The sequence below is a fragment of the Acidovorax sp. genome (genome assembly GCF_034519795.1).
Classification (GTDB): Bacteria; Pseudomonadota; Gammaproteobacteria; order Burkholderiales; family Burkholderiaceae_C; genus Acidovorax.
Genome location: NZ_JAXHOB010000007.1, coordinates 1 through 109,888, shown reverse-complemented (window position 1 = coordinate 109,888; position 109,888 = coordinate 1). Strand labels below are relative to the sequence as shown.

Genomic DNA, 109,888 nt, shown 5'->3' with positions numbered 1-109,888 from the left:
TGAAGCCGAAGGTAAAGGTGGCGCCGCCGAATTGCCCCTTAAGCTCGACTCTCTCCTCGCTCTTCGCGACCGAGCGTCCCGTCCTGCGACTCCCAGATCCGTGGGCCTTTCTTGCTACCTCAGAGGCAAGCATCGCCTCGACCTCAGGCGGCCTGCTTGCACTGCGCGGGATCATTGAGATCACCGAGATGTCGTCTTCAAGCTGGCTCTTTATGTCATTGCAGACCTTGCACGCATTGAGAATCAAATTGAACTGGTTCTCCATGGTGCCCTTGGGAACAAACTTGCGCCCGACAACATGTTCTTCGTTGATCACGGTGCCGGCGTCGAACTTGCGTCCACAGTAAGGGCAGTTCACGTTCCATAGTCGGACAGGACGGTTTTTAGGGTATGTAAGGTATTTGGTCATGCGTCACCTTCTAAAACAGCCCGGCCGGCTCGGCCTGGCGGTCCCAACTGTATATGACCAACTCGCCGCGCTCCACCCTATTGGCGCCGCCGCCAACGGTGTAGTCGATGCGCAGTTCCTCCATGTCGTAGGCGGCGAAGCACTGGCGGATGGCTGGGTGGTCGTTGATGCTGATGACGGCCTTGCCCTTGATCTCCTTGAGCCTGGCCGCCATCAGCTCGTACTGCTCCCAGGGGAATGGCACGCCATAGCCCTCGGTCTCCCAGTACGGGGGGTCGAGGTAGAACAGGGTGTGGGGGCGGTCGTAGCGGTCGACGCAGGCGGCCCAGTCGAGCTGCTCGATGTAGACGCCGTTGGCCAAGCGAAGGTGGGCGGCTGAGAGGTTCTCCTCGATGCGCAGCAGGTTGATGCTGGGGGCCGTGGTGGCGGTGCCCCAGGTCTGGCCGGCGACGCGGCCGCCGAAGGATTGCTGCTGCAGGTAAAAGAACCTGGCGGCGCGCTGCACGTCGGTGAGGGTCTCGGGGCGGGTCTCCTGCATCCACTTGAAGATCTGGCGGCTCGACAGCGCCCATTTGAACTGGCGGACGAACTCCTCCAGGTGGTGGGTGACCACGCGGTAGAGGTTGACCAGGTCGCCGTTGACGTCGTTGAGCACTTCGACCTCGGCGGGGTGGCGGGTGAAGAACACGGCCGCGCCGCCCGCGAAGACCTCGACGTAGCAGCTGTGGGCGGGAAAGCGGCTGAGCAGCAGCTCAGCCAGGCGGCGCTTGCCGCCGATCCAGGGAATGATGGGACTGGGGGCCATGAGAGGGTCCGTTGGGCGCTCTGCGGCGCTCGGGTGGGGGGCTCATGGCCCTCAGGGTGTTGACGGCCCCGCAACGGGGGCATTTGATGGTGAGGACGGTGTATTCGCCCTCGCCGAGCTTTTTGCGGCAGGCGCCACATCGAATTTCAGTCATTGCAAGCCGGTTTCTCTGGTTGAAACTTCCGATAGACTCGCCGCACTCTGATCAGGGTGGCGGGTCTTGCCGGGCTTGCAGGTCTACTCTGCGGGTTCGGGGCTCGGGCTGGTGTTAGCGCACCAGCACGGGTCGCCCGTCTTTTTTCTTCAGTAGGCCGCCTCCTCTCCTGCGGCCGCGAGCCACAGCAGCGAGCGGAAGTAGCGGTCCTCGGCTGCGACGATCTGGTGCAGCGTGCATGGGTCCACGCGGCGGCCTTCGAGCTGGCCGCCCGCCTCGGTGCAGAACTCGGAGCATGTGTCGCGCGAGGCCTTGTGCCGGAAGAACCAGGCCACGAAACCCAGGATCAGCTGCCAGTCGTACAGGGCGCCCTCCCGGCGCTTGAAATGGACAGCGGCCGCCAGGGGGTCGCGGCGGTACTTCACCAGGTCCCAGTGGGCCGGGTCCAGCTTGATGCGCTTGAGGCGCACGCCACCTCGGCGGCCAGGCCGGCGCGGAGACGTCGCTGGCAGGCGCTCCCAGGCCACGCTGCTGGCACACCACAGGGCGCCCGAAGCGTCGGGCTCACAGGTGCCATCGGGCATCAGGTGGTCGACACCATCGCCTGGCTCAAACACCACCTCGTTGTGGCTGTAAATGCCGTCCAGGCGCCAGCGAATCAGGCGGTTGGCGATGCCCTGCATGCCCGGGCGGATGGCTTTGTACGAGGCCAACAGCATCACGCACCTCCTATGCCCAACTGGGCGCGTACAGCGGCAACGAAGCCCGCCCAGGTCGCTTCAATGGCCTTGAGCGAAGCAGATCCCAGCGCGTTGCGCGCTTGCTCCTTACGCAGCAGCCGTTGCGTACGCAAGGTCTCCTGCGCTGTGCGCCAAGCGGCTGATACGGCCAGGATGTCATCCGCAGCCACCTGCGCCACCCAGCCCTTTGCCGCTGCATGGCTCTGCACCATGGGCGGCACCGGGCCCGTGTAGCCCGCATCCGCATAGGCCCGGCCCTCGGCTTCGGCGCGCTCGTACTCGGCCTGGCGCCGGCCCATCACTTGATCGTAGATGCGGTCCACGTCCGCGTCGATCCGCGCCACCAGCTCGGCCGAAGCCTCGGGCAGGTTTTCATAGGTGAGCAACTTGCCAGGGTCGGCATACAGGGTGCTCTGTGCCTGCCAGCCTGCGCGGTCGGGCATGTACCGGATGGGCTCCGTGCCGGAGAACACTACAGCCCCGTCTGCGTCTTTAAGCGTCCACATGTGCGCCCCCCTCACCCGGCCAGGCCGGCCAGCACCGCCGTGGAGCCGTACACATTGCCCTTGGTCCCTGCCGGCGCTGCAGAGCGGCGGTCGAACGCCTCGGCCGCAAAGCTCTGGTTGATCGCAAACTTGCCCGCCGTGGACAGCCGCACAGGCGCCCCGGCCGCCGCAGCAGCACTGGCCACGCCGATCACCGATGCGGCGGTCACGGAGGCCACTCCCTGAACGTAGTACAGCGAGGTGGACCGACCAGCATACCCAACCACCACCACCCCGCTGTCCAGCAGCTCGGCCCATACTTGGCCCACGCTGTTGCTGGCGTTGTTGATCGCGGTCAACTGCGTGCTCTCCAGTACCAACGACCCGTCCAGCGAGCGCACGTAGACTGCGCTAGTGGTGTTCAGGGTTTGGGCAAACACCACCGTAGCAGGCCCAGTACCGGGCCGGTCAAACAGCCGAGCGTGCAGCCCGCCCGTGCCGCTGTTGCCGGTCCGGACCAACAACCCCGTGTTGTCGTACTGGAGCATGGGGCTGGAGTTGTTGGAGCAAAAATAGAAGCCTCCCGCACTGCGAGCGCACAGACTTGCCTGGCCATGGTTCCCGCTGGTCACGCTGGGCAGCACCGTCACGGTGTTCAGCAGGTTGAGCGATGCATCGTAGATTTTGATCGACACCTGGGTCAGCACTGCCGGGTTGTTGGTCACGATGTTGCCGTTGCTCAGCTCGATGAGCTTGTGCTCGACGGCACCTTCAAACGCTTCGGCGCTGGTGCCGCCCTCGATCAGCCCGGCCCCCGACGTGACAGACACCAGGGCGCCCTGCAGCACGCCGGCCGCGTTGTAGCGACCCAGCTTGATGCCCTGGGTCGCGGCGGTACGTGCATAGCGCACGACGAAGCCGCCTGCCGCCAGCGCAAGAATACTGAAGTAGTTCGGCGTAGAACCAGCCTCCACCACCACCTCAGCGCCCTGCAGCACACCCGCCGCGCTGTAACGCTTGAATGCGGCGTTGCTCCCGCCGCTGTATGCCACCACCACCTCCCCGCTGGCCAGGGTGGTCAGGTTCCAATCCGTTCCCGCCGCCGCCGATGCAACGGTGCCGATGGCAAACGCCGCCGTGACCACCGCCCCGGTGGTCTTGTTGAGGACCGCGCCGTACAGTGAGGTTCCCTCGTTCCAGACGGCCATCACGTTGTCGGCGCCGGCCTTGGTCAGCCGCGCGTTGTTGACCGATGCTGACGTGGTCAAGGTGGACTTGAATTTGAGCGCGGCATTGGTGCCATACAGCGCAAAGGTGATGTTGGTGTTGGCGTTAGACCCATTGCCCGTGTACACCGTCGCCCAGCCGCCATCGGGCGTCGGCACGATGTTGCGCAGGCATAGGCCGTAGGCGCTTCCCGTGGTGCCGTACACGCCGGTATCGACATAGTTGTAGCCGCGCAGCGAGGTGGCGCCAGCCGCCGTGTTTTGCTGGGCAATGGTGTAGTCGGCCATCATCGTGCGCGCCAGTCCGTTGGTGGCCTCCAGCTTGACCAGGTCGCCGGCAGCGATGGCGGCGGCGGCAATCAGCGACAGCGGCTGGTCCGGCGCGTCGGGGGTGTTTGTAGCGATACGTCCCATGGTGATCAGTCCTCAAATCCGAAGGCAACTGCAGACACGCCCGCCGCGTTCGCGCGGGCAACCAGGTGCTGGCCCGGCCCGACCACGATGGCCGAGCGCTCCAGCACCGCATTGGGGCCAAGGTAGTAGTCGTACTCCAGCCACTCGGCGGCCGTGGGCGCCGCAGCGGCTGCGAGCGCCACGCGCACCAGGGCGCCATTGGCAGTGCGGTTGCACAGGCTCAGCGTCACCGTGCCCGCGACCCCGGTGGGGTTGTAGATCGTGGTGTTGGCATTGGCGGCGAGATCGGCCGCGCCTAGTTTTCCGATGGCCATGGGTCTCAAGCTCCTGCGAAGTAAAAGAGCCGCTTGCGCGGGGTGTTGTCGGGTGGGCCGCTCAGGGCCAAGGTCCAGCTGCTGTACGTGCCGGCGCCGCGCGAGCTGAGAACCAGCATCTGGGCTGCGCCGCTGGGTTTGTCGTAGGCCAGCAGCACGCCGTGCATCACGTTGTCAGCGTGGGCCAAGGTGACATAGGACCCAGCCACAAAGTCTTTGCCCGTCTCGATCTCGAAGCCGGGCTCTGAGCCCTCGCCCTCAATGGTCAACAGCGTGGTGCTGGTTGCCGAGGTGCCCGGGGCGTTGATGGCGGTCAGAGCATGTGCCAGAGCCTGGTCGCGCGCGGCCAAGGTCACCTCGGCCGCCGGCACCGCCACCTGGGCGGCCAGGTAGGCCGCCTGGGCGTTGTGGTGGACGTTGGCATTGGCGGCGTTCTGCAGGGGCACCTGGGCCACCACCTCGGCCACGTGCGCGTCGGCGCGTTCGGCGAAGTTCACCGGGTTGGTGAGGCTCGGGGGCGTGGAGAACGCCGGCAACGCCGTGGGAGCGACGGGGGCGATCAGGTCGGAGAGTCCGGGCATGGTCACATTTCCTCGATTTCAAGGTCGGCAGCGGCGTACAGCTTGTTGCTGGGCCGGATGGGGAAGCGGCGGTAGATGCCGTACAACAGGAACGCCTCGGCATAGGGGCTGTTCGGGTAGCGGGTCCACCCGGCCCAGAGCGCAGGCACGGCGTTGAGCTGCTCGCGCAGCTTGAGCATGCGGGGCACGTTGCCCGCGTCGATCCGCACGCGCAGGTTGGCCTTGGGCACCGATCGGCGGGCGATCAGCGTCACGTCGGGCGTCAAGGTGCCGTCGAACTCGCGCTCGATGCGGCTGAAGTTGAGGGCGTCGTTCTCTGGCTCCCATTCGACCTCGCCAACCTGCACGCCCATGCCCACAGACAGCCGGCCGCACGAGGCCACGCCCGAGGCAGGCTCGATGGTCACGGTGATCTTGGCGTCCCGGAATGGCGGCAGGTCCCACAGCACCAGGCTGGGCCGCTGCTCGGGGTCGCCGGTGAAGTACTCGTACCAGTTCTGGGCGCTGTGCTGGATCAGGCTCTGCTCGCGCTCGGTGATCAGCGTGTCGCCCTGGTGCACCTGGATGGTGGCCCGGGAGCCCACCAGGTTGAGCAGGCCCAGACTGTCGGCGCGCTGGCCAGGCTGCAGCACCACCGTGAGGGGCCCGCCCGACACCGTGGTCTGCGTCGAGCGCAGATGGTCGAACATGGCCCATTTGTTGGTCGGGCGGATGGCCTTCCAGTTGTCCGCGTCCAACTCGGGGGCCGTGGCCGTGGTGCCGGCCGTGATGCGGCGGTACACCAGGCGGGTCTCCACCCGGTGGCACAGGTCGTCCTTGGCCCAGGCCGTGGCGGCGGCCCACACGGGCGATGGATCCTCCACGGCCACGCTGGTCGACAGCAGCATGGTGGGCGTGACGGTGAGGGATGGGAGGACGCGCATCATGACGTGGTCACCGAGAGCTTGAGTTCGCCGCGCGCAGCGGCCTCCATCACATCCCGCGTGCGCCGGGCGGCATCGCGGGTCTGCAGGGCGGCGTCCTTGAGGGAGCCGATGCCTTCGCCGAGCTGCTCGACGCTGCGGCCGAGGGTGGTGATGACCGAGGAGACGGCCGCCTCGCCCCCAGCACGCTCGCCCGAGCGCTGCAGGCGCGCGCTGATGGCTTGTGCCCCCGTCCACATGCCGGGGCTGGCGTCTGGGTTGTACTTCTTTGGAACGATGCGCTCGCCCTCATGGATCAGGGCCAGCATGTCGTGGGGCACGTAATTGGTGCCGACGTCGAACGAAGGCAGGCCGTTGGCTTTGGCCCAGTCATTGATGCTGGTGGCGCTGCTGCCCGTCCACTCGGCCAGCATGGCGGCGGTGATACCGTTGGCCTGGGCGATGTCGTACAGGTCCTTGGCCTGGCCGGCGTTGACCATGTCCACGGCCGCAGCGCCCAACGCCGACGCCTGGTAGGGCAAGCCCGTGCTGCCGGCGTAGAAGATGCCGCTGCTGCTGTCGTACTGGGCCCCATTGGGGCCGTCCAGCACCACGCGCGGGGCGTTGGGCTGGGGCGTGCCGCCTGGCGCGGTGGTGGCGCCGCCCGGGCGGTAGCTGCTGGCGGCGTTCGCCGAGGCGAGTGCGGCCAGGGCCGCCGCAAAGTTGGCCGTGGCCGCGTCGATGTTCTTCAGGGAGGCATCCATGCCCTTGGCCAGCTCCAGCTGCTCCTGGGCGGCCTTGAGCTGCTCGTCCAGCGCCTTGAGGGACTTCTCAGCGCCCTCCTGGATGGTGGTGATCTCCTCTTCGAGCAGCCGGGCCTGGTCCTGGGTCGCCTGCAGGTGCTGCTCGGCCACCGTCTTCTGCCGGGCCCCGAGCTGCTCCAGCTGGGCCAGCTGGTTGGCCTGGTCGAGTTGGGCGATCTCCCAGTCCACCGCAGAGGCGTAGCGCTGCTTGTTGTCGGAGGTGACCGATGCGATGGCCTGGTTGAGCTCTTCCGCATCGGGCAGCGCGCCGGTGGCCAGGGCTGCGGCGACGGAATCCTGCACAAAGCGGCGGGCCTGGGCCAGGTCCTGCAGGGTGGTGCTCTCGACCTGGCCGCGCAGGTTGCGCACGGCACGGGTCAGGGACTCGGTGATCTGGGCGACCGATGACAGGGCCTCCGTCGCTGCCTGCTCGGCCTGCTTTTGGGCCTCGGCCTCCTTTTGCAGGGATTTGATACGCGTGTTGGCGGCCGAGCTGATGGCCTCTTTCTGCGCTTCGATGGCCCGGCCCAGGTAGTTCAGGGCGGCGTCGGCCGCCGCGCTGGCGCTGTCCACAGCCGCCTGCTTGAGGTCGGCCAGGCTGCTGGCGGCGCGCATCACGGCCAGGCGGGTCTCATCGGAGGTGGTGCCCAGGGCGGATATCGCCATGGCGAACTCTGCGATCCCTTGCTTGGCGCCTGCGGCCAGTTGCTCCCCGGTCACGTTGATGCCGGCAGCGGCCAGGTCGGCGCTGATGGTGTCGTACTGCGCGGCCGTGCGCTGCTCTGGCGTGCGGTACTTGTCGAGCAGCGCGGGCATCTCATCCTGGATGGCCTTGCGCGTCTGGGCCGCCTGGACCTGGTCCCACAGCGAGCGGTTGCTGGCGTCGATGGCGTTGCGCTCTTTTTCCAGCAGCTCGATGCGGGTCATGGTCAGCTCGTCGAGCTGGTCCTGCAGGGACTTGCGCTGGTCGGCAATGCGCTTGGCCTCTGCCTCGGCCTCGCGTTGGCCGTCCGAGACCGTCGAGGTCGTGGCGGCCGGGGTGGGCGCAGAATTGAACAGGGGGATCAGCCCGTTCACAAGGTCCATCGCATCGGCGTACAGCGCCGGGTTGTCCTTCAGCGAGTTGACCGCGTCCTTTACCGCCTCTTTGTTGCCCGTGGCGGCGAGTTGCAGGATGCCCTCTGCTGTAACCCCTTTGAGGCCCAAGCGCTCAGCTTCACGCTCGCCGCGCCGGGCCAGTTCCTGGCGCTGCTCTTCGTCGGTGTAGAAGTTCTGGAAAAACGTGTTGGTGCTGTTGGTGAGGCGCTCAAGCCCCCCGAATTGCTCAATGAAGTTGTCGGCGAACGCGGCCACCGCCAAGCTGCCTTGATGGATCCCGAAGCCAAGTGCGCTGCTGGCGTTGTTGAGCGCACCGAAGCTGGTGGACAGGCGCTCCAAGGTCTGGATCGCAGTCTCGCCGGCCTTGGCGTAGACGCTTGCCTGGTACTCCATCCGCTTGGTGACCGTGGTCTCGGTGGTGTAGACCGGGTTCTGCGGGTCGGTGGTGTCCACCCGCGTATCGATGACGGTGTCTGTGACCTCTTTGACCGTCCCGATCAACATCTCCGCCATGTCCGTGCCGGCTTTGCCAAACGTTTCGGCAATCTTCGCCTGGACTTCCTCGGGCTTGAGGCCCATGAGGTTCAGATCCTGCGCACCCAGCTCGTAGACCCAATCCTTGATCGCGTCAGTACCCAGCCCCAGCGAATCCGCCATCTGCACTACGTTCGCGCGGTAGGCCTTGTATCCCTTCTGGATCTCGCGATCAAACACCTCCGTTTGCGTGGCGAGGCCCTTGGTGGACTCCTCCAAGCTCGTGACAGTGGCCTGCAGAGACACGGCGTAGTTGGTTTCACCACGCCCTTCGTCGCGCTCGACTTGCAGACGGCGCTTTTGCTCCGCCAACACCTCCAACGGGTTCCCGGTCGAAAACTCCGGCCCGCTGACCAACGTGCCGCCCTCTCTCCATTCCTCCCACGGCGTGAGCTTGTCCTTGCCGCCCAGCTTGCCCGCCAGGCCCGAGCCGATCATCGTCTCGGAGCGCATGCCGCCCACTGCGTTAATTACCGCCAGGGCGATAAGCGCTGCGATGCCGCCTGCCGCCCAAGAGCCACCGGCAGCACCTGCGCCGGCACCCCCACCAAGCGTGCTGCCGGCCGACGACGTGGCCAGCCCCGATACCGTGCCGTTTGTGGCGATGCCGGCCAACGGGTGCGACAGGTACGCAGCAGCGGCACTGTTGCCGATGCCCATGTACGCACTGGCTGCACCATAGGCGTTGTAGAGCATGCCAGTGCCCTGGGAAAACTGGTAGGCGTTGGACCCGAGGCTGACAAGGTTGCTCAGCCCGCCACCACCAGCGCCACCGCCGACCCCACCACCACCGCCGCCCGCTCCCATCACGGTCGCCATCAGGCCACCCAAGCCGCTCATGACGGGCTGTAGCACGATCTCGAACGCCCGGCGCTTGAGGGTGTCGGTGATGTAGCGCTCCAGGCTTTCACCGCCCTGCATAGCGGCGTTCACCAGGCCCTGGGTGTAGTGGTCGGCCGCGCGGTCCAGCTCCTTCTTGGCCTCATCGCCGGCCTTTCGCGCAGCGTCCTTGGTTTCCCTGCTGCCGATCTGCGCGGCCAGGCGGCGGCGGGCTTCGATTTCCTGTGTGGCCTGGTTCCAGCCATCGCTGCCTTCGTAGAACTTGGTGTTGCGCTGCTCTTCGAGGCGGGCGATGGTCACCAGCTCGATGGCCTCGGCGAGGCTGATGTTCTTGGCGGCGGCCAGGTCGGCGGCCTTCTCCTCATCGGCGAGCGAGATGATCCGCTCCTCAATGCTCGCCAGGTTCTCGCGCTGGGCGGCCTGCTGCTCTGCCATCCATTGCTCGATGCCGGCCGATTCCTTCTGGCGCAGCTCGATGCGCTGGGCGGCCATGCGCGCCTCCAGCTCCAGCACCTGGTCCTCGTAGGTGGACTGGATCGTCAGCTCCTGGCCCACCAGCGTGGCCAGCTCCTTGCCATACTGCGCCCGGGCGCGGGCCTTCTCGGCCGCCGAGCCCTTGGACGACTCCACCGCCTCCAGCTCCAGCTCCACAATGGCCTGCTGGTCGGCGTTGGCCTGCAGGGCCAGGTCGCGCTTTTGCACGTAGTAGGCCGCTTCGCTGACCAGGCCGGCCTTGTGCTGGGCTTCCAGCTGAGCGATGGCGCGCGCTGAGATGCCGGTAGCCTCGGCCTGCAGCTGCTCCAGCTCGCCGATCTCGCGGGCCAGGGCTGCGCTGGCGGTGCCGGCACCGGCGCCCTTGTCGGCGGTGCGGGCCTTGTAGGCGTCGATCTGCTTTTGGATATCCAGCTCTTTGAGGCCGGCTTGCACGCCTGCATTGCGAATCCGAATGACCTCGGCTTCCTGCTGCTGCTCCTTGGTGCGATTGGAGGCAACGATCTTGTCCCAGTCAGCGCGGGCCTCCATCTGTCGGTTGGTCTCGGCCTTGGCCTCGGCGCCCCGCTTTTCCAGCCGCGCAGATTCCTGCAGGGCGGCCTGCTCTGCGACAAGAACCTCCAACTGCTTTTCTCTGGCCTTGTTGCCCGCAGAACCGCCACCTGTGGCAGCGCCCCCGGCATTGGTTTCAAAGCCTCCCGATGCCTGGACCTTGCGGATCGCCGCAATCTTGGCGCCCACTTCGTCCAGCTTCTGCTGGGTGGTCTCGGCCCGGCCCACGTTGAGGATGGCGTCCCAACCCTTCTTGGCGGCGCCGGTAACGGCCAGCCACCCGCGCTCGATGCTGCCCAGGTTGGCGACCAGCTCGTTCTTGCGCGACTCCATGGCGCTGGCGAAGGTCTTCTGGGCCAGCGCAGCGGCATCTTCCTTGCGCCCTTGTTCGTCCAGGGCCTTGATCTGCGCATAGACCGACTCGGTGAGGTAGCGGTACTGCTCATTGAGCTTGAGGCTGGCCTGCAGGGGCGCCTTGCCCAGCTCTTCCAGGGCGCCGACCGTGTTCTTAATGGGCACGCCCGCATACTTCTCCAGGCCGAGCGCGACCTCGGTGAAGTACTGTAGGTTGTCGCCCGAGACGCGGCCCATGGAAACCATCTCGGCGAGCGCGCCGGCAGCGGCCGACTGGGTGCCTGTGGTCGTGGCGATGGCCCTGGCCATGTCGGCCATCTGGCCCACCGTGGTGCCGGCTGCGTTGCCCGACATGACAATGGCCTGGCGGTAGTTGTCCGCCTCCTTGGATCCCTGGTAGTAGCCGGCGGCCAGGGTGGCTGCGCCGGCTGCGGCCAGGGTGTAGGGGTTGACCATGCCCATCAGCGAGGCGCTCAAGGCCCGCGCTGCCGGCACGATGCCGCCGAACATGTCCTTGAGCTGGCCACCCTGCTGCAGGGCCACGGTCATCGGGTTCATGCCGGCCTGCAGGCTGACGACGATGTCGGTGATCTGCGCGGGCACGTTGCGCAGTGCGGCCGCCGTCTGGGCGGCCGATACGCCCGCGCTGCGCGACGCCTGCTCGGCCCGGCGCATGGCGTCGCGCATGCGATCCGTCGCGGCCACGGTGGTGTCGCCCGCCCGGGTGGCCTGGGTGCCGGTGGTCTGCAGCGTGGTGCCGAGGCCCTGGGCGGCAGTGGTGGCGCCGGTCAGGCTGGCCTGCGTCACCCCGGCCTGGCGCGATACGCCGGCCAGGCTCCCCTGGGCCGAGGTGAACTGGGCTGCGACCCCCTGCAACTGGCGCGGAATGGCACTGACGGCCGCGCCTGCCGTGGTGGCCGCCTGGCTGGCCTGGTCGAGCGCTGCGGCCGCAGCGGTGGCATTGGTGGACGCGGCGCCCACCGCCTGCAGCTCGCTGGTGACCTTGCCCAGGCTGGTCGACGCGGTCGACGAGCTGCTCGCGACCTGGGCGCTGAATGCCTGGTGCTCGGCGCCGGTGGCCTTGAGATCGGCCACGTACTGGCCGTTTTCCAGCCGCAGAACAACCTTGACTTCTGACATGCCGCCCTATTGTTTCATCGTTCGTTGAGGATCTCTGCCGCTTCGTCTTCGAGCACCATGAGCTGGGAGCGCACGCGCTTCCAGTCCTTGCGGGGCACGCCCAGGATGCGAAAGCTGGACTCCACGGCCGTGGCCTCTAGGCCCTGGAAGTACACGCCGCCCATGCCGGCGATCACGCGCCACTGGCGGCCGCAATCGAGAAACACCTCCCAGGCCTGCTGGTGCTCGGGCCATAGCTCGAAGTCACCGCTCTCGTTCTCGCCGCTGGTGGCGCTGGCGCCGGCCGCCAGGCGGGCACCTTCGGTGTCCACCCCCAGCAGCGCGAAATCGGCCTCCATCTCTTCGCTGCTGGCCTGGCGCCTGCCGCCGGCCGTCAGGTGGTGGCGGGCGGCGCCTCGGAGTTTTTTTCCGCGTCCTTGAGCACCTGCGACGGGTTGCGGGCTTCGAGGTAGGCGCGGCAGAAGGAGGCGTCGAGGCCCCGGGTATCAGCGCACGCCTGGTCGCGGGCGGCCGGGGTATAGGGCACGGGCTTTTTCTCGGCGTCGGTGAAGCCTTCCCAGTCCACCATCACCAGCGCGACGATTTCCTTGTCGGTGATCGCGGCCTCGAACTTGGGCACGGGCTCGCGCTTGAGGATGGCCTGAAAGTGGGCCTGCTGGCGTTCCTGGTTCAGCGCGATCTTGTCGTCCAGGTCCTTCTGCTCTGCCTCGCTCAGGTGCCGAAAGCGCGCCTTGTACTTGAAGACGAATGGCTTGTCTGGCTGGTCAGGGATCACCAGGTGGCCGGGGGCCCAGAAGGCGGGATGCGGGTTGATGACGACGGACATGAAAAGCGTGCTCCTTTTGAAACGGGTTTGCAGGGGATGAAAGAACAAGGCGGCCGGGGCCGCCTGGTGGTCAGACGGTGATGACGAGTTCGTCGTTGCCGGCGTCGCTGGGGATGAACCGCAGCGGCAGCGTGACCATCTGGATGCCATCGGCCTCGCCGAAAGTGGGCTTGCCGATCTGGGCCAGTGGCGCCTCGACCTTGACGGTGTTGGTGGCGGCCAGGCCGTGCACCAGCTCGAAGGGCACGGTCTGGTTGACCATGCCGATCCAGTCCTTGGTGCTGGACAGGGTGTCGCGGATGGTGATGGAGCCCATAGACTTGCGGTCGGTGACCTCGGTCTCATCCACCTCCGTCAGGTCTTGCTTGACCACCACGTTGCCCAGGTCGACCGAGAAGGCGTTGCAAGCCCAATAGGAACCGTCGAGCTTGACGCGGGTGTTGGCCTTGTTCACGCCCAGCGGGAGCTGGAACTCGGTGGTCGTCGTGGCTGGCATGGCGCCCACGGTCTCCACCGGCACGAAGGCGCCGGTGAACTCGAAGTTCATCCAGGGCAGCTGCTTGGCCGCGCCTTCGATCTTGCAGGTGCCTGCTGCGCCAGGCATCTTGTAGACGTTGCGGTCGATCACCGCATAGATGGACATGCTCTCGATGGCGTCGTCAACGGGCTCGAACACGGTGTCGGTGCCCACGGTGTTGGTCACGCTCATGGCACAGCCGCGCAGCAGCTTGGAGTAGCCCGGGATCTCGCCGGCCGTGCCCACGCCGGCAAAGCCCACGCGGAAGGCCATCTTGCGGTACTGGGTGACCAGCACGGACTCGGTGGACCCGAAGTGCGCGCGCACGATGTCGTAGTCCACCTCTTCGCCCTCGATGGGCGTGATGGTGACGTTGCTGACTTCGAGGGCGTCGGCCGCCACCGGCACGACGAAGGTGCCCTTGACGGTCTCGATGGCGGCCAGGATGGCCATCTTGCGCAGGCGGATGACTGGATCAGGCATTGCTGGTTTCTCCTTCGGTGGTGGTGCCGGCGTCCGTCACGGGGACGCGCACGCCGTTGACGCGGGTGTAGGCGCCGCCGCGACCGTGGTGCTGGTCGGGCGCTTTGGTGGCCTGGCTGGCCGGCGTGGGCTGAACCACGGCTCCGGCGCTATCGGCAGGGGCGGCAGCTGCGGTGCTGGTCTGCGCCCCGTCCGGGTTGGTGGTGGTGGCCGCAGAGGTTTGCTTGCCATTGGTTTTGCTCACGGGGTGCTCCTGTAGTAGCTCTTCACAAAAAACTCATCGGCCCACCACAGCTGGCCGGGCTTGAGGTCGACCAGCTCGCCGCCCAGGAACAGCACGGGCTCGCCCAGCTCCTCCTCGGGCTCCCAGCCCACCAGGGCTGCGCGCGTTTGGCGGCGGCACTCGACCAGGCCGGGCACGCCGGGCGCGGGCTTGGGCTGCACGACCTGGATCACTGCGAAGACCTGGAGCAGCTCTTGGTCGACGTCGCCCGTGTGGCGCATCTCGGCGCCGCGCTCGGACATGGCCACGACGAAGGCGGCCGGTGTGGTGCCCCGGAACTCCTGCATCGCCTGCTCCAGGCCCGCAGCCGAGTCGAGCAGCCGGAACGCGGTGCTCTCGGCCTTGAGGCGGTCGAGGAAGGGCTGGACGTCCATGGCGGGCGATCAGCGGAAAGCGCGCAGCTCGCTGCGGCCGAAGACATTGGGGGCGCCGTCAAAGCGCACGTCGGTGCTGCTGCCAGCGCCGGCACTGGTGGACGGGTCCTCTGCGCCCAGCTTGAGCTTGCCTTGGGCGACCTGGCCGAGCAGGCGCAGCGCGTCGCGATAGTCGCGGGCCACCGGGTCCTGGGACTCGGTGGAGATGCGGTTGCCGTTGAGCAGGTAGCGGCTGATCGCGCGGGCCCAGGCCGTGAGCATGGTCTTGCCGGCGCTGCCCGACGACAGGTCCAGTGGCAGCGCATAGCCGCCCTGTGCCAGGTGGCCGTCGATCAGGGCGCCGGCCTCGGCCACGGCGTCCTGGATGCGGGCCAGCGCGGCATCAGCCCCCGTGACCTGGTCGGGCGTCCACGCGCTGCGGTCGGTGCCGCGCAGCGTGGCGTCCATGAGCGCGACTTCGACCAGGGGCTGACCGTCGCTGCTGGCGACCTGCGAAAGCTCCTGGGCGCCGGGGCGCTCGGCCAGTTCGAGGGGGGTGATGTAGGGCATGGCGGCAGGTTCAGGCGGTACGAGCGGGGGCAGCGGCGCGCAGGCGTTGGGCCAGGCGGGCCATGCCGGCCTGGCTGACCACCAGGTCTGGGACCGGGCGGCCTTGCGGCGGGGCCTGGACGCGCTGAGCGGCCGATGGATCACGCCAGCGCTGCTGGCCGAACGCGAGGAGCTTCTTTTTCATGGCGGGATCCAGAGGTGGGTTGATCGAAGCGCCGGGGCTTTCCTGCAGTGGTCCCGTTATCCAGCCCCGGCTTGGAAGAGGTTGGCGGGTCGGGCGGTTGCCCTTCTTCGTCGCTGGTGGGAGTTCAGTCCTGCGCCTGGCCGGCGCCGTCTTCCGGCAGGTCGACCAGGTGGGTGACCAGGGCGGGCTCGGTGGTGAGGGCCTCATACTGGTCGTCGGTGAGGTCGTCCAGCGGGATCACGCTGCCGGCCGGGTCGTCGAAGGCGTAGCCGGCGCGCCGGAAGCCCGGGCGCTTGGGCACCACCTTGAGGCCCTGGGCCTTGTCGGCCGTGGGTTTGGTGACAGGGGCAGCAGTTGGCGCCTTGGCGGCCTGGCCGCGCTTGGTGGTGGTCTTGGTGGTTGCCATGGGTGATGGGCTCCGTTGGGTGGTGATGGGGCGACAGGCCTGGCCGGGTCAGGTCAGATCAGCCAGGGGCAGACGACGACCTTGGACAGGTTGCGCATGACGTTGGTGGCGCCGTTGGCCAGGCGCTCGGCCTGCACGACTTCCAGCGCCTCCTGCTCCAGGCTGGGCGGCACCCACAGCTCGGTGCTGCGGATCGCCAGCGGCTTGCCGTTGTCGCCCACCAGGCTCTGGTGCGCGGCGCGGGCGTCGGCGTAGGAGGTGGTGCTCAGCGTTTCCTTGCTGCCGTAGCCCAGTTGCCACAGGCCCAGGCCCACGTTGCCCCGGCCATCGGCACCCCAGACGAACTCGTTTTGCTTGAAGACGTTCTCGTCGCTCAGATTGGTCTTGGACTGGAAGGCGTAGTCGCGGCGCTTCTGGTAGATCAGCGGCTTGAGCACCTTGGACGTGTCGAACAGGTACCAGGCCGTGCCGCTGCCGCCCTGGAAGTTGCTCACGCTGACCTGCTTGCCGGGCGGGCCCACGGGGTGGTCGGTGTCGAAGAAGTACTGGCCGTCGTAGCAAGGCGTGGTGAAGCCGGCCTTGAGGAGGGTGAACACCAGCTCATCGGGGTGCTCGGCGGCGTCTTGGCCCAGCTGCTGGATGACGGGCTTGTAGATGCCGTATTGGTCGTCTTCGATCTCGTCGCGGCTGACGGTGACGGTGTTTTCCCAGGTCTTGTTCTTGACCGCGTAGTCGTGCTGGGCCAGGTTCTGGTACTGGCGCTCACCGATCCACTCGCGGAACTTGGTGAACTTGCCCAACCAGGCGTACTTCTGCTCGGCCGTGGCGCTGGGCACCAGGGTGGCGATCTGGCCCCACATGGGCTGGGCGCCGCCCAGGCCGAGCTGGAAGGCCGCGCTGAACGACTGGTTCAGGATGGAAAGGTTGGCTGCATTGAGGATCATTGCGTGCTCTCGGAAGTTGGGGGGGGCTGCGGGCGGGTCAGGCGAAATTGACCCAGACGCCGTCGGCGTCCACGTCGGCCACCTTGCCGGCCACGCTGCGCGTGTTGCTGCCGTTGGTCTTGGCGACGGTCTGGTCGTCGACGATGAAGCAGTCGGCGCCCACGTCGGCCAGGGTGATGGCGTCACCCGAGGCGCTGTTGGCGAACTGGTGCCAGCCCTTGCGCAGAGGCACGCGGATGGCGCCAGCGGCGCCGCCCGTGTTGTCTGCCCGGGCCTCGGCCACGCCGGCCGCCTTGAGGGTGGTGGAGGTGGCCCCGGGCACGGCGTAGCCCGCCGCGTTGATGGCCACGAGGGCCCCGGCGTAGATCAGCGTGGCGGCCGCGACGGGCGGCTCCATCTGCTTGCCGTCGCGGCGCAGGGTGTTGCGGTCTTTGGCGAGTGCTGCCATGGGTGGTGCTCCTGGGAAGTGAGGGACTGGGCCGGCCTGGTCAGGCGGCGGCTGCGACGGCGGTAGCGCCGGCCTTGTACTGCTCGGGCGTCAGGCCCATGGCAGAGCACACGGCCAGCTCGGGGGCGCTCAGCTGGGCGTCGCCCTTGGCGAGGCCACCAGGTGGCAGGCCGCCCGTCTGGGTGCCCTGCAGCGCCGCGATGGGCTGGGCTGCGGCCAGGTAGGAGCTGAGCTGGGCGACGTTGGTCTTGCCCAGATCGCGGGCCCAGGTCTCCATGGCGGGCAGCAGGCGGCCGTCCTGCAGCGCCTTGCCGACCAGGCTGTCGACGTCGGCCTGCTGCTGGCGGGCGGTGAGCGCGGTGATGTTGGTGCGCAGCTCGTCCACCACGGCGATGGGCACGTACTTGGCAGGGTCGGGAGCGCCTGCGCTGGCGGTGCGCAGGCTGGTGCATGCGGCCGTGACGGCGTCGGCCGTGGCGTCGGCGGGCAGTGCGAGCGCTGTGCAGGCGGCCGTGGCGCGGCCCTGCAGGGCCGACAGAGGCCCGAGGGCTGTGAGCGCCGCAGTGGCGGCTTCCTCGGTGGTGGTCTCGGGCAGGCCGAGGGAGGCCAGCAAGGCCTTGAGCAATGGATTCACGGATGGCTCCTGTTGGGGCGGGACGATGAATGCGGCCGTGGCGGCCGCGAGGAGGGAAAGCGGCTCCATGCCGTGGATGGCCGGGGCGTTGGTGAGCGCGCCCATGTGCAGGGCCAGCACCTGGCCGGTGGCCTTGGAGTACTCGAAGACGGGCGAGAAGTAGAGGTACTCGCCGTTGGCGATGTAGTCCTGGGCGCGCTGGGTCAGCTCGGCGACCGCGTACAGGCCCTTGCCGTCGATCCAGCGCAGCTCACGGAACCAGCCGGCAGCGGGCGCGGGCTGGCCGTTGGTGGCCTTGTTGAGGGTCTGGTGCTCGTAGTCCAGCACCAGGGGCTGGTTGGCGGTCGCTGCGGCAAAGCGCTGGATGACGGCCTGGGCGCTGGCGGCGTCGATGTTCCACGGGGGGGAATCCATCTCGCGGCCGTCGCTGGGCGCGAAGCTGCCGGCCGGGGTGACCTGCAGGAGGATCTGGCCGCCCTGCAGGCGGGTCTTGGCGGGCACCTGGTAGGTGCAGGCCTGGATGGCCACGGCCGTGGCCGCAGCGAGGGCCGAGCACACGGCGATGCCGGTGCGGCCGAGGCGGTTTCGGGAGGTGGTGCGCTGATGCATGCCGCAATGGTCTGCGGCGGCGCGCACGGCGTCTTGTTCCCGCGTCCACTATGTTGATGTGAGCCTCACAATGGCGAACCAATTGGAGACACCTTGTGAACCAACCATCCATTCAACAGACAGCGCGAACCCTTGATCCTCAACACGAGGCAACAATCAGGCAAGCGAGGAAGGCTATGGAGTCCGCTCTCTCAGTCTCGGAGGCGGACCCCCCTGAGCATTTAAAGAATGACAAAGGTTGGATGGCGGGGCATGCGTTATGGCTGCGCACCATCTCAAGTTGCCAAGCGACGTTGTTTCTTATCGAGCAAGGGAATGCTGGTCCAGCATGGTCAACGCTTCGCAATGCATACGAGTGTCTTTTCTATGCTTGCGCACTTTGGAAGGATCCGAGCAAGTTCGCAAAACTGGAAGACAACAGCCGAATTCAAATGGCAAAGCAGGCGAACGGACTCTTGAAGCCAGGTGTTTACGATGCCATGGATGCTGAGACAAGGACGATCCTTGAGGCCCGCTCTACAGGGGGATGGCGCGATGGCGTTCGACTTGAAGAATGGTCCATATTCAGCGCTGCTGAGGATGCTGGCATGGAGTACGAGTATCAAATGGTCTTCCGAGGCAGCAGCTTGGTGGGTGCGCATGCCACCGAGCGAAGCACAGACGCGCATTTTGTTGAGGTGTCTGAAGGGGTTCATTCCTTCTACTCGGGACCCCGGTTCGACAATGCTGAATTCCAAATTGGATGGGTGTCTGAGGCCATAGTGCTCGGGTTGCAAGCATTCAAGGCGCTCCACCAGCTCGACCAACCACACAGTCCAGAATGATCTCCCGAAGCTCCTGATCATCAGCCTCGATGATGCCCAGGTACGGCCGCGCAGGCATCACGACCTGATGCTTGCCGATGCTGACCTGGCGCTCGGTGGCTCCCTTTTGCCTGCGACTGGCGAAGAGTGTGCGGCCGGCCTGCGTTGAATGTCCAAATTTTTGTGGACAACCAAATTCGTCTAATCAGAATTTGGCGCGGGCAATCCGCCCATTCACTCAAACCTGTAGGGGTAAATATGACGAACGTAGTTCCATTCTCCGAGGCAGATTTCGACGCAAATGCACCTCGTATCAACTTCACGGCCGAGAACACCTCCGTGAAGATTTCTGCCGGGCTTGCCAACTTCCTCAATCAGACCGGTACCACGGTTTCTGTGACCGTCTGGTATCAGAACGGGAGTGCGGGGCAGTCGAACGCCGTGCTCCCCCCCGGCGGAAGCTGGTCAATCCATGTCCAGGCAGGCGACACCTACTCCTGGGTCCGGGGAGGCAATGGCGTACCGGTAAATACACCTCGCAGCTGGATCAACTATGGCAACAATTACCTGAGGTAACTCGCTCCCCGCATACTTCAATCCCACCATAGGATTGACGATAGCGCTCACCGCTGCATATGGGCGGCCAATGCTAGTTTCGCGCGATGACCCAATGCAGGATGATCTCGCGGATCTCCTTGTAGTCCGCCTCGCTGATGCCTAGGTAAGGCCGCGCCGGCATCACCACTTGGTGCTTGCCGATGCTGACCTGGCGCTCTGTGGCGCGCTTGTGCTTGCGGCTGGCAAACAGCGTGCGGCCGGCGACGCTGCGATATCGCACGGTGGCCTGGCGCGCCGGCATGTCGATGGTGCCCCCGAGCTGGTGGATGGCTGCATAGGCCAGGTTGGCGCCCACCTCGACCGAGGTATCGCCGGTGACCTGGTGGCGGATGCCGCTGCGCAGGTAGCCGCGCAGGGTAAGGATCTTGTCGGGGTTGTACTTTTTGCGCTTGGCGTAACGCGCTTTCAAGGGTTGCCACGGCGTGCCGTCGGGGGCGGTCTGGGTCGTGAAGCGGTCTTGCGTGGACGCCTGCAGGTACTCGCCGATGCGGTTCATGATGTCGCTGCCGGGCGGCTGCGCCTGGCGCTCCAGCATCTCCAGCGCCTCGCGGTCGTCGACCCTGAATTCCATCCGGGTTCCAGCCATGGCTGCTTTCTCCTAAAATCGCCCGTACATCAGGCAAGAAGGCCGCGCCAGGCCCACCGACCCTTGCTGCGATGGATGCCAGCCCGTGGCGCCGGGCTGGCATCGCTGTTTCTGGCGCCTGGCGCTCACTCCACCACTCGCTGGTACAGCAGCACGCCGATGCGCCACTCGTCCTCGGACTGGGTCTCGCCCTGGAAGGTGGTGATGCCGCTCCACCCGTCGGCGCCCAGCTCGAACACGGCCAGGGCCGGCGTCTCCTGCCCCTCGACCAGGTAGCGCGCCACATAGCGCCGTCGCACGACGGCCTTGGCCTGGCTGTGCTGCCACTCCAGCCGGGCCCAGATCTCGTCGGGGTCGACCAGTGCCCGGGCGAGCAGGCGCATGTACTGCTCGCGCCCGCGCTTGGCCACCTTGAGATTGCCCTTGGCGTTGGTGAACAGCTCCTCGCCCACCACCAGGCGCTCGCCGATGGCGTCACGCACGATGGCCGGAGCGCCTGGTTGCACGCCCAGGGAATGCAGGTAGGCATCGACATACTCACGCTCGGTCAGGCCTTTGGGCAGCAGCTCGGTCGCCGGCAGCGGCCGGGGCGGTGGCAGCGGATCGAGCGGGCGGCGGTTGGGCAGGCCGGGGCCGCCTGCGCTGCCTGGCAGTGGTGGGTCTGGCCGTTCGGGCGGGATGGCGCTGCGCAGGCGGGCGCTGCCTGGGGAGTACTCAAACCCCGGGTCGATGCCTTCAGGCACGCGCACGGTGCGCGGGCCAATGGCGCTGCGCTGGCCGATGACGCGCTCGACCAGGTTGACCGCTGGGGCCTGGTCGGGCCCGGACTTGCCCAGGCGCTGCAGGTCGCGTGGCCACAGCCCCCGCACCTTGCAGTGGCACCCCCAGCCGTTGGGCGGGAAGTGGGTTTGCCAGAAGGGGTTGCCCTGCTCCAGCACCAGGCCGTCCCAGCTCTGGTGCTCGGGCCGGGGGTTCTGCACCCAGTCCTGGTGGTCGTACTGCCAGAACGGCGCCGCCTGCAGCTGCTGCCAGCGCCCGGCCGCGTAGCTGGTGGCGAGGTTGGTGTCGTAGATGACGCGGCTGCGCCAGTTGCGCCCGCCGTTGTAGTCCCACCCATGCTTGGCGACGATGGTGTCGAAGTCTTTGCGGAAGTCTTCGAGCGTGGCGCCGCCGTCGATGGCCTTGGCGACGGCCGCGCGGAAGTCGGACACGATGGCGTCGCGGTTGGCCCCGGCGATCACGAATGCCCAGTCGTGCTCGCGGGTGTAGATGTCGGTCCAGCCGTCGGTCGGCAGGTTGACCTTGCGCCGGAAAAACTCCGACTGCTCGGCGAAAGGCAGAGAACCGTAGGCAGCTTGGGACATGGAAAGGGCCGACGAGGCGTTTATAAACGGCGTGGAGCCGGGGAAGGCGGCGCCGACGTCCGAAGGCCGCACCCCTGGGGGTCAGGGGCCTTCTCGGCGGGCGGGATTTCAGCGAGGGGATGCGGCTTCATCGAGCACGTCCGACCGGCCTGCGAGCTGGGCTGCGCGCAGGGCCTCGGCCATGAGGGTGGCGTATTGGTCGAGCGTCATGCCGGGCAGCAGCTGCTCCAGGCCATCGCGGATGGCTTCGAGCGACGTGGCGCTCTCCACCAGGTTGCGGATGGGCTCGATCCACGCCTGCAGCGCCGGGGCCATGGTGCGGGCCAGTTGCGGTTGCATGAGCACGGGCGGCGGGAGGTCGATGCCGGCACTGGGCAGCGTTGCCGTCGCGGCCGCCTGGCCCACGGGTGGTGCTGGCGGTGCTGGCGGGGTTGGCGGTACCGGAGCACCTGCAGGCGGCTCTGGGGGCGGCGGAGGGGCTGGGGCGCCGAGCACTGCCTCGCCGTCCTGGGCCTGGGGGATACCCAGCTTCTCGTGCGCCCAGGCCACCGTGGGCCGCACGCCGACGGCCACCAGCTTGGGCAGTGCGTCGGCGTAGGCGGTGAGGTCTTCGGGCTCCTGGGCGTTGAGCTGCATGCGCGGGGCGCGGCGCAGGCCACCAGGTGCCAGGCCGTTGAGGGCGGCCATGGGGTAGACCAGGTCGCGCGACAGCGTGGTGTTGGCCTGGCGCACGTCGCCATCGCGCAGGTCCTTGCGCACTTCGTTGTGCACGTTGCCCAGGGCGTTGGTGCTGCTCTTGCCATCGGCTCCGCTGGTGAGGGTGCCGCCCAGGATCACCTTGGACTGGGTGCGCTCGCACCAGCTGATCATCAGCTCGAAGGCGGCAGGGTCGCCGGTGGCCGCGTCGAGGAAGTCCAGCTCCATGCCCTCGGGGATGATGCCGGCCGCGTTGTGGCCGATGCCCACCAGGGCGCGCAGCAGGGTGGCCTTGTCTTTCTCGCTGGCGCTGGATGGGTACTTGCCCAGGCGCAGGGGGATGCCGTAGATCTCCAGGAACTCGGCCAGGTCGCCCACCGAGTAGTTTTTGAAGAGGTAGGGCCACACCAGGGTGCGGAACAGCGAGGCGCGCTCCAGGTAGCCGCTCTTGGCCTTGTGGACGTGGGTGATCCAGCCGAAGGCCTGCAGGGGGTCGCCCACGGCGCCTTCGATCACGTTGTTCGTGCGCAGGCGCAGCTCCTGCCGGTAGCCGCGATGAAGGGTGAACCAGCTTTGCGGGCGGTGGGTGATGGTCTTGGGGAGCCAGTAGCGCTCGACCCTGTGCCATTCGATCTCCAGGCAGGCGTAGCCCTTGCCGATGGCGTCGGTGAGGTCGAACACCATGTCCTCGAAGTCCGGGATCTCCAGCATCATCTCGCTGAGCTGGTCTGTGGCCTTTTGCTCGGCGGCGCTGGCGTTGACGGGCGCGGCCAGCTCCCAGTCGAGCACGCATGCGCGGCGGCGCTTGCTCATCTCACTGGCGATGTGGCCGTCTTTTTCTTCCATGTCCTCGAACAGCTCGAACTGGGAGATCAGGTCGCCTTCCTCTGCCTGGTCGAGGATGCGGGCCAGGCGCGAGGGCGTGAGGCCGCGCGTGGGATGGCGCTGCAGCTCGCGCTGCAGATGGGTGAGCCTCGAGGTTTGCGGCTCTGCCAGGTCGGGCGTGGTGATGGGCTGGCCGTCGGGGCCGAGGATGCGGGAAGTAGCCATGGGGGTCACCAGGTAGCGGAGTGCTCGGGCGTCTGCAGGTCGTCGTCCTGGTCGCCGTCGCGAAGGTTGTCGAAGCCACGGGGGAGCTGGGGCACGGGCGTCCATTCGATGGCGCCGCTCATGTTCAAGGTGGCGAACCAGCCGAGGGCCAGCATGACGGCGCTGTCGCCATGGCGGAACAGCTCTGGATCCTTGATGTCCTTGCGGCGCGTCTTGACGACCATGGCGATGCCGTCCACATCCTCGATGGCGCGCAGGTCGCCTGCGATATCGGGGTCGGCCGGGATGTCGATGGCGCCGTCTACAAAGCCCTGCACGAGCTTGGGCATCCATGTGCCGTACCAGGCGCGGTTCAGCTTGACCTGGTGCACGTGGCCACGGCCGTATTTGTCGGCAGTCTCCTCGGCCAGGGACTCACCCGAGCCGGTGGCGTCCATGGCCCCGCCGCAGCGGCGCGGCAGATGGTCGATGGCGTACCAGATGATCTGGCGCTGTTGGGCGTAGGGCACCTTGTGCATGTCGATCACCAGGGGCAACTGGCGGCGCATGCCGAGTCCGATGCTGATCGCGCCCCAGCTGGAAAAGTCCCGGTGCCGGGCATAGTCCTGCGCGAAGACGTGGCGCAGCTGAGGGTCCAGCCTTGCCAGGGCCGGCACCAGGTAGCGCTGGATCCAGTCGTCTGCCCATGCGATGCGTTCCTCGGGCGACTTGTTGATGAAGTCATCGTCCAGCGCCAGGCGCAGCACACGTTCGGGCTCCAGCACCTGGGCCTGTTCGATCAAGCTGCCAGGCAGTGAGACACCGCTGCCATCGCGAGGGATGGCGTCCAGCTCTTCGCGCATGGCGGCCTTGCGCACGCCGTAGCCGTTGCGGATCTTGCTGTACCAGGCCTTTTTCCCCTCCTCGGTTGGCTCGGTGCCCGCCATCAGGCAGACGCGCTCATACAGGCCATTGGCGACAGCGTCGTCGAAGGTGACGGTGTAGACCACTGCATCGGCGCCATACCTGCCGGCCTCGATGTCGCGGCAGAACTGCGCAAACGGGTTGCTCTTGCCCTTGTGCGAGCTGATGACGGTGATTTGGCCGCCCCAGATCAGCAGAGCGGTCGCGGCATCGAGCACGTCCTGCACGACCAGGTGAAACGCTGCCTCATCGAGCACAACGTCGCCCTGCAGGCCCCGGATGTTCGCGGGGCGGCTGGACAGCGCGCAGATCTGATAGCCGCTGGCGAAGCGCACGCGGTAGGCGGAGATCTGGCGGGTATTGCCGGTCACCGGATCCTGGTCGTCGAAAAGGAATTCTTCGACGCCCGAGACTTCGCCCTGCGCCTTGGCGATCAGGCGGGAGAACTTGGCGACGTAGCCGATGGCCTCCAGGCCCTTTTCCTTCGTGTCGCCGATGTAAAAAACGTTCTTGCCGCCCAGCTCCTTGCGGACTGCCGCGACCAAGGTCTTGCGCAGCATGATGGCGAACGTCATCCCGGTGCGACGGCCCTTGGGGATCGCGACGATGGAATGCGTGAGCGCTGCCCCCTCGCGTTGGTGGCGCATCAAGATGCCATCGGCCAGCAGGTTGAGGTCGGCCGGAATGGACCGCACGCTGGCTGGGAGGTCATCCCATTCCAGCGTGCGCAAAGTCGAGGCAAGCGGCTGGATCGCGGCCATCAGGTCTTGATCCCCAGGAAGTCACGCATCCAGAAGTCGAGCTGCTCCTTGCCCATGCCCTGGGCCTTGGCGATCTCCTGCAGGTTGGCCTGCTGCTCGGCGAGGAGCTTGGCGCGCGCCTCGCGCTCCACCTTGGCCTGGAACTCTTTCAGGTTGATGCTCGACCTGGTCAGCGTGGCGATGTTCTTGGCGGCCTTGGACAGCAGGGCCACGCGCTCGCCATGGTCGGCATCGGCCGCGTCTTCGTTGGCCTCCTGCATCGCCAGGATGGCCTCGAACAGCTCGGTCTGCACCATGGCCGTAAGGGCCTCGCTGCGGGCGTCCTTGTCGTCGCCTGCGTGCGCCTGGATGATCTTGGCGGCCTCGGTACTGGCGCGGATGGCGGCCAGGCGGCGCTCCAGCTTCTGGCCATACCGGCCCACCGCGCTGCGGCTGGGCAGATCACCGGAGGCCGACTCGATGGGAAAGCGCTCGCGCAGGTCGGCGATCAGCTCGTCGAGGGTCTGCGAGCCGGTGGCGAGCATGGCCTGGATGTACGCCTTGACCTCCTCGGGCAGGCGGTCGATGCTGCTCTTGCGGGCCATGCGTCAGACCTTGGGCGGGCGGGCGATGCCGGGCTCTACGGGCACGGTGTACTCGGCGATGTCGATGCCGTAGCGGGTGAGGTCGGCGCTGACCTGGCCGATGGGGTCGGTGAAGATCTTCACCAGGTCGCGGCTCTCCAGGTAGTCCAGCTCGCGGCGCACCTCCATCTCGGTGGCGTCGGGGTATTCGCCCTGGACCACCTGCTGCAGGAACCGCAGGGTGGAATGCGTGGGCCGGTTGATGTTGGCGGCCAGGAGAAGCACCCAGCGGATGAACTCGCGACGGGCACGCGCGGCCTGGACGATCAAGGTCTGCTCATTCATGGTTCTTGCTCCCTCGCAGCAGGATGTTTTCAAAGCGCATGCTCATGGCGTCGAGCTTGGCCATGATGGTGGCCACCGCCTGGACGTAGTCCTCGCGGCGCACGTAGTTCAGAGGCAGCTCGGCCTTGAGCTGCAGGATCTCGCGCTCGATGCGCTGCCAGTTGCCGGCCTCGGTGCGGCTGGCCGCTTCGATGCTGTCGAGCCGGGCGATCAGCTGGGCATGCGTGGCGTCCTGGTGGCGTTGGGCCTGTGCCGCTGCGACCTTGACCACGCCCCACAGCCCACCCAGTCCCGTGATGAGGAAGCCCAGCAGCTGCCAGAAGTCGATTTGCAAATTCACGCTTTTCCTTTCCGTTCGGCGCGCTCCTGGCACACCACGCATTTCTGGCAACCCGGCACAGTTCGGCGGCGCAAGGCCGGGACTTTTTCACCGCAATCGGTGCACCAGCGCGCTGAGTCGGCCGCTGTCTTGCCCTGCAGGCCGGCGCGCAGCGCCTGGTCGCGCAGGGCATCGGCCAAGATCTCTGCCTCGCGCTCGCTGGCGCGGTCTACGTCGTCCATCAATCCGGGGCCCCCACGGTGGGTGCCTGGATGACGTCGGCCACAAACGCCTGCAGGCCGATCACCTGGTCGCGGAGTTGGTCAGCCTCTGCTGCCAGCTCTTGATACGCGCCTGCGCTTTCGCTGAATAGCTCCCGGGCGGTGGTGGCTTCGACAGCGCAGGCGGCAAGGCCGGCGTCTCCTGCTGGGTAGGGATTGGGGCGGGCGTTGAGCTGGGCGACCTGGTCGCGCAGGCTGCGCACAGCAGCAGCGGCAACAGCATCGCGAGCCTGGCGCTCGGTTTCACGTTGGGCGGTTTCATGGGCGGTTCTCTCTGCGGCTCGGAACTTGGCGACGTTGTCGGCGGCGGTGGCGGCGCTGCGCTCAGCCTCTTGCCGGTCCCAGGCGGCCTGGACGCGGCTGGCGCCCTGGGCGTCGCCCTTGGCGATGAGGTGGCCTTCCCAGGTCTTCACCCCGAAGATCGCCGCGCAGATCAGCACGGCGATCAGGATCAGTCGGTATTGCGCGCTCACAGGCCCGGCCCCCATGACAGGTAGCGGGGCTGCAAGACCACCAGGATGCGGTGGGGGTAACCCAGGTTTTCACGGCAGTGCAAGGCTGCGCGGCGGGCTTTGCCGCATGCCTCGTCGACCTGGGTGCGCGTGGGCTGGGCCAGCCCGGTACTGGCGGCCTCCGCTTGCCAGTGGCCGAGCCCGCCGTTGTAGCTGCGCAGGGCGACCCACATGCGGTCGCGGGGGCTGTAGCGGGCGGGGGTGCGCGCATACAGCCAGTGGTTGTAGGCCGCCAGGGCCTGCAGCGCCCACGCCGGATTGAAGGGCTCGGGATTGGCCAGGCTGGGGCGCACCGAGGGCATCCAGCGGGCCGTGGCGGGCATGAACTGGGCCAGGCCGGCCGCGCCTACGTGTGAGACGGCGTCGGGGTTCCAGGCGCTCTCTTGATGCACCTGGGCAGCGAACACAGCGACCGGGGCGTTGAGGCCCCATTCGGCCTGGGCCACCTTGATCAGCAGGGCCCGGTACGGCAGCGCTGCCTCTGGCACCTGGGCGCGGCAGCTCTCGGCTGCGCCCAGGGCCAGCAGGCAGGCGAGGACGGCCCAGGCCAGGGGCTTGCGCAGCAAGCGGGCGACGACGGGGCTGCGCACGTCAGATGCCCGCCGCCACGCCGGATATCACGGCGGCCACGATGATCGCGCGGCGCAGCATGGCTGCGGCAAACGGGATGGTGTAGCCCGGCGCGATGGGGTGGTCGGCCTCGCCGGTGGGCTCCGTGGAGCCAAGCCGCCAGTCGCGCGCCAGGTAGCCGTCGGGCCGCGCGTAGGGGAACAGTGCGCGGTCGAGCCAGTAGGCCATGACGGCGGCCAGCGAGACCAGCGAGGCCTTGTAGATCGTGAGCCCGAACTTCTGCGGGGCGATGACCGCGATGACCGCGATCAGCACCAGCGCCAGGACGAGCCAGGTGGACGTGCGCGGGGCGCGCAGCCAGGCGGGAACGGAGTCTCTGAGTTGCATGGGCCCCTCCAAGGGCAGGACAGTGGTGGAACAAACCCCGCGAGGGGTGAGCCATCAGTGTCTGCAGGAGGGGATGCGCGGTCTTGTGGACGAGGGAACTATTTAATGAGGAACCGAAGGAATTAGATCTCTTCGGAGCGGTTCAATTGATCCATATTGAGAGGTCTGCAAACTTGCCGACGAAACGTTGGACGTTCGCATGCCCTATTGCTATCCCAACGCTTGTGAGCGTGGTGCTACCCAAGGGAGATGTGGCCCAGACGTCGAACAGCTCAGCCATGTACGGTCGAACCTCAATGCACTTTGCCTTGATTTCTGGCTGGCTCATCGCGTTAACGCTGAACAGTTCAAGTATTTTTGTCCTATCTGCGCTCGTTACACCCTGCCCATCGAGATATTTTTCGAGCAACCTTGGGTTGTTGGCGCGCACTTGATATCGGGTGGAATCATTCAGGCAAGGCATGAAGAATCGGGAATCTAGCCCAATGGAAATTTCCTTGGCGGACACCTCGCTTTTGTCAAACCCTTTTAAAAATTGTCCAAGGTAGACTTGGGCAAAAATGTGCTCAAGCTCCGTCCTTCCTAAGCTTGAAACAGCGCACCCAGAAAACTGCAAGTGCTGATAGCTCGCATCGTTTTTCTGAACCTTACCTATGAACGGCTTTACGTGTCTGTCAAAGTAACTGCCGAGCTGTTCATGATTGCCCACACCATAGTGCTCCGTGTACCTAAAAAGAAAAATCACGGCAAGCGACGCGAGCTGGGCGTCTGTAAGTTTGGGCGCAGTATTCAGAGATTCGTTGAGCACAATTTGCAAAATGTCCCGCTGTTGATGTTTGCTTCGATCAACAAGCAGATCCACCAGCAGGTCGCCCAGGTCCACATCGCCTGTGCGAGCGTATTCCTTTTGGACTGTGTAGAGCGCATACTGAAAATCTGGATCGTTGGCATTCTCCAGCCCGGCCTTGTTCTCCCTTTCCAACTTTTGAAGGAACTTGTCCGTGACCTCAGCGCCACGCGCTTTGGCCGTCTCACTTGCGCGCCCCGAGAGATCCAAGAAATTTGCTTTGAACACGTCGAGCGCCACAGCCCTGACCTCAGAGTATGTGAGCCCGTTGTGGGTAACCGTTACATTGCCGCCAGCCTGGATCGCGGAGCTACCTTCCGAGACTTCTTGCTTCTGATCTTTAAACATCGCTCTTCTTCCTACCATCACCGATGTTGACGTCCCCACCGGCCTGAATTCCAAGTGAACCGGCTGACACCGTCTGGTTTTGAGTTGGCTCAAGCGTCTTTTTTCTGTCTGTAAGCATCAGTCCTATGAACGTCGCCGACGCTCCGAGAATGGCTAAAACCGGCTCAAAACCCGGATCTTTCACCATCCATGCAACGGCACCTACAAATGAGAGTGCGGCCAAAATTTTGAGATAGATCACCTAGTACTCCTGTCTTTGATACCAGCCAGAAATCGCGTGGATCGTTGAGACTGTGTCCTCGAACCCGATTTCTAGCTCGCCGTTCCCACGCCGCTGATGACTTCGGTAGCCGCCCGTATGCAGAGCGAGTGCAGAAAGGCCGAGGACTAATGCCCCTCGCACATCAGCCGCCACTTGCCTGCGAAGCTATCGTTGCCCTCGTCGAAGTTCACCTCGTCGCGAAAATCCATGGTGCGGTCTGGCTCCACGTTCGCCACGTACCTGGTGAAGCCGACCATGCCGCCCATGCGGTTGCGCGCGTTCACTTCGCCGCACCAGATGCCTTCGCCGCCCCGCTTGCCGCGCACGTGGTTGCGGAAGACAGCCGATTCGGGATCGTTCAACTTGGACTTCACCAGCTCGCGCGAAACCGCCGCTGGGGACCGGCTCTCCTGCCAGTGGTAGGTCAGGCCGCCTAGCGCGGCCAGAGCTGCGATGCCTATCAAGGCGCTTACGGTTGTGCTTTTCATGCTCCCTCTCTTGTCTATCGTTGATGCTCTTCAGACCGCGCGCTCAGGGAGCCGCATGTACCGCAGCAGCTGCGCATCGGCAGGACCAGATTCACCACCGTGACGTTGCCTTGAACGCAGCCAACCTGCACTGCACCATCGCCCCAATTCTTCAGATATGCCTGCGGCTTCAACCCTTCGATCAGACGCTGCATCCAAGCCCATTCGATCAATTTGTATCTCCTTTGTTACAGCCATTGTGAACAAAGGTTGGGCATTTGGGGCCTGTCTCCCCCATTTGGACTAGGTCGGCGCTACTTGCGTTTGCGCGGCTGGACGACGTTGCCGCCGACCGCGCCGATCTGCACGGCGCCGTGGCCATGGTTGGTGAGGTTGACCCCCTGGCTTTGTGGCAGGCCAGCGCCTGCGGGCGTGGCCCCGATCAGGGCGCCCAGGGCTGCGCGGCGCACCTCGGGTGATGCGGCGCGAAAGTAGCCAAGCATCGTCTGTTCTTCTGGATCGAGCTTGCCGGGTGCGACCGTGCCCGTGACCACGTAGAGCACGTCGACACCCACGTTGGCCAGGGCCGCCAACTGCACGGCCGTTGGCGAAGAGACGCCTTTTTCCCAGTCGATCAGCGTCCGCTTTTTCGACCCAGCAATTTCTGCAAAGGCTGGCTGGGTCAGGCCCAGGCGTTCGCGCTCCGCACGCAATCGATCTCCAACCACGCAAATACCTGCACCTTTCTGTTGCAAGGTGCGGATTTCCGCACCATAATCAACGCCTACTCGTTTCAACAACACGCCACAAGCGCCAACTTGCGGCAACAACACAGGACGCACCACCATGCCCCTCAAGACCCGCCAGCAGGTACGCGATGAGTTCGCGCACCAGGGCTTGTCCTTCAGTGCCTGGGCCAAGCAACGCAACTATTCGGTCGCGCTCGTTTCCGCGATCCTCAACGACGACCAGGCCAAGCCGGCACGCAAGTGCCTGCGCGGCGAGAGCCACAACATCGCGGTGGACCTTGGCCTGAAGGTCGGTGTGAAGACGGCCTTCGCCACCAGCTCGGTGGCGTTTCGTCCCTCGGCCGCACCTCGCATGGCTGCGGCGGCTTGATGGATATGTCCCAGCAGCATCTTACCGGCGCGCAGGCGGCGGACGAGTACGGGTTCACAGGGGGGCCGGTGATTGGCGGGCGGTTCGCGCGCCATCCAGCGTGCCCGCCAGTTCGTGGAGTGTGCGGCGAGCGGTCTCCAGCACCGGCAGCACGTTCGGCTGCTGTGCCGAGCGCCATGCCTGCGACAGACGGGGGCCATCAATGACGCCCTGCATCTCCAGCGCTGCCGTCAGGTACAGCAGGGCCTGCCCAACGCCTTCAATGCGGCCTGCGAGCTCGTCGAAGTGGCGTGCGTCCATCTCGTCCTCCCATGTGGTTGTGATGGGTGCACTGTATGTGCCGCAAGGCCGTTTCCAGCAGCTCCAAGCCGGTGTTTGTTTGGCGCTGCGGGCGGGAGGCACGCGGCCATGACATCCAAGCCCACCCGCAATTGGAAGCGCCTGCAGCCCACCAGCCTGCGGCACGCGCTGGAGCTGTGCAAGGACCACGCACGCGAGCGCTTGAACAAGTCGGTCGAGCGCATTGGCGAAGACATGGGCGTGTCGGACCACTGGACCCTTTACAAGTGGCTGAGCACTGGCCGCCTGCCGACCAACATGATCCGGCCGTTCGAGACTGCCTGCGGCATCGACTACGTGACGCGCTGGATCGCGGCCAGCAGCGGCCGGCTGCTGGTGGATGTGGCCACGGGCCGCAACCTGAACCACGCGGACATTGCCGAGCTGCATGAGCACTTTGCCGGCACGGTGAAGCTGCTCAGCGCCTTTTACGCCCGCCCGGGCGACCCCGCCGAGACGCTGGCTGCGCTGACCAAGCACATGGAGCACATGGCCTGGCACCGCAGCAACGTGGTGCAACACGCGAACCCTCAACTGGAGCTGTAAGCATGCTCAAAGCCCACTACACGCGCACCGCCAAACACGCCCCCCTGGTGGTGCTGGATGGCGGCCCCTTCAACGGCATGGAGAGCACGCCCGCGCAGCTGCGCGAACTGGCGGCCCTGCTCACCCGGGTGGCCGCGCATGCCGAGGCCCGGCCCTGCGTGGGCAGGCTGTGGGCCCCGGCGACGGAGCGCTACGACACCACGGCCTGGAGGGCCGGCGCATGAGCGCCGCCGACGCCAAGACCGGCGCCCAGGTGACCCGCGCCCTGGACATGCTGGAGTGCCTGTCTGGCCGCGTGCTGGACGGCATGTCGAACAAGGACCTGGCCGAGGCCATGCGCTGCCCGCCGCCCTATGTGACCCGCACGGCCGAGACCCTGATCCGCAAGGGCTGGGTGGAGAAGGACGAGGCCACTGGGCGCTTTCGGATCACCACCCGTTTCAGCCGCCTCACGTTTCGCGTGATGGCGGATTTCGACCGCGCGAAGTCTGCCTTGGAGCAGGCCCAGCGCAACTACACCCTGACCAACTGAGCACACACCACAGACATGGCACGCCAACCCAACAAGACAACGCCTCCCGCCGAGGCCCCGAAGCTCAACGAAGCCGCGCTGGCAACCCTCGACGCTGCACCTGCCCAACTGGTGGCCGCACAGGAAGCCATGGACGAAGTGCTGGCCGCCGGGGTTGACCTCGGCCGCCTGGAAGCGTTGACGTTTATTCAAACGGTTTCAGAATCCGCGGCCCTCGCGATCTATGAAAACGTAAAGAAATCAAAGGCTTGGCGCCTTTTGCGCAACCCCAAAAGTTCAAACGGTTTGAATTTTGCCAGCCTGGACGAGTTCTGCCAGGTGAAGCTGGGGCGCGGGTATGCGCGCATGCAAATGCTGCTGGGCAACCAGCGCGCCGTGGGCGAGGAGGCCTTCGAGCAGGCCGAGCGGCTGGGCCTGCACCAGCGTGACTACAACGCCATCAAGGCGCTGCCGGCGCCCGACCAGGAGATGGTGCGCCGCGCCGTGGAGGAGGCCAAGACCCGCGAGGAGGTGCTGGACGTGCTGCATGACCTGGCGGTGCGCAGCGCCCAGCAGAAGGCCGCGCTGGAGGAGGAGCTGCAGGACGCCAACGACCAGGTCGAGAGCCTGGCCGAGGACAAGCGCACGCTGATTAACGAGAAGGAGGCCCTGCGCAAGCAGGCCCGCCGCCTGGCGCAGGCCACGCCCGACGAGGTGGCCGAGCAGCTGCGCGCCGACATCGAGCGCGAGGCGCTGACTGCCCAGGGGCTGATTCAAGGCCCGATCCGCGATGGCCTGGAGCAGCTGCAGCGCCACTCTGCCGAGCATGGCACGAACCACGAAGAGTGGATGGCCGGCCAGCTGGCCCAACTGGAGCGCATGGTGCGCGAGCTGCGCGGCCGGCTGGGCGTGAAGGCCCAGGCCGATGGCGACGACACCCCCGAATGGATGCGCGGCATGCAGGTGGACGGCCTGCCCGCAGCAGGGCATGCCTGACCGCCATGGCGCAGCCGAATGCAGTCATCACCCAGCGCCTTGTGCATTACGCGCAGGCGGCTGCTGCGGCGGACTGGGGCGCCAAGGGCGCGCTCTATGACGCGGCCAGCGCCGAGCTGCAGCTGTCCAAGGCCACCGTAATGAGAAAGATCAAGGAGGTATCGATGACGTCGACGAAGACGCGCAAGCGGCGCTCCGATGCGGGCAAGACGTCGCTCACGCGGGACGAGGCGGTGTTCATCAGCGCCATGTTGATGGAGCACATGCGCAAGAACAACAAGCGGCTGCTGTCGGTGGAGGCGGCGGTCGAGGAGCTGCGTGCGAACAGCCTGATTCGGGCCGAGCGCACCGATGGCGAGGGGGAGATTTTCAAGCTGTCGACCAGCACCATCACCCGGGCGCTGCGCACCTATCTGCTGCACCCCGACCAGCTGCTGGCGCCTGCGCCTGCCATCCACCAGGCCAGCCTGCACCCGAACCATGTGTGGAGCATTGACGCCAGCCGCAGCATTTTGTTCTACCTGCCCGCGCAGGGCCGCGACACGGGGCTGCGCACCATGGATTACCGCGAGTACTACAGCAACAAGCCCGCCAACGTGGCGAAGGTACTGCAGGAGAGCCTGTGGCGCTATGTGGTGACAGACCACACCAGCGGCGCGCTGTTCGTCTGGTACGTGACGGGCGGCGAGACGGGGGGCAACCTGGCGGAGGTGCTGATCCAGGCGATGCACCCCCGGGAGGGCAACCCGTTCCACGGCGTGCCGCGCCTGGCGATGCTCGACCCGGGCGGTGCCAACACCAGCCCGCCCTTCATCAACCTGTGCAAGGCGCTGCGCGTGCATGTGCAGATCAACAAGCCCAAGAACCCGCGCGCCAAGGGCCAGGTGGAAAAGGGCCAGGACATGGTGGAGCGCGGGCTGGAGTCGGCCTTCAAGCTGCTCAGGCTGGAGACGCTGGAGCAGATCAACGCCGTGGCCGCGAAGTGGTCGGCATGGTTCAACGCCACCCAGGTGCATACGCGCCATGGGATGACGCGCTTTGAAGCGTTCATGCGCATCCTGCCGGAGCAGCTGCAGCTGGCGCCGGGCATCGAGCTGTGCCGTGAGCTGGCTGTGTCGGCCCCGCAGGAGCGCACCGTGAACGACTTCCTGGAGGTGGAGTTCATGGGGCAGACCTGGGACGTTTCGCACGTGCCGGGCGTGGTGGTCAAGCAGAAGCTGCAGATCGTGCGCAATGCCTGGCGCCAGGACTCGGCCCAGGCCGTTGGCATGGGTGAGGACGGGCGCGAGGTGTTCTACGTGCTGGAGCGCAAGGAGCGCAATGAGTTCGGCTTTTACGACGACGCCACGGTGATCGGCGAAGGCTTCAAACGGCACGCGGAGACACCAGCCCAGCGCAATATGAAGGAGGTGGAGCAGCTTGCCACGGGCACCAGCTCAGTGACCGATGCAGAGGCCGCGCGCAGGGCCCAGGACAAGGGCAAGGGGCCGATTCCCTTCAAGGGGCTGGTGGACCCGCTCAAGCGCGTGAACGACGCGGTGCTGCCCACCTATCTGCCGCGCCAGGGGACAGTGGTGGCTGTGGACAACCCGGTTGCCAACGGCCAGGTGCTGGACCAGGTGGACACCAGCATCGCGCTGCAGCGCATCGCCAAGCTGATCGGGCGCCCGATCACCAGGGAGGAGAACCGGTTCATCAAGGGCCGCTGGCCCGAGGCGATGCCGGCTGAGCAGGTAGACGCGCTGGTGGCGCAGTTCACGCGCGGCGCTGACGCTGCACACGTCGAAGCCTTCGGCGGCCTGCGCGCCGTGGGCATGTGAGGGCGGCGCCGATGCTGAACCTTCAAGTGATCCTGAGCGAGCTGGGCATCAACCAGGCCGCGTTTGCGCGCCTGGTCAAGGTGAGCCCTGCGACCGTGAGCCTGGTGCTCAAACACAACCACTGGCCGACCAAGACGGGCATGGAGTTCCGCATGAAGCGGGCGACCAGTGAGTTGCTGATTGATCGCGGTGTTGCCCCTGAACGGGTGGCCACCGCTTTTGAAAAGTGTGCCGGGCAGCGCGCCAACGCTGCCCAGCCCACCGAGGCGAGTGCCTCGCTTCCAAGCCCTCAAACCACTCTTTCAAACCGACTCAAGGACGAGGATATGTTACTTCGCAAGCACACGATCACCCAGGACGCGCGGGATTACTTCGCGCTGGAGCGCGATCCCTTCACCAATGAGATGCGCGGCGTGGCCGACGTGTTTCTGAACGACAACATCCGCAAGGTGCGGGCGGCGGTGCGCAATGTGGCCGAGCATGGCGGCATGCTGGCGGTGATTGCCGAGAGCGGCGCGGGCAAGTCGACGGTGCGCAAGGACCTGGCGAAGTGGATCCAGGGGCAGCAAAAGCCCATCGTGGTAATCGAGCCGGGCATTGAGGGGCTGGACAACCTGGACCGCAAGAGCCGGCCGCTGAAGGCGAGCGACCTGGTGGAGATCATCATCACCACGATCATGCCTGGCGCGGCCATCCGCCAGAGCTACCAGGCGCGGCTGAACCAGATGCGTGATGCACTGCGGGCGAGCGCCAGCGCGGGCAACAAGCATGTGATGGTGATCGAGGAGGCCCACCGCCTGGCGACGCAGACGCTCAAGCACCTAAAGAACTTCTATGAGATGGACGACGGGGCGTTTACGCCGCTGCTGGCGATCATCCTGATCGGGCAGACCGAGCTGGACTGGAAGCTCGACGAGAAGTCGTTTGAGGTGCGGGAGGTGGTGCAGCGCTGCGAGAAGCGTTTTATCGAGCCGCTGGACAACGATGTCGAGGCCTATCTGCGGCACAAGTTCACCCGGGTGGGGGGCGACTTCGACAAGGTGTTTGCGCACGATGCGGCGGAGGCCATCGTGGCCCGGCTGCGCGTGACGGTGGAGACCAAGATCCGTGGCCAGCGCTCGCTGGGCCCGCGCTCGCTGTGCTATCCGCTGGCGGTGAACAACCTGGTGTCGGGTGCGATGAACCTGGCGCACCAGGGCGGCGAGGACCGTGTGACGGCCAAGCTGGTGGCCCAGGTGGGGCGGGAGGATTGAGATGCGGCGCTATCTGATCCTGATCCATATGTGCGATGGCTCGAAGGGCCAGCTGCGCGGGGTGTTCGCCAGTGACTGGGAGGCCATCGACGCGGTGCTGGGTGCCTTTGGCGATGCGGTATCGGTGGTGCCGCGCCGGGAGGTGGCGCCATGAAGCGGCTGCACCCGATGACGGCGCTGGCGTGCTGGCTGGGCGTGGTGGTGCTGGCGGTGCTGTTGACGCTGGTCTACGTGGTCAGCGAGATGCACGTGAGCAGTGCCCGCCTGGACGCGGCGCACCTGGCCGGCATGGCCCAGGGCGCCACGATGTGCCCGGGAGGCCGGTGATGGGCGCGGAGTTCATCAACACGTGTGCCAGCTGCGGCGCGGAGGAGAGCATCGACGCGCTGCTGGGCCGCATGATCGACGACGAGGAGGCGCGCCACCTGGTGGCCGATGTCATCAGCATGTCGCTGCCGCTCGGCCGGGAGCTGCTGCGCTATCTGCGGTTGTTCAAGCCCGAGAAGCAGCGCCTGCGCATGTCGCGCGCCAAGGCCATCCTGGCTGAGCTGGTGCCGGACATGACGGCGACCGCCATCACGCGCGGCGGGCGCACCTTCCTGGTGACCATGGGCGACTGGCAGGCGGGCTTCCATGCGGTGTTTGCGGCCATCGACAAGGGCACGCTGGCGGTGCCCCTGGCTCACAACAACTACCTCTACACGGTGGTCACGCGGACGGTTGACCGCACCGAGGCCCTGGCCGAGGCCGACCAGGAGCTGCAGCGGCGTGTTGCGCCCCTGCGCGGCGTGGTGCAGGTCGACCAGAAGGCGCCGGTACAGGTGGGGGCGGCGCTGCTGAGCCATCTGGACCCGGCGCTGCTGGACCTGCAGGAGCGGGACCGCCAGGCGGCAGGCCCCTCGGAAGAGGTGCGGGCCAAGATGGCGAAGCTGCTGGGCAAGGCGCCAGCGGGAGGGCCCAAGCCATGATGCCCGCCGAAATGCAGTCGCTGCGCGTCGTGTTGCTGGCATTGCTGCCGACCTACGGCCAGGCCGCTGCCACACCCGAGCTGGCCGCTGCCGCCAACTGCAGCCGCAGCGACGTCCACGACGCCTTGTACGAGCCGCTGGTGGCCCACCAGGTGCGTTACGACCTGATGGCCGACACCTATGCGGCCGTGAAGCAGGGAGACGCCCTGTGAACGAGATCAAGCCAGGCCGCCCCGAGGCCGCGCGCTCGGGCTTCACTTCGAAGCCCGCCGCCGACCTGGTCAAGCCGCAGCAGTACGACCTGATGCGGGCGCCTGTGTGGACGCCCCCAGCCGCCGCGCCCGCTCGGGCCGGTTCCCTCAACCACAAGCGCATCGAGAGCCGTGGCTTTCGGTGCTGAGAAGGAGCAAACCATGCCAACACCCAATGATGCTGTGCGCCAGGCCAGCGTTGTCGCCAATTTGCCCGATGGCTTCATGCGCAACGCGCAGGGCCACCTGGTGCCTATCGACCTGGTCAAGCCAGTGGACCAGGAGCGCGACCGCCTGGTGCGCGAGCTGGTGCTGGTGGCCCAGGATCTGAACGCCAAGCTGGTGGCGGCGAAGGGCCGGATCTTTGGCGACGTTGCGGCCTTTGCCGAGCTGAGTGCCGAGCAGTACGGCGTGAAGCGCGGCGGGCACAAGGGCAACATCACGCTGCACACCTTTGACGGGGCCTACAAGCTGCAGCTGGCCACTGCCGACACGATCACCTTTGACGAGCGCCTGCAGGCCGCCCAGGCGCTGGTGGATGAGTGCATCAAGGAGTGGGCGCAGGGGAGCCGGCCCGAGATCATCGCGCTGGTGCAGCAGGCCTTTCAGACCGACAAGGAGGGGAAGCTCAATGTCGGTCGCATCCTGGCGCTGCGCCGCCTGGAGATCAACGACGCGCGGTGGCAGGAGGCGATGAAGGCCATTGGCGAGTCGATCCAGGTGATCGGCACGAAGCAGTACATCCGCTTTTACAAGCGCGTGGGGCAGACGGATCGCTATGAGGCGATTGCGCTGGACATGGTGGCGGTGTGAAAAGCCAGTCTCTATTCTCGCCAGGGCAACTGTGCCTTTCGCTCACACTCCTCGACAGCAATCATGAGGTTGTCGGCGGCCTTTGCCAGCATTCTTTCCCATTGATGAATGCTGTCTTCCGGGATCTTCCTCCACGAACCCCGAGAAATCTCATCGATCACGTAATCAACAGCGCCATACGCCTGGCTGATTCGTTGTGCACACTCGTTCTCGAGAGGCATCAGGCCGAGCAGTGTCGCATCATCAGGCACCCACTTAACTTGGTTAACTGCATCCGCAATATCTCCGATGCGGTCGTCACGGGTGCGTTCGACGTCACCGTCTGGAAATCCCATCAAAGATACGGCCCTTCTCAAACCTGCCGCGTCGGTACGGAGTCGCTCGGAAATCCGTGCCGCATACAGAACTGCGCGCGCATCTGCTTCGATCTTCTCCTTGCCTCCTTGCCGCAGGCCGAGGCGAAGCGCCACCCCAGCGGCGGCAAAAGCACCTATTCCCGCAAACCAGGTGCTTATCGTCCCAGCTGCAAACATGCCCTTGAGATATTCATAAGCCATCCGCGACCCTCCCATGTGATTTGGAGCAATCGTATCCGGCCTTCGCGAACTCGTTGCCACGATCAGCTCGCGCGCATCTAGCTGCTTTGCCATTTGCATGGGCAGGCGGTGTGTGCCCCGGTGTCTCCAGCACCACAACTACCGCAGCTATCGGTGTCGCCGTATCGGAGCCATGCAGCAGGCTGACCGACGCGGTCCTCCTCCCTTTATTGGGCAGGCGCTGAGATGGCCGGCTTCCGGTGTCCGTCAACACCGGGTCACTTCCTCAACCTTTTCAATTTTGAATTTCAAAGATCATGAACAAGACTGAACTCATCGAACAAATGGCCAACAAGGCCGGCATCTCCAAGGCCGCAGCCGGCGCTGCGCTCGAGGCGGCGACCGAGGCGATCAAAGCCACCCTGAAGAAGGGCGGCGCCGTCACCCTGGTGGGCTTCGGCTCTTTCAACGTGACCAAGCGCGCGGCCCGCACCGGGCGCAACCCGAAGACTGGCGAACCGCTGAAGATCAAGGCGCGCAAGTCGCCGAAGTTCACCGCTGGCAAGGGCCTGAAGGACGCCCTGAGCTGAGCCAGTCGGCTTTCTGAAGCCCCCTTGCGGGGTCTTTGGTGAGCCACCTGGAGCACACGACCATGACCGCAGCCAACGCCACCACCACATCCGCAGCCAGCCGCCGCGCTACGTTGATCAAGCTGATCCACGCGGCGAAGCGCGAGCTGGGGCAGCAGCATGGGCTGGATGATGTGGCGTATCGGCAGATCCTGGTGTCTGTTGGACAGGACTCGTCGCTGAAGACGATGGCCATTCCAGGAATGGTGGCTGTCTTGGAGCACCTGAAGGCAAGGGGGTTCGTGGTCCGTCCAAAGGCTGGCGACCGGCGCCAGGCCATCAACCCAGGTGCCAGCAAGGTGCGGGCGCTGTGGTTGTTTCTGCACCAGCTCGGCGAGGTGCGCGATCCCAGCGAGAAGGCGCTGGCGGCCTATGTGAAGCGCATCGCCAAGGTGGATGATCTGCACTGGGCGAGCGGCAGGGCGACGGATACGCTCATTGAGACCTTGAAGAAGTGGGCGATGCGGGTGCTGCCGGGGGCGATCAAGGCGCTGGCCGATGAGGTGCTGGTGCGGCATCGGGTGCAGCCCTTCGGTGCGCTGCAGCTGGCCGTGTTTCTGCGGGCGGCGAATGCCTCGGTCAACTATGAAGGCTTCGACCATCACCTGTGGGCCTGGCAGGATCTGATGGAGCTGCTCGGCCGGCCTGTGGGGGGCGTTGCCCAGGCACTGGAGGCCAAGCGGTGATCAGGCCGGAGACGCGCACGTCCATTCGGCGGCATGAGCTGCTGGCCGATGTCGTCGACGTGGTGACGCGCCGGCTGCGCGAGCATGAGATCGGCGCCAACGCGGCGGAGATCATCGCCAACGACCTGGCGGATCATCTGGCGAAACACTGGGGCGGGCAGATCATTTCCTTCCCGAAGGATCTGCGGCGCGAGCTTGTGCGCCTGGAGCTGGAGATATGGGGCAAGTTCGTGGGGGACAACTACGATGACCTGGCCCGCCAGTACGGCATGACCGTGAGTGGTGTCCGCAAGCTCATCAGCCGCATCCGCGCCAAGCTGGCGGCGGACACCCAGCACGACCTTTTCGACCCTGCAAGGGTCGCCTGAGCGGCCGCAGTCGCTCGTCACAGGTAAGCGGCCATTCCATGTTGACCGAAGGCCCTAGCAAACGGCTAGACTTCCGCTATGGGCCCCGAAGCAGCCGGTGGAGTCCGGGGCCGGCTACTGGCAAGCCGCTACTTCCAACGTTAGGTATCGTAGAGTCAAACTGTGCTGAAGCATGCGCCTTGCGCCTATTGCGGAAACGCTGAGTTGCCACGAACGCGCGGCCATGTATTCCCGCGGGCGATATATCCAGATACGCTCCCCCAAGCGAAGCGGGTCACGGTTCCAGAGTGCGATGGCTGTAAATCACTTTGGGAAGATGCGGAGCCTCACTTCAGAAACATTCTCCTGACCATCTGGAACCCTGACGTGGCGCCTACTGACAGCAGAGCGCAAAAGCTGTGGCGAAGCTTCGATCAAAAAGATGGTTATCGCCGCGCCCGAGAACTTGCAGGGCTCTTTCGCGCGGCAACCGTTGAGGGGCAAAGCCGCACCAAAATCTATCCCGCTGAAGACGAGAAGTTCAATCTTGTTCTTCGTCGCATCGTTCGAGGCCTTAGCCATCACCATGGCTTGGCAACGGCAGTGCCAGATCAGTTTGTCCAATGCGAGGAAATGCGGTATGTCGTGCCACCAGTATTCGAAAACGAGTTCTCGTGGCACACAATCGCTCAGGACTTCATCACGTACGGCTTCACGGCACTTGACGATGAGAAAGTCAAGTTCGTCTGGCTTATTCGCTTCTCAAAGCACATTGTCTTTATTGGAAGAGTTCGCAATGCGAGCAGCGATGCCTAACCCTTCAACTCACTTGCCGTTACAGCCTCTGTAACGCAATTTCAACGATCGGTTTCGGTTGATCCCGTTCTGTCCCGGCAAATCCCGATTTATCGCGACGTTTTTGGGCTGTTTATCTCAACTCCCTTCAAGCAGCGTGCTGCAATTGCCGCAGAAGTTCGTTGCGCGCCGCCATGACGCTGGCCACCGCCAGCGGTGCCAGCACCATCAACGCCACGCCGATGCGAAACGACTGCAGTTCGTACTGCCCGCCAAAGTCCGACCCCAGATGCAGGTAGCCGACCGATACCGCCATCAGCGTCCACACGCTGCACAGCAGTGTGAGCACCGCCGTCACAAACAGGCTGTAGGTCAGGGCACACCACAACAGGCCAGGGACCAGGTAGGAGACGGCACCCGGCCCACTGATGACCATGCCCAGCGCCCCGCCCAGGAACAGGCTCAAGGTCGGCACCAGTTTCAGCGGATCCAGGCGCAGCACGAACTCGCGGTGCCGTTGGTCGCGCTGGGGGCGGCGCCACGCCGGCATGGTCAGTATCACGGGCAGGATCACCAGGTAATCGACGAGCTCCGCCGTGAACCAGATCAGCATGCCGTCAGCACGCGACCCATGGAACAGCAGCGGGTTGCTCACCATGCCCACCAGGCCAGCCGTCAGCGAGGCCAGGGCCACGATCACGATGAGGTAGACCACCGACAGGGGCTGCAGCAGGCGCCGGTGGCCGAGGGGTATGCGTGAGAAAAGCAGGTAGCCGACGATGACGCCGGCCATGTTGGCCAATGTCAGCCAGGCCACCTTGGGCCAGGTGCCGCCCATGACCACGTCGGCGAGTATGAAGCCGGCGGCCGCGCCACACCAGGCCAGCACTGAGGTCGGCCGCAGCCGGCGCACCAGCACACCGAGCAACACCGCATTCGCGGGCCAGAACGCCGCCAGCGCCCCGGTGGGGCGGGTCAGGATGCCCAGCAGGGCAAACCCGAAAACCAGGCTACCGAGCAACAACGCATCCAGCGCAGACTCTTTGGCGAGCGCAGGCCACGCCGGGACTGCGCCGGGGGGAGGAGGTACGGGTTCCTCTGTCATGGGCACCTCGGGGCCACAAGGCCCCGCACCATGCGGGACCCAGCCTGACCGTTTCCTTTATATCGGCGAACCGGCAGGCTGCGGGCCCACGCATACCCTCTTGCCTCCGGGCCAGAGGCCGGGCAGGCACCAGAGCCCTGCGGACCGGAGCAGGGGCCGCTACGCAGCGACCGCCACCACCCGCCCCTGCACCCTGCGCGCGACCAGCCCTCCCAGCACCACCACGCCCACGGCGGCCATCGAGAACACCTGTGCGATCCAGCCCCGGTCCACACTGGCCGCCACGGCCAGCACACCGAGCGACTGGCCCAGGAACAGCAGGCAGGCGAACAGCGTCACGGCCGTGCCCCGCGCCTCGGGCGCCATCTGCGTGGCCTGCACCTGCAAGGTGTTGTGCAGCATGTAGAAACCCAGGCCGGTAAAGAAACAGCCCAGCACCGCCAGCGGCACCAGGGGCGCCCAGGCCAGTAGCAACAGGCCGGCGGCGATGAGCGAGGAGCCGAGCAGCGACAGGCCCTTCTCGCCCAGCAGGGCCAGCCAGCGGCGCGCCATCAGGCTGTAGACCAGCCCGCCCACCCCGTAGAGCACCATCACGCCACCGGCGGCCGAAGCCGACAGGCCGAAACCGTCGACCATGCGCGCCGGCACGAAGGCCATGGTGCCGAAGCCCAGGGCCCCCTCCACCGCCACGATGGCCAGCACCCAGCGCACGCGGGGCATGCGCAGCAGGCGCCCCGTGGTGGCCAGGTAAGCCGGTAGCGAGAACGCAGCCGGCTCGGCAGGATGGTCACCCGCCGCTGCAGCACCTGCCACCGAGGCACGCATCTGGCGCAGCAGCAGGGTGGCGGCCGTGAGGAACAGCACCGACAACACGGCAAACGCCCAGCGCCAGCCCAGGGCTTCCACCGCGAAACCGCCGAACCACTGCCCCGCCATCATGCCCGACACCGTGGCCACCATGAGCCGGGCCAGCGTCTCCTGGCGCTGCTCATAGGCCACGCTGTCCCCGATCCAGGCCATCGACAGCGGGATGATGCCCGCCGCCGCTGCGCCCATGAACGCGCGCGAGACCACCAGCACCGGCAAGGTCGGCGCCAACGCCGTGACGGCACTGAAGATCGCGCAGGCAAAGGTGGCGCCGATGATCACGCGCACCTTGCCAAAGCGGTCACCGAGCGGGCCGTAGAAGAGCTGCAGCACGCCGTAGGCGACCGCGAACGCGGCGATCACCGCCGACGCATCGCCGGTGGTGACATGGAACTCCTGGGACAGGGTGACCAGCATCGGGTCGCACACGCGCATGGATGCCATGCTGGCAAAGGCCGCCACGCTGATCAGGCGCAGCATCGTCGAGGAAGAATGCATAGGCGCCGATTGTGCGGCGCAGCGTGCGAGTCTGCTGGCAGCGGACCGAATGCCCCCCGGCACTGTCGCAGCCCAGACTCGGAGGCTGGACATTTCTTGGCGAGCAAGGCGGGCGGCCTGGAGCGGCGAATTCGGGGACACCAGAACCGCTGTGCCATAGGCATCGGAGCGGCTCGCGGCAAAGGCCTTCACACCGCTGTCCGCCAACGAAGAAAACCGCGTTTGCAAACTCGGCGGACGCATACCCGACCGGCTCCACCCGCCACCGGGTAGAGTCAGGCCATGGACCTGCGCACCCTTCGCTACTTCATTGCCGTGCTCGAAGCCGGCAGCCTCTCGCGTGCCGCCGGGTCGCTGTACGTGGCCCAGCCGGCGCTCACCGCGCAGATCAAGAAGCTCGAGGCCGAGCTGGGCACGCAGCTGTTCGACCGCTCGCACGCGGGCGTGACACCCACGCCGGCCGGCATGCAGCTGTACGAGGACGCGCGCCGCCTGCTCTCGGACGCCGAAGCCGTGCGCGAGCGCATCCAGCGCCTGCCGCAGGGGCCCGAGGGCTCGGTGACGGTGGCGGCGCCTTTTTTGCTGGCCTCGCTGCTGCTCGGGCCGGTGCTGGCGCGCCTCAAGCGCAGCCACCCGCGCATCCGCGTGTTCGTGCTGGACGACCTGAGCCTGGTGGTGCGCAAGGCCATGCTCGACCGCCGGGCCGACGTGGGCATTCTCGTGGACACGCCGCAGCTCGACAGCCTGCGCTGCACGCCCCTGGCGCGCGAAGCCATCTTCATCTGCGGCCACGATGCCGACGGCACGGTGGCCCCGCTGCTACGGCCCGCAGCACGGGGTCGCGCAGCGGGCGGGCACCCCGAGATCGACTTCGCCCAGGCCGCCCGGTTGCCGCTGGTGCTGCAGTCGCGCCGCTTCTCGATCCGCCAGAACGTGGAGGAAGCCGCCAGTGCCCTGGGCGTGGCCCTGAACGTGGTGCACGAGCACGACTCGGCGCGCGTGATCCGCTCGCTCTACCAGTGCGGGGCGGGGTTCACCTTCACGCCGGCCTGCTCGCTGGCCGACAGCCCGCACCAGGACCGCCAGGGCTGGATCGTGGCGCGTGTCGTGCGCCCGCTGCTGCCGCGCGCCTACACCCTGGCGACCGCAGCGGACCGGGTGCTGGATGCCCCGACGCAGGTGGTCATCGACGCGTTGGTACAGGAAACCACGCGACTGGTGCGTGCAGGCTCCTGGCAGGCCGAGTTGCTGGTCTGACTTCCCGCACCTCTGGAGGCCGTCCAGGCCGGGTCCATCATTTCCATTGATGGATCGACATCAGCAAACGGTATTTCCTGTAGCGGGCGGTCTTCTGCAACAGTGTCCCCATGCCATGCCGACACGGACATGGCGCACTGAAGGAGACCCATGCCAGCGCCCGCCACCACCACCGCCCCCTCCATCGCCAACGTCGGCGAACTCGTCTCGCGCAGCGCGCGGGCCTTTGCCCGGCAGCTTGCCGTCACCAGCGCCACGCGCAGCCTCACCTATGCCGAGCTGGAGCAGCGCTCCAACCGCCTGGCCAATGCCCTGCGCGGCATGGGCCTGGCACGCGGCGACCGGGTGGGCATCTACCTGCCCAACTGCACCGAGATCGTCGAGATCGAGTTGGCCTGCTACAAGGGCGCCTTCACCAAGGCGCCGTTCAACGCCCGCCTGTCGCCCACCGAGGTGGGCGAGATCACCGCCAACAGCGGTGCCGCCGTGATCGTGACCACGGCCGAACGCGCCGAGTCCTTTCGCCCCCATATCGCGGGCGCCATGCCGCGCCTGCTGCTGCTCGACGGCCCGGCCGGCACCTCGTACGAGGCCGCGCTGGCGGCTTCCAGCGATGCCTTCACGGCCGAGCGCGTCACGGCCGACGAGGTGGCGGTGCTGCACTACACCTCGGGCTCCTCGGGCGTGCTCAAGGCGGCCATGCAGACCTTCGGCAACCGGCTGGCACAGTTGCGCAAGTTCCTCATGCGCGCCGACGGCATGCGCAGCGGCCACCTGCTGGGCCTGGTGGGGCCGGTCACCCATGCCTCGGGCATGCAGCTGGTGCCGGCACTGTGCAGCGGCGTCACGATCCGGCTGTTCTCGGGCTTCGAGCCCGGTCGCTTCATCGCCGAGATGCGCACCGAGCGCGTGACCCACACCTTCATGGTGCCTACCATGATCAACATGCTGCTGGCCGAGCTGGAGGGCCAGTACCGCCCCCTGCCCGACCTGCTGCGCCTGGGGTATGGGGCCGCGCCCATGGCACCCGCGCGCATCCTGCGCGCCATGGATGTGTTCGGCCCCGTGCTGTCGCAAGGCTATGGCGCGGGCGAGACCACCTCGGGGGTGTGCGGCCTGTCGGTGGAGGACCACCTGTTCGCCCGCGCCGCCCTGCCCGAGCGCCTGGCCTCGTGCGGCCGGCCCTTCCTCGAATCGCTGGTGGAGATCGTGGACGACGCGGGCCAGCCCGTGGCCCAGGGCGATATCGGCGAGATCGTGGTCAGCGGCCCCGACGTGTTCGCCGGCTACTGGCGCGCGCCCGAGCTGACGGCCGAGGTGCTCAAGGACGGCCGCTACCACACCGGCGACCTGGCGCGCGCGGACGAGGACGGCTATGTCTACATCGTCGACCGCAAGAAGGACATGGTGATCAGCGGCGGCTTCAACGTCTACCCCTCGGAGGTGGAGGCGGTGCTCTACCAGCACGAAGCCATCGCCGATGCCTGCGTGTTCGCCATACCCGACGACAAGTGGGGCGAGGCCGTGGCCGCGCATGTGGTGCTCAAGCCCGGGCGCAATGCAGACGCCGAGGCCATAGCCAGCTTCTGCGCTCCGCTGCTGGGCGGCTTCAAGCGGCCGCGGCACATCGAGTTCGTGCCCTCGCTGCCCAAGAACCCCAACGGCAAGGTGATGCGCAAGGCCATCCAGGCGCGCTACTGGGCCGGCCACAGCCGCATGGTGAACTGAACCCGAGAACAACACGCATGAAAACCGACTCCGTCAACCCCATCCCCGCCCCGCTGTTCAACGTGCCGTTCGAGGGCTCCGAGCGCGCGGTCGAACTCATCGGCCGCATCAACGAGTTCCTGCACGGCGAGCTGGCCGCGCTGGCACGCGAACACGGCACCGACCACGAGCATGGCGCCGACCGCGCCCTGCTGCAGCAGGTGTGGAAGCGCTCGCATGAGCTGGGCTTCTACGGCATGACCCTGCCCACCGCCATGGGCGGGCTGGGCCTGTCGGTGCTGGACCATGTGCTCATCAAGGAGGCGATCTACGCCAGCGGCTCGCCCTTCGCGCCCCACGTGTTCGGTGAACTGAGCGGCCCGCCGCGTGTCGGTGCGCTGGCCCGCAAGGCCACGCCCTACCAGCTGCAGCAGTTCATAACCCCCGTCGCCCAGGCCGACAAGGCCATCTGCTTCGCGCTGACCGAGGCAGAAGCCGGCTCCGACGCGGGCGCGGTGCAGACCCGCGCGGTGCGGGACGGCGACAGCTTCGTGATCGACGGGCGCAAGCGCTTCATCTCGGGATCGCCGTTTGCCGACTACGCGGTGCTGATGGCCTCCACGGCCAGCGACCCGGCCGAGCGCGAGGTCACGGCCTTCTTCGTCGACCTCAAGGCCCCCGGGGTGCGGGTGGAGACGGGCTACAAGACCATGGCCGGGCAGTCGCACACGGGCGACATCGTGCTCGAAGGCTGCCGCGTGCCCGCCGCCAACCAGATCGGCGAGCCGGGCCGGGGCCTGGCGCTGGCGCTGGGGCGCATCACCGTCAACCGCCTGCTGCACTGCCCGGCCATGCTGGGCCTGGCGCAGCTGGCCCTGCGCGATGCGCGCGACTACGCGCTGCAGCGGCGCCAGTTCGGCCGCGCCATCGGCGACTTCCAGGCCATCCAGCACATGCTGGCCGACATGGCGACCGAGCTGTGCGCAGCGCGCGCGCTGATGCTGGGCACGGCACGCCAGATCGACGCCGGCAGCGAGGCCCGGGCCGAGGCCTCGATGGCCAAACTGTTCTGCTCCGAGACGGCGTTTCGCATTGCCGACCGGGCGGTGCAGATCCACGGCGGCGAGGGCATCGTGCAGGGCCGGCGCGTGGAGTTCCTGTTCCGCATGCTGCGCATGTACCGGGTGCTCACGGGCACCAGCGAGATCCAGCGCAACACCATCGCCAAGGAGCTTCTCGCACCGCAGGGCTGAACCGACCCGACCCGGCCTGATCCCACAGGCATTCCACTATAAAGACAGGAGACAAACACCATGACAGCACGCACATTGCAACGCCGGCAGTTCCTGGGCAGCGGCCTGGCCGCCGCCCTCATCCCCGCACCCGCCCTGCTCCTGCCGGGCATGGCGCGGGCGGCCGATCCCTGGCCCTCGCGCCCGATCAAGTGGGTCGTGCCCTTTCTCGCGGGCACGGCGCCCGACACCACCGCGCGCATCGTCCACGAGGCCGTGGGCCGCGAGCTGGGCCAGCCCGTGGTGATCGAGAACCGGGGCGGCGTGGGCGGCAACCTGGGCGCACGCCAGGTGGCCAAGGCCGCGCCCGACGGCTACACCTGGATCTACTCCAGCGCCCCCATGGCCGCCAGCATGCACATGTACAAGGCGCCGGGCTACGACGCGCTCAAGGACTTCCAGCATGTGATGGGCCTGACCAGTTCGGACATCGTGCTCATCGTCAACGCGGCCTCGGACATCCGCACGCTGGACGACCTGCTCGCCAAGGCGCGCTCCGCGCCTGGCAAGCTCGACTATGCCTCGGGCGGCGTGGGCACACCCTCGCACCTGGGGGTGGAACTGCTCTTGAGCGCGGTGGACGCACAGGTCACCCATGTGCCCTACAAGGGCGCCTCGGAGATCGTCAATGCCGTCATGGGCCGGCAGGTCACCTTTGGCGCACCCATCTTTTCGGTGGCCTACTCCAACATCCGGGCCGGCAAGCTGCGCGCGCTGGCCATTGCCGGTGCCCAGCGCAACCCCAAGCTGCCCCAGGTGCCCACGCTGGCCGAGCTGGGGGTGCGCGGGGTGGAGCTGACCTCCTGGGGCGGCGTGTCGGTGCCCGCCGGCACGCCCGATCCCATCGTGGCGCGCATGCGCGCCGCATTTGAAAAAGCGCTCCGGCAGCCGGCCGTGGTCGCCGCGCTGGAGGAGCAGGGCGGCATGGTCACGCCCCTGGACGCCGATGCCTACAAGCGCAACTTCACCAAGGAGATGCAGCTGACCGAGGCCATGATGAAGAAGGCGCAGATCGAGCCGATGTAAGGCGCCGCGCCTGTCTGCATGGGTCAGGTGCCCGATGCGGCGCGCAGCCGTGTGCGCAGCGCCGCCAGGGCCGGCCCGTCGGCAAAACCCGTGGTCAGCAGGCCCAGCCCCTGCAGCGAGGACTCCAGTGCCTGGGGCAGCTTCACGGCCAGGACCACGGCCACACCGGTGTCCACCAGCGCCTGGGCGATGCTCTGCGGCATGAGGCTCACGGCGCCGGTGCTGCGCAGGGCCTCCAGGACCACCGGCAAGGCGGTCGTGGCCATGGGGTAGAGGACGGGCTGCTGCGCATGGCCGGCCCACAACCGGTCGTAGTAGTCGCGCACGCCCATGCCCCTGGGCGGCAGCACCCAGGGCAGCCCTACCAGCCGGTTCAGCGCCACGCTGCGCAGGCCCGCCAGGGGATGCCCGGGCGCGGCCACCACTGCGGGTGCATCGCTCTGCAGCAGCTCGAACTGCCAGGCGGCGGGCACGTCCTGCGGGCGGCGGCAGACCACGGCATCGAGCCGGCCGGCGGCCAGTTCGGGCAGCAGGTGCACCATGTTCTCCTCGATCAGTTCCACCTGCAGCCCCGGCTGCGCCTGCAGCAGTGCCGGCAACGCCTTGGCGAGCAGGCCCGATGCCGCCGCCGGTATGCAGCCCAGGCGCAAAAAGGCCTGGGCGCCCGCCTGCAGGGCGGACAGCGTTTCCGTGGTGGCGCGCAGCGCCTGCAGCACATTGCGCGCAACGGGCACCACGGCCTCGCCAAAGCGCGTGGGCCGCACGCCGCGGTTGTGGCGCTCGAACAGGGGGGCCTCCAACAGGCCCTCCAGGTCTGCCAGGGCCTGGGTGGCGCCTGGCTGGCTCATGCCCACGGCGGTGGCCGCGCGCTGCACACTGCCGACATCGGCCAGGGCCGCGATCAGCTGCAGGTGCCGCAGGCGACCACGCGCCAGCAGGCGGTTGAACAATACCCCGGGATCGGTTGCCAGCTGCGTTGTTACCATAAGCATCTCCAATAGATAACTGGCAAATTCTATTGGTCAACCCAATATCCAGCCAGCACAATCGCCCCATCTTCCTGGCAAGCCTTTGTGACCATGACCCACTTGATCTCCACCCGCCGCGCCGCGCTGCTGGCCAGCCTCTGCGCCGCCGCCCTGCCACTTTCCGCCTGGGCCCAGGCCTACCCCGACAAGCCCGTGAAGCTGATCGTGCCCTTTGCGCCCGGTGGCTCCACCGACATCGTGGCGCGCCTGGTGGCGGACCGCATGCAGAAGTCGCTCGGCCAGTCGGTGGTGGTGGACAACCGCGCAGGCGCGGGCGGTGCCATCGGCGCCGAGGCCGTGGCGCGCGCTGCACCCGACGGCTACACCATCGGCGTGGGCACGGTGAGCACGCTGGCGGTGAACCCGGTGCTGCTCAAGGCCTCGCGCACCGACCCTCTCAAGGACTTCGCGCCCATCACCGCGCTGGCCTCCATCCCCTCGGTGTTCTCGGCACACCCCAGCCTCAAGGTGGACACCCTGCCCGCCGTGGTGGCCCTGGCACGCAGCAAGCCCGACCAGCTCAACGCGGGCTCTCCGGGCTCGGGCTCCATCGGTCACCTGATCATCGAGGCCATGAACGACGAGCTCAAGATCCAGGTGCGCCACATTCCGTACAAGGGCATGGGCCCCGTGATCACCGGTGCGCTGGCGGGCGAGACGCAGTTGCTGAGCGACCAGTACCCATCGTCCGCACCCTACATCAAGGCCGGCAAGCTGGTGCCGTTCGTGGTGGCGGCCGAGCAGCGCCTGGCGGCCCTGCCCAACGTGCCCACCTTCAAGGAGCTGGGCCATCCGGGCCTCAACGAGATCGCCATCACCTGGTTTGGCCTGGTGGCGCCCGCCAAGACGCCCCCTGCCATCGTGGCCAGGCTCAACGCCGCCGCGGCCGAGGCCCTCAAGGACCCGGCCCTGCAGGCACGCCTGAAAGAACTCGGGGCCGAATCCATCGCCGGCACGCCCGAGCAGTTCGGCGCCCTCATCGGCACCAGCCTGGAGCGCGTGCGCAAGGTGGTGCAGGCCCGCAAGATCGAGATGGAGTGAGCCGCACCATGTCCAAGCAGAAGCTGATCAACACCATCACAAAACAGGCCCGCGCGCAGCACGACCAGGTCGTGGCCTGGCGCCGCCACATGCACCGCCACGCCGAGCTGTCGTTCCAGGAGATCGACACGGCCGATTTCCTGGAACGCGAACTGCGCCAGATCGAGGGCCTGCAGATCCACCGCCCCACCCCGACCAGTCTGGTGGCCACGCTGCGTGGCGCCCTGCCCGGCAAGGTGCTGGCGATCCGCGCCGACATCGACGCCCTGCCCATCCACGACCAGAAGACCTGCGACTACGCCTCGGCCCGCCCCGGCGCCATGCACGCCTGCGGGCACGATGGCCATGCCTCCATGCTGCTCGGCGCCGCGCGCCTGCTCGCGGGGCTGCGCCAGCAACTGCCGGGCGAGGTGCGCTTTTTCTTCCAGCACGCCGAGGAGCAGCACCCCGGTGGCGCCCAGCAGATGGTGGACGCCGGCGTGATGCAGGGCGTGGACCGCATCATCTCGGCCCATGTGATGTCCACCGTGGACACGGGCCGCATCGTGGTGCTCGACGGCCCCACGCTGGCCAGCTCCGACCGCTTCGTGCTGCGCGTGCAGGGCAAGGGCGGCCATGCGGCCAACCCGGACAAATGCATCGACCCGATCTGGATCGGCGCCCAGATCGTGGCCAACCTGCAGGCTGTGGTGGCGCGCAACACCGATGCGCACGAGGCGCTGATCCTCTCGGTCACCAAGTTCCAGGCCGGCTCGGCCTTCAACGTGATCCCGGACAGCGCGGAGCTGTCCGGATCGGTGCGCTGCTACTCGCCCGAGGTGCGCGCGCGCGTGCCCGAGGCCATCGCACGCATCGCGCGCGGCGTGGCCCAGGCGCATGGCGCCACGATGGAGCTGGAGTACGTGCACGGCTACCGCCCGGTGGTCAACGACCCGGCCACCGCCGCCGCCCTGCGCGCCGCAGTGCGCGAGGCCCTGCCCGACGTGCCCCTGCACACCATGAACCCGCTGCCCAACAGCGAGGACTTCAGCGCCTTCACCGAGCATGCGCCGGGCGCCTATGCGCTGATCGGCGCGCGCAGCGCAGCCAAGCACATCTGCCACCCGCACCACCACCCGCTGTTCGACTTCGATGAGGACGCGATGGAGCACGGCGTGCGCATGTTCACGGCGGCGCCGTTCACGCTGAATGCACTGGAAGACTGAGCACGGCCCCGGCACAATGCATGGACAAACCACCAAGAGAGGGAAATTCCATGCACTGCACCACAGGGGAAGCTGCCGGTCGCCCGTCCGGCCCAAGCCCAAGGGGCACGCCATGAACCGCAAGACCCAGGCCGGAATCGCCGGCATGGCCGTCGGCGGGCTCTGGCTGCTGGCCAATCTGCGCCACTTTCAGGCGCAGGGCTTCGTGGCCATCGGCATGCCGCTCGTCATCCTGGTGCTGGGCGGCATCTACTTCGCGTGGGGACGCAAGGAGTAAGCCGACATGGACATTCGACACAGCTTGGCCGGCATCGCACTGCTGGCACTCACCGGCAGCGCCCTGGCGCAGGAAAGCACCGGCTGGCTGGTGGGCACCTGGCAACTGGCGGAAGACCGCAAGAAGCCCGGCTTCACCGACGACTTCATGGACTTCGGCGCCCAGGGCACGGTGGTGCTGCGCGACAGCCAGAAGGCCTATGCCCACTGCCGCTACCAACCGGGTGCCGGCGTGCTGCTGCTCACCTGCATCGCGGGCGGCAAGGAGCGGCCGATGACCATGCGCGTCGCGCCCGACAAGGCATCGCTGACCAACTCGGTGGGCGACGTGTACCGCAAGAACCGCAAGTAGCGGCGCGCCAGTCCGCCCCCATCCGATTCAGTGCGGAAAGCCACCGCGCGTGAGCCGCACCGGCTCTGCGTCCATGCGGCGGATCAGCGCCTCCAGCCCGTCGCCCTGTGCGGCGGCAGCGGTCGCCACCGGTCCGTCGCTGAGCGCCCTGGGCACCGGGGTCGAGCGGCAGACCAGGTCATCCTCGGACCAGGCCGCCTTGCCTGGCTGGCCGCGCTGGAGGAGCAGGGCGGCATGGCCACGCCCCTGGACGCCGATGCCTACAAGCGCAACTTCACCAAGGAGATGCAGCTGACCGAGGCCATGATGAAGAGGGCGCAGATCGAGCCGATGTAGGGCCCTGCATGGTGGCGGCTTGCCGGCCACCGGGGGGCGCAGGTCCGAACGACCGTGCCCTTTTAGCCTTCTGGCAGTGGCTTGAAGCCTGCGTTTCCAGCCTGGGGCCGGGTCTCGGCCAGCGAGGACTGAACACCCCCTTGTAGCGCGTGGCTCAGGTAGGGCAGCAGCAAGTCCATCGCCTCCTGTTCCAGCGCCCCACTGGTCAACCAGCGGGGAGACTCAATGATGGCCCGGTGGGTCAGCGCTTCCACCGTGGTTTCCACCATGAAAGCGACCAAGCGAATGCGCGGTCGTGCCAGGCCAGGCAGACGTTGCTGGATGTGCGCCTCCAGCAAGTCTGTGAGCTGCCCACTGATCCCGATGGCCTCTGCCAGCCGCCCCTCGCGCGGCACCTGTTCGACCAGTACCTTGTGAAGCTCGGGATGGAGGCGATGCGCATCCAGGCTCGCCTTGATCACAGCGCGCAGAACTGAAGGCAGGGGGGCAAAGGCATGCTGTACGAGGGCCCCTTCCACCAGTTCCAGCACCTCCCGAACATGTCCCTCGATGAGCGCCGCCACGAGCGACTCCTTGTTGGGGAAGTACTGGTACAGCGTTCCGATGCTCACGCCCGCCCGCTCGACCACGGCGCCGGTCGTCGTTCCTTCGTATCCCCGTTGAACCAGAACCTGAGCGGTCGCTTCGAGAATGGCCCTCACGGTCTGCCGGGAACGCTCCTGCGTTGGCTGTTTTCTAGAGGTGCAGGTGGTGGTTGGCTTCATGCGATGGGCGGGGGGAAGGAATGCGAGTGTCAAATGTGAGGAGTTCCTCATATTATTTCCACACTCTATTTCATTGCAAAGGAGCCCGCAAGTGAAGCGCCACGATGTCACATTTTCAAGCGGCCAGGAAAGCTGCGAGGCCTGGCTGTACCTGCCGGATGCGCCAGACGGCCCCCGCCCGTGCGTGGTGATCGCCCACGGGATCGGTGCCATCCGCCAGGTGCGTCTGCAGCACTACGCCGAACGCTTCACCCAGGCCGGCTATGCCGTGTTCACGTTCGACTACCGCCACTGGGGGGCGAGCGGCGGGACACCCCGTTACCTGTGTTCCATCTCCAGGCAGCACGAGGACATCTCGGCGGCCATCGATTGCGCCAGATCGCGCCCCGAGATTGATGCGGACCGGGTGTTTTTGTTCGGAACATCGTTCGGTGGCGGGCACGCACTGGTAGTCGGATCGCGCCACCCCGAGCTGGCAGGCGTCCTCTCCCAGTGCACGGTGAGCGACTGCACGGCGGTAGCCCTGCGCACTCCGTTGCGGCAGGTATTGCAGTGGCTGCCCGCAGGGTTCACTGACCAGCTCCGTGGCTGGATGGGCCTGTCCCCCAAGTACATCAAGCTTGCCGGCGAGCCAGGCGAAGCTGCGCTCATGACCAAGCTCGGTGCCGAGGAACGCTACCTGGCGATGATCGACGGACCATCGCCGTGGAAGAACCTGGTGGCCGCGCGGGTGACCCTGTGGCTACCCTTGTACCGCCCGATCCGGTACGCATCCAGGATCAGTTCGCCGCTGCTCATGGTGGTATGCGACAACGATGAGATCTGTCCAGCCACGCTGGCCGCGAAGGCCGCGCGTCTGGCGCCTCGTGGCCAGGCCGTGCACTTCAAGTCGTCGCATTTCGAGATCTATTTTGGTGAGCTCTTCGAACAAGCGACTTCGTCGATGCTGGCCTTCATGGACGGAGCGGGCGAGCAGCACCCGGCGGCCCGCCGCGCACGCTTCCCGGGCAGCGCAGGCGCTAGCCTAGCATCCTGAGCTCTTTTCCCCGACCTCCGCCAATCCTTCGCCGATTCTGCGCCGCCAGCGGCGAGCCCCCACTGGATCCACCGTGCCATGACCCACCAGCTTTCCGCGCTCTCGTTCTACCTCTGGCCCGTTCTCGCCCAGATAGCCCTCACCTACCTCGTGGCCGCACTGATCCTCATCACGCGCCTGGGGGACCTGGCGTTCGGCCAAGGAACCGCCAGGTTCTACGAAAATTACGCTGGCGCAGGCGGACCAGCCATTGTCCAGCGCACCACCCGCCTGCTCGCCAACCTGTTCGAGTTTCCGATCCTGTTCTTTGTACTCGTCTGCATCCTGGTTGCGATGGGCCTGGCCGATCCATGGATGCAACTGGGCGCTTGGGTCTTCGTGGGCGGCCGGTGGATCCATGCGATGGTTCAACTGGGCATGAACCGCCTCTGGATCCGTACGCCGGTGTTCATGGTGAGCAATCTTGCGCTGCTCGGAATGTGGGGGCGCCTGGCGCAGTTGTTGTACGGTTCCAGCGGCTGAAGGCAAGTTGGCCGGGCTTTGAAAGCCCTACAGGATTGCTGTCGTAGGGGCCTGACCGCAACGGGCTCACGAAGCGCTGCAGCAGCCCGGCATTGAGAAGGTGCAGATCCACCATGTGCTGGGGGTTGCACAATGGCGCCAGTTCGACCGGCAGCACCGGGCGCATGCCTGCCGAGGTGCGGGCCTCGCAATACGCACCATCCGCCAGACCCTTCCCCCCAGCGGCATCCGCTGCTCGCCCAGTGGCGTATCGCGAAGCCAGCAGGTCTGCACCGTGACCAGCGACGATCTTTCGATCTCCAGCCGCAATCCGTGCGCCGCCAGGCGCGGATGGACCAGCGCTGGCACGCGGTCCTCGATGTCGGGCAAGCTGGCTGGTCACGCCCGCCGCCTCGTGGCCCACCAGGCGCGAGCAGCCGCCGTGCGAGCTGCCCACCAGCTTCACGTCGAAGCCCGACTCCAGCGGCTTGATCCAGCGGTGCACCATGCCCAGGCCGGCATCGGCCTTGGAGGTGGCGATGGTCTCCAGCAACTGGTCGGTGGAGCCCGCGAAGTTGACCAGCTCGACCTTGAGGCCGTGTTTTTCGAAGATGCCGCGCTCGATCGCCACGGGGGCGGCCGACAGGCAGATGGCGTTGGCGTTCCACGCCAGCTTGACTTCGCGCAACTTGCCGGCCGCCAGCACCTGGCTGCCCACCACGCCCGAAGCGCCCACCACCGTGGCCGCCCCCGATGCACGCAGCAACTGCCGGCGCGACCGGCGCGCTTCTCCCCCACCCAGAACCTGGCCCTTGTTGTTCATGCTGGATACCCTCTTGAATGAAGACGACGACGGTGCGGACACCGGAATGAACACATTGCAAACTACGGGGCCCCGAAAGCGAACGAAGAAAAACGGAAATGGATATGCAAAAGATGCCGCACACCCTCTCGGCCGATGCTGGTGCAATACCGGGCATGGATGCCCCTGCCCTCGCCGCCCCTGAAAAATCCGCCGTCGCCGAGGCGCCGCCCGACACCGCCCGCCTGCGCGGCTTCGTTCAGCAACTGGCCGCACTGGTGGAAAGCTCCCCGCCCGAGCCCGAACTGCTCAAACGCGGCGGCGCCCTGCTGGGTGCGCTCGTGGCCCATGACGACTGGCTGCCTGCCGCCTATGCCCAGCCCAGCCCCGAGCGCTACCAGCAGTTCCTGCTGCATGCCGATGCCCTGGGCCGCTTCTCGGTGGTGAGCTTTGTCTGGGGTCCGGGCCAGGCCACCCCCATCCACGACCACACGGTGTGGGGCCTGATCGGCATGCTGCGCGGGGCCGAAGATTCGCAGGCCTTTGTCCGTACCGCAGACGGCCGCTGGGCGCCCGACGGTGCACCGCACCGCCTGCAGCCAGGCCAGGTGGAGGCCGTGTCCCCCAGCATCGGCGACGTGCACCGCGTGGGCAACGCGGTGGATGGCCAGACCTCCATCAGCATCCATGTCTACGGCGCCAACATCGGCGCCGTGCAGCGCAGCGTGTACCTCGAAGACGGCACGCGCAAACCCTTCATCTCGGGCTATAGCAACAGCACCCTGCCCAACATCTGGGACCTCTCGAAGAACCCGGCTCCCTCGGCCTGACCCTGTTTTCAAAGACCCGTACGATTCCAACAATGACCGCACCCGCCATTCCCCAGACTTCCGCTCTCCAGGTCCGCCAGGCCCTGCTCGCCCGCGAGGAAATCGCCCTGCTCGACGTGCGCGAGGAAGACCCCTATGCCCAGGGCCATCCGCTGTTCGCCGCCAACCTGCCTGCGGGCAGGATCGAGCTCGATGCCTGGACGCGCATCCCCCGGCGCGACACCTTGATCGTGGTCTACGACGATGGCGAGGGCCTGGCCGAGCCGGCGGCGCGCACGCTGCAGCAGTTGGGCTATACCCAGGTGACCTTGCTGGCACGCGGCCTGCAGGGCTGGCGCGATGCCGGAGGCGAGCTGTTCATCGACGTCAACGTGCCCAGCAAGTCCTTTGGCGAGCTGGTGGAAGCCGAGCGCCACACGCCCTCGCTGGCGGCAGAAGAGGTGCAGGCCCTGATCGACGCCAAGGCCGACGTGGTGGTGCTCGATGCGCGCCGCTACGACGAGTACCACACCATGAACATCCCCACCGGGGTGAGCGTGCCCGGCGCCGAGCTGGTGCTGCGCGCCCAGGCGCTGGCGCCCAACCCGGCCACGCAGATCATCGTGAATTGCGCCGGCCGCACGCGCAGCATCATCGGCACGCAGTCGCTGGTCAATGCGGGCATTCCCAACCCCGTGGCCGCGCTGCGCAACGGCACCATCGGCTGGCTGCTGGCCGGGCAGACGCTGGAGCGCGGCGCCAGCCGCCGCTTCGACCCTGCCGTACACATCGACCGCAACCAGGCGCCGCAGCGGGCGCGCAGCGTGGCCGACCGCGCCGGCGTGCAGCGCGCCCGGGCCGGCGACCTGGCCCGCTTTGCCGCCGAGGCCGGCCGCACCACCTACCTGCTGGACGTGCGCACGCCCGAGGAGTTTGCCGCCGGCCACCTGCCCGGCTTTCGCAACACACCGGGTGGCCAACTGGTGCAGGAGACGGACCACACGGCTGCCGTGCGCGGCGCGCGCCTGGTGCTGGTGGACGACGATGGCGTGCGCGCCAACATGAGCGCCTCATGGCTGGCCCAGATGGGCTGGCAGGTGTGGGTGCTCGATGGCGCACAGCCCGCAGACTTCAGCGAAACCGGCGCCGTGGTCAACCAGGTGCCCGAACCCACCGGCCCCATCGCCTGGACCACGCCAGAGCAGTTGGCCGCGTGGCTGCAGCAGGAGCCGGCCGGACACACCGCCGTGCTCGACCTAACGAGCAGCGCCCACTACACCCAGCGCCATATCCCCGGAGCCTGGTTCGCGCTGCGCTCGCAACTGGCGCACGCCGTGGCCTCCATCCCGCAGGCGCGCCGCTACGTGCTCACCTGCGGCACCAGCCTGCTGGCCCGCTATGCAGCACAGGACCTGGCGCGCCTGACCGGGGCCGAGGTGCAGGTGCTGGCCGGCGGCACCCAGGCCTGGATCGCCCAGGGCCTGCCGCTGGAGCATGGCGAGACCCGCCTGGCCTCGCCACGCACCGACCGCTACCGCCGCCCCTACGAGGGCACCGAGAGCCCGCGCGAGGCCATGCAGGCCTACCTGGACTGGGAGTTCGGGCTGGTCGAGCAGTTGGGCCGCGACGGGACACACGGCTTTCGGGTGATCTGAGAGGCTGAAGCGCCGCTGCAGGGGCTGCCGACCAGGCCGTGCCCGCTCGCGCATGGAAGAGTGCGATCCGCCGCCACGCCGGCCCGCGCCGCAGCTTCCCGGGCGGTGCCACGGCACGCCGAGCCGTCAACAATTGTCAAAACAGGCCCATTGCCCCCACAACAGCGCGCAAACGGGCCCATTCGGCGGTACATCCCGGCATAGTCGCAGCGTCTGCCCCTGCATCTGCCTTGCGGGAGCGAGCCAGCGAGACCCTTCATGATGCCCAGATCCCTGGCGGGGCTGCCCGGCGCAGCCCTCGCCCTGTTTGTTGCCCTGAGCAGCCTGCCCCTGCCGTTCCATGCCAGCCTGGTGTGCGCGCCATCGGGGCAGAAGACGGTGCTGCGCCTGCAATTTGCCACCCAGCCTGCAGTGGCCTGCGACATGCAGGCGCTGGAGCGCCTTTCGCCCCGTGAAATCGTCACCACCTTGCCGCCGGCCCTGGGGATGCCGGGCAAATCCCGCTGGCGCGGCGTCTCCTTGCGCCAGCTCGTGGCATTGCTGGGCGGCAATGAACGGCACCAGATCGAGCTGACGGCCATGAACGACTACTCCGTGCGCATTCCCTGGAGCGATCTGGTCGAGTACGACCCCATCCTGGCCTACCGCCGCGACCAGCAACCCATCAACATCCGCGACAAGGGGCCCCTGATCCTGATCTACCCCTTTGACCGCCACCCCCGCTTGCAAAAGCAGGACTACGTCAACCGCACCATCTGGCAGGTCAATGCCCTCTCCGTCCGATAGGCCGCGTCGCCCTGAGGCCCAGGCCCGCCACCTGCCGCACCACCGCCGTGGCACCTACTGGCTGCTGGCCCTGGTGGCGGCCATGGTGGTGGCCACGTCCATCGCCTTGTGGTGGACGCTTCGGCAGGTGCAATCGCTGGCGCAGCCGTTTCAGAAAAGCGATCTGTGGTACGTCTCGAGCCTGCACAGTGAACTGGGGCGCGTCGCCCTGCTGGCGCGCAAGGTGAAAGCACTGGAGGCGCCCGAGGAGGAGCTGCGCGAGCGCCTGGACGTTCTCTACAGCACCCTGGACATGGCCGGCGCCAGCCAGCGCATAGGCGCGCGCCTGCGACAGGAGCTGGCCCAGGCCGCACTCGATCTGGACGGGCTGGCCCGGCATGTCGAGCGGTGGTCCAGCCGCCTGGCGGCGGCACCGTCCGAGCGCGCCGGGCTGAGCGACGACATCATCGGGCACACCGATGCCCTGCTGCAGAGCACCCGCAAGGCCGTGGTGGCGGTACACCTGTTTTCCTCACAGGACGCGGACCGGGTTCGCCAGGAACTGCACGACCATTTCACGCTGCTCAGCGCCGTGCTCGGCGGCCTGCTGGTCGGCACGGCCCTGTTGATCCGCAAGCTGCTGCACGAGGCCCGGGCGGCCCAGGCCCTGTCCCAGCAACTGGCACAGGCCAACCGCCAACTGGAGATCCGCGTGGCCAGCCGCACGCGTGAGATCGAGGAGAACCGGGCGCTGCTGGGCTTCATCCTGGACTCCAGCCCGAGCGATGTGGTTCTGGTGGACGTCGAAAGCGGCTTCGTGCACTTCATCAACAACCAGATGGTGGAACGCCTGGGTCTGCAGTGGCCTCCCATCAAGCTGTTTCTGCCGGAGCTGCTGCACGAGCCGGATGCCCGCCAGCAACTGATGGCTGCGCTGGAGAAGTACGGCCAGGTGGATGGCATGGAAGCGCTCGTCGGCGCGAAGAATCCACGCTGGAGCTCCCTGTCGGCGCGCCTGATCGAGGTCGACGGCAAGCTGGCCCATCTGCTGTGGGGCTTCGACATCAGCACGCACAAGCAACTGGAATCACAGCTGCGCGAACTGGCCACGCGCGACTCGCTGACCGGCATGCTCAACCGGCGGGCTTTCCTGGAGCGCGGCACGGCGCTTCTCGACCACTGCCGCCGCCACGCCAAGCCCTGCACCGTGCTGATGATCGACATCGACCACTTCAAGCGCATCAACGACCGCTACGGCCACCAGACCGGCGACGACTCGCTGCGCGCCTGCGCCACCGCGATTGCGGGCGCGCTGCGCGAGGCCGATATCCTGGGGCGGCTGGGGGGCGAGGAATTTGCAGCCCTGCTGCCCCACTCGTCCACCGACAGCGCCCACCTGGTGGCCGAACGCATCCGCGACGCCATTTCCGAACTGCAGATCCTCTCCATCGCCAGCGAGCCGTTGCGCATCACCGTGTCCATCGGCATGGCCGAGATGGCGCACCGGGACGCCGGGATCGAGACCATCCTGGCATGGGCCGACCAGGCCCTGTACCGCGCCAAGGCCACGGGCCGCAACAAGGTGCTGGCCTACGAACGATCCACCCCGTCTCCCGATACCACCGAGATCTTGCCATGAGCCTGCGACTTTTGATCGTTGACGACAGCCGGATGTCCCGGCTCATCCTGCAAGGATTCATTTTGCAGGACCACCCCGCATGGACCATCCTGCACGCCAGCAGCGGCGAAGAAGCCCTGAAGGTGTGCGAAGAGCACCCGGTGGACCTGGTGTCCATGGACTTCAACATGCACGGAATGACCGGCCTGGAGGCGGCCCTGGCATTGCGCCAGACCCGGCCCCAGTTGCCCATTGCCATCCTCACCGCCAACGTCCAGTCTGCGATGCAGGAACGCATCGACGAGGCCGGCCTAGTATTCATTGCAAAACCCATCACAGCCGATGCAGCGAGGAAGCTCGCGGCACTGGCAGGAGCATGACATGACTGCCAAGCTTGATGCGGAACAAATCGACGCGCTCAGCGAGATCTTCAACATTGGCGTCGGCAAGGCGGCCGCGGCGATGGGCAATCTCATGCACGACGAGGTACTGCTCTCGGTGCCGCACGTGAGCATCTTCACGGTGAGCGAGGCGGCCCAGCAGTTGGGCAGCGCCGGCAGCACCATGTACGGGGTGCGCCAGCCCTTCCGGGGCGTGTTCAACGGCGACGCGCTGCTGATCTTTCCGGGCGACAAGAGTTTGGAGATCGTGCGCATCGTCGCGGGCCAGGCCATGCCTGGCGAGGACCTGAGCGCCATCGAGCAGGATGCCATGGCGGAGCTGGGCAACGTGATGCTCAGCGCCTGCCTGGCCACCCTGGCCGACCTGCTGGGCAACGAGTTCGAGCTGAGCCCGCCCCGTGTCGATGTCGGCGACAGCCGCACCATTCTGGGCACGCGCATCCAGAACCACCTGGTGGTGTTCCTGCACATCCGCTTCGAGCTGCTCAGCAGCCAGATCGAAGGCTTCGTGGTGTTCGTGCTCAACACCACCTCCTTGCTGGCGCTGCGCGCGGCGGTGGACCGGCTTCTGGGTCGCCAGGCAGAGGTGGATTGATCCGAAGAGAATCGGCTCTTGCTAGCCGACGGCCAGACGGCCGTAGCGCCACTGCACGTTCAGCGCAAAGGACTCCCCCTGCGCCAGCACGCGCAGGCCCGGCTGCCCCGGCAGGTGGAAGGCATCAATGGGCTGGGTGATGGGCTCGAAGCAAAAGGCCGGGCCCTGCGGTGGGCGGTAGATGAGGCAAAAGTGCTGCGCCGAACCCCCATCGGCACCGAAGTCGGGCATGCGGACGGTCAACCGCAGGCCGCGCTCGGGCCAGTCGATCTGCGCCGTGCCACCCCAACCGGTGTAGCCGTTGTCGATCAGGGTGCCATGGGCCGAGACGCCGGCATTCAGGTCCCAGCCTTCCGGGAACTGCGCGGTGTGCTCGGTCGGCAGCGGGTCGTTGCCGCACAGCCAGACGGCCTGCACCGGTGCGCTGATGCGCGTGGCCGGCGTGCGCGGAAACCAGGGGTGCACGCCAATGCCGTAGGGCAGCGGCTCGGCACCCAGGTGGCGCACCAGCACATGCTGGTCCAGCCCGCCGTCGACCAGGCGAAAGGTCTGCACCGATTCGTAGTCGTAGGGGTTGCCCCCGAAGCGCTCTGAGCGCAACTGCATCTGCAGCGTGTCTGGCGCGGGCTGCGACAGCGCCCAGGGCTGCAGCCAGCCGTCACCGTGGATGGGGTACGGCTCGCCCACCCGGTTGGGCCGCATGGGATGGAACTGCCCGGCGTGCGTGAAGCCGCCGCCGCTGATGCGGTTGGACCAGGGCACCATGGCGAACGACGCCAGTTGGTACAGGTCGGCGGTGGCGCCATCCCAGGGGCGCCAGAGGTCGAGCCGACCACCGGCTTGCTCCGGGGCATCGATCTGCCAGGCGGCCACGCTGCCGCCCAGGGAGGGGACCAGCCCGAGGTGCTGGCCCGCGTGGCTCAGCCAGGTGATGGGATGGGGGGTGTCGCTCATGTACAGGCCTTCATGACGGGGGTCAGCCACCGAACCGATGGGCCGGCACGCCGGGGCTGTCGATCTCCACGGCAAACACGCTGCCGGCCAGCGGCTCGGTAGCGAGTTGCGCCGGCGTGAGACCCACCCGCGCGGTGGTGATGAACAGCGTGCGCAGGTCCGCCCCGCCAAAGGCGCAGGTGGTGACCTGGCTGGCGGGCAGCACCACGCGGCCCAGCTCCTCGGCCGTCTCGGGGTCGTGGCAAGTCACGCAGTGGCCGCCCCAGTGGGCGATCCAGAGGCGGCCCTGGGCGTCGGTGGTCATGCCGTCGGGTAGGCCCTCCTCGGGGGTGTAGCGCTTCCACACCTGTTTGTTCGAGATGGTGCCGGCCGCCGCATCGAAGTCGTAGCGCCAGGTGATGCTGCTCAGGGTGTCATTGAAGTACAGCCACTCGCGGCCATTCGCGGTCGCCCAAGTGGGCCCGTTGGTCACCACGAAACCCTCGTCGTGGCGCGTGCAGCGGCCATCGGGGTCGTAGCGGTAGAGCGCGCCGGTAGGCAGCTTGCAGTCAAAGTCCATGCTGCCGCCCCAGAAGCGGCCCTGGGCATCGCACTTGCCATCGTTGAAGCGGTTGCCGGGCAGCTCGGCCTCGGGCTGGTGCAGGTAATGCGGGGCGCTGTCGGTGGCGGGGTCGAACAGCGCGAAGCCGCGCCGCAGGGTGATGATCAGACCGGGCGCGTCCCGGCGCTCGGCCAGGGCCGATATCTCTTCGTCGAAGCTCCACTGCGTCTGCAGGCCCGTGGCCGGGTCCAGCCGGTACAGGCGGCAGCCCAGGATGTCGAGCCAGTACAGGGCCTGCTCGCGCACGGACCATACAAGCCCCTCCCCCAGCTGCGCATCGGCTTCGACCACGCAGCGCAGGGGCCCCGTGAAGTGGGGGACGGGAAATCGCGACGCAGCGGACGCCGCCATGGGACTCTGTTTGCTCAAAGCTTGTCTCCTGTTTGTTGTTTACCTGCCTGCCTCTTGACGCCGGGCATCTTATCAACGTCAATTGATGCATGGAATGATTATTTTTGGAATTTTTTGATATACAAATTGCAATGACAACTGATATCCATATCCCCTCAGAGGCCGCCACGCTCGCCCACTTTCCCAGCCTGCAGGGCCGCTCGGTCTTCGTCACCGGCGGCGGCAGCGGCATCGGCGCGGCCATCGTCGCAGCGTTCGCCGAACAGGGTGCGCGCGTGGCCTTCGTGGACGTGGCGCGCGAGGCCAGCGAAGCCCTGGCCCAGCAGATCGCCGACGCAGGCCACGCGCGCCCCTGGTGGCAGGCATGCGATGTGCGCGACATCGCGGCGCTGCAGGCAGCCATTGCCGAGGCCGCTGCCACCCTGGGCGACTTCTCGGTGCTGGTCAACAACGTCGCCAGCGACGACCGCCACACGCTGGAGTCGGTCACGCCCGACTACTACGACGAACGCATGGCCATCAACGAGCGCCCGGCCTTTTTCGCCATCCAGGCCGTGGTGCCCGGCATGCGCCGCCTGGGCGCGGGCTCGGTGGTCAACCTGGGCTCCACGGGCTGGCAAGGCAAGGGCGCGGGCTACCCTTGCTATGCCATCGCCAAGTCGTCGGTGAACGGGCTCACGCGCGGCCTCGCGCGCACGCTCGGCCAGGACCGCATCCGCATCAACACCGTGTCGCCCGGCTGGGTGATGACCGAGCGCCAGATCAAGCTCTGGCTCGACGCCGAAGGCGAGCAGGAGCTGGCGCGCAACCAGTGCCTTCCCGACAAGCTGCGCCCGCACGACATCGCGCGCATGGTGCTGTTCCTGGCGTCCGACGATGCGGCCATGTGCACCGCCCAGGAATTCAAGGTCGACGCCGGCTGGGTGTAATTCGGACCATCCCCCTGAGTCGCTTCGCGCCTTCACCCCTTCTCTCGAATGGCTGCGCCATTCGGGAAGGGGGACACCGCCAGCGCGGCGGGGCGGCCCTTGCGCGGCGGTCCTGGCCTAGGCTGCGACAGTACCGACCGGCCTTGGAATGAATGAGGTTCGTTCAGAGGGCAGTACCTAGTCCCCGGCTTCCAGCCGGCGCCCGTACTGCACCAGGCTGGTCTGCTTGAGCGCCTTCATCATCACCTTGGCGGCCGGTGACAGCAGGCGGTCGGTGCGGGTGATGATGCCGAAGGCGTCCATGTGGCAGGGCATGGCCAGCGGCAGCACCGCCACCATGCCGTGCGATGCGTAGTAGTGCGCCACGTCGGCGCCGACCACGGCGATCATGTCGCTCTGCTGCAGCATGCGCGTCATGAACAGCAGGGCCGCCGTCTCCACCACGTTGACCGGCGGGGCCAGCCCGTCCTGCTGGAACATCAGATCGAACCGGTGGCGCAGCACGCTGCCTGCGGGCGGCACGATCCAGCCGGCGGCCAGCACATCGCGCAGGGTCAACCCGGCCAAGCCCGACAGCGGGTGGCCCGGCCGGGTCACGGCGCAGACCAGTTCCTCGCTCAGCGGCTCATAGCGCAGGTTGGCCTTGTCGTGCTCCTCGAACAAGCGGCCCACCAGGATGTCGAGCTTGCCCTGCTCCAGCCGGTCCATCAGCACCGGGCTGGTCTCGATATCGAGCGAGATGCGCAGGCTCGGGTGCTCCTGCTTGACCAGGGCCACGGCGGCGGGCAGCAGGCTCAGGCCCGGCGAGGTGATGGCCCCGATGCCCACCTGGCCGAAGTGCCCGGTCTTGAGCGCTGCCAGCTCCACATGCGCCTGGTTCAGGCTGGCCAGCGCCATGCGCGCGTGGCGGATCATGGTCTCGCCATACCAGGTGGGGCGCATGCCGCGCGGCAGGCGCTCGAACAGCGAGACCTCCAGCACGTCCTCCAGGTCCTTGAGCAGCTTGGACGCGGCCGGCTGGGTCATGCTGAGCACCTGGGCCGCGCGGTGGATGTTGCCCTCCTCGGCCAGGGCTACCAGCAAGAGCAGCTGGCGCGTCTTCAGGCGTGCGCGAATGAACCAGTGGTTGTAGGTGCTCATGGGGTTTTCCAGAATGCGTAGACGTATATCTATTTTGTCAAAAAAACTATTAGATTGATATCTAAATCGATCTTAGACTTTGCCGCACATCCGCACCAAGGTTCTTTCCAAAGTCCCCATGAAACTCGGCGACACGCAGCAAAACCCCCGGCACCTGATCAATGGGCGCTGGGAGATCGGTACCACCACCGGGGTGAGCACCAACCCGTCGGACACCCGCGAGGTGGTGGCCGAGTACGCCCGCGCCGACCGCAACCAGACCGAGCGCGCCATCCGCGCCGCCGCCGACGCCCTGCCCCACTGGAGCCAGAGCAGCCCCCAGCGCCGCGCCGACGTACTCGACCACATTGGCAGCGAGCTGCTGGCACGCAAGGACCAACTGGGCACCCTGCTGGCCCGCGAGGAGGGCAAAACCCTGCCCGAAGCCGTGGCCGAGGTGGCCCGGGCCGGCCAGATCTTCAAGTTCTTCGCCGGCGAGGCGCTGCGCATCCCCGGCGAGCTCATGGCCTCGGTGCGCCAGGGGGTACAGGTGGACGTGACCCGCGAACCCGTGGGCGTGGTCGGCATCATCGCGCCCTGGAACTTTCCGTTTGCGATCCCGGCCTGGAAGATCGCCCCCGCCCTGGCCTATGGCAACACGGTGGTGTTCAAGCCGGCCGAGCTGGTGGCCACCTGCGGCTGGGCGCTGGCCGAGATCATCGGCCGCTGCGGCCTGCCGGCCGGCGTGTTCAACCTGCTCATGGGCAGCGGCCGCGAGGTGGGCCAGACCCTGGTGGACCACCCGCTGGTGAATGCGATCAGCTTTACGGGATCGGTCGATACCGGAGAGCGCATCCTCAAGTCCGCCACGGCGCGCCGTGCCAAGGTGCAGCTGGAGATGGGCGGCAAGAACCCGCTAGTGGTGCTGGCCGACGCCGACATGGACCAGGCCATCGACTGCGCGCTGCAGGGCTCGTACTTCTCCACCGGCCAGCGCTGCACGGCGTCGAGCCGGCTGATCGTCGAAGCCAGCGTGCACGATGCCTTCGTGGACCGGCTGCGCCAGCGGCTCATGGCCCTGAAGGTGGGCCACGCGCTGGAGCGCGGCACCGAGATGGGCCCGGTGGCCGACTCCAGCCAGCTGGAGCAGAACCTTTCCCATATAGAGATAGCCAGGAGCGAAGGCGCCCAGCATGTCTGGGGCGGCGAGCGGCTCGAACGCGCCACGCCGGGCCACTACATGGCCCCGGCCCTGTTCCTGGCCCAACCCGAGCACCGCATCGCGCGCGAGGAGATCTTCGGCCCCGTGGCCTGCGTGCTGCGCGCCGACGGCTACGAGCACGCACTGGCCCTGGCCAACGACACGCCCTACGGCCTGTGCGCGGGCATCTGCACCACCTCGCTCAAGCACGCCATGCATTTCAAGCGCAACGCCGTGGTCGGCATGACCATGGTCAACCTGCCCACGGCGGGGGTGGACTTCCACGTGCCCTTCGGCGGGCGCAAGGATTCGAGCCACGGCCCGCGCGAGCAGGGCCGCTACGCCGCAGAGTTCTACACCACCGTCAAGACGGGTTACATGCTCGCTTGAATCGGCAGGCTTTTTTCCGCAGTGCATTTCTTTCTTCAACAACAGACAGACAGGAGACAAATGATGAAACTGAACCGCCGGACCCTCGTATCCGCCCTGGCCTGCGCCCCCGTGGCCGGGCTGCTCCCGGGCGCCGCCTGGGCCCAGAAACCCATCGTGCTGGGCTTCAGCCAGGTGGGTGCCGAGAGCGAGTGGCGCACCGCCAACACCGAGTCGATCAAGTCCGCCGCAAAGGAGGCCGGCATCGAGCTCAAGTTCTCCGACGCCCAGCAAAAGCAGGAGAACCAGATCAAGGCCATCCGCTCCTTCATCGCCCAGAAGGTGGACGTGATCGCCTTCTCGCCCGTGGTCGAGTCGGGCTGGGAGAACGTGCTGCGCGAGGCCAAGGCCGCCAAGATCCCCGTGGTGCTGACCGACCGCGCAGTGAACACGAAGGACACCTCGCTGTACGTGACCTTCATGGGCTCGGACTTCGTGGAAGAAGGCCGCAAGGCCGGCCGCTGGTTGGTGGAAAAGATGAAGGACCAAAAGGGCGACGTCAACATCGTCGAACTGCAGGGCACCGTGGGCTCGGCCCCGGCCATCGACCGCAAGAAGGGCTTCGAGGAAATCGTCAAGGCCGACCCCAAGTTCAAGATCCTGCGCTCGCAGACTGGCGACTTCACGCGCGCCAAGGGCAAGGAGGTGATGGAAGCCTTCCTCAAGGCCGAGGGCAAGAAGATCAACGTGCTCTACGCACACAACGACGACATGGCCATCGGCGCCATCCAGGCCATCGAAGAGGCCGGCATGAAGCCCGCCAAGGACATCGTCATCATCTCCATCGACGCGGTCAAGGGTGCCTTCGAAGCCATGATCGCCGGCAAGCTCAACGTGAGCGTGGAGTGCAGCCCCCTGCTGGGCCCGCAGCTGATGAGCGCCGTCAAGGACATCAAGGCCGGCAAGGCGGTGCCAAAGCGCATCGTGACCGAGGAAGGCATCTTCCCGATGGAAGTGGCCGCTGCCGAATTCCCGAAACGCAAGTACTGATGCCGCGGCTGCCGGCTTAGAGCCGGCAGCACGGCAGGAGACCGGCCCCGCGCGCCGACAGGAGGTGTACGAGGGCCGGGCAGAAAACCAGAAAAACAGGAGACAAATTGATGAAACGCACCATTTTCAAGACCGCACTGGCCACTGTGGCCCTCGCCGCCCTGGGCGCCGCGCCGCTGGCACTGGCCCAGGACAAGGGCAGCATCGGCATCTCCATGCCCACCAAGTCCTCATCGCGCTGGATCGCCGATGGCGACAACATGGTCAAGGTGCTCAAGGAGCGCGGCTACAAGACCGACCTGCAGTACGCGGACGACGACATCCCCAACCAGCTCGCGCAGATCGAGAACATGGTCACCAAGGGCGCCAAGGTGCTGGTGATCGCCTCCATCGACGGCACCACCCTCTCGCGCGTGCTGCAGAGCGCGGCCGACAAGGGCGTCAAGGTCATCGCCTACGACCGGCTCATCAAGGGCTCGAAGAACGTGGACTACTACGCCACCTTCGACAACTTCCAGGTCGGCGTGCTGCAGGCCAGCTCCATCGTCGACAAGCTCGGCTTGAAGCAGGGCAAGGGCCCGTTCAACATCGAACTCTTCGGCGGCTCGCCCGACGACAACAACGCCTTCTTCTTCTACGACGGCGCCATGAGCGTGCTCAAGCCCTACCTCGACAGCGGCAAGCTGGTGGTGCGCAGCAAGCAGCTGGGCATGAACAAGGTGGGCACGCTGCGCTGGGACGGCTCGGTGGCCCAGGCGCGCATGGACAACCTGCTCTCGGCCTACTACGGCAAGGACAAGGTGCACGCCGTGCTCTCGCCGTACGACGGCCTGTCCATCGGCATCTTGTCATCCCTGAAGGGCGTGGGCTACTGCACGGCCCAGCAGCCCTGCCCGGTGGTGAGCGGCCAGGACGCCGAGATCCCCTCGGTCAAGTCCATCCTCAAGGGCGAGCAGTTCTCCACCGTGTTCAAGGACACGCGCGAACTGGCCAAGGTGGCCGCCAACATGGTGGACGCCACGCTCTCGGGCAAGCAGCCCGAGATCAACGACACCAAGACCTACAACAACGGCGAGAAGGTGGTTCCGTCGTACCTGCTCAAGCCGGTGTCGGTCGATGCATCCAACTGGAATGCAGTGCTGGTGGGCAGCGGCTACTACAAGGAATCGCAAGTCAAGTAACCCAGGCCTGGGCCAGGAGAGGCAGCGCATCTCCCCTGGTACCAGGGCCACGTGAGACAACAGAGGAAGCCCGCAGCGCTTCCTGCACGAGCCCAGTCCATGATTCTTGAAATGCGGAACATCCGCAAAACCTTCCCCGGCGTGGTCGCACTCGACCAGGTGAACCTGAACGTGCGCGCGGGTGAGATCCACGCCATCGTCGGCGAGAACGGCGCGGGCAAGTCCACGCTGATGAAGGTGCTCTCGGGCGTCTACCCGCACGGCAGCTACAGCGGCGATATCGTCTTCGAGGGCCAGGAGCGCCAGTTCGGCGGCATCCGCGACAGCGAGCACCTGGGTGTGATCATCATCCACCAGGAGCTGGCGCTGGTGCCGCTGCTGTCCATTGCCGAGAACATCTTCCTGGGCAACGAGACGGCGCGCCACGGCGTGATCGACTGGATGGCCGCGCACAGCAAGGCCCAGGCCCTTTTGAGAAAGGTCGGCCTCAAGGAATCGCCCGAAACCCTGGTCACCCACCTGGGCGTGGGCAAGCAGCAACTGGTGGAGATTGCCAAGGCGCTGTCGCGCCAGGTGCGCCTGCTGATCCTCGACGAACCCACGGCCAGCCTCAACGAGAACGACAGCCAGGCGCTGCTGGACCTGCTGCTGGAACTCAAGAAGCAGGGGATCACCTGCATTTTGATCTCGCACAAGCTCAATGAAATATCGCGCGTGGCCGATGCCATCACTGTGCTGCGCGACGGCAGCACGGTCGAGTCGCTCGACTGCCGCACCGGCCTGGTCAGCGAAGACCGCGTGATCCAGGCCATGGTCGGCCGCGAGATGGCCGACCGCTACCCGCCGCGCCAGCCCGACATCGGCCCCACCGTGTTCGAGGTGCGCAACTGGCGCGCCCACCACCCGCAGCATGCCGATCGCGAGGTCATCAAAGGCGTCGACCTGCATGTTCGGCGCGGTGAGATCGTGGGCATCGCGGGCCTCATGGGCGCGGGCCGCACCGAACTGGCGATGAGCATCTTCGGCAAATCCTGGGGCCAGCGCATCAGCGGCCAGGTGCTGCTGAACGGCCAGGAGATCGACGTCGGCACGGTGGAGAAAGCCGTGCGCCATGGCCTGGCCTACGTCACCGAGGACCGCAAGGGCAACGGCCTGGTGCTCAACGAGGACATCCAGTTCAACGTCTCGCTGGCCAACCTGGGCGGCATCTCCACCGCCACGGTGATGGACCACGGGCGCGAGCACCAGATCGCGCAGGACTACCGGCGCAAGTTGCGCATCCGCTGCTCGGGCGTGGACCAGAAGACCGTGAACCTCTCGGGCGGCAACCAGCAGAAGGTGGTGCTGGGCAAGTGGCTCTTCACCAACCCCGAGGTGCTCATCCTCGACGAGCCCACGCGCGGCATCGACGTGGGAGCCAAGTACGAGATCTACACCCTGATCGCCCAGATGGCGGCCGAGGGCAAGTGCGTGATCGTGATCTCCTCGGAAATGCCCGAGCTGCTGGGCATCACGGACCGCATCTACGTGATGAACGAGGGCCGCTTTGTCGCCGAAATGCCCACCGCCGAAGCCTCGCAAGAAAAGATCATGCGCGCGATCGTGAAAGCCAGTTGACATGAAGCACCCCCTGAGTCGCTTCGCGCCTTCCCCCTCTCTCGACTCGCTGCGCGAGTCGGGAGGGGGACGCCCCCAGCGCGGCGGGGCGGCCCTTGCGCGGGGGCACTGGCCTGTATCGCGCCAGTTTCAAGAGCTTCGGACAGCGCACAGCGCTATGGAAAACTGATATGAGCCAGATGACTACCACCCCCACCGCCACGCTCGCCAGCGCCCCTGCCGAGACGCCGGCCCACAACGACAAGCCGCTGCTTGAGCACATCAAGCACAATTTCCGCGAGTACGGCATGCTGATCACGCTGGTGGCCATCATGGGCTTCTTCCAGTACATGACCGACGGCACGCTGATGCAGCCGCTCAACCTCACCAACCTGCTGCTGCAGAACAGCTACATCGTCATCATGGCGCTGGGCATGCTGCTGGTGATCGTGGCCGGGCACATCGACCTGTCGGTGGGCTCGGTCTGCGGCTTCATCGGCGCGCTGGCGGCGGTGCTGATGGTGGAGTACCGCTGGCACTTCCTGCCCGCATCGCTGGTGTGCCTGCTGTGCGGCGGTATGATCGGTGGGCTGCAGGGCTGGTTCGTGGCCTTCTCGCGCATCCCGTCCTTCATCGTCACGCTGGCGGGCATGCTGGTGTTCAAGGGCCTGGCGCTGGCACTGCTGGCCGGGCAATCGGTGGGGCCGTTTCCTGCCGAGTTCCAACTGCTCAGCTCGGGCTTCATTCCCGACCTGTTCAGCGTGGAGGGGCTCAAACTGACCTCGCTGCTGCTGGGTGTGGCCGTGGCCGTCGCGCTGGCCGTGGCCGGGGTGCGGGCGCGGGCCAATCGCTTGAAGCACGGCGTGCAGGCCGAGCCGCTGGCCTTCTTCGTGGCGCGCACGGCAGTGTTCGCGGCGCTGCTGGTCTATTTTGCCTACCTGCTCGCCTCGTACAAGGGCCTGCCCAATGTGCTGGTGGTCATGGCGCTGCTGATCGTGCTGTTCGACTTCGTCACCAGCCGCACCACCATCGGCCGGCGCATCTACGCCATGGGCGGCAACGAAAAGGCGGCCAAGCTCTCGGGCATCAAGACCGAGCGGCTGTCGTTCTACGCCTTCATCAACATGGGCGTGCTGGCGGCCCTGGCCGGCCTGGTGTTTGCCGCGCGGCTGAACACGGCCACGCCCAAGGCGGGCCTGGGGTTTGAGCTCGACGTGATCGCCGCCTGCTTCATCGGCGGGGCCTCGGCCTCGGGCGGCGTGGGCAAGGTCATGGGTGCGGTGATCGGCGCCTTCGTGATGGGGGTGATGAACAACGGCATGTCCATCCTCGGTATCGGCATCGACTACCAGCAGGTCATCAAGGGCGTGGTTCTCCTCGCGGCCGTGCTGGTCGATGTCTACAACAAGAACAAGGCCTGAAAGCCCATGGACGTGACCACCGATCACACCCGTGCCCCCGTGCTGCAGCTCACCGGCATCCACAAGCAGTTTGCCGGCATCCCCGTGCTGCGCGACGTGCAGCTGAACCTCTACCCCGGCGAGATCCACGCCCTGATGGGCCAGAACGGCGCGGGCAAATCCACGCTGATCAAGGTGCTGACCGGCGTGCTCGAAGCCAGCGGCGGGCAGATGCGCCTGGCCGGCCAGGCCGTGTGGCCCGATTCGCCGCTTGCCGCGCAGCGCCTGGGCATCAGCACGGTGTACCAGGAGGTCAACCTCTGCCCCAACCTGTCGGTGGCCGAGAACATCTTTGCCGGCCGCTACCCGCGCTGCGGCTTGGCGCAGGGTTTTCGCATCGACTGGGCCACGCTGCACCAGCGTGCGCGCGAGCTGGTGGCGCGCATCGGCCTGTCTATCGACGTCACGCGCCTGCTCTCGGACTACCCTGTGGCCGTGCAGCAGCTCGTGGCCATCGCCAGGGCGCTGAGCATCGAGGCCAAGGTGCTGATCCTGGACGAGCCCACCTCCAGCCTGGACGACGACGAGGTGCAAAAGCTCTTCGAGGTTCTGCGCCGCCTGCGCGGCGAGGGCCTGGCCATCGTCTTCGTGACGCACTTTTTGAACCAGGTGTACGCCGTGTCGGACCGCATCACCGTGCTGCGCAACGGTGCCTGGGTGGGCGAATGGGCCGTCGCCGACCTGCCGGCGCAGGCGCTGATCAATGCCATGCTGGGGCGCGAGCTGACGGCCCAGTCCAGCGAACCGCCTGTTTCGCCGCAATTCGATGGCGCAAGCGCCGCCCTGCTGCAGGCCGAAGGCCTGGGCCAGGGTGGCCAGTTGCAGCCCGTGGACCTCAAGGTGCGGGCGGGCGAAGTCGTGGGTCTGGCAGGTCTGCTGGGATCGGGCCGCACCGAGCTGGCACGGCTGCTGTTCGGCCTGCAGGCGCCCGACAAGGGCGTGCTGCGCATTGATGGCCGCACCGTCACCTTCTCCAATCCCATGGATGCGATCCGCGAGGGCCTGGCCCTGTGCCCCGAGGAGCGCAAGACCGATGGCATCGTCGCCGAGCTCTCGGTGCGCGAAAACATCGCCCTGGCGCTGCAGGCGCGCATGGGCATGGGCCGCTTCCTGTCGCGAGCCGAGCAGACGGCACTTGCCGAGCGCTATGTGCAGCTGCTGGGCATCAAGACCGCGAGCGTGGACACGCCCATCGCGCTGCTCTCGGGCGGCAACCAGCAAAAGGCGATTCTCGCGCGCTGGATGGCCATCGAGCCGCGCCTGTTGATCCTGGACGAGCCCACGCGCGGCATCGACGTGGCGGCCAAGCAGGAAATCATGGAGCAGATCCTGCGCCTGGCCGATGCCGGCATGGCCGTGGTCTTCATCTCCTCCGAAATGAGCGAGGTGGTGCGCGTGGCGCACCGCATCGTGGTGCTGCGCGACCGCCGCAAGATCGGCGAACTGCCTGCGGGCAGCAGCGAAGAAGCCGTGTACGAACTGATTGCCGCCGAAAATGCCTGAAGCACCCTCCCCCTCCCCTTCCCTGCTGGCCGCTGCGCTGCGCCACCGGCTCACCTGGCCGCTGGTCACGCTGGCCCTGCTGCTGGCCGTGAACACGGCGTTCAACGCCAGCTTTCTGCACATCGAGTGGCGCGATGGCCACTTCTACGGCAGCCTGGTCGACATCCTCAACCGCGCTGCACCGCTGGCCCTGGTGTCGCTGGGCATGACCCTGGTGATCGCCACGCGCGGCATCGATATCTCGGTGGGCGCGGTGGTGGCCATCGCCGCCGCCGTGGGCGCCTGGATGATCGGCGGCTCGGTCTCGGGCGGCGAGAGCCGCTTTCCCCTGCCGCTGGCCATCCTGGGCGCCATCGGCGTGGCGGCGCTGTGCGGGCTGTGGAACGGCCTGCTGGTCGCCAAGGTGGGCATGCAGCCCATCATCGCCACGCTGATCCTCATGGTGGCTGGGCGCGGCATTGCCCAGCTGATCACCGACGGGCAGATCATCACCATCTACTACGCGCCCTTCTTCTTCCTGGGCGGGGGCTACCTGCTGGGCCTGCCGTTTTCGCTGTTCGTGCTGGCCGCCGTGTTTGCCGGGCTGTACCTGGCGGTCACGCGCACGGCGCTGGGCCTGTTTATCCAGGCCGTGGGCATCAACCCGACGGCGGCGCGCGTGGCCGGCGTGCAGTCGCGCCGCCTGGTCGTCGCGGCCTACACCTTCTGCGGCGTGTGCGCGGGCATCGCCGGGCTGCTCATCAGCTCGAACGTGAAGAGTGCCGATGCCAACAATGCCGGCCAGATGCTGGAGCTCGACGCCATCCTGGCCGTGACGCTGGGCGGCACGGCGCTGACCGGCGGGCGCTTCAGCCTGGTGGGCAGCGTGATTGGCGCGCTCATCATCCAGACGCTGACCTATGCCATCTACTCGCTGGGCGTGCCGCCCGAAATCAACCTGGTGGTCAAGGCCGTGGTGGTGTTCATCGTGATGCTGCTGCAGTCGCCCGACTTCCGCGCGCAGATCGGCGCCCTGGTGCGTCGGCCCGCGGCCGGGGGAGCCCTGTCATGAGCGGCGGACACAGCCCCACCCTGGATGGGGCCCCCACCGCTGCCGCACCAGCCCGCCCCACCACGCCCACCCGCATGCGCCTGAACCCCAAGTACCTGCCGCTGGCGGCCACCATCGCGCTGTTCGTGGCCATGGCCACGGCGGGCTCGGTGCTCTACACCGGCTTCTTCTCGGCCCAGGTATTCCTGAACCTGCTGATCGACAACGCCTTCTTGATCATCGTTGCGGTGGGCATGACCTTCGTGATCCTCTCGGGCGGCATCGACCTGTCGGTGGGCTCGGTGGTGGCGCTGACCACCATGGTGCTGGCCAGCCTGGTGGAGCACCACCACTGGAGCCCCCTCGCAGCCATCCCGCTGGTGCTGCTCATGGGCACGGTGTTCGGCGCCTTCATGGGCTTTCTGATCGAGCGCTTTCGGCTGCAGCCCTTCATCGTGACGCTGGCGGGCATGTTCCTCGCGCGCGGCCTGTGCTACCTGATCAGCATCGACTCGATCAGCATGGCCGACGAGACGTATTCCGCGATGGCGCAGTGGCGCCTCGAACTGTGGGAGGGTGCCTCGCTCTCGCTGGGGGCGCTGGTCGCCATGGCCGTGCTGCTGGCCGCGATCTTCGTTGCACACTGCACACCGTTCGGCCGCAACGTGTATGCCGTGGGCGGCAACGAGCATTCGGCCGTGCTCATGGGCCTGCCGGTGCGCGCCACGGTGATCGGGGTGTACACGCTTTCGGGCCTGTGCTCGGCGCTGGCCGGCGTGGTGTTCACCTTCTACATGCTCTCGGGCTACGGCCTGCACGCCACGGGCATGGAGCTCGATGCCATCGCCGCCGTGGTCATCGGCGGCACCCTGCTCACGGGCGGCGTGGGCTACGTGGCCGGCACGCTGTTCGGCGTGCTGATGCTCGGAATCATCCAGACCCTGATTTCCTTCGACGGCACGCTCAGCTCGTGGTGGACGCGCATCGTCGTCGGCGTGCTGCTCTTCGTTTTCTGCCTGCTGCAGCGCCTGCTGACGCACCGCACCTCCAAGTGACCCCGCATCTCCCTCTCCCCCAAAAACAACCATGAACACCTCCCCGCGCAAGCTCCGCTCCGCCGAATGGTTCGGCACCGCCGACAAGAACGGCTTCATGTACCGCAGCTGGATGAAGAACCAGGGCATCCCGGACCATGCATTCGATGGCCGCCCCATCATCGGCATCTGCAACACCTGGTCCGAACTCACGCCCTGCAACGCCCACTTCCGCAAGATCGCCGAGCATGTCAAGCGCGGCATCTACGAGGCGGGGGGCTTCCCGGTCGAGTTCCCGGTGTTCTCCAACGGTGAATCCAACCTGCGCCCCACGGCCATGCTCACGCGCAACCTGGCCAGCATGGACGTGGAGGAAGCCATCCGCGGCAACCCCATCGACGCGGTGGTGCTGCTGGTCGGCTGCGACAAGACCACGCCCGCCCTGCTGATGGGTGCGGCCAGCTGCGACGTGCCGGCCATCGTGGTCACGGGCGGGCCCATGCTCAACGGCAAGCTCGATGGCAAGGACATCGGCTCGGGCACGGCCGTGTGGCGCCTGCACGAATCGCTGAAGGCCGGCGAAATCAACGAGCACCAGTTCTTCGCGGCGGAAGCCGGCATGTCGCGCTCGGCCGGCACCTGCAACACCATGGGCACGGCCTCCACCATGGCCTGCATGGCCGAGTCGCTGGGCACCTCGCTGCCGCACAACGCGGCCATACCGGCCGTGGACTCGCGCCGCTATGTGCTGGCGCACATGTCGGGCCGGCGCATCGTGGAGATGGCGCACGAAGGGCTCACGCTCTCGAAGATCCTGACGCGCGAGGCCTTCGAGAACGCCATCCGCACCAATGCGGCCATCGGCGGCTCGACCAACGCCGTGATCCACTTGAAGGCCATCGCCGGCCGCATCGGCGTGCAGCTGGATCTGGAGGACTGGACGCGCATCGGCCGCGGCACGCCCACCCTGGTGGACCTGCAGCCCTCGGGCCGCTTCCTGATGGAGGAGTTCTACTACGCGGGCGGCCTGCCTGCCGTGCTGCGCCGCCTGGGCGAGAACGGCCTGCTGCCCCACCCGGGCGCGCTCACCGTCAATGGCAAGAGCCTGTGGGACAACGTGCGCGAGGCGCCGCAGTACAACGACGAGGTGATACGCCCGATCAACAACCCGCTGATCGCCGATGGCGGCATCTGCATCCTGCGCGGCAACCTGTCGCCGCGCGGCGCGGTGCTCAAGCCCTCGGCGGCATCGCCCGAACTGCTCAAGCACCGGGGGCGTGCCGTGGTGTTCGAGAACCTGGAGCACTACAAGGAGCGCATCGTCGATGAAGACCTGGACATCGACGCCAGCTGCGTGATGGTGATGAAGAACTGCGGCCCCAAGGGCTACCCCGGCATGGCCGAGGTGGGCAACATGGGCCTGCCGCCCAAGCTGCTGCGCCAGGGCGTGAAGGACATGGTGCGCATCTCCGACGCGCGCATGAGCGGCACCGCCTACGGCACCGTGGTGCTGCACGTGGCGCCCGAAGCCGCAGCCGGCGGACCGCTGGCCGCCGTGCGCGACGGCGACTTCATCGAGCTCGACTGCGAGCAGGGCCGCCTGCACCTCGATATCAGCGACGAAGAGCTGGCTGCGCGCCTGGCCGCGCTGGCCAACACCGACATGGGCGGGCGCGGCGGCTACCAGCGCCTGTATGTGGACCATGTTCTGCAGGCCGATGAGGGCTGCGACTTCGACTTCCTGGTCGGCTGCCGGGGCGCTGCCGTGCCGCGCCATTCGCACTGATGACCACTTCTCTCGACAACGACATGCCAACCACAACCCCTGCCAAGCCCCCCCGCTACCGCGGCATCTTCCCCGTGGTGCCCACCACCTTCCACGAAGATGGCACCCTCGACCTGGCCAGCCAGAAGCGCTGCCTCGACTTCATGATAGCTGCCGGCGTGGACGGCCTGTGCATCCTGGCCAACTTCTCCGAGCAGTTTTCCCTGTCGGACGCAGAGCGCGAGACGCTCACCCGCCTGTCGCTCGAGCATGTGGCCGGCCGCGTGCCGGTGATCGTCACCACCACCCACTACGGCACCCGCGTATGCGCCGAGCGCAGCCGCGCCGCGCAGGACATGGGCGCCGCCATGGTGATGGTGATGCCGCCCTACCACGGCGCCACCTTCCGCGTGCCCGAGGCGCAGATCTACGAGTTCTATGCCCGGGTGTCGGATGCCATCGGCATTCCCATCATGGTGCAGGATGCGCCCGCCAGCGGCACCGTGCTGTCGGCCCCGTTCCTGGCACGCATGGCGCAGGAGATCGAACACCTGGCCTACTTCAAGATCGAGGTGCCGGGAGCGGCCAGCAAGCTGCGTGAGCTGATCCGACTGGGCGGCGCAGCCATCGAAGGGCCGTGGGATGGCGAGGAGGCCATCACCCTGCTGGCCGACCTGGATGCCGGCGCCACCGGCGCGATGACGGGCGGGGCGTTTCCCGATGGCATACGCCCCATCCTCGAAGCGCACCGCCAGGGTGATGCCGACCAGGCCTTTGCGCTCTACCAGCGCTGGCTGCCGCTCATCAACCACGAGAACCGCCAGGGCGGCATCCTGACCGCCAAGGCGCTGATGAAGGAAGGCGGCGTCATCGCCTGCGAGGCCGGGCGCCACCCCTTCCCGGCGATGCACCCCGAGGTGCGCCGGGGGCTGATCGACATCGCGCGCCGGCTGGACCCGCTGGTGCTGCGCTGGGGCAAGTAGTCCGCCCATGACGAACAACACCCTTGCTTCCAACAGCGCAACCGCCCTGATCGGACTGGACTGGGGCACCAGCTCGCTGCGCGCCTTTCGCTTCGATGCCGCGGGCCAGGTGCAGCAGATGCGCCACCGGCCCTGGGGCATCATGAACCTGCCGGCTGCGGCCAACGGCCAGGCCCATGCCACGCAGACCGCCGCGTTCGAGCATGCCTTCGACGATGTCTGTGGCGATTGGGTGCAGTCCCGGCCCGGCATCCCCGTGCTGGCCTGCGGCATGGTGGGCAGCGCCCAGGGCTGGCGCGAAGCGCGTTACCTCGAATCGCCCGCCTCGCTGGACCACCTGGCGCGCGGGCTCACGCTGGTGGAGCACAGCGCAGGCCCGCAGGTACACATCGTGCCCGGCCTGGTCCAGCGCGGCGACCTGCCCAATGTGATGCGCGGCGAGGAGACGCAGGTGCTGGGCGTGATGGCGGCCGCCGCCCTGCCGGGCGATGCCCCGGTGCTGATCGGCCTGCCCGGCACGCACAGCAAGTGGGTACTGGCGCGCCGCCGCTCCATCGAACAGTTCCACACCTTCATGACCGGTGAGGTGTTTGCCGCACTGCGCGGCCACACCATTCTGGGCCGCACCATGCAGCCTGCACAGGCCCCTGACGACGCGGCATTTGCGCGTGGCCTGCAGGTGGCGCGCTCGGCAGAAGCCTCGCTCGGCCTGCTCTCGCACATCTTCAGCACACGCACACTGGGCCTCACGGGAGCCCTGCCCGGCACGGCCCAGGCGGACTACCTCTCGGGCCTGCTGATCGGCCACGAGGTAGCCGCACTGGCGGCACGGCAGGAGGCCCGCGCCACGCCCATCGTGCTCTGCGGCGAACCTGACCTGTGCCGGCGCTATGCCCTGGGCCTGGCCGCCTACGGATTGCCGGCACCCGAAATGGCCGACAACGCCACCGCGCGCGGGCTGTGGCAGATCGCCACCGCCGCTGCGCTGGCGATCCCGACCGAACCACGCAGCACGGAGGCTGCAACATGACCCCCTCTTCTTCACAACGGCTTGCCGCCGCCATGCAAAGCTGCGGCCTGGTCGCCATCCTGCGCGGCGTGAAACCCGACGAGGTGGTGCCCATCGGCCTGGCCCTCAGCGAGGCCGGCTTTCGCACCATCGAAGTGCCGCTCAATTCGCCCGAGCCACTGGCCAGCATCCGCGCGCTGCGCGATGCGCTGCCGGCCGAGGTGCTGATCGGCGCGGGCACCGTCATCCGCCCCGAGGACTGCGCCGCCGTGGCCGCAGCCGGCGGGCAGATCGTGGTCATGCCGCACAGCGATGCGGCGGTGATCCGCGCCGCCAAGGCCGCCGGCATGGCCTGTACACCGGGCGTGGCCACGCTGACCGAAGCCTATGCCGCGCTGGCGGCCGGGGCCGATGCGCTCAAGCTGTTCCCCGCCGAGGCGCTGGCGCCCCCCGTGCTCAAGGCCTGGCGCGCCGTGCTGCGCCCGCCCGTGGCGCTACTGCCCGTGGGCGGCATCACGCCCGAGGGCATTGCGGCCTATGCCGCAGCCGGCGCCAGCGGCTTCGGCCTGGGCTCGGCCCTGTACAAGCCTGGTGACAGCGCCGCCGGCGTGGCGCGCCAGGCGGCTGCGTTCATGCAGGCATGGCGCCAGTCCTACCCCGCCTCTTGACGGATCCCTCTCCACTTTTCGACGAACTCCCCGCCATGAAGATCACCCGACTGACCACGTTCCTGGTGCCACCGCGCTGGTGCTTTTTGAAAATCGAGACCGACGAAGGCATCGTCGGCTGGGGCGAGCCCGTGCTCGAAGGCCGGGCCCACACCGTGGCAGCCGCCATCGAGGAGCTGGGCGACTACCTGATCGGCAAGGACCCGCGCCACATCGAAGACCACTGGACGGTGCTCTACCGTGGCGGCTTCTACCGCGGCGGCGGCATCCACATGAGCGCCCTGGCCGGCATCGACCAGGCGCTGTGGGACATCAAGGGCAAGGCTCTGGGCGTGCCCGTGTCCGAGCTGCTCGGCGGCTGCGTGCGCGACCGCATCAAGGTCTACAGCTGGATAGGCGGCGACCGGCCGAGCGAGACTGCGGCGGCAGCCAAGGCGGCCGTGGACCGGGGCTTCACGGCCGTGAAGATGAACGGCACCGAGGAAATGCAGTACGTGGACAGCTTCGACAAGGTGGAAAAGTGCCTGCAGAACGTGGCCGCCGTGCGCGAGGCCGTAGGGCCCAACGTGGGCATCGGCGTGGACTTCCACGGCCGCGTGCACAAGCCCATGGCCAAGGTGCTGTTCAAGGAGCTCGACCCCTATCGGCTGATGTTCATCGAGGAGCCCGTGCTCAGCGAGCACTACGAGGCCCTGAAGGAACTGGCGCACCTCTCGTCCACCCCCATCGCGCTGGGCGAACGGCTGTACTCGCGCTGGGACTTCAAGCGCGTGCTGTCCGAAGGCTATGTGGACATCATCCAGCCCGACCCCTCGCACTCGGGCGGCATCACCGAGACGCGCAAGATCGCCTCCATGGCCGAGGCCTACGACGTGGCCCTGGCCCTGCACTGCCCGCTGGGCCCCATTGCGCTGGCGGCCAACCTGCAGCTCGACGGCGTCTGCTACAACGCCTTCATCCAGGAGCAGAGCCTGGGCATCCACTACAACGCCAGCAACGACCTGCTCGACTATGTGTCCAACGGCGAAGTATTCGCGTACGAGGACGGCATGGTGGCCATCCCCCAGGGGCCGGGTCTGGGCATCGAGGTCAATGAAGCCTATGTGCGCGAGCGCGCTGCAGAAGGCCACCGCTGGCGCAACCCGGTCTGGCGCCACAAGGATGGCAGTTTCGCGGAGTGGTGAGGTTCCCGGCGGGGTAACAACACTGTGAAGGGGTGACGGGAAGGGCGAAAGGGAGGAAAATACTGTAATTACAATCAGTGTTTTGAAGAATCCCCGAGCCCCTATGACGGCGCCGACCATCAACCGCTTCCACCGCACCCGCCTGATGCAGATCTGGCGCTCGGCCGGCTGGCCCTGCAAGGACGCGCTGGAGATCGACCTGCTGGCTGCGCAGTTGGTCGCCCTGCACACCTCGCCCGAGGGCTTCGAGACCCTGAAGCTCACCGAGGACGGCATACGCACCCTGGCCGAGGCGCGCCAGCGTGGCGTGCGGGCGCTCAGTGCGCACGACCGGCTGGGCCAGAAGTTTGCCGCGCACCTGCTGGCCTCGGGCCGCATCGTCTGGCGCGAGCTGTCGCTGCGCGCCGTGATCGAGGGTGCGGCCCATGAGAGCCCGCCAGCGCCTGCCGCGACCAGCAATCCCCTGTGGAGCGAAGACACGCCCGCCAGCCGCAAGGCCGCCAATGTCTGGCGCATGGCGCGGCCGGATCTGTTCTCGGTGCGCAATACCACGGTGCCGGCCTACCTGCAGCCCATGGTGCATGAGATCAAGTACAGCCGCGCCGACCTGCTCTCGGACCTGCGCCACGACGCCAAGCGCCAGGCCTACCAGTGGCTGTGCGAAGAGTGCTACTACGTGTTCCCAGCCGGCGTGGCCGAGCCCGGCGAGATCCCCGAGCACTTCGGCATCTGGGTGCTGCACGGCGGGCTCGACGAGGGCCGCTTCGAGATGCTGCGCCCGGCACGCCATGCCAGTTGCACCCTGCCCTTCGCGGTGTGGATGGCCTTGTGCAAGGCCACGCCGCTGCGCAGCGAAGACGAACTGGCGCAGGCCCACCTGGGCGAGCCGGCTGCAGACGACCTGCCTCCCTGTACCGAGGCCCCATGACCTACACCGTGGCGGTGCGCGAGCTGTGCGAGTTCACCGCCAAGCAGGGTGATCTGGACCTGCGCTTCACGCCCGCCCCCACGGCCCTGGAAGGCATGGCCGGCCATGCCGTGGCTGCCGCCCGCCGGGGCGACGGCTACCGTGCCGAGGTGGCGCTGGCCGGCAGCTACAAGAGCCTGCGCGTGCGCGGCCGCGCCGATGGCTTCGACCCGGAGCATGCCCGGCTCGACGAGGTCAAGACCTTCAAGGGCCGGCTCGACCGCCAACCCGCCTCGCACCGCGCGCTGCATTGGGCCCAGGCGCGCATCTACGGCTGGCTGCTGTGCGCGCAGGAGGGGCTGGAGCACATTGACCTGGCGCTGGTGTACTTCGACATCGCCAGCCAGAAGGAGACGGTGTTCACCGAACGCCGCACGGCCGGCGAGCTGCAGCAGCACTTCGAGGAACAGTGCGAGCGCTTTCTGGCCTGGGCCGAGGCACAGGTGGCGCACCGCATGGCGCGCGATGCGGCGCTCACCGCCCTGGCTTTCCCCTTCGGCGGCTTTCGCACCGGGCAGCGCCCGCTGGCCGAGGCGGTGTACAAGGCCGCGGGCGCCGGGCGCTGCCTGATGGCCCAGGCGCCCACGGGTATCGGCAAGACCATGGGCACGCTGTTCCCGCTGCTCAAGGCGGCGCCCACGCAGCGGCTGGACAAGGTGTTCTTTCTTGCGGCCAAGACCTCGGGCCGGCAGACGGCCCTGGACACCCTCGCGCGCCTGGCCGACAGCGCACCCGCCCTGCCGCTGCGCGTGCTGGAGCTGGTGGCGCGCGACAAGGCCTGCGAGCACCCCGACAAGGCCTGCCACGGCGAGTCCTGCCCGCTGGCCCAGGGCTTCTACGACCGCCTGCCGGCCGCGCGCGCCGCCGCGCTGCAGCCCGGCGCCGGGGGTGAACGCATCACCCTGCACCAGGCCGAGGTGCGCACTGCCGCGCTGGCGCACCAGGTCTGCCCCTACTACCTGAGCCAGGAGCTGGCGCGCTGGGCCGACGTGGTGGTGGGCGACTACAACTACTACTTCGACATGGGCGGCCTGCTGCATGGCCTGGCCCAGGCCAACGGCTGGCGCACGGCGCTGCTGGTGGACGAGGCCCACAACCTCGTGGACCGGGGCCGCAAGATGTACACCGCCGAGCTGCGTCCCGACAGCCTGGCGCAGGCGCGCAAATCCGCCAGCGCCAGCCGCTACCCCGCGGTCAAGAAGGCCCTGGACAAGGTGCGCCGCGCCTGGGTTGCGCTGGACAAGCAGCAGGCTAGCGCCTACGCGGTGTACGAGGCCTTTCCCGAAGACCTGCTCACCGCTCTGCAGCAGTGCGGCAACACCCTCACCGACCACCTGGCCGAGCACCCGGCAGAGCCCGATGCCGCCCTGCAGGCCTTCTACTTCGATGCCCTGCACCTGGTGCGCATGGCCGGGCTGCTCGACGCGCACTCACTGGTGGACATCACCCAGCCCACGGCCCCGGGCCTGCCCCAGGCCGCCCGGGCGCCCGGCAGCTCCACCCTGTGCATCCGCAACCTGGTGCCCGCGCCCTTCCTCGGCCCGCGCTGGGAGGCCGCGCACACCAGCACGCTGTTCTCGGCCACGCTGCGGCCCGAGCGCTACTACACCGACCTGCTGGGCCTGCCGACGGACCACCTGGCGATCGACGTGGAATCCCCATTCCAGGCCGCGCAGCTGTCGGTGCAGGTGGCGCGCCACATCTCCACCCGCTACCCCGACCGCAAGGCCTCGCTCGCACCCATCGTGGCGCTGATGGCCCGGCAGTTCGAGGACCGGCCGGGCAACTACCTGGCCTTCTTCAGCAGCTACGAGTATTTGCATCAGGCAGCCACGATGCTGGCCGAGCGCCACCCGCACCTGCCGCACTGGAGCCAGTCGCGGCGCATGCTCGAATCGGAGCAAAGGCAGTTCCTTGCGCGCTTCACCGACACCAGCGAGGGCATCGGCTTCGCGGTGCTGGGCGGTGCGTTCGCCGAAGGCATCGACCTGCCGGGCCGGCGCCTGATCGGGGCCTTTCTGGCCACGCTGGGCCTGCCCCAGGTCAACCCCGTCAACGAACAGGTCAAGGAGCGCATGCAAGCCCTGTTCGGCGAGGGCTACGACTACACCTACCTCTACCCCGGCCTGCAGAAGGTGGTGCAGGCCGCCGGCCGCGTGATCCGCACGCCCAGCGACGAGGGCGTGGTACACCTCATGGACGACCGCTTTGGCCGGCCCGAGGTGCGCGCGCTGCTGCCGGCATGGTGGGCGGACTCATACCGCTGACCATTGCGCCACCTGCCCCGCCACCCAGGCCGGGTCGTCCAGCGGCAGGTCGTGCCCTGCCCAGGGGTGCAGCACCAGCGGGCAAGCCCAGGCGCTGGCGATGGCCTGCGAGCACTGGCTGCTCACCAGGCCATCGTGGGTGCTGGCCAGCAGCAGCATGCGGTCCACAGGGCATGTGCGCGGTGCCCGGTAGCGTGCAGCCGCCACCAGTTGGCGCAAGGCATTCGAGGAAGACACGGGCCTTTGCACGCGCGCGTCCACCCAGTCGGCCACCACGGCCGCACGCTCCTGCGCACGGTTGCTGGTGAGCCGCAGCACGGCGGACTCCGCTGCAAGCGGGGTGGGCGCCATCAGCACCTCGCGCAGCAGCGCCACATAGTTGCGCGGCCGCAGGCGCCGGTAAAAGGGGCTGAAGGTGCCGAAGCTGGTGTTGATGAGCACGCAGCCCTGCACCTCGGCCGGGGCGCTGCGCGCCCACTCGGTGGCCACCATGGCCCCGAGCGACATGGCCAGCAGGTGGTGCGGCCCGGAGACGCCGCGACGTTCGAGTTCTGCCCGGCATTCGGCCACCATGGCCGCCACCGACAGGGGACTGGGCCGTGCATGCCACTGGCCATTGCCCGGCAAGTCCAGCATCAGCACCTCGGCGCCCGGCATGGCCTCCCTGAAGGCGTCCGCGAACCCGCCCCAGTGCACGGCCTCGCGCGTGAGGCCGCGCAGAAAGATCCAGCGGGTGGGCCCGTGCTGCATGCCGTCAGTACCAGAACGCCAGTGCATCGGCGCGGCGCTGCACGCGCGCCTCGGGCACGGGCACCCAGCGCTCGTGGCTGCCGGCCGCGCGCGAGAGAAAGTCGAGCAGCGGCATGTGCCGGCGCAGCACACGCTGCAGGCGGTGGTTGATCAGCGGGTTGAAGATGCCCTTGCGCGAGAACAGCTGGCGCGGGTTCTTCTTGATCCAGCGCCAGGAGCCCATCTCCAGCGTCAGCGGCAAAAAGGTGCGCGTGGGGTCGTTGCAGGCCTGCATGTACAGGTGGTCCCACAGGTCGCCGTGCGTGAGGTACTGCGCGCTCTGCGGCTCGATGATGTAGGGGTGGTAGGCATGGGCCTGCAGAAAGATCTCGTGCAGCGCATGCAGCTCCGGCAGATGGGCAATGGGCTTTTTCGTGTGCGCGAACGGAAACCACAGCCGGTCGCTGATGCCGAAGCCCGAATGGCAGTCCAGCGCGATGCTGAAGGGGCGCGAGAGCAGTTCGTCGTGCACCACCTCGCACAGAGCCCGGCTCTCGGCCTCCATGGGCGCACCGGGCTTGCCACGGTACCAGGGCAGGCCCGCACTCAGGCGCTGGCCGCCGATCAGGAAGGGCACGCGGTCCAGCGCATCCACCGGGGCATTGCGCATCAGGTCCACGCCGCTCGGGTTGGCCCGGGTGGCGGCCCACATGCCGCCCGGGTTCACAATGGGCATGAACACCAGGCGCACCTGCTCGAGCTGCTGGTTCAGCGCCAGGTCCCAGGGCAGGCGCGTCACCACGTTCTGCAGGTAGGCGATGACCACCTCGGCGCCGATGCCTTCGAGCCCGTGGATGCCACCGAAGAAGCCCATGGCCGGTACGCTGCGGTCCGGGTTGCCCAGGCTGATGGCGTGGATGGGAAAGCGCTCGCCGGAGGGCATCTCCACGGTATGCACCACCCGGGCGTCCAGGCGGTCGCCGCCCTGGTCGATGATCTTTTCCAGCGCCGCGAGCTCGGGCAGAACGGTGTCGGGCACGGTGGTGATGGTTTCTGGCAGCGAAAAACAGCCAGCATAGCGCCCGCAGCCCCCTGCGCCAGGGTCTTTGCACAGGGCTGTTGCGATTGCCACACTGACGCAAAACCGTCACATGGCAAGGCTATCTTGGGGGAGCTTCACACCACCCAGGAGGGCACCATGCTCTGGAAATTTCTCGGATTGCAGCGGTTGTTCGACGAGCTCTTGGACGAGAGCTGGTTCTCCTTCGACCTTCCTGACAACGACTGCTTTTTCCATGAAGAACCGCTTCCGCTCTCCACGCAGGATTGAACCGCTGCGCACCGTCGCGCTGTTCGGGATCATGGGCTGCGCGATGGCCTGGGGCCTGGTGGAGCTGTTCGCACTGCAGCGCTCGCGCTACCACGCCTGGCGCGAACGGCAGCACACGGCCCTGCCCCGCTGATACCGCGCTGAGACGGTCCTTGCCATGCAGTGCCGCGAACAGACCCCCGGCGAAGAACTGGCCAACAGCGCCAGCCATGGCCTGGCACTGCTGGCTGCGGTCATCGCGGCCCCTTTCCTCATCGCTTCGGCACGCCCACAGGGCACTGCCAGCGTGGCCGGCGCCATTGTCTTCGCCGCCACCATGGTGCTGATGTACCTGGCCTCCACCCTCTACCACGCCCTGCCCGAGGGGCGCCTCAGGCAGGCGGCGCTGAAGCTCGACCACGGCGCCATCTACCTGTTCATCGCAGGCAGCTACACACCCTTCGCCCTGAAGCAACCCGAGGGCGAGTGGAACCTGGCCCTGCTGGCCCTGGTCTGGGCCGTGGCCACGCTGGGCCTGGTGCTCAAGGCGCTCAACCGGCTGCGCACGGCCTGGCTGTCCACCGGCATGTACGTGCTCATGGGCTGGCTGGCACTGGTGGCCGCCCTGCCCCTCATCGGCCACCTCACGCAGTGGAGCGCGCACTGGCTCATCGCCGGCGGCGTGGCCTACACCGTGGGCGTGGCGTTCTTCGTGCTCGACTCGCGGCTGCGCTACGCCCACGCCGTATGGCACGGCTTCGTGGCCGCAGGCACGGGCTGCCATGCCGTGGCCATCATGGGGTACGGGGGCTGAGCCGCTGACCACCGCCACCCCGACGGATGATCTCGCGCCTCCCGCGCCCGCCCCGCCCAGAGCGGGCGGCCCCCCCCCCCCCCACCGGCCCCCGCGCCCGGCCCCCCCCCGCCCCGCGGCGCGCCCCACCGGCGCCGCCGGCCCCCCCCCCCCGCCCGCCCCCCCCCCCCCCGTCCCGCCCCCCCCCCCCGCCGCCGGCCGGCCCCACCCCGGCCCGCCCCCCCCCCCCCCCGCGTCGCCCCCCCCCCCCGGCGCCAGGGCCCCCCCCCCCCCCCGCCCCCCCGGCGGGCCCGGGCGGCACCCGCCCCCCCCCCCGCCCGGCGGCGCGGGCCCCCCCGCGCAGCCCGGCGCCGGCCGGGCCCGGAGGCGGGGCACCCCGGCGCCCGCGCGGCCGGGCCGCCCCCCCCGCGCCGTCGCGGCGGCGCCCCCCGCCGGCGGGGGCCCCCCGCGCCCCCGCCCGCCGGCGCCCGCGCCCCCTTCCCCGCGCCCCCGCTCCGTCCGCCCGCCCCGCGTCCCGCCCCCGCCCGGCCTCCCGTCCGCCCCCCCGGCGCCCCGGGCCGGCCCCGGCCCGGGGCGCCTGCGCGGCCGGCCGGTCCCCCCCCCGCGCCGCGCCCCCCCCCCCCCCGCGCCCCCCCGTCGGCACCCCCCCCGCCCCCCCCCCGGCGCCCCCGCCGGCGCGGCCCCGCCGCGGCGCCCCCGGCCGCCGGGCGCGCCCCCGGCCCCCCCCCCCCCCCCCCCCCCCCCGCGCCGCCCCCCCGCGCCCCCCCCCGCCCCCCCCGCCCCCCGCCCCCCCCGCGCGCCGCGCCCCCCCCCCGCCCCGGGCCCCCCCCCCCCCCCCCCGCCGCCCGGCGCCCCCGCCCCCTCGCCCGCGCCGCTCTGGATGGCCGGCCCCCCCCCCCCGTGCGGGTCGCCCGCCCCGCCCCGCGGCCGGGCCGCCGCCCCCGGGGCGGGCCCCGCGCCCGTGCGGGCGCCCCCCCCCGCCCCCCCGGCCCGCCCCGCGCCCCCCCCCCGCCGCCCCCCCCCGCCCCCGCCCCCCCCCCCCCCCCCCCCCCGGTTGGCTCCCGCCCCCCCCCCCCCCGCCCGCCTCCCCCCCGCCGCCCCCCCCTGCGCCCGCGGCACCCGCCCCCCCCCCTCGCCCCCCCCCCCCCCCCCCCCCCCCCCCCCCCCCCGCCCCCCCCCCCCCGCCCGCGCACCCCCGCCCCCGCCCCGCCCCCCCCCCCCCCCCCCCCCCCCGCCCCCCCCGCCCCCGCCCCCCCCCCCCCGCCCCCCGCCCCCCCCCCCCCCCCGGGCCCCCCCCCCCCCCCCCCCCCGGCCCCCCCCGCCCGCGGCCCCGGCCCCGCTTTTCGCGGGCGCCCCCCGCCCCCCCCCCGCGCCCCGGCCCCGGCGGCCCGGCCGCGGCGCCCCGGGGCGGCGAACGCTCCCGGGCACGTCAGCCGCCCGGTCCCCGGCGCGGCGGCCGCAGGCCGAGCTTCTGGATTGAGCTTTCGGTGCGCCCCCCGCTTCCGCTCCGCGGTCCGCTTGCGCGCCGTCGCGCTCGCCGCCCCCCGGCGCCGCGGCGGCGGCGCCCTGTTCTTCCCCGTGTCGTGCTTCCTCCGCGTCGCCCCCTCGCGGCCCAGTAGAGAGGCGCGGTTCCCCCGCGCCCCCGGCGGCGCCCCCCCCGAGGGCCCCCGCGCCCGCCCCGGCGGCCCCGCCGCCCCCCGCCCCCCCCCCCCCCCGGGCCCCCGGCCCCCCCCGTCGGCCCGCCGCGCCCTTGCCCCCCCCCCCCCCCCCCGCCCCCGCCCCCGCCGCCCCCCCCCCCCCCCCCCCCGTCTTCCCCCGCCCGCTCCGCCGCCCCCCCCCCCCTCCCCGCCCTGTCACCCCCCCTGCCTCCGCCCGTCCCGCCGGCGGGCCCCGCGCCCCGGCCGCCGGCCGCTCGGCCCCGCGCGCCGGGGTGTCCCCCGGCGCCGCGGCGCCGCGGCCCCCCCCCCCGCGCCCCCCCGGGAGCGGGGTGCCGCCGCCCCCCCCCCCTCCCCTCCCCTCTCCCCCGCCCCCCCCCGTCGTCCCCCCCCCCGCGCGCCGCCGCGGCGCCCCGCCCCCCGCGTGCGCCGCTCTCCCCCCCCCCCCCCCCCGCGCCCCCCCCCCCCCCCGCCCCCCCCCCCCCCCGCCCCCCCCCCCCCCCTCCCCCCCCCGCCCCCCCCCCCCCCCCCCCCCCCCCCCACTTACCGGCATAGATCTGGTCGAAGCTTGCGTTGTCGGCGAAGTGGTCCTTGGCCGCCTTGTCCCAGCCGCCAAACGCACCATCGATGGTCACCAGGTTGAGCTTGGGGAACTGCTTGGCGTACCTGGCCTTGGCCTTCTCGGAAATGGCCGGGCGGTAGAAGTTCTTGCCGGCGATGTCCTGGCCTTCCTCGCTGTACAGGAACTTGAGGTACTCCTCGGCCACCACGCGGGTGCCCTTCTTGTCCACGTTCTTGTCCACCACCGCGACGGCGGGCTCGGCCAGGATGGACAGCGACGGTGCGATCACGTCGAACTTGGTGCCGAATTCCTTTTCGAGCAGGTAGGCCTCGTTCTCCCAGGCGATCAGCACGTCGCCCTGGTTGCGCTGGGCAAAGGTGATGGTGGAGCCGCGCGCACCGGTGTCCAGCACGGGCACGTTGCCGTAGAGCTTGGCCACGAACTCCTTGGCCTTGGCATCGCTGCCCAGCTTGCGCTTGGCGAATTCCCAGGCGGCCAGGTAGTTCCAGCGGGCGCCGCCCGAGGTCTTGGGATTGGGCGTGATCACGCTGATGCCGGGCTTGATGAGGTCGTCCCAGTCCTTGATGCCCTTGGGGTTGCCCTGGCGCACCACCAGCACGATGGTCGAGGTGTAGGGCGAGCTGTTGTGCGGCAAGCGCTTTTGCCAGTCCTTGGGGATCCAGCCGCCGTTGGTGTGCAGTGCGTCCGTGTCACCGGCCAGGGCCAGCGTGGCCACGTCGGCGTCCAGGCCGTCGATGATGGAGCGCGCCTGCTTGCCCGAGCCGCCGTGCGATTGCTTGATCGTCACGTCCTGGCCGGTCTTGCCCTTCCAGTACTTGGCGAAGGCCTGGTTGAACTCCACGTACAGCTCGCGGGTGGGGTCGTAGGAGACGTTGAGCAGGGTCACCGATTGGGCAAACGACGGCAATGCCGTCAGGGCCAAGCCACCCGCAAGGGCAAGAGCGAAGGGAAACTTGATAAAGTCGCGGCGAAAGTTCATGAGGAGCCTCTTCAATCAGGGATGCGAATGGGTGCTGGACACCGATGGATCGCATTCTGGGAGGCCGTCATCAAAACTGAAACAACTAAGATTTCAGTTCTTTATACCGAAACTATCTGAGCACTTCGCTCGCACAACGATTTACAAGGAAAATCCCCATGGCACGCACCGTTCAATGCATCAAGCTCGGCAAGGAAGCCGAAGGCCTGGATTTCCCTCCCTACCCGGGCGAGCTGGGCAAGCGCATCTGGGAAGGCGTGAGCAAGGAGGCCTGGGCCGGCTGGCTCAAGCACCAGACCATGCTGGTCAATGAAAACCGCCTGAACCTGGCCGACGCGCGTGCGCGCCAGTACCTGGCCCGCCAGATGGAGAACCATTTCTTCGGCGGCGGTGCCGACGCAGCAGCGGGCTACGTGCCCCCAACGCCTGAATAAGCGCTCAGCGCACACCCTGCCCATGTCCGAGCCTGTCGACTGGCTGCCGGACGGCACCCCCTACAGCCCCCGCTTCGGCGACCGCTACCACAGTGAAAACGGCGGCCTCACGCAGGCCCGCCAGGTGTTTTTGCACGGCTGCGGCCTGCCGCAGGCGTGGGCTGGGCAAGCGCAATGGCGCATCCTGGAAACCGGGTTCGGCTTTGGCCTGAACTTCCTGGTGACCTGGGCTGCCTGGCGTGCCGATCCCGAGCGCTGCACGCTGCTGCACTTCGTCTCCACCGAGGCCTGGCCCGTGGGGGCCGATGACCTGCTGCGCGCCACCAGCGCCCATCCCGAACTCGCCCCACTGGCGCAGCAGCTGCACGCCCAGTGGTGGGGCCTGCTGCCGGGCGTGCACCGGCTCAGCTTCGACGCAGGGCGGGTGCTGCTCACGCTGTACGTGGGCGACACCCAGGCCATGCTGCGCCAGCAGGCGCTCACGGTGGATGCCGTCTACCTCGACGGTTTCAGCCCCCAGCGCAACCCGGAGATCTGGGATGCCCACACCCTCAAGGCCGTGGCGCGCTGCTGCCGGCGCGGCACACGCCTGGCCACCTGGACCATCGCGCGCGCCGTGCGCGATGCCCTGGCCCAGTGCGGCTTCGAGGTCACGCGCATGCCCGGCGTGCCGCCCAAGCGCGACAACCTGCATGCTACCTACAACCCGCGCTGGGAGCCGCGCACCGCAGTCCCCACGCATCCCGAACCAGAACCCCGGGACCCGGGCGACTGCATCGTGATCGGCGCTGGCGTGGCCGGCGCAGCCTGCGCAGCCAGCCTGGCGCGGCGTGGCTGGCATGTGCAGGTGCTGGACCAGGCGGGCGCCCCGGCGGCCGGCGCGTCGGGCCTGCCCGCCGGCCTGTTCGCCCCCCATGTCTCGCCCGACGACAGCCTGCTCTCGCGCCTGTCGCGCAACGGCGTGCGTGCCACCCTCGCCCAGGCCCGTGCCGTGCTGAGCGAAGGGCAGGACTTTGGCCAGACCGGCGTGCTGGAGCGCCATGCCGCCGACAAGGCCCGCAACAAGGCCCTGCCCGCCGCCTGGGCCCAGGGCCCCGGCACCGACTGGAGCCAGCCGGCCAGCGAAGACGTGCTGCGGCAAGCCCAGTTGCCGGCCGACACCCCCGCCAATTGGCACCCCCATGCCGGCTGGCTGCGCCCTGCGCGCCTGGTGGCTGCGCTGCTCGCCCAGCCGGGCATCAGCTGGCAGGGCGACTGCCGCGTGGCCCGGCTGCAGCGTGTGGACGATGCACCCGGCGCCGCATGGCAAGCGCTGGACGCTGAAGGCCGCGTGCTCGCCCAGGCCCCGGTGGTGGTGATTGCCGCAGGCGCCGACAGCCGCACGCTGCTGGCCAGCCACTGGCCCTTGCAGGCCTTGCGCGGCCAGGTGTCCATCGGCACCTATGCGCCCGGCGATGCGCCGCTGGCGCCCTTCCCGCTCAACGGCAACGGCAACCTGGTGCCCGACTTTCCGCTGTCGGACGGGCCGGATGCGCCCCGCGCCTGGATCATGGGCTCGACCTTCGAGCGCGGCATGACCGCCCTGCCTCCGACGCCCGCCGAGCAACGGGAGGCCCATGCCGCCAACCACGGCAAGATGCAGGGGCTGCTGCCGTCTGCGGCCGAGCGCCTGCTGGCGGACTTTGCCGCCATGGCAGGCCCGCCCGCGCCGGCCGGTGGTCTGCGCACCTGGGCCGCCGTGCGCTGCACCCTGCACGACCGGCTGCCCGTGGTGGGCCCGGTCGATACGGTGGCCCTGCCGGGTGTGTGGACCTGCACGGCGATGGGCGCGCGCGGGCTGACCCTGTCCGTGCTGTGCGGCGAACTGCTCGCGGCCCGGCTGCAGGGCGAGCCTCTGCCGCTGGATGCGAAGCTGGCCAAGGCGCTGGGTGCCGAGCGGCTGGCTGGCGTGTAACCCGCATGCAACAAGGGCCCGGGCCCTCTTGACCCTTCGCAAACCCGCTTCAGCATTGGCGCATAAGCTTATCCGCATAAGGGCAGGACAAAACAATCGTTTGTTTCCATAAGGAGCGCTCTTACATTCGCTGCCATGCACGATCTGGCGTTTGTCTTTGCGGGGTTTGCGGTAGGCCTCATCGTCGGCCTGACCGGAGTGGGCGGCGGCTCGCTGATGACGCCCGTGCTGATCTTTTTCTTCGGCGTCAAGCCCCACTTGGCCATCGGCACCGACCTGCTGTTCGCCGCCTTCACCAAGATGGGCGGCACGGTGAGCATGGCCCGCCAGCGCCTGGTGCCCTGGCGCGTGGTGGGCCAGCTGTGCGCGGGCAGCATCCCCGCAGCCATCCTGGCGCTGTGGGCGCTCAAGGAACTGGGCCCGGCCAGTGCCCAGGCCCAGCGCATCATGACCACCACGCTGGGCTTTGCCCTGCTGCTCACGGCCGCCGCCACGCTGTACAAGGTGGTGGCCTTTTCGCGCCAGCGCCAGGCGGCCGACCAGGCCGCTGCGCCTGGCCAACGCCGAGCAGGCCACCCGCCCGCGCCACTGGAGCCTGCCGGTGCTGCTGGGCGCGGTGATCGGCACGCTGGTGACCTTCACCTCGGTGGGTGCTGGCGCCATCGGCGTCACCGTGCTGCTGCTGGTCTACCCGCTGCTGCCGCTGCCTCGCGTCATCGGCGCCGACATCGCCTACGCCGTGCCCTTGACCCTGGTGGCAGGGCTGGGACATGCCTCGCTCGGCTCGGTGGACTGGACTTTGCTTGCACAATTGCTGGCTGGCTCGCTGCCGGGCATCTGGCTGGGTTCACGCCTGGTCACCCGCACGCCCGAGCGCCTGATCCGCTCCGCCCTGTCCGTCCTGCTGGCCTGGGCAGGCGCCAAATTGATAATGATCTGAGTAGTAGCCCACGATGTACCAATACACAGAATTCGACACCCAATTCGTCCACCAGCGCGCGCGCCAGTTCCGCGACCAGCTCGAGCGCTGGCAGGCGGGCAAGCTGCCCGAAGACGACTTCCGCCCCCTGCGCCTGCAGAACGGCTGGTACGTGCAGCGCTACGCGCCCATGCTGCGCGTGGCCGTGCCCTACGGCGAGATCGCCAGCCGCCAGCTGCGCGTGCTGGCCACCATCGCGCGTGACTACGACGAACCCGAAGCAGCCGTCTTCAAGGCCGCCATGGAAGGCCAGGGCCTGCTGGGCACGACCTTTTTGCCCAAGAACTGCGCCCACTTCACCACGCGCACCAACGTGCAGTTCAACTGGATCCCGCTGTCCAAGGCCGCCGACGTGATGGACCTGCTGGCCAGCGTGGACATGCATGGCATCCAGACCAGCGGCAACTGCATCCGCAACACCACCACCGATGCGCTGGCCGGTGTGGCCGTGGACGAGCTGATCGACCCCCGCCCCTACGCCGAGATCCTGCGCCAGTGGACCACGCTGCACCCCGAGTTCGCGTTCTTGCCGCGCAAGTTCAAGATCGCCATCAGCGGCGCCAAGGACGACCGTGCGGCCACCGGCTGGCACGACGTGGGCCTGCACATGGCCCGCAATGAGGCCGGCGAGATCGGTTTCAAGGTCTTCGTGGGTGGCGGCATGGGCCGCACCCCGGTGATCGGCACCGTGATCCGCGAGTTCCTGCCCTGGAACCAGATCATGAACTACATCGAGGCCATCGTGCGCGTGTACAACGAGCACGGCCGCCGCGACAACAAGTACAAGGCGCGCATCAAGATCCTGGTCAAGTCCGAAGGCCAGAAATACATCGACGATGTGGAAGAAGAGTACCGCCAGATCATGGAGATCGACGGTGGCCCGCACACCGTGCCCCAGGCCGAGTTCGACCGCGTGGCCGCCTGCTTCGTGCCGCCCGTGCTGGCCGACATCCCCGATGCCGACCCCGCCGCCCTGGCCGCATCGCTGCAGGCGCAGGCCGCCGAGCACGTAGCCTTTGGCCGCTGGCTCAAGCGCAATGTGCATGCGCACCAGAACCCGCAGCTGCGCGCCGTCACGCTGTCGTTCAAGCGCCCCGGCCAGTCGCCCGGCGACGCCACCAGCGACCAGCTCATCGCCCTGGCCGACCTGGTGGACAAATACTCGGCCGGCGAAGCCCGCGTGACGCACGACCAGAACGTGCTGCTGCCCTGGGTGCATGCCAGCCGCCTGTTCGACCTGTGGCAGGAAGCCAAGGCCCTGGGCCTGGCCAGCGCCAACGTGCAACTGCTCACCGACATGATCGCCTGCCCCGGCGGCGACTTCTGCGCGCTGGCCAATGCCCGCTCGCTGCCGATTGCCGAGGCCATCACCCAGCGTTACCAGGACCTGGACGAGCTCGACGACATCGGCGAGATCGACCTGCACATCAGCGGCTGCATCAACAGCTGCGGCCACCACCACAGCGGCCACATCGGCATCCTGGGCGTCGACAAGGACGGCAAGGAGTGGTACCAGGTCACGCTGGGCGGCTCCGACGGCTCCGACCTGTCGGGCGCTGCGGTTGCCGGCAAGGTGATCGGCCCCTCGTTCTCGGCGGCCGAAGTGCCGGACGTGATCGAGGCCGTGCTCGGCACCTACCGCGACCTGCGCGAAAGCGGCGAGACCTTCCAGAACACCGTGCGCCGCGCGGGCCTGGACCCGTTCAAGGAAGCCGCCAAGCTCGCCCGCCACAAAGACGAAACCCTGGCCACGGCCTGAGCGCCGGCACTGCAGCCACAGATGACGGACACCCTGATGAACATGAAACTACTCGCATCCCACGACCACCAGCCCCCTGCCGAAGGCGACGCCCGCAGCGTGGCGCTGGCCAACGATGCCGATGCCCTGGCGCTGGCGCTGGACGGCGTGGAGCGCGTGGACCTGCACTTCCCCAGCTTCACCGATGGCCGCGCCTTCAGCCAGGCCTTTCTGCTGCGCCGCCGCCGCGGTTTCAAGGGCGACATCCGCGCCACGGGCGACGTGCTGATCGACCAGCTGGTGCAGATGCAGCGCACGGGCTTTTCGTCGGCCGTGCTGCGCGAGGGCGTGGACGCAGCGGACGCGCAGCGCCAGTTCGAGATGTTCCCTGGCTTCTACCAGGGCGACGCCGTGAACCCCCAGCCCCTCTTTGCCGCCAAGGCCGCCTGACAGGCGCACTGCCCAAGCGCCCACTGCACCGAAACACGAGCCCCTCACCATGAGTCACATCGATCTCGCACGCATCAACGCGGAACTCGGCCGCAACGCCGAGGGCCTCGTCGCCTGGGCCCTGGGCCTGGGCCAGCGCCCCATCGTCACCACCAACTTCCGCCCGTTCGAGGCGGTGATCCTGCACATGGTCAGCCGCGTGAACCCCGATGTGCCCGTGGTCTGGATGGACAACGGCTACAACACCGAAGCCACCTACCGCTTTGCCGATGAAGTGACGAAACAGCTCGGCCTGAATCTCAAGATCTACCTGCCGCGCCGCTCGCGCGCGCACCGCGAGGCGGTGGAGGGCGCCACGCCCGCGCTGGACGACCCGCGCCACGCCGCCTTCACCGAAGAAGTGAAGCTGGAGCCCTTTGCCCGCGCCCTGCGCGAGACGGCGCCGCAAGGTCTGGTTCACCGCCCTGCGCGCCACCGACACCGCCGTGCGCGCCCAGATGGACCCCGTGAGCATCAACCCCGACGGCCTGATCAAGGTCGCGCCGCTGCTGCACTGGTCGTCCAAGGACCTGTACGAGTATTGCCAGAAGCACGGCCTGCCCAACAACTTCGACTACGTGGACCCGACCAAGGGCGAAGAGAACCGCGAATGCGGCCTGCACATCGCGCATTGAGCGACCGCAGAACCGACCATGAACGCCCGCACCGACTCAGCGCTGCTTGAGAAAAACACCAAAAACATGAGCTACCACCTCAACAACTCGCACCTCGACGCCCTGGAAGAAGAAACCATCTTCATCCTGCGCGAAGTGGCCGCCGCCTTCGAGCGCCCCACCCTGCTGTTCTCGGGCGGCAAGGATTCGCTGGTCATGCTCAAGTGCGCCGAGAAGGCCTTTGGCGCAGGCCGCATCCCCTACCCGCTCTTGATGATCGACACGGGCCACAACTTCCCTGAAGTCACGGACTTCCGCGACTTCCGCGCCAAGGAGCTGGGTGCCGAGCTCATCGTGCGCAGCGTGGAAGACTCGATGGCGCGCGGCACCGTGCGCCTGGCGCACCCGGGCGAGAGCCGCAACGTGCACCAGTCGGTCACGCTGCTCGAAGCCATTGAAGAATTCCGCTTCGACGCCCTGATCGGCGGCGCCCGCCGCGACGAAGAAAAGGCCCGCGCCAAGGAGCGCATCTTCAGCCACCGCGACAGCTTCGGCCAATGGCAGCCCAAGGCCCAGCGCCCCGAGCTGTGGACGCTGTTCAACACCCGCCTGCAGCCCGGCGAGCACTTCCGCGTGTTCCCCATCAGCAACTGGACCGAGCTGGACGTGTGGCAGTACATCGACCGCGAGCAGATCGGCCTGCCCAGCATCTACTACACGCACAAGCGCGAGGTGGTGGACCGCAAGGGCCTGTTGATGCCCGTGACCGAACTCACACCGCCACGCGAAGGCGAGACGGTGCAGACGCGCGACGTGCGCTTTCGCACCGTGGGCGACATCACCTGCACCGCACCGGTGGAGAGCACGGCCGCCACGCCGGCCGAGATCGTCATCGAGACCCTGGCCGCCGACGTGAGCGAGCGCGGCGCCACGCGCATGGACGACAAGACGAGCGACGCCTCGATGGAAAAGCGCAAGAAGGACGGGTATTTCTGATGACCACCACTATCAACTTCAATAGCTACCAACGCGCCTACCAGCACAGGGCGACCAGCGCCCAAAACGACCATGACACTCGGCGCCCTCAAGTTCATCACCTGCGGCACGGTGGACGACGGCAAGAGCACGCTGATCGGCCGCCTGCTGGTGGACAGCAAGGCCGTGCTGCAGGACCACCTGGCCGGCGTGCAGCGCCAGGGCGAGACCGACCTGGCCCTGCTGACCGACGGCCTGAGCGCCGAGCGCGAACAAGGCATCACCATCGACGTGGCCTACCGCTACTTCGCCACCGAAGAGCGCAAGTTCATCATCGGCGACGCGCCCGGCCACGAGCAGTACACCCGCAACATGGTCACGGCCGCCAGCAGCGCCGACGCCGCCGTGGTGCTGGTCGATGCCACCAAGCTCGACTGGAAGAACGCCGACCTGGCACTGCTGCCCCAAACCCGCCGCCACAGCCTGCTGGCCCATTTGCTGCGCGTGCACTCGCTGGTGTTTGCCGTGAACAAGCTCGACGCCGTGGACAGACCGCCGCGCTGGCCTGTGCCGCACATCAGCGGCGCGCTGCAAGCATTTGCCGCAGGCCGCCGGCATCACCGTGCACCGCCACGGTGCCCGTGTCCGCCCTCAAGGGCTGGAACGTGGTGGACGCCGCCGCCAGCGGCTGGTGCGGCTACACCGGCCCCACGCTGCTGGAAGTGCTGGAAGCAATTGCCCAATCACCGCCTGCCGACACGGGCGCTGGCGCTGGCCTTCCCGGTGCAGTGGGTCGAGAAGTTCTCGTCGTCGTCCGACACCAGCCAGGGCCGCCGCGTGTTCTGGGGCCGCGTGGCCGCAGGCAGGTGTGCGCCCGGGCACCGCCGGTGCAGGTCTTCCCCAGCGGCCAGACTGGCCACCGTGGCCCAGGTGCTGAACCACGCGCGCCGCCCCAAGGACGTGTGCCCGCGGGCCACAGCGCCGGCATCGTGCTCGACCGCGAGGTGGACGTGTCGCGCGGCGACTGGCTGCTGGCCGCCCCCACGGCCGCCGCCGCCCCGGCCGCGACGACGACTTTGCGACACCCCCGCCGCCAGCCCGGCCTAGCCCGCCAGCCGCGAGCTGCAAGCCACCGTGGCCTGGATGGACGACGAGCCCCTGGTGGCTGGCCGCGTGTACTGGGCGCTGCACGGCCACCGCTGGGTCAAGGCCAAGGTCAAGCGCATGGTGCACCGGCTGAACATCAACACGCTGGCCGAAGAAGACGCCACGCAGCTCGACCCCAACGCCATCGGCCATGTGGAGCTGGCTGCTGCAGGAGGCGCCTTGCCGCCGCTGCCGTTCCCGCCCGCCGCGCGTGCTGGGCTCGCTGATTCTGGTGGACACCGCCAGCCACAAGACGTCGGGCGCGGTGCTGGTCAGCTGAACTGATCGCAAATCAGCACCCTTCCAACGTACCCCGGTCACGCCATCGGGGCCTGTCAGCGACCGCCTATAACCCAAGGGTCGGTGAAAGCTCTTAAAATCGCAGGGTTTTCACCGACCCCCACAACTCACGTCATGACCCACGTCGTCACCGAAAACTGCATCAAGTGCAAGTACACCGATTGTGTCGATGTCTGCCCCGTGGACTGCTTCCGCGAAGGCCCCAACATGCTCGACCATCGACCCCGATGAATGCATCGACTGCGCGGTGTGCATTCCCGAGTGCCCGGTGAACGCCATCTATGCCGAGGAAGACCTGCCCAAGCCGACCAGTCGCACATCACGAAGCTCAACGCCGACCTGGCCAAGTTGCCGACGGCTGGAAGAGCATCACCAAGCGCAAGCCCGAGCTGCCCGACGCCGACGAGTGGAAAGACAAGACCGGCAAGCTGCTGCTGAACTGGTGCGCTGAAGCGGCATGGAACCCGCACCTGACGCCGGAGAGCACTGGACACAGCCGCCGCCCATGACGGCCCGATCGAGACGGATGCCGTGATCGTGGGCGCGGGGCCTGTGGGCCTGTTCCAGGTGTTCGAGCTGGGCCTGCTCGAAATCAAGGCCCACATACATCGATCGCTCTGCCCTATCCCGGGTGGCCAGCCGGTCGAGCTGTACCCGGACAAACCGATCTACGACATTCCCGCCATACCGGTGTGCACCGGGCAGGAGCTGACCGACGCGCTGCTCAAGCAGATCACGCCCTTCGGCCCCACCTTCCACCCTCGGCCAGGAAGTCACGCACCGTTGCAGAGGCAGGACGATGGCCGCTTCTACGTGGCCACCGTCGAAGGGCACGCGCTTTCTCACCAAGACGATCTTCATCGCGGCCGGCGTGGGCGCGTTCCAGCCGCGCACGCTGAAGGTGGACGGGCTGGAGCAGTTCGACGGCACGCAGCTGTTCTACCGCGTGAAGAACCCGGCCGATTTCGCCGGCAAGAACCTGGTGATCGTCGGCGGCGGCGACTCCGCCATTTGACTGGGCTCTGAACTTTGTGGGGGATGGGCCCGAACAAGGCCGAGAGCGTGATCCTGATCCACCGCAGAGATGGCTTCAAGGCCGCGCCCGCTAACGTGGCCCGCATGCAGGCGAGCTGTGCGACGCAGTACGAGATGCAGTTCGTCATCGGCCAGGTCACCGGCCACTGAAGAAATGAAGACGGCCTTCACCGGCATCAAGGTCACAGGCGCCGACGCGGTGACCCGCGTGCGTGCCGCTGGACGATCTGCTGGTGTTCCTTGGCCTTTCACCCAAGCTCGGCCCGATTGCCGAGTGGAGCCTGGAATCGAGCGCAAGCAACTGGTCGTGGACACCGAGAAATTCTCCACCAACATGCCCGGCATCTTTGCCGTGGGCGACATCAACACCTACCCCGGCAAGAAGAAACTCATCCTGTGCGGCTTCCACGAGTGCGCGTTGGCCGCCTTCGGCGCCGTGCCCTTCATCTTTCCCGAGAAGAAGGTGTTCCTGCAGTACACCACCACCAGCCCCAAGCTGCACAAGGTATTGGGCGTGGAAACCCCATCTTCGACGATTAGAGCGGCGTACTGCGGTGGAGGCGCTAAAGGCGCCGAACATCCGCGAACCACAAGCCCGCCGCACTGCGGGCTAACTCTACACCCGCGCTCGCAAAGGCGCATTCGCTAGTGTTGTAGTGCCGTAGGGCCGCCATTGAGAAAGTCCCTTTGAACCTGATTGAGGTAATCCTCGCGCAGGGAAGCCCGCTACCCGGACGAAGCATCGAACCCAAGCCCGATGCGCCCTGTTCCAAGCTCAGCCGACCTGCCATAACGTTGAAGGAAACGCCACGGCACATAGTATAGCCTTATGAAGAAAAAACCGACCATTCCCAGCATCGGATGGTCATTTGTTGCTCTATTTTTTAACTAGCTTATCATGCTCCGGCACAGACCGTGGCGCAGCGCTAGGCGGTGCCGGACGTTCAGCCTGGCGCCTGTCACTGGTCAGCGAACGCGCTAGCGCGGCTGACGGCCGACATCACCGGGTTTCGACAATTCCACTGGCGCGCAGCCCCGTCTCCGTCACTGTGGTGGACTCCAAGACCATCGAGGAAATCGGCGCCCAGCGCCTGGGCGACCTGTTCCGGCTCGACGCCTCGCTCTCGGACGCCGACAACGCGGTCGGTTACTGGGACCTTGTGACGATTCGGGGCTTCGTGGTCGACCAGACCGCTACAACTACCGGCGCGACGGCCTGCCGATCAGCGCTGAAATCTCTCGGCATCCCTGGAAAACAAGGAGCGCGTTGAATTCCCTCAAGGGCACCAGCGGCATCCTTGTAGGAACCAGCGCCCCCGGGGCCTTGGTGAACTACGCGGTCAAACGCCCTGACCAAACCGATCTGCGCAGCCTGCGCCTGGAAACCTCCAGCGACGGTGGCCTGCTCGGGCATCTGGATCTGGGCGGACGCTTTGGCGAAGACCGCCGCTTCGGCTACCGGGCTTGAACGCTGTTGCGGCCGACGTTCGCTTCCATGTGACGCAGCGGCAAACGGCAAGTAGCCGCTCGCCTGGGCCATGGACTGGCGCGCCACCCGGGACACCCTGATCGAAGGCGAGTTCGAGCACTCGCGCCTGAGACAGCCCAGCGTGCCCAGCCCGAGCCTGCTGGGCAACGCCCTGCCGCCGCGCCAACCCGTTCATCAACATCAACAGCCAGCCCTGGCCGCAGCCCAATCCGCTGGACGGCTTCACCGGCAGCATCGGCATCCAGCAGGCCATCAGCAGCCGCCAATGGCGCTGGCAGGGTCAACTGGGCACCTCAGCGCCCTGAAGAGCGACGACCGGCTGGCCTACCCTTCGGCTGCTATGACAACAGCTCCCGGCGTCCTACTACGCCGACCGCTTCGCCCCCAACGGCGACTGCGACCTGTACGACTACCGCAGCAACGACCGACGCGCCGCCAGACCCAGTCCGGCGCTGCTGAAGGTGGTCGGCGATGCCGCGCGCAGGATCGGCGCGGCACAACCTGAGTTTCGGCGTCCAGGGCACGCTGTTACCGCGAGACCGGCAACCGCAGGCCGACAACAACGCAGCGGTGGGCACCGGCAACATCTTCACACTGCCCGCACTGCCCGAGGCACCGACCTTCCAGGACCCCTACATCAACCGCACCGAACGCGGCGCGGAGTTTTTCGCGTTTGACGCGATCCAGTGGACGCAGGCTTTCCAGACCTGGCTGGGCGTGCGCCACTCCGCGCCTGAAGCGCGAAAGCGCCGCCACGGACGGCAGCCAGAGCACCGGCGTATTCGCGATCATCACCACGCCCTGGATGGCCGCCACCTGGCAGCTGGATCCAGCGACCATGGCCTACGCGAGCTACGGCGAAGGCGCCGAGTCCGTAATAGCGCCGGCACGCAGCCGATACGCCAACGCCGGCCAGCCCTTCTCCGCGCTCAAGAGCCGGCAAACCGAGGTGGGCGCAAAAGCCACCAGACACCCTGAACTGGAACACCACCGCTCTCAACGTGGCGCGCCCTGTGTCGGGCGACGCCGGCAGCTGCGACACGGCCGGTACCTGCACCCGCCAGGAAGACGGGTCGGTGCGCAACCAGGGCATCGAGCTCGGCGCGGGCCTGACCCACGGCCCGTGGCGCCTGGGCGCCAGCGCGACCCGCCTGCAGGCGCAGCAGCGGCAGGACAGCACCATCAACCCAACCTCAACGGCAAAAGCCCAACCAACGTGCCGGACCAGCTCGTACCGCCAACGCCGCCTAGCGCGTGCCGAGGCGCCCGGTCTGAGCCTGCTGGGCACCACTTCTTACGAAGGCAGCCGCACCGTGCTGCCTGACGAGTCGATCACCCTGCCCGCCTGGGCCCGACTGGACCTGGGCGTGCGCTACGAAACACGGACACTGGGCAAGTACCCAACCACTGGAGCCTGCTGGTCGACAACGTCGCAAACAGCCGCTACTTCACCGAATCCCCTACCAGTACGGCCACGTCACACCTGTTCCCAGCCGCACCCCGCATGGCCAGAATGGCCGTGCAGACCGCGTTCTGAAGATCCTTAAAAAATCGTCACGCACAAACGCCGCCCGTGAAAAAAATGAAAATGACGCTATAATTTGAGGCTTGTTCCTCGATAGCTCAGTCGGTAGAGCGCCGGACTGTTAATCCGCAGGTCCCTGGTTCGAGCCCAGGTCGAGGAGCCACTTATAGGCCTTATAGGCACTAGCCCCGAAGCTATTCAAAGATAGCACGGGGGCTTTTTAATTGCGTTGACTTTTCCCCGTGTAGCCACCATGTAGCCACTCAGTACCGAAGTTCTTTAGAAAGGCAGACAATCAAAAACATCGCACGCAGCGCTTGCAAAAGGATTCGCGACCATTCCTAGTCAATCGGCAATTGCCTTCAACAACGCATCCCTCCCATCCTGGTAGAACTCAATATCCAGCCGGGCCGCCGTCGTCCGAGAGATCGAACAATTGTCGGCGGCAAGACACCGGAAGCAGCAGCGACTTGGCACCCTTTTCAACGGCGAGTTCGGCCAGCGTCACCGCGTTGTGGATGGGTTCGATGGTGCCGCCCAGCGTCACTTCGCCGACCACGACCAAGCCCACCGCGCACCGACTTGCTTCAGCAGCGCACTGGACAGCGCAATCAACGAGGCCACCACGCCGGTCTTGGCGCCCGATCTTGGCCGCATCAAAGCCGCGTAGCTGAACCGAAAACTCATGCGACCGCGGGTCTCGGTCGCCGACCAAGCTGCATGGGCGCGGGCGTACAGGTTCTGCTCGGCACAGCGGATCGATTCCTGGAATGGCGTGCGGCACGGGCTTGTTCAGCACCTTCCACCCCACTGCCAGGCCCTTCGGTGACTTCGAGCGGAACAGCCCCGGGTGCTCGTCCTGACCGCCGGGGCTCGAGCGTCCAGATCTGTCCGGCTCTCAAGTGGCTCGTCGCCAATGCCGCCCTGGCTCTGCAGCTCGGGCGTGGAGACGAACTTCTCGACGCCCTCGGCGCCCATCGTGTAGCTGAAGTGCGTGTTGCGGAACTCAGCCGCGCCGATGCGCTTCTGTTGCTCCTTCACACGCCGGCGCACCTCCAGCGCCAAGCGCACGGCCCATTCCAGATCTTCGTCACTGACCGGCCATCTCGGCGCTCGGATGACAGCAGCTTGAGCAGCCCGCTGACGGTCTTGTTGACGCCGTTGATGTCGCGCCCCCTGAGAGCGCGCCGCCCAAACGAACCCGGCTCTGCAGACACGGACACCCGGCTCTGGCTTCGCAGCTGGGTCAAGCACTCGGACAGGAAGTCGCTCACCAACCCAAAGTGAGCGGTGAACAGGCTGGGGTTGAGCTTGGGCACATCCCAACCCGGCAGGAAGCAGTGGATGCGATCCATGAACGCGGTGTCGTCGCGCATCTCGGGCGGCAGCGGGCCGAACAGGTGGCCGACGCGCTGCTGGTGCTCCACATCCACATCGAAGTTGCCGACCATCACGATGGAGCCATCGGCGCGGATGCTCTCCTTGCCACGGCAGAACTCGCCGCTCTCCATGTAGCCCTTCATGATGTTGACGCCGTCCTTCTGGTCGAAGGAGACGCCGGACACCTCATCGAAGCACACCACGTCGTACTGGCACACCAGCCCGCGCTGGCCGTTGGCGTTGTTGACGAACATCTGGGCGACGGTGGCCTTGCCGCCGGAAATCAGGTGCGCGTAGGGCGACACCTGCTGGAACAGATGCGACTTGCCGGTTCCGCGAGGCCCGAGCTCCACCAGGTTGTAGTTGCGCTCGACGAACGGCACCATGCGCAGCAGCAGGCGCGTCCTTGGCGCCGGGCTCGCTCAGTTGCTGCCGGCTCCATGCCCACGCTAGCGCAGCAGGAAGGCTCCCCCACTCTTCGGTGGTGCAACGCTGCGCGCGCGCTGGTCATCTACGTCCAGCACATCGCGCTGGGACAGCTGGATGCGCACGCAGGCGCATCGACGCCGAATGGACGCCCATTCTTTCTCCTGGGCGATGGCGGCGTCGTAGACTCGAGCGTCACCTCGGCGTAAAAACCGCCCGGTAAGCATGCGCTCGGTGTCCTCGGTGACCAGTCTCTGCTGAAGCGCGCACATCGCGCAGCGCAGGCTGAAGGCAGCGTGGCCACGTAGGAGTCGGTCTTGGCGTCCAGACCGGGCGGTGATGAGGTCAATGATGCTTGACCTAGCCCCGCTTCACGCGCCCCGGCCTTGAAGAGCTCCTCCTTCGCCCGCCCGCACCGTGCGCGTTCGGCATCAGCTGGCGCTGCACGATGTCCAGCCCTTCCTGAATTTCGGCCTGGTCGTTGGTCGTCGCGCAGTAGCGGCCCAGCATGAACTCGACAACATAGGTCGGCACCGGAAACTGGCGCGAGAACTGGCGCACCAAATCCTTGCGGACGATATAACCGCCGCAAGGCTTTCGCCGCAGCCTTGCGATCCAGGGTATCAAGTTCCATTCCACACTTCCAGTTCATGTTCTTCGGCCACCTTTTGTCCGTCTCGACGCAGCACGACGGCAATCTGCTCGCCGACCAAATCATCCACTTCCTCGAACACCACGCGGCCCCGCCGTCGGCGTCGAGCGTCTCAGCCCGCTAATCGCCGACCCCAGCCGTTCCAGGCCGACCGTCAGCCCGGCCGCATCCGTCGCCATTACCGAGCAAATAGTCTTGCGGGTATTCCAACTGACCGACAGCAATCTCGGCTGCCCGGCCACGGGTCCAATAGCTGCACGCGCATGAAGGGCACGACGGATTCCTGCAAGCTCAGGCCGCCATGGTCGGCCTGCGGCCGCTGAAAGCGGAAATACCCGGCGCCAGCGCCACGCGCACTCCGGGGTCGAAGCTCCACGGTAGCACCAGAAAGTCCTGGTCGCCGCTGGCATCCTTGAGCACCGCGCAGCGACCCCACTTGGTTTCGGTCAGCCTGGCCGGGAGTTCCGCCTTCGGCAGCCCACCGGGCAGCAGCAGCCAGCCGTGATCGGTTACCAGCCAGACTTGCTTCCATCCGACATTGAGCAAGCGGCGAACGGTTCGGCCAGATCATCCAGATGCCGCCACGGCGCGGGCCAGTTTCAGACCCTTGTTATGGCCATCGCTGTCGATGTCGCCCGGAAAACTCGGCCTAACCCGCTGTAGGCAAAGCCGGGGTTTTCGGAATCGACGATGGCATAGCCTTCCGGTTCCATTGCCTTGCGCAACTTGCCGTGTAGGCGCCTTGGGCAGCTTGGGAGCAAGCCGCCATTGCCGCCCTCGACCAGCTTGCAGGCCGGAGATACCCAGACCTTGCCGCTGCTGGTGACCGACGGGATGCCAGGATCCAGGCTCCAGCGACGCTGCTCAGGCTACCTCGACGCCCAGCAACGCCTCCAGCTCGCGGGCCAGATCAATCGCAGGCCATCGACGAACAGCACCACCGTGCCATCCGGCACCTCCGGCAGGCTCCAGTGCGGATAACCGCCTTGCTTGACCAGGGCCTGGAAGCCTTCGGCTTGCTGCTCCAGCCAGTGGCGGTAGAGCGCCTGCAGCACGGCATAAATCGGCTTCCTCAAGTTCGGCCTGCTGGGTGATGGCCATGGCGGCGCGTGCGTCGGCATCGACACGCCAGCCGCTGGCCGCGTAGCCGAGCGGCCGCCGTCGCATTGCCCCCCGCCAGAGGCCTCCTGGAAGGCCTTGGCGACGCTGGCGAGCTGGGCCAGGGCCATGGCCAGCGCGCACGCCCTTGCGCGGCCCAAAGGTGCTCGCGACGGATGGCATGTTTGGCTTCCAGCGCCAGGCACGGCCTGTGCGGCTTCGGCGGGCGCCAGGCTGGCCGCCTTGAGCAACTCCTCGGCGAGCCGCTTCTCGTCGACGGCGTTCTCGCGCGGATAGCGTTCCGCACCGACAAACAGGTCCGGCGGCGCGATCGACTCGAAGACCGCATAGTACCGGGGCGCTGTGCCAGTGGGCGGCGTACTTCTCCCACAGCGGGTGTTCGGCGTCGCCGGCATGGCGAGGATGCGCTGCGCCACCTCCATCACACCCTTGGCCAACTCCACGCCGAATCGGGTGCGCGTGGTGCTGACAAAGCTGGCCCAGGTATCGCCTTTCTCTTTTTGAATCGCCTCGTGCCGTCAGCCAGCGCAGCACGGTTTGCCGGCGCGGGGTTGGAGCAAGTCGTTGAGGTAACGCTCATCGAGCACCTGGGCGTCCAGCGCCGGCAGGTCCTGCAGCAGCAGTTTGGCCATCGCCGCCTTGAGCGCCTGCACGGTTTCCTGGTTGCCGGCCACCTTCAGCCCCAGCCCGCCGCGCTGCTCGCAGAAGGCGCGCAGCGTCCAGTCCTTGCCGTTCTCCTGGCGCCAGAACGCGCCCCGGTACTGCAGCTCAGCAAGCGGTGCCAGTTGCGGGTCGTCTTTCAGGCCGCAGGTCGGTGCGCAACTGGCCATTGCCGACGCCGGGCAGGTAGAGGATCGCCGTCTCGCCCGCGCCGACGTTTCCATCTTGGCGGTCGGCCACCGTGCGCAACCAGACGTGCCGGGGCCGGTGCGGCTGTCGGGGGTCAAGCGCCGAGGTCGTGCAGTCGCGTGCGGCCTTGATCAGCGGCAGCACGGCTTCCCACTCGCGCTTCTCGTCGGTCCAGAGAATCGCCACGGGGGCGCTTCAAGGGCAGGGTTGAAGCGCTTGGCTCGCTCTTCAGGTGAGCCGACCAAGGCCCCAAGCACGGTGGTGGGTTTTTCATCTTGCACCCTGAATGACTTCTTTGGCGGCATCAAAATGCTCCGCCCAATGGCCAAGTTTCTTTCTTTTCGCCGCAGGCAAGGCTTTTTCTCCAACCGGTCCCGGAAGTCCCGCTTTTGGTTTGCTCGTAGGTCACGTCCTCAGTTTGATCGTTGGCTGTTCCAGTTTTGCCCTTTACTGGAATCGGCAGCGCGTTGCAATTAGGACTTACGCAAAAGAAACTTTCAAACTCTTAAACTGAGTTTTGAGTGCCATATTCTGATCCATGGATTGATCCTCGGCCCACCCGATGTGCAATTTAAATATCTTTGTTTCAACTGGCTGTTCGGATTCATTAAATATGCCTGCAATTGGCTTGCCCAACTCAACAGGAGCCATATGATGAAGCCGACAAGACCGACTACTGCTCGCTTTTGATCTCCACCTTGCATCAACTATACCTGAAACCTACTTCGCCGACTATCACCCGCATTTCTCGCATGACGCCATCAACTCCGTTACCTGCAAGACGAAAACATAACGCTCTATCACGCCCAGAGCAGGTGGAGAAAATCCATCGAACCTGACTCCGAACGCTTTTCTTGCCGTTCGCCCATGCTGCCCCTCGGACAAAAGCGAACCACTTGCCCATGCGATCGAGCTGGTGCGGCTGTGCGGCAGCAGCGGCAATGCCCATGGCCTGATCAAGGGCATCGGTGTGGTCAACTGCTTGTACGTCAACCCCGCAGCGGTCGCTACTGGATCATCGACTGGCGAGTGTTCGCCCCGCAGGTGACCATAAGACCAAGCTCCAGTACGTCCAGGAGATGTTCGACGAGGCCATGACGGGCAAGAAGCTGCCATTCCGCGTGGTGCTGATGGACTCCTGGTACACCAAGGAGCTGATGGTGCACA

General features: G+C 67.4%; 123 protein-coding genes, 1 tRNA gene and 5 pseudogenes (1 of these 129 cut by a window edge). 70 read left to right on the top strand and 59 right to left on the bottom strand.

Annotation, left to right across the window (positions count from 1 at the left end):
• The 21 genes from U5N23_RS06725 to U5N23_RS06625 all read right to left on the bottom strand — a co-directional run.
• Positions 1-409, bottom strand: the start of a protein-coding gene (locus U5N23_RS06725) for a hypothetical protein (RefSeq protein WP_322592032.1). Its footprint begins 497 nt before the window's first position; 409 of the gene's 906 nt are visible here — the first part of the coding sequence; it begins with the start codon at positions 407-409; the stop codon falls past the left edge of the window.
• Between the two features lie 10 nt (positions 410-419).
• Positions 420-1,214: a DNA adenine methylase gene (locus tag U5N23_RS06720; protein ID WP_322592031.1), complete on the bottom strand. Its 795-nt coding sequence runs from the start codon at positions 1,212-1,214 to the stop codon at positions 420-422.
• Complete coding sequence (locus U5N23_RS06715; RefSeq protein ID WP_322592030.1) at positions 1,162-1,368, bottom strand: Com family DNA-binding transcriptional regulator; 207 nt, start codon at positions 1,366-1,368, stop codon at positions 1,162-1,164. Before U5N23_RS06715 ends, U5N23_RS06720 begins: the two co-directional genes overlap by 53 nt.
• A 149-nt stretch (positions 1,369-1,517) precedes the next feature.
• Positions 1,518-2,087 (bottom strand): hypothetical protein, encoded by a 570-nt coding sequence (locus U5N23_RS06710; protein ID WP_322592029.1) that lies wholly within the window; start codon positions 2,085-2,087, stop codon positions 1,518-1,520.
• Entirely contained in the window at positions 2,087-2,551 is a 465-nt protein-coding gene (locus U5N23_RS06705; RefSeq protein ID WP_322592028.1) for a hypothetical protein, read from the bottom strand. The genes U5N23_RS06710 and U5N23_RS06705 overlap by 1 nt, the downstream gene beginning before the upstream one ends.
• 74 nt (positions 2,552-2,625) lie before the next feature.
• Positions 2,626-4,233 (bottom strand): hypothetical protein, encoded by a 1,608-nt coding sequence (locus U5N23_RS06700; protein WP_322592027.1) that lies wholly within the window; start codon positions 4,231-4,233, stop codon positions 2,626-2,628.
• A gap of 5 nt (positions 4,234-4,238) precedes the next feature.
• Positions 4,239-4,547, bottom strand: a complete 309-nt coding sequence (locus U5N23_RS06695) for a hypothetical protein (RefSeq protein WP_322592026.1) — start codon at positions 4,545-4,547, stop codon at positions 4,239-4,241.
• Between the two features lie 5 nt (positions 4,548-4,552).
• Positions 4,553-5,128 carry a hypothetical protein gene (locus U5N23_RS06690; protein WP_322592025.1) on the bottom strand — a complete coding sequence of 192 codons (576 nt, stop codon included), beginning with the start codon at positions 5,126-5,128 and terminating at the stop codon, positions 4,553-4,555.
• Positions 5,129-5,130: 2 nt separating this feature from the next.
• Entirely contained in the window at positions 5,131-6,054 is a 924-nt protein-coding gene (locus tag U5N23_RS06685; protein WP_322592024.1) for a hypothetical protein, read from the bottom strand.
• Entirely contained in the window at positions 6,051-11,843 is a 5,793-nt protein-coding gene (locus U5N23_RS06680; RefSeq protein ID WP_322592023.1) for a phage tail length tape measure family protein, read from the bottom strand. The genes U5N23_RS06685 and U5N23_RS06680 overlap by 4 nt, the downstream gene beginning before the upstream one ends.
• 14 nt (positions 11,844-11,857) lie before the next feature.
• Positions 11,858-12,181 (bottom strand): DUF1799 domain-containing protein, encoded by a 324-nt coding sequence (locus U5N23_RS06675; RefSeq protein WP_322592022.1) that lies wholly within the window; start codon positions 12,179-12,181, stop codon positions 11,858-11,860.
• A 35-nt stretch (positions 12,182-12,216) separates the two neighbouring features.
• Positions 12,217-12,669, bottom strand: coding sequence for a hypothetical protein (locus U5N23_RS06670; RefSeq protein WP_322592021.1), 453 nt, complete (start codon positions 12,667-12,669; stop codon positions 12,217-12,219).
• Positions 12,670-12,739: 70 nt separating this feature from the next.
• Entirely contained in the window at positions 12,740-13,669 is a 930-nt protein-coding gene (locus U5N23_RS06665) for a hypothetical protein (protein ID WP_322592020.1), read from the bottom strand.
• The gene (locus U5N23_RS06660) at positions 13,662-13,913 is read right to left on the bottom strand and encodes a hypothetical protein (RefSeq protein ID WP_322592019.1); all 252 of its coding nucleotides are present in this window, start codon (positions 13,911-13,913) and stop codon (positions 13,662-13,664) included. Before U5N23_RS06660 ends, U5N23_RS06665 begins: the two co-directional genes overlap by 8 nt.
• Positions 13,910-14,326, bottom strand: a complete 417-nt coding sequence (locus U5N23_RS06655; RefSeq protein ID WP_322592018.1) for a hypothetical protein — start codon at positions 14,324-14,326, stop codon at positions 13,910-13,912. Before U5N23_RS06655 ends, U5N23_RS06660 begins: the two co-directional genes overlap by 4 nt.
• Before the next feature lie 9 nt (positions 14,327-14,335).
• Positions 14,336-14,875 (bottom strand): DUF1320 domain-containing protein, encoded by a 540-nt coding sequence (locus U5N23_RS06650; protein WP_322592017.1) that lies wholly within the window; start codon positions 14,873-14,875, stop codon positions 14,336-14,338.
• Positions 14,876-14,885: 10 nt separating this feature from the next.
• Positions 14,886-15,059: a hypothetical protein gene (locus tag U5N23_RS06645; protein ID WP_322592016.1), complete on the bottom strand. Its 174-nt coding sequence runs from the start codon at positions 15,057-15,059 to the stop codon at positions 14,886-14,888.
• A gap of 124 nt (positions 15,060-15,183) precedes the next feature.
• Positions 15,184-15,465, bottom strand: coding sequence for a hypothetical protein (locus tag U5N23_RS06640; protein ID WP_322592015.1), 282 nt, complete (start codon positions 15,463-15,465; stop codon positions 15,184-15,186).
• 53 nt (positions 15,466-15,518) lie between these two features.
• Positions 15,519-16,409, bottom strand: a complete 891-nt coding sequence (locus tag U5N23_RS06635; RefSeq protein WP_322592014.1) for a Mu-like prophage major head subunit gpT family protein — start codon at positions 16,407-16,409, stop codon at positions 15,519-15,521.
• A gap of 37 nt (positions 16,410-16,446) precedes the next feature.
• The gene (locus U5N23_RS06630) at positions 16,447-16,857 is read right to left on the bottom strand and encodes a hypothetical protein (RefSeq protein WP_322592013.1); all 411 of its coding nucleotides are present in this window, start codon (positions 16,855-16,857) and stop codon (positions 16,447-16,449) included.
• A 40-nt stretch (positions 16,858-16,897) separates the two neighbouring features.
• The gene (locus U5N23_RS06625; RefSeq protein WP_322592012.1) at positions 16,898-18,100 is read right to left on the bottom strand and encodes a phage protease; all 1,203 of its coding nucleotides are present in this window, start codon (positions 18,098-18,100) and stop codon (positions 16,898-16,900) included.
• A gap of 95 nt (positions 18,101-18,195) precedes the next feature.
• On the opposite strand from U5N23_RS06625, the gene U5N23_RS06620 reads away from it, so the two are divergent.
• Entirely contained in the window at positions 18,196-18,924 is a 729-nt protein-coding gene (locus U5N23_RS06620) for a DUF5677 domain-containing protein (protein ID WP_322592011.1), read from the top strand.
• On the opposite strand, the gene U5N23_RS33090 is transcribed toward U5N23_RS06620, so the two are convergent.
• Positions 18,881-18,982 carry a hypothetical protein gene (locus U5N23_RS33090; protein ID WP_416208583.1) on the bottom strand — a complete coding sequence of 34 codons (102 nt, stop codon included), beginning with the start codon at positions 18,980-18,982 and terminating at the stop codon, positions 18,881-18,883. The two genes, U5N23_RS06620 and U5N23_RS33090, sit on opposite strands and share 44 nt — an antisense overlap.
• Positions 18,983-19,161: 179 nt before the next feature.
• Between U5N23_RS33090 and U5N23_RS06615 the strand changes: the two genes are divergently transcribed.
• Positions 19,162-19,479, top strand: coding sequence for a hypothetical protein (locus tag U5N23_RS06615; RefSeq protein ID WP_322592010.1), 318 nt, complete (start codon positions 19,162-19,164; stop codon positions 19,477-19,479).
• A 73-nt stretch (positions 19,480-19,552) separates the two neighbouring features.
• Here U5N23_RS06615 and U5N23_RS06610 read toward each other — a convergent pair whose 3' ends face one another.
• From U5N23_RS06610 to U5N23_RS06535, 16 genes are all read right to left on the bottom strand, one after another.
• Positions 19,553-20,107 carry a phage virion morphogenesis protein gene (locus U5N23_RS06610; RefSeq protein ID WP_322592009.1) on the bottom strand — a complete coding sequence of 185 codons (555 nt, stop codon included), beginning with the start codon at positions 20,105-20,107 and terminating at the stop codon, positions 19,553-19,555.
• Positions 20,108-20,232: 125 nt separating this feature from the next.
• Positions 20,233-21,471 (bottom strand): PBECR2 nuclease fold domain-containing protein, encoded by a 1,239-nt coding sequence (locus U5N23_RS06605; RefSeq protein ID WP_322592008.1) that lies wholly within the window; start codon positions 21,469-21,471, stop codon positions 20,233-20,235.
• Between the two features lie 108 nt (positions 21,472-21,579).
• Positions 21,580-23,217: a DUF935 domain-containing protein gene (locus tag U5N23_RS06600; protein ID WP_322592007.1), complete on the bottom strand. Its 1,638-nt coding sequence runs from the start codon at positions 23,215-23,217 to the stop codon at positions 21,580-21,582.
• A 5-nt stretch (positions 23,218-23,222) separates the two neighbouring features.
• Positions 23,223-24,881, bottom strand: coding sequence for a hypothetical protein (locus tag U5N23_RS06595; RefSeq protein WP_322592006.1), 1,659 nt, complete (start codon positions 24,879-24,881; stop codon positions 23,223-23,225).
• The gene (locus tag U5N23_RS06590) at positions 24,881-25,465 is read right to left on the bottom strand and encodes a DUF3486 family protein (protein WP_322592005.1); all 585 of its coding nucleotides are present in this window, start codon (positions 25,463-25,465) and stop codon (positions 24,881-24,883) included. The genes U5N23_RS06595 and U5N23_RS06590 overlap by 1 nt, the downstream gene beginning before the upstream one ends.
• A 3-nt stretch (positions 25,466-25,468) precedes the next feature.
• Entirely contained in the window at positions 25,469-25,789 is a 321-nt protein-coding gene (locus U5N23_RS06585) for a hypothetical protein (protein ID WP_322592004.1), read from the bottom strand.
• Positions 25,782-26,129, bottom strand: a complete 348-nt coding sequence (locus U5N23_RS06580) for a hypothetical protein (RefSeq protein ID WP_322592003.1) — start codon at positions 26,127-26,129, stop codon at positions 25,782-25,784. Before U5N23_RS06580 ends, U5N23_RS06585 begins: the two co-directional genes overlap by 8 nt.
• On the bottom strand, positions 26,126-26,350 hold the full coding sequence (locus tag U5N23_RS06575) for a TraR/DksA C4-type zinc finger protein (protein ID WP_322592002.1): 225 nt from the start codon (positions 26,348-26,350) through the stop codon (positions 26,126-26,128). The genes U5N23_RS06580 and U5N23_RS06575 overlap by 4 nt, the downstream gene beginning before the upstream one ends.
• Positions 26,350-26,862: a hypothetical protein gene (locus U5N23_RS06570; RefSeq protein WP_322592001.1), complete on the bottom strand. Its 513-nt coding sequence runs from the start codon at positions 26,860-26,862 to the stop codon at positions 26,350-26,352. Before U5N23_RS06570 ends, U5N23_RS06575 begins: the two co-directional genes overlap by 1 nt.
• Positions 26,859-27,491 carry a transglycosylase SLT domain-containing protein gene (locus tag U5N23_RS06565; RefSeq protein ID WP_322592000.1) on the bottom strand — a complete coding sequence of 211 codons (633 nt, stop codon included), beginning with the start codon at positions 27,489-27,491 and terminating at the stop codon, positions 26,859-26,861. The genes U5N23_RS06570 and U5N23_RS06565 overlap by 4 nt, the downstream gene beginning before the upstream one ends.
• A gap of 1 nt (position 27,492) precedes the next feature.
• Positions 27,493-27,858 carry a putative holin gene (locus U5N23_RS06560; protein WP_322591999.1) on the bottom strand — a complete coding sequence of 122 codons (366 nt, stop codon included), beginning with the start codon at positions 27,856-27,858 and terminating at the stop codon, positions 27,493-27,495.
• 142 nt (positions 27,859-28,000) lie between these two features.
• On the bottom strand, positions 28,001-29,053 hold the full coding sequence (locus U5N23_RS06555; protein WP_322591998.1) for an LPO_1073/Vpar_1526 family protein: 1,053 nt from the start codon (positions 29,051-29,053) through the stop codon (positions 28,001-28,003).
• On the bottom strand, positions 29,046-29,294 hold the full coding sequence (locus tag U5N23_RS06550) for a hypothetical protein (protein WP_322591997.1): 249 nt from the start codon (positions 29,292-29,294) through the stop codon (positions 29,046-29,048). Before U5N23_RS06550 ends, U5N23_RS06555 begins: the two co-directional genes overlap by 8 nt.
• Positions 29,295-29,440: 146 nt before the next feature.
• Positions 29,441-29,803: a hypothetical protein gene (locus tag U5N23_RS06545; protein ID WP_322591996.1), complete on the bottom strand. Its 363-nt coding sequence runs from the start codon at positions 29,801-29,803 to the stop codon at positions 29,441-29,443.
• 14 nt (positions 29,804-29,817) lie between these two features.
• Positions 29,818-30,015, bottom strand: a complete 198-nt coding sequence (locus U5N23_RS06540) for a hypothetical protein (protein WP_322591995.1) — start codon at positions 30,013-30,015, stop codon at positions 29,818-29,820.
• An 81-nt stretch (positions 30,016-30,096) separates the two neighbouring features.
• A complete protein-coding gene (locus U5N23_RS06535; protein WP_322591994.1) occupies positions 30,097-30,630 on the bottom strand; it encodes a helix-turn-helix transcriptional regulator in 534 nt (177 codons plus the stop codon).
• On the opposite strand from U5N23_RS06535, the gene U5N23_RS06530 reads away from it, so the two are divergent.
• Positions 30,629-30,901, top strand: a complete 273-nt coding sequence (locus U5N23_RS06530; RefSeq protein ID WP_322591993.1) for a DNA-binding protein — start codon at positions 30,629-30,631, stop codon at positions 30,899-30,901. The two genes, U5N23_RS06535 and U5N23_RS06530, sit on opposite strands and share 2 nt — an antisense overlap.
• A gap of 54 nt (positions 30,902-30,955) precedes the next feature.
• On the opposite strand, the gene U5N23_RS06525 is transcribed toward U5N23_RS06530, so the two are convergent.
• Positions 30,956-31,201, bottom strand: a complete 246-nt coding sequence (locus tag U5N23_RS06525; RefSeq protein ID WP_322591992.1) for a hypothetical protein — start codon at positions 31,199-31,201, stop codon at positions 30,956-30,958.
• Positions 31,202-31,309: 108 nt separating this feature from the next.
• Between U5N23_RS06525 and U5N23_RS06520 the strand changes: the two genes are divergently transcribed.
• The 12 genes from U5N23_RS06520 to U5N23_RS06465 are packed head-to-tail and all read left to right on the top strand — an operon-like array spanning position 31,310 to position 38,398.
• Positions 31,310-31,786 (top strand): hypothetical protein, encoded by a 477-nt coding sequence (locus U5N23_RS06520; RefSeq protein ID WP_322591991.1) that lies wholly within the window; start codon positions 31,310-31,312, stop codon positions 31,784-31,786.
• A gap of 2 nt (positions 31,787-31,788) precedes the next feature.
• On the top strand, positions 31,789-32,010 hold the full coding sequence (locus U5N23_RS06515; protein WP_322591990.1) for a hypothetical protein: 222 nt from the start codon (positions 31,789-31,791) through the stop codon (positions 32,008-32,010).
• Entirely contained in the window at positions 32,007-32,318 is a 312-nt protein-coding gene (locus U5N23_RS06510; protein ID WP_322591989.1) for a MarR family transcriptional regulator, read from the top strand. Before U5N23_RS06515 ends, U5N23_RS06510 begins: the two co-directional genes overlap by 4 nt.
• 15 nt (positions 32,319-32,333) lie before the next feature.
• Positions 32,334-33,293 carry a hypothetical protein gene (locus tag U5N23_RS06505; RefSeq protein ID WP_322591988.1) on the top strand — a complete coding sequence of 320 codons (960 nt, stop codon included), beginning with the start codon at positions 32,334-32,336 and terminating at the stop codon, positions 33,291-33,293.
• A gap of 5 nt (positions 33,294-33,298) precedes the next feature.
• Positions 33,299-35,113: an integrase gene (locus tag U5N23_RS06500; protein ID WP_322591987.1), complete on the top strand. Its 1,815-nt coding sequence runs from the start codon at positions 33,299-33,301 to the stop codon at positions 35,111-35,113.
• Positions 35,114-35,124: 11 nt separating this feature from the next.
• Positions 35,125-36,366 carry an ExeA family protein gene (locus U5N23_RS06495; RefSeq protein WP_322591986.1) on the top strand — a complete coding sequence of 414 codons (1,242 nt, stop codon included), beginning with the start codon at positions 35,125-35,127 and terminating at the stop codon, positions 36,364-36,366.
• 1 nt (position 36,367) lies between these two features.
• Entirely contained in the window at positions 36,368-36,520 is a 153-nt protein-coding gene (locus U5N23_RS06490; RefSeq protein ID WP_322591985.1) for a hypothetical protein, read from the top strand.
• Positions 36,517-36,693, top strand: a complete 177-nt coding sequence (locus U5N23_RS06485; RefSeq protein ID WP_322591984.1) for a hypothetical protein — start codon at positions 36,517-36,519, stop codon at positions 36,691-36,693. Before U5N23_RS06490 ends, U5N23_RS06485 begins: the two co-directional genes overlap by 4 nt.
• Positions 36,693-37,334 carry a hypothetical protein gene (locus U5N23_RS06480; protein WP_322591983.1) on the top strand — a complete coding sequence of 214 codons (642 nt, stop codon included), beginning with the start codon at positions 36,693-36,695 and terminating at the stop codon, positions 37,332-37,334. The genes U5N23_RS06485 and U5N23_RS06480 overlap by 1 nt, the downstream gene beginning before the upstream one ends.
• A complete protein-coding gene (locus U5N23_RS06475) occupies positions 37,331-37,546 on the top strand; it encodes a hypothetical protein (RefSeq protein ID WP_057268789.1) in 216 nt (71 codons plus the stop codon). Before U5N23_RS06480 ends, U5N23_RS06475 begins: the two co-directional genes overlap by 4 nt.
• Positions 37,543-37,734, top strand: coding sequence for a hypothetical protein (locus U5N23_RS06470; RefSeq protein WP_322591982.1), 192 nt, complete (start codon positions 37,543-37,545; stop codon positions 37,732-37,734). Before U5N23_RS06475 ends, U5N23_RS06470 begins: the two co-directional genes overlap by 4 nt.
• Before the next feature lie 13 nt (positions 37,735-37,747).
• Positions 37,748-38,398, top strand: coding sequence for a DUF3164 family protein (locus U5N23_RS06465; protein WP_322591981.1), 651 nt, complete (start codon positions 37,748-37,750; stop codon positions 38,396-38,398).
• 11 nt (positions 38,399-38,409) lie between these two features.
• Here the strand turns inward: U5N23_RS06465 and U5N23_RS06460 are convergent, their stop codons facing one another.
• Positions 38,410-39,054: a hypothetical protein gene (locus tag U5N23_RS06460; protein ID WP_322591980.1), complete on the bottom strand. Its 645-nt coding sequence runs from the start codon at positions 39,052-39,054 to the stop codon at positions 38,410-38,412.
• A 197-nt stretch (positions 39,055-39,251) separates the two neighbouring features.
• On the opposite strand from U5N23_RS06460, the gene U5N23_RS06455 reads away from it, so the two are divergent.
• The 4 genes from U5N23_RS06455 to U5N23_RS06440 all read left to right on the top strand — a co-directional run bounded on the left by U5N23_RS06455 (position 39,252) and on the right by U5N23_RS06440 (position 41,412).
• On the top strand, positions 39,252-39,524 hold the full coding sequence (locus U5N23_RS06455; protein ID WP_322591979.1) for an HU family DNA-binding protein: 273 nt from the start codon (positions 39,252-39,254) through the stop codon (positions 39,522-39,524).
• 62 nt (positions 39,525-39,586) lie between these two features.
• Entirely contained in the window at positions 39,587-40,249 is a 663-nt protein-coding gene (locus tag U5N23_RS06450) for a regulatory protein GemA (RefSeq protein ID WP_322591978.1), read from the top strand.
• Entirely contained in the window at positions 40,246-40,617 is a 372-nt protein-coding gene (locus U5N23_RS06445; RefSeq protein WP_322591977.1) for a Mor transcription activator family protein, read from the top strand. The genes U5N23_RS06450 and U5N23_RS06445 overlap by 4 nt, the downstream gene beginning before the upstream one ends.
• Before the next feature lie 366 nt (positions 40,618-40,983).
• Complete coding sequence (locus tag U5N23_RS06440; protein WP_322591976.1) at positions 40,984-41,412, top strand: hypothetical protein; 429 nt, start codon at positions 40,984-40,986, stop codon at positions 41,410-41,412.
• Between the two features lie 127 nt (positions 41,413-41,539).
• On the opposite strand, the gene U5N23_RS06435 is transcribed toward U5N23_RS06440, so the two are convergent.
• Together U5N23_RS06435 and U5N23_RS06430 are read right to left on the bottom strand one after the other, a co-directional pair.
• Positions 41,540-42,496, bottom strand: coding sequence for a hypothetical protein (locus U5N23_RS06435; RefSeq protein WP_322591975.1), 957 nt, complete (start codon positions 42,494-42,496; stop codon positions 41,540-41,542).
• Between the two features lie 159 nt (positions 42,497-42,655).
• Complete coding sequence (locus U5N23_RS06430; protein WP_322591974.1) at positions 42,656-43,861, bottom strand: MFS transporter; 1,206 nt, start codon at positions 43,859-43,861, stop codon at positions 42,656-42,658.
• A 282-nt stretch (positions 43,862-44,143) separates the two neighbouring features.
• Between U5N23_RS06430 and U5N23_RS06425 the strand changes: the two genes are divergently transcribed.
• From U5N23_RS06425 to U5N23_RS06410, 4 genes are all read left to right on the top strand, one after another.
• Entirely contained in the window at positions 44,144-45,118 is a 975-nt protein-coding gene (locus tag U5N23_RS06425; RefSeq protein ID WP_322591973.1) for a LysR family transcriptional regulator, read from the top strand.
• Positions 45,119-45,268: 150 nt separating this feature from the next.
• Positions 45,269-46,846: an AMP-binding protein gene (locus U5N23_RS06420; protein ID WP_322591972.1), complete on the top strand. Its 1,578-nt coding sequence runs from the start codon at positions 45,269-45,271 to the stop codon at positions 46,844-46,846.
• A gap of 17 nt (positions 46,847-46,863) precedes the next feature.
• Positions 46,864-48,078: an acyl-CoA dehydrogenase family protein gene (locus tag U5N23_RS06415; RefSeq protein ID WP_322591971.1), complete on the top strand. Its 1,215-nt coding sequence runs from the start codon at positions 46,864-46,866 to the stop codon at positions 48,076-48,078.
• A gap of 60 nt (positions 48,079-48,138) precedes the next feature.
• Positions 48,139-49,143: a tripartite tricarboxylate transporter substrate binding protein gene (locus tag U5N23_RS06410; protein ID WP_322591970.1), complete on the top strand. Its 1,005-nt coding sequence runs from the start codon at positions 48,139-48,141 to the stop codon at positions 49,141-49,143.
• Positions 49,144-49,166: 23 nt separating this feature from the next.
• Here U5N23_RS06410 and U5N23_RS06405 read toward each other — a convergent pair whose 3' ends face one another.
• Positions 49,167-50,129, bottom strand: a complete 963-nt coding sequence (locus U5N23_RS06405; RefSeq protein WP_322591969.1) for a LysR family transcriptional regulator — start codon at positions 50,127-50,129, stop codon at positions 49,167-49,169.
• Positions 50,130-50,222: 93 nt separating this feature from the next.
• Here U5N23_RS06405 and U5N23_RS06400 point away from each other — a divergent pair, with 93 nt between their 5' ends.
• From U5N23_RS06400 to U5N23_RS06385, 4 genes are all read left to right on the top strand, one after another.
• Positions 50,223-51,212, top strand: coding sequence for a Bug family tripartite tricarboxylate transporter substrate binding protein (locus U5N23_RS06400; RefSeq protein WP_322591968.1), 990 nt, complete (start codon positions 50,223-50,225; stop codon positions 51,210-51,212).
• Between the two features lie 8 nt (positions 51,213-51,220).
• Positions 51,221-52,417, top strand: coding sequence for an amidohydrolase (locus tag U5N23_RS06395; RefSeq protein WP_322591967.1), 1,197 nt, complete (start codon positions 51,221-51,223; stop codon positions 52,415-52,417).
• Positions 52,418-52,529: 112 nt separating this feature from the next.
• The gene (locus tag U5N23_RS06390; RefSeq protein WP_322591966.1) at positions 52,530-52,694 is read left to right on the top strand and encodes a hypothetical protein; all 165 of its coding nucleotides are present in this window, start codon (positions 52,530-52,532) and stop codon (positions 52,692-52,694) included.
• Between the two features lie 6 nt (positions 52,695-52,700).
• Positions 52,701-53,045, top strand: coding sequence for a hypothetical protein (locus tag U5N23_RS06385; RefSeq protein WP_322591965.1), 345 nt, complete (start codon positions 52,701-52,703; stop codon positions 53,043-53,045).
• A gap of 398 nt (positions 53,046-53,443) precedes the next feature.
• Here the strand turns inward: U5N23_RS06385 and U5N23_RS06380 are convergent, their stop codons facing one another.
• Complete coding sequence (locus U5N23_RS06380) at positions 53,444-54,145, bottom strand: TetR/AcrR family transcriptional regulator (protein WP_322591964.1); 702 nt, start codon at positions 54,143-54,145, stop codon at positions 53,444-53,446.
• A gap of 91 nt (positions 54,146-54,236) precedes the next feature.
• On the opposite strand from U5N23_RS06380, the gene U5N23_RS06375 reads away from it, so the two are divergent.
• Together U5N23_RS06375 and U5N23_RS06370 are read left to right on the top strand one after the other, a co-directional pair.
• Entirely contained in the window at positions 54,237-55,181 is a 945-nt protein-coding gene (locus tag U5N23_RS06375; protein ID WP_322591963.1) for an alpha/beta hydrolase, read from the top strand.
• Between the two features lie 78 nt (positions 55,182-55,259).
• The gene (locus tag U5N23_RS06370; RefSeq protein WP_322591962.1) at positions 55,260-55,703 is read left to right on the top strand and encodes an MAPEG family protein; all 444 of its coding nucleotides are present in this window, start codon (positions 55,260-55,262) and stop codon (positions 55,701-55,703) included.
• Here U5N23_RS06370 and U5N23_RS06365 read toward each other — a convergent pair.
• The gene (locus U5N23_RS06365; protein ID WP_322591961.1) at positions 55,630-56,505 is read right to left on the bottom strand and encodes an ABC transporter substrate-binding protein; all 876 of its coding nucleotides are present in this window, start codon (positions 56,503-56,505) and stop codon (positions 55,630-55,632) included. The two genes, U5N23_RS06370 and U5N23_RS06365, sit on opposite strands and share 74 nt — an antisense overlap.
• A gap of 155 nt (positions 56,506-56,660) precedes the next feature.
• Here U5N23_RS06365 and U5N23_RS06360 point away from each other — a divergent pair, with 155 nt between their 5' ends.
• The 6 genes from U5N23_RS06360 to U5N23_RS06335 all read left to right on the top strand — a co-directional run bounded on the left by U5N23_RS06360 (position 56,661) and on the right by U5N23_RS06335 (position 62,327).
• Positions 56,661-57,314, top strand: a complete 654-nt coding sequence (locus U5N23_RS06360; protein ID WP_322592345.1) for a cysteine dioxygenase — start codon at positions 56,661-56,663, stop codon at positions 57,312-57,314.
• A 32-nt stretch (positions 57,315-57,346) separates the two neighbouring features.
• The gene (locus tag U5N23_RS06355; protein WP_322591960.1) at positions 57,347-58,948 is read left to right on the top strand and encodes a rhodanese-related sulfurtransferase; all 1,602 of its coding nucleotides are present in this window, start codon (positions 57,347-57,349) and stop codon (positions 58,946-58,948) included.
• Positions 58,949-59,206: 258 nt separating this feature from the next.
• Complete coding sequence (locus U5N23_RS06350) at positions 59,207-59,734, top strand: molybdopterin-dependent oxidoreductase (RefSeq protein WP_322591959.1); 528 nt, start codon at positions 59,207-59,209, stop codon at positions 59,732-59,734.
• Entirely contained in the window at positions 59,715-61,352 is a 1,638-nt protein-coding gene (locus U5N23_RS06345; RefSeq protein WP_322591958.1) for a diguanylate cyclase, read from the top strand. Before U5N23_RS06350 ends, U5N23_RS06345 begins: the two co-directional genes overlap by 20 nt.
• The gene (locus U5N23_RS06340) at positions 61,349-61,711 is read left to right on the top strand and encodes a response regulator (RefSeq protein ID WP_322591957.1); all 363 of its coding nucleotides are present in this window, start codon (positions 61,349-61,351) and stop codon (positions 61,709-61,711) included. Before U5N23_RS06345 ends, U5N23_RS06340 begins: the two co-directional genes overlap by 4 nt.
• 1 nt (position 61,712) lies before the next feature.
• Positions 61,713-62,327, top strand: coding sequence for a chemotaxis protein CheC (locus U5N23_RS06335; protein WP_322591956.1), 615 nt, complete (start codon positions 61,713-61,715; stop codon positions 62,325-62,327).
• 21 nt (positions 62,328-62,348) lie between these two features.
• On the opposite strand, the gene U5N23_RS06330 is transcribed toward U5N23_RS06335, so the two are convergent.
• A complete protein-coding gene (locus U5N23_RS06330) occupies positions 62,349-63,281 on the bottom strand; it encodes an aldose 1-epimerase (protein ID WP_322591955.1) in 933 nt (310 codons plus the stop codon).
• A gap of 22 nt (positions 63,282-63,303) precedes the next feature.
• Entirely contained in the window at positions 63,304-64,251 is a 948-nt protein-coding gene (locus tag U5N23_RS06325; RefSeq protein WP_416208582.1) for an SMP-30/gluconolactonase/LRE family protein, read from the bottom strand.
• A 113-nt stretch (positions 64,252-64,364) separates the two neighbouring features.
• On the opposite strand from U5N23_RS06325, the gene U5N23_RS06320 reads away from it, so the two are divergent.
• Positions 64,365-65,162: an SDR family oxidoreductase gene (locus U5N23_RS06320; protein ID WP_322591954.1), complete on the top strand. Its 798-nt coding sequence runs from the start codon at positions 64,365-64,367 to the stop codon at positions 65,160-65,162.
• Between the two features lie 177 nt (positions 65,163-65,339).
• Here U5N23_RS06320 and U5N23_RS06315 read toward each other — a convergent pair whose 3' ends face one another.
• Complete coding sequence (locus U5N23_RS06315) at positions 65,340-66,302, bottom strand: LysR substrate-binding domain-containing protein (RefSeq protein ID WP_322591953.1); 963 nt, start codon at positions 66,300-66,302, stop codon at positions 65,340-65,342.
• A gap of 118 nt (positions 66,303-66,420) precedes the next feature.
• Between U5N23_RS06315 and U5N23_RS06310 the strand changes: the two genes are divergently transcribed.
• The 15 genes from U5N23_RS06310 to U5N23_RS06240 all read left to right on the top strand — a co-directional run bounded on the left by U5N23_RS06310 (position 66,421) and on the right by U5N23_RS06240 (position 85,548).
• Complete coding sequence (locus tag U5N23_RS06310) at positions 66,421-67,872, top strand: aldehyde dehydrogenase family protein (RefSeq protein WP_322591952.1); 1,452 nt, start codon at positions 66,421-66,423, stop codon at positions 67,870-67,872.
• A gap of 63 nt (positions 67,873-67,935) precedes the next feature.
• Positions 67,936-68,901, top strand: coding sequence for an ABC transporter substrate-binding protein (locus U5N23_RS06305; RefSeq protein WP_322591951.1), 966 nt, complete (start codon positions 67,936-67,938; stop codon positions 68,899-68,901).
• 110 nt (positions 68,902-69,011) lie between these two features.
• Positions 69,012-70,082: a multiple monosaccharide ABC transporter substrate-binding protein gene (gene chvE, locus U5N23_RS06300; RefSeq protein WP_322591950.1), complete on the top strand. Its 1,071-nt coding sequence runs from the start codon at positions 69,012-69,014 to the stop codon at positions 70,080-70,082.
• 99 nt (positions 70,083-70,181) lie between these two features.
• Positions 70,182-71,699: a multiple monosaccharide ABC transporter ATP-binding protein gene (gene mmsA, locus U5N23_RS06295; RefSeq protein WP_322591949.1), complete on the top strand. Its 1,518-nt coding sequence runs from the start codon at positions 70,182-70,184 to the stop codon at positions 71,697-71,699.
• Between the two features lie 170 nt (positions 71,700-71,869).
• Positions 71,870-73,099 carry a multiple monosaccharide ABC transporter permease gene (gene mmsB / locus U5N23_RS06290; RefSeq protein ID WP_322591948.1) on the top strand — a complete coding sequence of 410 codons (1,230 nt, stop codon included), beginning with the start codon at positions 71,870-71,872 and terminating at the stop codon, positions 73,097-73,099.
• A gap of 6 nt (positions 73,100-73,105) precedes the next feature.
• Positions 73,106-74,641 (top strand): sugar ABC transporter ATP-binding protein, encoded by a 1,536-nt coding sequence (locus U5N23_RS06285; RefSeq protein WP_322591947.1) that lies wholly within the window; start codon positions 73,106-73,108, stop codon positions 74,639-74,641.
• On the top strand, positions 74,634-75,692 hold the full coding sequence (locus U5N23_RS06280; protein ID WP_322591946.1) for an ABC transporter permease: 1,059 nt from the start codon (positions 74,634-74,636) through the stop codon (positions 75,690-75,692). The genes U5N23_RS06285 and U5N23_RS06280 overlap by 8 nt, the downstream gene beginning before the upstream one ends.
• Positions 75,693-75,766: 74 nt before the next feature.
• Positions 75,767-76,726, top strand: coding sequence for a galactofuranose ABC transporter, permease protein YjfF (gene yjfF / locus U5N23_RS06275; RefSeq protein WP_322592343.1), 960 nt, complete (start codon positions 75,767-75,769; stop codon positions 76,724-76,726).
• Positions 76,727-76,757: 31 nt separating this feature from the next.
• Positions 76,758-78,491 (top strand): IlvD/Edd family dehydratase, encoded by a 1,734-nt coding sequence (locus tag U5N23_RS06270; RefSeq protein ID WP_322591945.1) that lies wholly within the window; start codon positions 76,758-76,760, stop codon positions 78,489-78,491.
• 23 nt (positions 78,492-78,514) lie between these two features.
• Positions 78,515-79,453, top strand: coding sequence for a dihydrodipicolinate synthase family protein (locus U5N23_RS06265; protein WP_322591944.1), 939 nt, complete (start codon positions 78,515-78,517; stop codon positions 79,451-79,453).
• Between the two features lie 7 nt (positions 79,454-79,460).
• On the top strand, positions 79,461-80,483 hold the full coding sequence (locus U5N23_RS06260; RefSeq protein WP_322591943.1) for a 2-dehydro-3-deoxygalactonokinase: 1,023 nt from the start codon (positions 79,461-79,463) through the stop codon (positions 80,481-80,483).
• The gene (locus U5N23_RS06255) at positions 80,480-81,130 is read left to right on the top strand and encodes a 2-dehydro-3-deoxy-6-phosphogalactonate aldolase (RefSeq protein WP_322591942.1); all 651 of its coding nucleotides are present in this window, start codon (positions 80,480-80,482) and stop codon (positions 81,128-81,130) included. Before U5N23_RS06260 ends, U5N23_RS06255 begins: the two co-directional genes overlap by 4 nt.
• A gap of 35 nt (positions 81,131-81,165) precedes the next feature.
• Positions 81,166-82,314, top strand: a complete 1,149-nt coding sequence (gene dgoD / locus U5N23_RS06250; RefSeq protein WP_322591941.1) for a galactonate dehydratase — start codon at positions 81,166-81,168, stop codon at positions 82,312-82,314.
• A 103-nt stretch (positions 82,315-82,417) separates the two neighbouring features.
• Positions 82,418-83,242, top strand: coding sequence for a hypothetical protein (locus U5N23_RS06245; RefSeq protein WP_322591940.1), 825 nt, complete (start codon positions 82,418-82,420; stop codon positions 83,240-83,242).
• Positions 83,239-85,548 carry an ATP-dependent DNA helicase gene (locus U5N23_RS06240; protein WP_322591939.1) on the top strand — a complete coding sequence of 770 codons (2,310 nt, stop codon included), beginning with the start codon at positions 83,239-83,241 and terminating at the stop codon, positions 85,546-85,548. The genes U5N23_RS06245 and U5N23_RS06240 overlap by 4 nt, the downstream gene beginning before the upstream one ends.
• On the opposite strand, the gene U5N23_RS06235 is transcribed toward U5N23_RS06240, so the two are convergent.
• Positions 85,537-86,298, bottom strand: coding sequence for an alpha/beta hydrolase (locus U5N23_RS06235; protein ID WP_322591938.1), 762 nt, complete (start codon positions 86,296-86,298; stop codon positions 85,537-85,539). The two genes, U5N23_RS06240 and U5N23_RS06235, sit on opposite strands and share 12 nt — an antisense overlap.
• 4 nt (positions 86,299-86,302) lie before the next feature.
• Complete coding sequence (locus U5N23_RS06230; RefSeq protein WP_322591937.1) at positions 86,303-87,316, bottom strand: M14 family zinc carboxypeptidase; 1,014 nt, start codon at positions 87,314-87,316, stop codon at positions 86,303-86,305.
• Between the two features lie 159 nt (positions 87,317-87,475).
• On the opposite strand from U5N23_RS06230, the gene U5N23_RS06225 reads away from it, so the two are divergent.
• From U5N23_RS06225 to trhA, 3 genes are read left to right on the top strand one after another with little or no spacing between them, the layout of a single operon-like run.
• A complete protein-coding gene (locus U5N23_RS06225) occupies positions 87,476-87,607 on the top strand; it encodes a hypothetical protein (RefSeq protein WP_322591936.1) in 132 nt (43 codons plus the stop codon).
• Positions 87,573-87,740 carry a hypothetical protein gene (locus U5N23_RS06220; protein ID WP_322591935.1) on the top strand — a complete coding sequence of 56 codons (168 nt, stop codon included), beginning with the start codon at positions 87,573-87,575 and terminating at the stop codon, positions 87,738-87,740. Before U5N23_RS06225 ends, U5N23_RS06220 begins: the two co-directional genes overlap by 35 nt.
• Before the next feature lie 24 nt (positions 87,741-87,764).
• The gene (gene trhA, locus U5N23_RS06215) at positions 87,765-88,400 is read left to right on the top strand and encodes a PAQR family membrane homeostasis protein TrhA (RefSeq protein WP_322591934.1); all 636 of its coding nucleotides are present in this window, start codon (positions 87,765-87,767) and stop codon (positions 88,398-88,400) included.
• Positions 88,401-90,597: 2,197 nt separating this feature from the next.
• Here the strand turns inward: trhA and U5N23_RS06210 are convergent.
• Positions 90,598-91,617 (bottom strand): annotated as a pseudogene (locus tag U5N23_RS06210) (sulfate ABC transporter substrate-binding protein); the annotation flags it as partial.
• A gap of 158 nt (positions 91,618-91,775) precedes the next feature.
• Here U5N23_RS06210 and U5N23_RS06205 point away from each other — a divergent pair.
• From U5N23_RS06205 to U5N23_RS06140, 16 genes and pseudogenes are all read left to right on the top strand, one after another.
• The gene (locus U5N23_RS06205) at positions 91,776-92,051 is read left to right on the top strand and encodes an oxidative damage protection protein (protein ID WP_057207053.1); all 276 of its coding nucleotides are present in this window, start codon (positions 91,776-91,778) and stop codon (positions 92,049-92,051) included.
• 22 nt (positions 92,052-92,073) lie between these two features.
• Positions 92,074-94,005, top strand: a complete 1,932-nt coding sequence (gene mnmC / locus U5N23_RS06200) for an FAD-dependent 5-carboxymethylaminomethyl-2-thiouridine(34) oxidoreductase MnmC (protein ID WP_322591933.1) — start codon at positions 92,074-92,076, stop codon at positions 94,003-94,005.
• A gap of 135 nt (positions 94,006-94,140) precedes the next feature.
• Positions 94,141-94,945: pseudogene (locus U5N23_RS06195) on the top strand (sulfite exporter TauE/SafE family protein).
• Between the two features lie 13 nt (positions 94,946-94,958).
• Positions 94,959-96,743 (top strand): nitrite/sulfite reductase, encoded by a 1,785-nt coding sequence (locus U5N23_RS06190; protein WP_322591932.1) that lies wholly within the window; start codon positions 94,959-94,961, stop codon positions 96,741-96,743.
• A gap of 42 nt (positions 96,744-96,785) precedes the next feature.
• Positions 96,786-97,172: a DUF934 domain-containing protein gene (locus U5N23_RS06185; protein ID WP_322592342.1), complete on the top strand. Its 387-nt coding sequence runs from the start codon at positions 96,786-96,788 to the stop codon at positions 97,170-97,172.
• Positions 97,173-97,221: 49 nt separating this feature from the next.
• Positions 97,222-97,846, top strand: a pseudogene (locus U5N23_RS06180) (phosphoadenosine phosphosulfate reductase family protein).
• Between the two features lie 18 nt (positions 97,847-97,864).
• On the top strand, positions 97,865-98,821 hold the full coding sequence (gene cysD, locus U5N23_RS06175) for a sulfate adenylyltransferase subunit CysD (RefSeq protein ID WP_322591931.1): 957 nt from the start codon (positions 97,865-97,867) through the stop codon (positions 98,819-98,821).
• Positions 98,822-98,893: 72 nt separating this feature from the next.
• The gene (locus tag U5N23_RS06170; protein ID WP_416208581.1) at positions 98,894-99,907 is read left to right on the top strand and encodes a GTP-binding protein; all 1,014 of its coding nucleotides are present in this window, start codon (positions 98,894-98,896) and stop codon (positions 99,905-99,907) included.
• 36 nt (positions 99,908-99,943) lie between these two features.
• On the top strand, positions 99,944-100,231 hold the full coding sequence (locus U5N23_RS33085; RefSeq protein WP_416208587.1) for an elongation factor 1-alpha C-terminal domain-related protein: 288 nt from the start codon (positions 99,944-99,946) through the stop codon (positions 100,229-100,231).
• A gap of 129 nt (positions 100,232-100,360) precedes the next feature.
• Positions 100,361-100,755, top strand: a pseudogene (gene fdxA, locus U5N23_RS06165) (ferredoxin FdxA).
• A pseudogene (locus tag U5N23_RS06160) lies at positions 100,733-101,807 on the top strand (NAD(P)/FAD-dependent oxidoreductase); the annotation flags it as partial. The pseudogenes fdxA and U5N23_RS06160, both read left to right, overlap by 23 nt.
• Before the next feature lie 343 nt (positions 101,808-102,150).
• Positions 102,151-102,552, top strand: a complete 402-nt coding sequence (locus U5N23_RS33080) for a TonB-dependent receptor plug domain-containing protein (RefSeq protein WP_416208580.1) — start codon at positions 102,151-102,153, stop codon at positions 102,550-102,552.
• Positions 102,549-102,749: a hypothetical protein gene (locus U5N23_RS06150; RefSeq protein WP_322591929.1), complete on the top strand. Its 201-nt coding sequence runs from the start codon at positions 102,549-102,551 to the stop codon at positions 102,747-102,749. Before U5N23_RS33080 ends, U5N23_RS06150 begins: the two co-directional genes overlap by 4 nt.
• A gap of 492 nt (positions 102,750-103,241) precedes the next feature.
• On the top strand, positions 103,242-103,748 hold the full coding sequence (locus tag U5N23_RS06145) for a hypothetical protein (RefSeq protein ID WP_322591928.1): 507 nt from the start codon (positions 103,242-103,244) through the stop codon (positions 103,746-103,748).
• 23 nt (positions 103,749-103,771) lie between these two features.
• Complete coding sequence (locus U5N23_RS33075; protein WP_416208579.1) at positions 103,772-104,317, top strand: TonB-dependent receptor domain-containing protein; 546 nt, start codon at positions 103,772-103,774, stop codon at positions 104,315-104,317.
• Between the two features lie 65 nt (positions 104,318-104,382).
• Positions 104,383-104,458: transfer RNA gene (locus tag U5N23_RS06140), tRNA-Asn, on the top strand.
• Positions 104,459-104,689: 231 nt separating this feature from the next.
• Here U5N23_RS06140 and U5N23_RS06135 read toward each other — a convergent pair.
• The 8 genes from U5N23_RS06135 to U5N23_RS06100 form a co-directional block, all read right to left on the bottom strand.
• Positions 104,690-105,094, bottom strand: a complete 405-nt coding sequence (locus tag U5N23_RS06135; RefSeq protein ID WP_322591927.1) for a hypothetical protein — start codon at positions 105,092-105,094, stop codon at positions 104,690-104,692.
• Positions 105,088-105,348, bottom strand: coding sequence for a hypothetical protein (locus tag U5N23_RS06130; protein ID WP_322592341.1), 261 nt, complete (start codon positions 105,346-105,348; stop codon positions 105,088-105,090). Before U5N23_RS06130 ends, U5N23_RS06135 begins: the two co-directional genes overlap by 7 nt.
• Positions 105,333-106,061: a BREX system Lon protease-like protein BrxL gene (locus U5N23_RS06125; RefSeq protein ID WP_322591926.1), complete on the bottom strand. Its 729-nt coding sequence runs from the start codon at positions 106,059-106,061 to the stop codon at positions 105,333-105,335. The genes U5N23_RS06130 and U5N23_RS06125 overlap by 16 nt, the downstream gene beginning before the upstream one ends.
• Positions 106,062-106,461: 400 nt before the next feature.
• Positions 106,462-106,740 carry an anti-phage BREX system Lon protease BrxL gene (locus tag U5N23_RS06120; RefSeq protein WP_322591925.1) on the bottom strand — a complete coding sequence of 93 codons (279 nt, stop codon included), beginning with the start codon at positions 106,738-106,740 and terminating at the stop codon, positions 106,462-106,464.
• A gap of 304 nt (positions 106,741-107,044) precedes the next feature.
• Positions 107,045-107,299, bottom strand: a complete 255-nt coding sequence (locus U5N23_RS06115; protein ID WP_322591924.1) for a hypothetical protein — start codon at positions 107,297-107,299, stop codon at positions 107,045-107,047.
• A 323-nt stretch (positions 107,300-107,622) separates the two neighbouring features.
• A complete protein-coding gene (locus tag U5N23_RS06110) occupies positions 107,623-108,315 on the bottom strand; it encodes a hypothetical protein (protein WP_322591923.1) in 693 nt (230 codons plus the stop codon).
• Positions 108,316-108,390: 75 nt separating this feature from the next.
• Positions 108,391-108,702 carry a hypothetical protein gene (locus U5N23_RS06105; protein WP_322591922.1) on the bottom strand — a complete coding sequence of 104 codons (312 nt, stop codon included), beginning with the start codon at positions 108,700-108,702 and terminating at the stop codon, positions 108,391-108,393.
• Positions 108,641-108,907, bottom strand: a complete 267-nt coding sequence (locus tag U5N23_RS06100) for a hypothetical protein (protein ID WP_322591921.1) — start codon at positions 108,905-108,907, stop codon at positions 108,641-108,643. Before U5N23_RS06100 ends, U5N23_RS06105 begins: the two co-directional genes overlap by 62 nt.
• Positions 108,908-109,888 lie beyond the last annotated feature (981 nt).

Coding starts and splice junctions, on each gene's coding strand:
- U5N23_RS06720 (WP_322592031.1), bottom strand. CDS start 1,214: ATGGCCCCCAGTCCCATCATTCCCTGGATCGGCGGCAAGCGCCGCCTG.
- U5N23_RS06715 (WP_322592030.1), bottom strand. CDS start 1,368: ATGACTGAAATTCGATGTGGCGCCTGCCGCAAAAAGCTCGGCGAGGGC.
- U5N23_RS06710 (WP_322592029.1), bottom strand. CDS start 2,087: ATGCTGTTGGCCTCGTACAAAGCCATCCGCCCGGGCATGCAGGGCATC.
- U5N23_RS06705 (WP_322592028.1), bottom strand. CDS start 2,551: ATGCCCGACCGCGCAGGCTGGCAGGCACAGAGCACCCTGTATGCCGAC.
- U5N23_RS06700 (WP_322592027.1), bottom strand. CDS start 4,233: ATGGGACGTATCGCTACAAACACCCCCGACGCGCCGGACCAGCCGCTG.
- U5N23_RS06695 (WP_322592026.1), bottom strand. CDS start 4,547: ATGGCCATCGGAAAACTAGGCGCGGCCGATCTCGCCGCCAATGCCAAC.
- U5N23_RS06690 (WP_322592025.1), bottom strand. CDS start 5,128: ATGCCCGGACTCTCCGACCTGATCGCCCCCGTCGCTCCCACGGCGTTG.
- U5N23_RS06685 (WP_322592024.1), bottom strand. CDS start 6,054: ATGATGCGCGTCCTCCCATCCCTCACCGTCACGCCCACCATGCTGCTG.
- U5N23_RS06680 (WP_322592023.1), bottom strand. CDS start 11,843: ATGTCAGAAGTCAAGGTTGTTCTGCGGCTGGAAAACGGCCAGTACGTG.
- U5N23_RS06675 (WP_322592022.1), bottom strand. CDS start 12,181: ATGGAGGCCGATTTCGCGCTGCTGGGGGTGGACACCGAAGGTGCCCGC.
- U5N23_RS06670 (WP_322592021.1), bottom strand. CDS start 12,669: ATGTCCGTCGTCATCAACCCGCATCCCGCCTTCTGGGCCCCCGGCCAC.
- U5N23_RS06665 (WP_322592020.1), bottom strand. CDS start 13,669: ATGCCTGATCCAGTCATCCGCCTGCGCAAGATGGCCATCCTGGCCGCC.
- U5N23_RS06655 (WP_322592018.1), bottom strand. CDS start 14,326: ATGGACGTCCAGCCCTTCCTCGACCGCCTCAAGGCCGAGAGCACCGCG.
- U5N23_RS06650 (WP_322592017.1), bottom strand. CDS start 14,875: ATGCCCTACATCACCCCCCTCGAACTGGCCGAGCGCCCCGGCGCCCAG.
- U5N23_RS06645 (WP_322592016.1), bottom strand. CDS start 15,059: ATGAAAAAGAAGCTCCTCGCGTTCGGCCAGCAGCGCTGGCGTGATCCA.
- U5N23_RS06640 (WP_322592015.1), bottom strand. CDS start 15,465: ATGGCAACCACCAAGACCACCACCAAGCGCGGCCAGGCCGCCAAGGCG.
- U5N23_RS06635 (WP_322592014.1), bottom strand. CDS start 16,409: ATGATCCTCAATGCAGCCAACCTTTCCATCCTGAACCAGTCGTTCAGC.
- U5N23_RS06630 (WP_322592013.1), bottom strand. CDS start 16,857: ATGGCAGCACTCGCCAAAGACCGCAACACCCTGCGCCGCGACGGCAAG.
- U5N23_RS06625 (WP_322592012.1), bottom strand. CDS start 18,100: ATGCATCAGCGCACCACCTCCCGAAACCGCCTCGGCCGCACCGGCATC.
- U5N23_RS33090 (WP_416208583.1), bottom strand. CDS start 18,982: ATGCCTGCGCGGCCGTACCTGGGCATCATCGAGGCTGATGATCAGGAG.
- U5N23_RS06615 (WP_322592010.1), top strand. CDS start 19,162: ATGACGAACGTAGTTCCATTCTCCGAGGCAGATTTCGACGCAAATGCA.
- U5N23_RS06610 (WP_322592009.1), bottom strand. CDS start 20,107: ATGGCTGGAACCCGGATGGAATTCAGGGTCGACGACCGCGAGGCGCTG.
- U5N23_RS06605 (WP_322592008.1), bottom strand. CDS start 21,471: ATGTCCCAAGCTGCCTACGGTTCTCTGCCTTTCGCCGAGCAGTCGGAG.
- U5N23_RS06600 (WP_322592007.1), bottom strand. CDS start 23,217: ATGGCTACTTCCCGCATCCTCGGCCCCGACGGCCAGCCCATCACCACG.
- U5N23_RS06595 (WP_322592006.1), bottom strand. CDS start 24,881: ATGGCCGCGATCCAGCCGCTTGCCTCGACTTTGCGCACGCTGGAATGG.
- U5N23_RS06590 (WP_322592005.1), bottom strand. CDS start 25,465: ATGGCCCGCAAGAGCAGCATCGACCGCCTGCCCGAGGAGGTCAAGGCG.
- U5N23_RS06585 (WP_322592004.1), bottom strand. CDS start 25,789: ATGAATGAGCAGACCTTGATCGTCCAGGCCGCGCGTGCCCGTCGCGAG.
- U5N23_RS06575 (WP_322592002.1), bottom strand. CDS start 26,350: ATGGACGACGTAGACCGCGCCAGCGAGCGCGAGGCAGAGATCTTGGCC.
- U5N23_RS06560 (WP_322591999.1), bottom strand. CDS start 27,858: ATGCAACTCAGAGACTCCGTTCCCGCCTGGCTGCGCGCCCCGCGCACG.
- U5N23_RS06555 (WP_322591998.1), bottom strand. CDS start 29,053: ATGTTTAAAGATCAGAAGCAAGAAGTCTCGGAAGGTAGCTCCGCGATC.
- U5N23_RS06545 (WP_322591996.1), bottom strand. CDS start 29,803: ATGAAAAGCACAACCGTAAGCGCCTTGATAGGCATCGCAGCTCTGGCC.
- U5N23_RS06530 (WP_322591993.1), top strand. CDS start 30,629: ATGCCCCTCAAGACCCGCCAGCAGGTACGCGATGAGTTCGCGCACCAG.
- U5N23_RS06535 (WP_322591994.1), bottom strand. CDS start 30,630: ATGGTGGTGCGTCCTGTGTTGTTGCCGCAAGTTGGCGCTTGTGGCGTG.
- U5N23_RS06525 (WP_322591992.1), bottom strand. CDS start 31,201: ATGGACGCACGCCACTTCGACGAGCTCGCAGGCCGCATTGAAGGCGTT.
- U5N23_RS06520 (WP_322591991.1), top strand. CDS start 31,310: ATGACATCCAAGCCCACCCGCAATTGGAAGCGCCTGCAGCCCACCAGC.
- U5N23_RS06515 (WP_322591990.1), top strand. CDS start 31,789: ATGCTCAAAGCCCACTACACGCGCACCGCCAAACACGCCCCCCTGGTG.
- U5N23_RS06510 (WP_322591989.1), top strand. CDS start 32,007: ATGAGCGCCGCCGACGCCAAGACCGGCGCCCAGGTGACCCGCGCCCTG.
- U5N23_RS06505 (WP_322591988.1), top strand. CDS start 32,334: ATGGCACGCCAACCCAACAAGACAACGCCTCCCGCCGAGGCCCCGAAG.
- U5N23_RS06500 (WP_322591987.1), top strand. CDS start 33,299: ATGGCGCAGCCGAATGCAGTCATCACCCAGCGCCTTGTGCATTACGCG.
- U5N23_RS06495 (WP_322591986.1), top strand. CDS start 35,125: ATGCTGAACCTTCAAGTGATCCTGAGCGAGCTGGGCATCAACCAGGCC.
- U5N23_RS06490 (WP_322591985.1), top strand. CDS start 36,368: ATGCGGCGCTATCTGATCCTGATCCATATGTGCGATGGCTCGAAGGGC.
- U5N23_RS06485 (WP_322591984.1), top strand. CDS start 36,517: ATGAAGCGGCTGCACCCGATGACGGCGCTGGCGTGCTGGCTGGGCGTG.
- U5N23_RS06480 (WP_322591983.1), top strand. CDS start 36,693: ATGGGCGCGGAGTTCATCAACACGTGTGCCAGCTGCGGCGCGGAGGAG.
- U5N23_RS06475 (WP_057268789.1), top strand. CDS start 37,331: ATGATGCCCGCCGAAATGCAGTCGCTGCGCGTCGTGTTGCTGGCATTG.
- U5N23_RS06465 (WP_322591981.1), top strand. CDS start 37,748: ATGCCAACACCCAATGATGCTGTGCGCCAGGCCAGCGTTGTCGCCAAT.
- U5N23_RS06460 (WP_322591980.1), bottom strand. CDS start 39,054: ATGCAAATGGCAAAGCAGCTAGATGCGCGCGAGCTGATCGTGGCAACG.
- U5N23_RS06455 (WP_322591979.1), top strand. CDS start 39,252: ATGAACAAGACTGAACTCATCGAACAAATGGCCAACAAGGCCGGCATC.
- U5N23_RS06450 (WP_322591978.1), top strand. CDS start 39,587: ATGACCGCAGCCAACGCCACCACCACATCCGCAGCCAGCCGCCGCGCT.
- U5N23_RS06435 (WP_322591975.1), bottom strand. CDS start 42,496: ATGACAGAGGAACCCGTACCTCCTCCCCCCGGCGCAGTCCCGGCGTGG.
- U5N23_RS06430 (WP_322591974.1), bottom strand. CDS start 43,861: ATGCATTCTTCCTCGACGATGCTGCGCCTGATCAGCGTGGCGGCCTTT.
- U5N23_RS06425 (WP_322591973.1), top strand. CDS start 44,144: ATGGACCTGCGCACCCTTCGCTACTTCATTGCCGTGCTCGAAGCCGGC.
- U5N23_RS06420 (WP_322591972.1), top strand. CDS start 45,269: ATGCCAGCGCCCGCCACCACCACCGCCCCCTCCATCGCCAACGTCGGC.
- U5N23_RS06415 (WP_322591971.1), top strand. CDS start 46,864: ATGAAAACCGACTCCGTCAACCCCATCCCCGCCCCGCTGTTCAACGTG.
- U5N23_RS06410 (WP_322591970.1), top strand. CDS start 48,139: ATGACAGCACGCACATTGCAACGCCGGCAGTTCCTGGGCAGCGGCCTG.
- U5N23_RS06405 (WP_322591969.1), bottom strand. CDS start 50,129: ATGGTAACAACGCAGCTGGCAACCGATCCCGGGGTATTGTTCAACCGC.
- U5N23_RS06400 (WP_322591968.1), top strand. CDS start 50,223: ATGACCCACTTGATCTCCACCCGCCGCGCCGCGCTGCTGGCCAGCCTC.
- U5N23_RS06395 (WP_322591967.1), top strand. CDS start 51,221: ATGTCCAAGCAGAAGCTGATCAACACCATCACAAAACAGGCCCGCGCG.
- U5N23_RS06390 (WP_322591966.1), top strand. CDS start 52,530: ATGAACCGCAAGACCCAGGCCGGAATCGCCGGCATGGCCGTCGGCGGG.
- U5N23_RS06385 (WP_322591965.1), top strand. CDS start 52,701: ATGGACATTCGACACAGCTTGGCCGGCATCGCACTGCTGGCACTCACC.
- U5N23_RS06380 (WP_322591964.1), bottom strand. CDS start 54,145: ATGAAGCCAACCACCACCTGCACCTCTAGAAAACAGCCAACGCAGGAG.
- U5N23_RS06370 (WP_322591962.1), top strand. CDS start 55,260: ATGACCCACCAGCTTTCCGCGCTCTCGTTCTACCTCTGGCCCGTTCTC.
- U5N23_RS06365 (WP_322591961.1), bottom strand. CDS start 56,505: ATGAACAACAAGGGCCAGGTTCTGGGTGGGGGAGAAGCGCGCCGGTCG.
- U5N23_RS06360 (WP_322592345.1), top strand. CDS start 56,661: ATGGATGCCCCTGCCCTCGCCGCCCCTGAAAAATCCGCCGTCGCCGAG.
- U5N23_RS06355 (WP_322591960.1), top strand. CDS start 57,347: ATGACCGCACCCGCCATTCCCCAGACTTCCGCTCTCCAGGTCCGCCAG.
- U5N23_RS06350 (WP_322591959.1), top strand. CDS start 59,207: ATGATGCCCAGATCCCTGGCGGGGCTGCCCGGCGCAGCCCTCGCCCTG.
- U5N23_RS06345 (WP_322591958.1), top strand. CDS start 59,715: ATGCCCTCTCCGTCCGATAGGCCGCGTCGCCCTGAGGCCCAGGCCCGC.
- U5N23_RS06340 (WP_322591957.1), top strand. CDS start 61,349: ATGAGCCTGCGACTTTTGATCGTTGACGACAGCCGGATGTCCCGGCTC.
- U5N23_RS06335 (WP_322591956.1), top strand. CDS start 61,713: ATGACTGCCAAGCTTGATGCGGAACAAATCGACGCGCTCAGCGAGATC.
- U5N23_RS06330 (WP_322591955.1), bottom strand. CDS start 63,281: ATGAGCGACACCCCCCATCCCATCACCTGGCTGAGCCACGCGGGCCAG.
- U5N23_RS06320 (WP_322591954.1), top strand. CDS start 64,365: ATGACAACTGATATCCATATCCCCTCAGAGGCCGCCACGCTCGCCCAC.
- U5N23_RS06315 (WP_322591953.1), bottom strand. CDS start 66,302: ATGAGCACCTACAACCACTGGTTCATTCGCGCACGCCTGAAGACGCGC.
- U5N23_RS06310 (WP_322591952.1), top strand. CDS start 66,421: ATGAAACTCGGCGACACGCAGCAAAACCCCCGGCACCTGATCAATGGG.
- U5N23_RS06305 (WP_322591951.1), top strand. CDS start 67,936: ATGAAACTGAACCGCCGGACCCTCGTATCCGCCCTGGCCTGCGCCCCC.
- chvE (WP_322591950.1), top strand. CDS start 69,012: ATGAAACGCACCATTTTCAAGACCGCACTGGCCACTGTGGCCCTCGCC.
- mmsA (WP_322591949.1), top strand. CDS start 70,182: ATGATTCTTGAAATGCGGAACATCCGCAAAACCTTCCCCGGCGTGGTC.
- mmsB (WP_322591948.1), top strand. CDS start 71,870: ATGAGCCAGATGACTACCACCCCCACCGCCACGCTCGCCAGCGCCCCT.
- U5N23_RS06285 (WP_322591947.1), top strand. CDS start 73,106: ATGGACGTGACCACCGATCACACCCGTGCCCCCGTGCTGCAGCTCACC.
- U5N23_RS06280 (WP_322591946.1), top strand. CDS start 74,634: ATGCCTGAAGCACCCTCCCCCTCCCCTTCCCTGCTGGCCGCTGCGCTG.
- yjfF (WP_322592343.1), top strand. CDS start 75,767: ATGCGCCTGAACCCCAAGTACCTGCCGCTGGCGGCCACCATCGCGCTG.
- U5N23_RS06270 (WP_322591945.1), top strand. CDS start 76,758: ATGAACACCTCCCCGCGCAAGCTCCGCTCCGCCGAATGGTTCGGCACC.
- U5N23_RS06265 (WP_322591944.1), top strand. CDS start 78,515: ATGCCAACCACAACCCCTGCCAAGCCCCCCCGCTACCGCGGCATCTTC.
- U5N23_RS06260 (WP_322591943.1), top strand. CDS start 79,461: ATGACGAACAACACCCTTGCTTCCAACAGCGCAACCGCCCTGATCGGA.
- U5N23_RS06255 (WP_322591942.1), top strand. CDS start 80,480: ATGACCCCCTCTTCTTCACAACGGCTTGCCGCCGCCATGCAAAGCTGC.
- dgoD (WP_322591941.1), top strand. CDS start 81,166: ATGAAGATCACCCGACTGACCACGTTCCTGGTGCCACCGCGCTGGTGC.
- U5N23_RS06245 (WP_322591940.1), top strand. CDS start 82,418: ATGACGGCGCCGACCATCAACCGCTTCCACCGCACCCGCCTGATGCAG.
- U5N23_RS06240 (WP_322591939.1), top strand. CDS start 83,239: ATGACCTACACCGTGGCGGTGCGCGAGCTGTGCGAGTTCACCGCCAAG.
- U5N23_RS06235 (WP_322591938.1), bottom strand. CDS start 86,298: ATGCAGCACGGGCCCACCCGCTGGATCTTTCTGCGCGGCCTCACGCGC.
- U5N23_RS06225 (WP_322591936.1), top strand. CDS start 87,476: ATGCTCTGGAAATTTCTCGGATTGCAGCGGTTGTTCGACGAGCTCTTG.
- U5N23_RS06220 (WP_322591935.1), top strand. CDS start 87,573: ATGAAGAACCGCTTCCGCTCTCCACGCAGGATTGAACCGCTGCGCACC.
- trhA (WP_322591934.1), top strand. CDS start 87,765: ATGCAGTGCCGCGAACAGACCCCCGGCGAAGAACTGGCCAACAGCGCC.
- U5N23_RS06205 (WP_057207053.1), top strand. CDS start 91,776: ATGGCACGCACCGTTCAATGCATCAAGCTCGGCAAGGAAGCCGAAGGC.
- mnmC (WP_322591933.1), top strand. CDS start 92,074: ATGTCCGAGCCTGTCGACTGGCTGCCGGACGGCACCCCCTACAGCCCC.
- U5N23_RS06190 (WP_322591932.1), top strand. CDS start 94,959: ATGTACCAATACACAGAATTCGACACCCAATTCGTCCACCAGCGCGCG.
- U5N23_RS06185 (WP_322592342.1), top strand. CDS start 96,786: ATGAAACTACTCGCATCCCACGACCACCAGCCCCCTGCCGAAGGCGAC.
- cysD (WP_322591931.1), top strand. CDS start 97,865: ATGAACGCCCGCACCGACTCAGCGCTGCTTGAGAAAAACACCAAAAAC.
- U5N23_RS06170 (WP_416208581.1), top strand. CDS start 98,894: ATGACACTCGGCGCCCTCAAGTTCATCACCTGCGGCACGGTGGACGAC.
- U5N23_RS33085 (WP_416208587.1), top strand. CDS start 99,944: ATGGACGACGAGCCCCTGGTGGCTGGCCGCGTGTACTGGGCGCTGCAC.
- U5N23_RS06145 (WP_322591928.1), top strand. CDS start 103,242: ATGCCGCGCGCAGGATCGGCGCGGCACAACCTGAGTTTCGGCGTCCAG.
- U5N23_RS06125 (WP_322591926.1), bottom strand. CDS start 106,061: ATGGTGCCGTTCGTCGAGCGCAACTACAACCTGGTGGAGCTCGGGCCT.
- U5N23_RS06105 (WP_322591922.1), bottom strand. CDS start 108,702: ATGGCCAGTTGCGCACCGACCTGCGGCCTGAAAGACGACCCGCAACTG.